The following is a 115,343-nucleotide window of genomic DNA, read 5'->3' as shown; positions in this document are numbered from 1 at the left end:
TTTCTACCGGGCCGCGCAGCGGGAGCTTCACCGTTTTACCTTCTGCCGCGCGGTATTGCGCAACGCCGCCCACGTGGCGGTTCATTGCAGACTCGGAACTCATCCCGTAGAACAGCATAAATTTCTCGCCATCTTGCTCAACCACAGTGCCGCCGCTCTCATCGTGGCCCGCCAGCATGCCGCCCAGCATAACGAAATCCGCGCCGCCGCCAAACGCCTTCGCCACATCCCCCGGCACGGTGCAGCCGCCATCGCTGATAATACGCCCGCCCAGACCGTGCGCTGCGTCAGCGCATTCGATAACCGCAGAAAGTTGCGGATAGCCGACGCCGGTTTTCACTCGCGTGGTGCAAACCGAGCCCGGACCGATGCCCACTTTAACGATATCCGCGCCTGCGAGAATAAGTTCTTCACACATCTCACCGGTCACCACGTTGCCCGCGATAATCGCTTTGTCCGGCCAGGCTTTACGCGCTTTACTGACGAATTGCACGAAATGCTCGGAATAGCCGTTCGCGACATCAATACAGATAAATTTAAGCAACGGAGAAAGCGCCAGAATCTCTTTGGTTTTATTAAAATCGTCGTCAGAAGTGCCAGTAGAAACGATCACGTGCTGCAACACAGTTTCCGGCACGGCGTTCAGGAATTCCTGCCACTCCTGCACGCTATAGTGCTTATGTACGGCAGTCAGAATATCGAATGCCGCCAGCGCTTTCGCCATATCAAAGGTACCGACGGTATCCATGTTAGCGGCGATAATAGGTACGCCGGACCACTGAACGCCAGACTGTTTGAATGTGAATTGACGAGCAAGCTCGACTTCGGAGCGGCTTTTGAGGGTAGAGCGTTTAGGGCGGATAAGAACGTCTTTAAAACCTAACTTCAGATCTTCTTCAATACGCATGAGCGGATTCCTGGTAATGGCGATGAACGCGTGAACGTAAGCGTAAGCGGCGGAACAACTGCCAACTCCAGTGACGCTATCATACGCACTAATAATGGGCCCGCAAGACTGCGAAAGCGCTCTTTTTTACGCTACAATCCTATAAATTTACCTTGTGGAGAGAAAAGCGGTTTCATCAGGTTCGCTTTTTCTTTCCCGGTGGCGGGCCCGGCGTGACAAAGCAAAAAAAGCCTCCCGCTAACGTTTTGTTTTTACAACATTCTGGATGATGGCGTTATGGGTTATACGGTCGCGTTGACGGGGGGAATTGGTAGTGGAAAAAGTACTGTCGCCGATGCCTTTTCCCGTTTAGGCGTTACTGTTATCGATGCAGATATTATTGCCCGGCAGGTTGTGGAACCCGGGCAGCCCGCCCTTGAGGCTATCGCCACGCATTTTGGTCAATCTATTCTCCATCCCGATGGCACGCTTAATCGTCGCGCGCTCAGAGAAAGGATCTTTGCGAAGCCCGAAGAAAAAGCCTGGCTTAACGCGCTGCTTCACCCGCTGATTCAACAGCAAACGCGTACAGAAATCGCGCAGGCTACCTCGCCTTATGTGCTGTGGGTAGTGCCGCTACTGGTTGAAAACCAGCTTCATAAGCGGGCCGACCGTGTGCTGGTGGTCGATGTAACGCCCGAAACGCAGATCCAGCGAACCATGTTGCGGGACAATGTTTCACGCGAGCATGCAGAGCAGATCCTCGCCGCGCAGACGACGCGCGAAGCGCGCTTAACCATTGCGGATGATGTGATTAATAATAACGGCGCGCCAGATGCCCTTGCCGCAGACGTGGAACGTCTGCACCAGCGCTATCAGCATCTGGCGGCGCAGGCAGCACAACAGGAAAACAGGTAATGCATACCCAGGTTCTTTTTGAACATCCCCTTAATGAAAAAATGCGCACCTGGCTGCGTATTGAATTTCTGATCCAGCAAATGAAATCCCATTTGCCTGTCAGCGATCACGCATCAGCGCTTCACTTTTTTCGCAATGTAGGCGATCTGCTGGATGTTTTTGAGCGCGGCGATATCCGCGCAGAGTTGCACAAAGAATTTGAACGCCAGCAGCGCAAACTGCAAAGCTGGGCAGAAGTGCCGGGTGTTGATAACGATCGTATCGCGCAGTTGCGTCAGGAGCTTAAGCAACGCAGCGCCACGCTGATGGCCGCGCCACGCCTGGGTCAGACGCTACGTGAAGACAAGCTCATCGCTCTGGTGCGCCAGCGTCTGAGCATTCCGGGCGGCTGTTGCAGCTTCGATTTACCTACGCTGCATTTATGGCTGCATGTGCCGCAGGAGCAACGCGACCGCCTGGTCGATAGCTGGCTTGCAAGCCTGCAACCGCTGACCCAGGCCCTGGACATGATACTGGATCTGATTCGTCACTCCGCGCCGTTTCGCAAACAGACCAGCCTCAACGGCTTTTACCAGGATAACGGCGAAGACGCCGATTTACTGCGCCTTCAATTGCAGTTGACCGATGCGCTTTATCCACAGGTATCCGGTCATAAAAGCCGTTTTGCTATTCGCTTTATGCCGCTCGACAGTGAACATGGCCGTGTGCCGGAGCGGTTCGATTTTGAACTGGCTTGTTGCTAAGCAAGCCTGGAGTCGAGTATGTCTGATATTACCGTAGTTAACTGCCCCACCTGCGGGAAGCCTGTGGAGTGGAGCGAGAAAAACCCTTACCGCCCTTTCTGCTCTAAGCGTTGCCAGCTTATCGATCTTGGCGAATGGGCGGATGAAGAGAAGCGGATCCCAAGCAGCGGCGACCGCTCTGAAAGCGACGACTGGAGCGAACAGCAGCCTTAAGGCAACTGACGCAGTTTAGTGATAACGGGCTCATTAGCGGGCGGGAACTCGTCGGCGATGAGCTCGCGCTGCGACACCCATCTTCCCGGCTGCCCTTCTTTGCCCCACGGCTCGCCTTCCCAGCTCTCTACCAGGAAAAACCACAAGGTGATGTGCCTGTCCGGAAACTGGTAGTCCAGCGATTCAAAGAGCGTGGCGGATGTAACGTTGATCCCTGTTTCTTCAGCCAGCTCGCGCCTTAGCGCTTGCTCGGGGCTTTCGCCTTCTTCTACTTTACCGCCGGGAAATTCCCATTTATTTGCCATATGCGCGTCTGCGGCGCGACGCGTAATAAAGATTTCCCCCTGGCGATTACGAATAATGCCTGTTGCGATAGTCAGTTTTTTCATTTGCTTTACCCGTAAAAAAAGGCGCAGCACGCTGCGCCTTTTTGTTTCTGGGTGCCTTAGCTCAGACGGCCATGGCACTGTTTATATTTTTTACCGGAACCGCAAGGGCAAGGGTCGTTACGGCCCACTTTGCGCTCACCGGTTTGCTCGGCGATAGCCGCCGCAGCAGCAGACTGATCGTCCTGATGGCTGAGCTGCTGCATCTGCGCCAGACGCTCCGCTTCCAGGCGACGCTGCTGCTCCATCTCTTCCACTTCTTCCGGCATGCGCACCTGAACCTTGCTGAGCGTGCTGATCACTTCATATTTCAGTGATTCCAGCATCGAGGCGAACATAGCGAAAGACTCACGCTTATACTCCTGCTTTGGATCTTTCTGCGCATAGCCGCGCAGATGAATACCCTGACGCAGGTAGTCCATCGCCGCCAGATGCTCTTTCCACAGGGAGTCTAGCGTCTGCAACATTACGCCTTTTTCGAAGTTGCGCATCATTTCTGCGCCTACGACTTCTTCCTTGCGCTTGTAAACGTCAATAGCGGTATCCAGAATGCGCTGGCGCAGCGTCTCTTCATGCAGATCCGGCTCTTTATCCAGCCAGTCCGCAATCGGCAATTCAAGATCAAAATCGTTTTTCAGGCGCTCCTGCAGGCCCGGAATATCCCACATCTCTTCCAGAGACTGCGGCGGAATATGCGCGTCGATTGTGGTTTTGAAGACATCTTCGCGGATGCTGTTAACGGTGTCGCTAATATCCGCCACGTCCAGCAATTCGTTACGCTGCGTATAGATAGCACGACGCTGATCGTTGGCCACATCATCATATTCCAGCAGTTGCTTACGGATATCGAAGTTGCGGCTCTCGACCTTGCGCTGTGCGTTGGCGATAGCTTTGGTCACCCATGGATGCTCGATAGCCTCGCCCGGCTTCATGCCCAGTTTACGCATCATGTTAGAAACGCGATCGGATGCAAAAATACGCATCAGCGCATCTTCCATAGAGAGGTAGAAGCGAGAGGAACCGGCATCGCCCTGGCGACCGGAACGGCCGCGCAGCTGGTTATCGATACGGCGGGATTCATGACGCTCGGTACCAATGATATGCAGGCCACCGGCAGCCAGTACGTCATCATGGCGCTTCTGCCAGTCCGCTTTAATCTGGGCGATTTGCTCCGGCGTCGGATTTTCCAGTTCAGCAATTTCTGCCTGCCAGCTGCCACCCAGCATGATATCGGTACCACGGCCCGCCATGTTGGTAGCAATGGTCACCGTACCCGGATAACCAGCTTGCGCCACGATATCTGCTTCGCGCGCATGGAACTTGGCGTTCAGCACGTTGTGCTGGATACCCGCTTTGGTCAGCTCCTGCGATACCAGCTCTGATTTTTCAATCGAGATGGTACCAACCAGCACCGGCTGGCCTTTAGCGGTACGCTCCTTGATATCTTCGATAATCGCCGCGATTTTCTCCGCTTCGGTCATATAAACCAGGTCCGGCAGATCCTTACGGATCATCGGGCGGTTGGTTGGCACGACGACGGTATCCAGCTTGTAGATTGAACTGAATTCAAAGGCTTCGGTATCTGCTGTACCGGTCATCCCTGCCAGCTTCTCATAAAGACGGAAATAGTTCTGGAAGGTGATGGAGGCCAGCGTCTGGTTTTCATTCTGGATCTGCACGCCTTCTTTGGCTTCAACGGCCTGGTGCAGACCATCAGACCAGCGGCGACCTTGCATGGTACGCCCGGTGTGCTCGTCAACGATGATAACTTCGCCATCTTTAACGATATAATCCACATCGCGGGTAAAGAGCGCATGAGCGCGCAGCGCAGCGGTAACATGGTGCATCAGCATGATGTTGGCAGGAGAATAGAGCGACTCGCCCTCTTCCATGATGCCTTCGTTAACCAAAAGCTCTTCCACCAGCACCAGACCGCGCTCGGTCAGGTTAACCTGCCGCGCTTTTTCATCAACAGAGAAATGGCCCTCGCCCTGGAACGTATCAGAGTCTTCTTTTTCCTGACGCACCAGATGAGGAATGATTTTATTAACTTTCTTGTAAAGCTCGGAGCTGTCTTCCGCCGGGCCGGAGATGATAAGCGGCGTACGCGCTTCGTCGATAAGGATGGAGTCCACCTCATCCACCAGCGCATAGTGCAGTTTACGCTGTACGCGTTCTTCAGGGCTGAAAGCCATGTTGTCGCGCAGGTAATCGAAGCCGTATTCGTTGTTGGTGCCGTAAGTAATATCAGCAGCGTATGCTTCACGCTTCGCCGGAGCAGGCATGCCCGGCAGGTTGATGCCGACGGTGAGACCAAGGAACTCAAAAAGCGGACGGTTGTTTTCGGCGTCACGCTGGGCGAGATAATCGTTGACGGTAACAACGTGCACGCCTTTGCCGGTCAGGGCGTTCAGGTAAGCAGGCAGCGTTGCGGTCAGGGTTTTACCTTCACCGGTACGCATCTCCGCGATGCAGCGGTCATTCAGCACCATACCGCCCAGCAGCTGTACGTCAAAGTGACGCATGCCGAAAACGCGCTTGCTGGCTTCACGGACTACGGCGAACGCTTCCGGCAACAGGTTCTCCAGCACCTCGCCTTTCTCAAGGCGTGCGCGGAATTCAGCGGTTTTCCCTTTCAGCTCATCATCGGAGAGCTTCTCCAGCTCAGGCTCCATGCCGTTAATCAGGGTGACAGCTTTGCGCATGCGGCGCAAAGTACGGTCGTTACGACTGCCGAAAACTTTAGTTAATAATTTGATTAGCATAATAAAATCTCAAACGCCTTGCTTAGCGAAGTTAGTTAATTCAGGGGGTAAACGTTTTAGCAAGGACGTTGTGGACCTGCGCGAATAGCCTGAACGCGACTTATCCAGTCCGTGACGCGAAAGACATTAACAGGTGGGTGAGGCAAAAAGGCATCAGGCTGCGCTTTGCCAGACGACAGATTTTCTTGCGTCAGCAAAACGCTGAGCGTATCAAGCAGCGCAAGATGTTGTACCTGAAGCGGCAGAGTCTCTTCTTTTGCGACCGAAGCAGCCTGCGGCGTCATGGCGAAAGAAAGGTGGCGAATAACCGTACGGATGGCGTGCTGGTGCCAGTAGTCAACACTGAATGAAGGACGACGGTTAGCGTCCTGCAATAGCGCCAGACTGTCTAAGCGTATCGGATTAACGCGATTTAAATTACTCGTTGCCGCTTCCGCAGGCGCGCCGGGTTCAGCAGTACTGGCTAACGCGGGCAGGCCAAGGCTTGCCGCGACCATCCCCAAAAGGAGATGCGGCCAAAAGTAACGCCTGCCTAATTTTCGCCAACACGTAAAAATTCCAGACACTTTATTCACCGGGGACAAGGCGTGGCCCTGTCGAAGTTCATAGAAACGAGCGCATAAATAGTAACATTAATCCCGCACAGCGGCAGCAGTATCGCAAGCGAAGCGGTCTAAAAACGAGCAGGAAAAAGGCAATTAAATGCCCAGAGGCAGAAATGAAGGGGGAAAGCGAGAAAATTAATCGATAAAAATAGAAACGACTGGCAATTCAGGCCGGAGAGAGTACCTGAATCAACCAGTCGTTATCTTTAAACCGCCAGGATTATGCGAAAACCATAGAAGGCGCTTTGAATGCCAGCGGCAGTTCTGCTTCGTCTTCGAAGGTCACATATTCCCAGGCTTCCTGTTTAGCCAGGACTGCCTGCAGCAGTTTGTTATTCAGAGCATGGCCTGATTTGTAGGCGGTAAACGCGCCGATGATATTGTGACCGCACATAAACAGGTCGCCGATGGCGTCCAGCATTTTATGGCGCACAAACTCATCTTCAAAACGCAGCCCGTCTTCATTCAGCACGCGGTAATCGTCGACGACGATCGCGCAATCGAAGCTGCCGCCCAGGCACAACCCACGAGACTGCAGATATTCGATATCGCGCATAAAGCCGAAAGTACGAGCGCGGCTGATCTGACGCATAAACGCTTCCGCAGAAAAATTCATGCTGTAGCGCTGATTGCTCGCATCAATCGCTGGATGGTTGAAGTCAATAGTGAAATCCAGAGAGAAACCATTAAACGGTTTGAACTCTGCCCATTTGTCGCCATCTTCGACGCGCACGGTCTCTTTAATGCGAACGAACTTTTTAGCGGCGTTCAGTTCATCAATGCCGGCATCCAGCAGCAGATAAACAAATGGCGCGGCGCTACCGTCCATAATCGGGATTTCCGGCGCATCGACTTCAACAATAATGTTGTCGATGCCAAGGCCCGCCAGCGCGGCGTTCAAATGCTCTACTGTCGAAATCCGTACGTCATGCTCATTCACCAGGCACGTACAGAGCATGGTATCACGCACAGATTTGGCATCGGCCGGGAAATCTACCGGGGGATTCAAGTCGGTGCGACGATAGATGACCCCGGTATTGGCCGGCGCAGGGCGTAGCGTCAGGGTGACTTTTTTGCCGGTATGCAAACCGACGCCAGTCGCCTGAACGATACGTTTAAGTGTCCTTTGTTTGATCATCGTATAATCTCGCCAAATTATTCACCTTACCGATAGTGTACATCACAACCGGCAGCGCATTTTAGCACAAAGAGCGGATAACCCCAACTTCCAGCTTATTCTTAGTCGGCTTGCTTACGCAAAAAGGCCGGAATATCCAGATAATCAGGCTCTTTCGCCGCCTGTGAAGTGGTGTCGTTTACCACTTTCGACGCCGGTTTCTGCTCTTGCGTCAGCGGCGCCATGCCATGCTGCTGATAGCGATCCATCACTGGCTGCTGCGCTTGTTTGTTTGTCACCAGAGTGATTTCCGGACGCTTATCCATACCGATACCGGTCGCCACGACAGTAACACGCAGCTCATCGTTCATATCCGGGTCAAGAGAAGTACCGATGACCACAGTAGCGTTATCAGAAGCGAAGGCGCGAATCGTGTTACCCACCGTTTCGAACTCATCCAGACGCAAATCAAAGCCAGCGGTAATGTTGACCAGCACGCCGCGGGCGCCGGAGAGATCGATATCTTCCAGCAGCGGGCTGGAGATAGCCATTTCAGCCGCTTCTTCCGCACGGTCTTCACCACGCGCCACGCCAGAGCCCATCATCGCGTAGCCCATTTCGGACATCACGGTGCGCACGTCTGCAAAGTCGACGTTCATCAGGCCCGGACGAGTGATCAGTTCGGCGATGCCCTGTACCGCGCCTTTCAGCACGTCATTCGCCGCGCCGAAGGCGTCCAGCAGAGAGATACCGCGACCCAGCACCTTCAACAGCTTATCGTTAGGAATGGTGATAAGCGAGTCGACATGTTTGGAGAGCTCCGCGATGCCCTGTTCGGCAAACGCCATGCGCTTTTTGCCTTCAAAGTTGAACGGCTTGGTAACAACCGCAACCGTCAGGATACCCAGATCTTTAGCAACTTCCGCGACGACCGGCGCCGCGCCTGTGCCTGTACCGCCGCCCATACCGGCTGCGATGAACACCATATCCGCCCCATCCAGCGCAGCGCGCAGCGCTTCGCGATCTTCTTCGGCAGCATTACGGCCCACTTCAGGGTTTGCGCCTGCGCCGAGACCTTTGGTGATGCCACCGCCGATCTGGATGGTCTGGCCTACAGCCGTTTTACGCAACGCCTGGGCATCGGTGTTCACAGCGAAGAATTCAACACCTTCGATGCGCTCGCGCACCATGTGTTCAACGGCATTACCACCGCCACCACCGACGCCGATGACTTTAATCACCGCGTCGTTGGTCAGTTCCATAGGTTCAAACATAATTTCTCTCCGTTTTGTGCCTGTCGCCTGAGACCGCTAATTTTGTCCGGTCTCTGAAAAAAATTAAAACTCTTTTCGCAGCCAACTGTTGATTCGCTTGATCCACGAACCCACCGAGGCGCGCTTTTCCACTTCCATCTCACCGCTCAGGTGGGTTTCTTTGCCGTAATGCAGCAAACCCACCGCCGTGGAGTAATAAGGCTCCTGGGCATAGTCGGTAAGACCTGTAATATTCAATGGTTGCCCAATGCGCACTTGCGTATGGAATACGCGCTGCGCGCAGGCAGCCAGGCCTTCAATTTGCGCCGCGCCACCCGTTAATACAATCCCCGCCGCCAAATGATGTTTCACACCCTGCTGGCGGAGCTGCTCCTGCAACTGCAGGATCTCTTCGTTAACGAGGTTAAGCAGCTCGGTATAACGCGGCTCAATCACTTCAGCCAGCGTCTGGCGTTGCAGGCTGCGCGGCGGTCGCCCGCCCACGCTTGGCACTTCAACGCTTTCATCTTTCCCCACCAGCGAACCTAACGCGCAGCCGTGACGAACTTTAATCGCTTCGGCGTCGCTCGGCGGGGTACCAAACGCATAGGCGATATCGCTAGTGACGACATTCCCTGCGTAAGGGATAACTTTCGTATGGCGCAACGCGCCGCCCGTGTAGACAGCCATGTCCATTGTACCGCCACCAATGTCCACTACACAGACGCCCAGCTCACGTTCGTCTTCTGTTAAGACGGAATAGCTGGCGGCAAGACCGGCAAAAATGAGTTGGTCAACTTTAAGACCACAACGTTCCACGGCTTTAACAATGTTTTTCGCCATATCGTTGTGACATGTGATCAAGTGCACTTTTGCCTGCATACGCACGCCGGATAACCCAACGGGGTTTTTAATCCCCTCCTGGTAATCAATAGCGTATTCCTGTGGAATCACATGCAATACGCGATGCTCATCACGAACGCGAACCGATTTTGCGGTATGGACGACGTTTTCAACATCTTCCTGTGTAACTTCTTCTTCAGAAATTGGCACCATACCGATTTCGTTCTGGCAACTGATGTGTTTGCCGGACAGCGCCAGGTATACCGACGAAATCTGGCAGTCCGCCATCAGTTCGGCCTGGTCGATGGCGCGCTGTACGCACTTCACCACCGATTCCAGGTCGTTAACGCCGCCTTTATCCATACCACGGGAAGGGCAGCTCCCTACGCCAATGATATTGACCATACCGTCGGGCAGAACTTCCCCTACTAAAGCGGCAACCTTTGCGGTACCGATCTCCAGTCCAACTACCAGTTTTCTGTCCGTCGCCTTGATCATTGTTGTTCTGCCTGTGCCTGATTCTGTTGCTGATTAGATTCCTCGATGGGGGCGGGCTCCCAGCCAACCGCCGCGCCGGAGTCATAACGCAGATCAACGTAACTTATCCGTTTCCCGTCGGCCTGCGCCTGCTGTTGTAAAACAGGGTAAAGTTCCACAAAGCGATCCAGCCGTTTCATCGTTTCGTCCCGGCCAAGGTTGAGCTTAATCCCGTTGGTCAGCGTCAACTGCCAGGAGCGCCGGGCGGTCATCGCCGCCTCTTTCAACGTAAAATTACTCTTAGCCAATACCTGCCCCATCGCGCGAAAACCTTGTAAAACCTCGCTCTCGCTCCCTTCAGGGCCCGAAAGCATCGGCAAGTTTTGCTTGCTGGTGCGGTCCGACGGCACGCTAAAAGCGTTTCCGTCGGCATCTATCATATGCTGGTCATTCCAACGCGCTAAAGGCACATATTCAACCAGATGAATCTTCAATTCGTCAGGCCATTGCTTTCTTACGCTTGCCTGTTTGATCCAGGGCAAGCGCTCAATCTGACTCTGGATGATATTAACGTCCTGCGTCATAAACGTGCCGGGCGCGCCAAGCGCCAGAATTGACTGACGAATATCATCATTACGGGTGTAATGCCGCTCGCCAGTCACTACCAGCTTCGAGAGCGGCAGTCGCTGCGCGTCATCCATCCAGCCAAGCACCATCCAGCCGCCGAAAAACACGGTCAACAATACTGCCAGCAGGAAAATGATTCCTGCAAGACGCGTTCCATTATTCCGACGAGAGGACGCAATCTCTTCCTGGCGTGTACGCGTGTTCAGAGCAGCCTGAGACATATCAGTTCGCCAGCTCCAGAATACGCACCACCAGTTGCGAGAAGCTCATCCCTGCCTGACGCGCCGCCATCGGCACCAGGCTATGGCTCGTCATTCCAGGGGCGGTATTTACCTCCAGCAAATAAAACGCGCCGTCGCTGTCCAGCATGACGTCTACTCGCCCCCACCCTTCGCAGCCGAGGCTGTTCCAGGCTTGCATCACCAGCGCCTGTAACGCCGCTTCACGCTCTGCCTCAAGGCCGCTTGGGCAAAAATATTGTGTCTCGTCAGAGAGATACTTCGCCTCATAATCATAGAAGACGCCAGCGGGTTGGATGCGGATCGAGGGAAGAATTGTTTCTCCCACAATAGCCACGGTAAATTCCGGGCCGCTCAACCACTTCTCGACTAACACCTCATCGTCATGCTCAAAGGCAAGCTGCAGCGCGTCTGACAGCGCCTGCGGCTTATCCACCTTCGACATGCCCACGCTTGACCCCTCACGGCTCGGCTTAACAATAACCGGCAACCCCAGCGCGGCAATGCGTGCCTCGGTCTGCGCGTCCAGTCCCTGGCTTACTTGCTGGCGCGTTAACGCCACCCACGGCGCCACGGGCAGTCCGGCGCCTTGCCAGAGCAATTTGGTGCGCATTTTGTCCATTGTAATGGCCGAAGCCATCACGCCGCTGCCGGTATAGGGCAAGCCAAGAAACTCCAGCGTTCCCTGCAACGTACCGTCTTCGCCGCCGCGGCCATGCAGCGCGATAAAAACTTTATCGAAGCCCTGAACCTTAAGCGTGGTGACAGGAACCTCACGCGTGTCCACCGGATGCGCGTTGACGCCCGCTTCACGCAGGCCAGCCAGCACCGCAGCACCGGACTGTAAAGAGACTTCACGCTCAGCGGATGTTCCGCCCAACAGAACGGCGATTTTCTCAGCCATGTTGCGTCTCCTCTTGCGTACGGGGTTGCAGCTTCGCTTCCGCCAGCTGACGGGCGATTTTCCCGATATTGCCTGCCCCTTGCACCAGAATCAAATCATTGCCCGACAGTACCGGCGCCAGCATTTCCGTTACCTGAGTCGGGTCAGAGACCAGAATCGGATCGACTTTGCCGCGAGCGCGAATGGTGCGGCACAGAGAACGGCTGTCCGCGCCGGGAATAGGCGCTTCACCTGCCGGATAAACGTCCAGCATCAGCAGCACGTCAACCTGCGCCAGCACATTGGCGAAATCGTCATAGAGATCGCGCGTGCGGGTAAAACGGTGCGGCTGGAAAATCATGACCAGGTTTTTCTCCGGCCAGCCAGCGCGCGCCGCTTTGATAGTCGCTTCCACTTCAGTCGGATGATGGCCGTAGTCATCCACCAGCATAGCGGTGCCCGCTTTGCCGTTCACCGCCTCCAGCGGATATTCGCCAAGAAAATCGAAACGACGCCCGGTGCCCTGAAAGCTTTCCAGCGCACGCAGAATAGCGTCATCTTCAATACCCTCTTCCGTCGCCACTGCGACTGCCGCCGCCGCGTTCAGCGCGTTATGGCGGCCCGGCGCGTTCAGCGTCACGCGCAGTTCCGGTTTATCCTGGCGCACCAGCGTAAAGTGCCCCTGCGCGCCAGTCTGGCGGTACTCTTCAATGCGCACGTCAGCATCGTCGCTGAAACCGTAGGTCGTCGTCTGACGTCCAACGCGAGGCAGCAATTCACGGATAACCGGGTCATCCACGCACATAACCGCACGTCCATAAAACGGCAGATTGTGCAAAAAGTTGATAAAGGTTTGCTTTAAATTTTCGAAGTCGCCCTGGTAGGTATCCATGTGATCGGCTTCGATGTTGGTAACAATCGCCACCATTGGCTGCAAATGCAGGAAGGAAGCGTCGCTTTCATCCGCTTCGGCAATCAGATAACGACTGTTGCCGAGACGGGCATGCGTACCCGCCGCTTTCACCAGACCGCCGTTAACAAAGGTCGGATCCAGGCCCGCCTCAGCGTAAATGCTGGACACCATCGCCGTGGTCGTGGTTTTGCCATGCGTACCCGCAACGGCGATGCCGTGACGAAAACGCATTAATTCCGCCAGCATTTCCGCACGACGAATAACCGGGATGCGCGCTTCATGAGCGGCGACGATTTCCGGGTTATCCGCTGTAATCGCGCTGGAAACCACCACCACGCTTGCGTCGCGTACGTTTTCAGGGCGATGGTTGAAATAAATTGTCGCGCCAAGCGACGTCAACTGCTGCGTGACAGCGTTCGGCGCCAGGTCGGAACCGCTGATCTGGTAGCCTTCGTTGGCCAGCACTTCGGCAATGCCGCCCATACCGGCGCCGCCGATACCAACAAAGTGAATGTGCCGGACGCGACGCATCTCGGGCACGATAGAACGCAGTTTCGCCAGTTGTTGTGTATTCATTCTCTTAAAGCCTTCGGCATCAACGCCATCAACATCTCAAATCACGCGGAGCAACACGCATCCGCAATAGTTACGCCAGCGCGGCAGCGCGGACCTCGTTCGCCACCCGCTCGGTAGCGTCTGGAATGGCGGCGGCGCGAGCTCGCTCAGCCATAGACAGCAGCGTGGCTCTGTCCCACTGCGCCAGCGTTTCAGCCACCGCCTCAACGGTGAACTGCGGTTGTTCAAGAATTTTCGCCGCGCCCGCTTTTTCAAGCGGCAGCGCATTCCAGTACTGCTGCCTGTCTTTGTGCTGGAAAGGCACAAACAGCGCCGGCAGGCCTGCTGCGGCGATTTCACTGACGGTCAGCGCGCCGGAACGACACACGACCACGTCAGCCCAGGCGTAGGCCGCAGCCATATCATCAATAAATTCGGTGACCTTATGCTGCGGTTCGCCCGCAGCGGCATAGGCCTGTTGCACATCTGACTGCGCGCCTTTGCCGCTCTGGTGCCAGATAGTGACTTTATCGCCCAGACGCCCCGCCACGTGCGGCATCGTCTGGTTTAAAACGCGCGCGCCCTGCGAGCCGCCAACGACCAATACGCGCACCGGGCCTTCACGCCCCGCTAAACGCGTCTGCGGCAACGGAAGCGCCAGCACATCAGTGCGTACCGGGTTGCCTACCACGTCCGCGTCAGGAAAAGCGCCGGGAAAAGCCTGCATGACTTTGCGGGCGATTTTCGCCAGCCATTTATTCGTCAAGCCTGCAATGCCGTTTTGCTCATGCAGCACCACCGGCACGCCGAGCGACCAGGCCGCCAGCCCGCCGGGGCCGGAAACATAGCCGCCCATGCCCAGCACGACATCCGGCTTAAAGCGCTTCATGATGGCCCGCGCCTGACGCCAGGCGTTGAAAATACGCAGCGGCGCCAGCGCCAACGCTTTTATGCCTTTGCCCCGTAAGCCTGAGATGCGAATAAAATCGATCTCAATCCCGTGCTTCGGAACCAGGTCCGCCTCCATGCGATCCGCGGTACCCAGCCAGCGCACCTGCCAGCCCTGGGCCATTAAATGGTGCGCCACGGCAAGGCCCGGAAAGACGTGTCCGCCCGTTCCGCCCGCCATCACCATTAACCGCTTCGGTTGACCAGTCATTCTTAACCTCTTGTAAACGCCTGCGCTTTCTCCAGGCGCGTTTCATAGTCAATTCGCAACAGCAGCATGATAGCCGTCGACATAATCAGTAAGCTCGAGCCGCCGTAGCTGATAAGCGGCAGCGTCAGACCTTTGGTCGGCAGCATGCCGGCGGCCGCCCCCACGTTCACCAGCGCCTGGAAGCTAAACCAGATACCGATGGAACAGGCCAGGAAACCGGAAAAGCGCTGGTCTATCTCCAGCGCGCGACGCCCTATCGACATAGCACGAAAAGCCACGAAGAATACCATTAAAAGCGCCAGCACCACACCGATATAACCCAGCTCTTCAGCAATGATGGAGAAGATGAAGTCGGTATGCGCTTCCGGCAGGTACTCCAGTTTTTGCACCGAGTTGCCAAGTCCTTGACCCCAAAGCTCGCCGCGGCCAAACGCCATCAGCGACTGGGTCAACTGGTAGCCGCTGCCGAAAGGATCTTCCCACGGGTTCCAGAAAGAGGTGACGCGGCGAATACGATAAGGTTCGGCCAGGATCAGCAGCACCACGGCCGAAATGCCCATGCCGATAATGGCGATGAACTGCCAGAGCTTGGCGCCTGCCAGGAACAGCATCGCAAGTGTCGTAACAAACAGCACCACCACCGTACCAAGGTCCGGCTGCGCCAGCAGCAGCACCGCCATCACCAGAATCACGCCCATCGGCTTTAAAAAGCCCCGCAGGTTGTTTCGCACTTCATCCACCTTGCGCACCAGGTAGTTGGAGAGGAAGCAAAACAGCGAAAGCTTGGAGAACTCCGCAGGCTGAATACGCAGCGGGCCAAGGGCAATCCAGCGTGAGGCCCCGTTAACCGAGCTGCCAACCACCAGCACGATAAGCAGCATAATGATGGATGCGATAAGCATGGCGGCGCTGTGCCGTTGCCAGAAGGCCATCGGCAAACGCAGCGTGATCATCGCCAGGCAAAACGCCAGCACGATATACAGCGCATCGCGCTTGGCAAACAGAAAGGGGTCGTTCGCCAGCCGCTGCCCTACGGGCATTGAGGCTGACGTCACCATGATGAAGCCAATGGCGGCCAGGCCGAGGGTCAGCCACAGCAGGGTGCGGTCGTACAGCACGATGCTGTTGGTATCTTTTTCCCGCGATCCCATCACCCAGCCTTTCACCGCCATAAACAGCCATACCAGGATAGCGGATCCCGGTACGCGCGGCAGACGAAGGCGTGGAAGAGACAAGCGCATCAGCCTAACTCCTTCGCCAGTCGGGTAAAGATGTCGCCACGCTGCTCGAAGTTTTTAAACTGATCGAGACTGGCGCAGGCGGGAGAGAGCAGCACCATATCGCCTGGCTGCACCACAGCGGCTATCTGACGCATCGCTTGCTCCATCGTTTCGCTCTGTTGAGCGACGTCAGGGCGCAGCGCCGCCAGTTCCGCCCCGTCGCGGCCAAAACACCACAGGCGGATACGATCGCCCTGCAGATAACGACGCAGCGGGGAGAAATCCGCGGATTTACCATCGCCGCCCAGCAGCAGATGCAGCGTGCCGTCTACATTCAGCCCGTTTAAGGCCGCCTCGGTGCTGCCGACGTTGGTGGCTTTAGAATCATTGATCCAACGAACCTTATTATGCTCAAAGGCCAACTGGAAGCGGTGAGGCAAACCGGTAAAGGTAGTCAGCGCCTTAAGACTGCTGGCCCGCGGCAGGCCTGCGGCATCCGCCAGCGCCAGCGCCGCCAGGGCATTGGTAAAATTATGCTGACCAACAAGCTTCATCTCTTTCACGTTAAGCACTTTTTCACCGTTAGCCCGCAGCCAGGTCTCGCCCTGCTGACGGTTAAGGTGATAGTCGCCCACATCAATGCCGAAACTGATGCAACGCTCATCCGCGCCGCGCACCGGCATAGTCAACGCATCGTCGGCGTTAACGACGCAGACCTTCGCGTTCTCGTAGATACGCAGTTTTGCCGCACGATACTGTTGCAGGCCAAACGGGTAGCGATCCATATGATCTTCCGTCACGTTAAGGATCGTGGCGGCCGCAGCCTTCAGGCTGGAAGTGGTTTCAAGCTGGAAGCTGGAAAGCTCGAGCACGTAGAGTTCCCGCTCTTCATCCAACAGCATCAGGGCAGGCAGACCGATGTTGCCGCCGACGCCCACATTCACGCCAGCCGCTTTCGCCATCTCGCCTACCAGCGTGGTAACGGTGCTTTTACCATTTGAACCGGTAATAGCAACGATGGGCGCCTGCGCTTCACGGCAAAAGAGCTCGATGTCGCCAACAATTTCTACCCCTGCATCCGACGCCGCGCTCAGCGCCGGATGCGCCAGCGCGATGCCAGGGCTGGCGACGATGAGATCGGCGTCCAGCAGCCAGCTTTCATTTAAATCGCCAAGATGTCGTTCTACCGCTTCCGGCAGCTTATCGAGGCCTGGCGGAGAGAGACGAGTATCCACTACGCGCGGCGTAACGCCGCGCGCCAGGAAAAAGTCCACGCAGGAAAGCCCGGTTAGCCCAAGGCCAATGATGACGACTTTTTTACCCTGATACTCTGCCATGATTAACGTACCTTAAGCGTTGCCAGGCCAATCAGCACCAGCATCAGCGAAATTATCCAGAAGCGCACGATAACGCGCGGCTCCGGCCAGCCTTTCAGTTCATAGTGATGATGGATAGGCGCCATGCGGAAAATACGCTGGCCGCGCAGCTTAAAGGAGCCTACCTGAAGGATCACCGACAGGGTCTCTACGACAAACACGCCGCCCATAATCACCAATAAAAACTCCTGACGCAGCAGCACGGCGATAACACCGAGCGCGCCGCCAAGCGCAAGCGACCCGACATCGCCCATAAAGACTTGCGCCGGGTAGGTGTTGAACCATAAAAAGCCCAGCCCCGCGCCGACAATAGCAGTACAGACAATCACCAGCTCGCCCGCGTGACGCAGATAAGGAATATGGAGATAGCTAGCGAAGTTCATGTTGCCGGTCGCCCAGGCCACCAGCGCGAAGCCGCCCGCCACCAGCACGGTCGGCATAATCGCCAGCCCGTCGAGGCCATCCGTCAGGTTAACGGCATTACCAGTACCGACAATCACGAAATAGGCCAGCAGGACGTAGAAAATGCCCAGCTGTGGCATAACATCTTTAAAGAACGGCACGACCAGTTCCGTCGCAGGCGTATCCTTACCGGTGATGTAGAGCGCAAAAGCCACCGTCAGCGCAATAACCGACATCCAGAAATATTTCCAGCGCGCAATCAGCCCCTTAGTGTCTTTGCGCACCACTTTGCGGTAATCATCCACGAATCCTACCGCGCCGTAACCTACCAGAACGAAGAGCACGCACCAGACATACGGATTGGAGGGGTAAGCCCAGAGCAGCACCGAAACCACAATGGAAGTCAGGATCATGATGCCGCCCATGGTCGGCGTGCCGCGCTTGCTGAAGTGCGATTCCGGGCCGTCGTTGCGGACAACCTGACCGAAAGAGAGCTGTTGCAGGCGCGCGATGAGGCGCGGCCCCATCCATAAAGAGATGAAGAGCGCGGTCAGCAGGCTGACGATGGCGCGAAACGTCAGATAAGAAAAGACGTTAAAGCCCGAATAATATTTGACCAAATGCTCGGCCAGCCAAACTAACATGTCCCCTTCTCCTGTAATGCGCGTACCACCTCTTCCATGGCGGCACTACGTGAACCTTTCACTAAAATGGTGATGATGGAATGCTCTGCTATTAGCGCCTGCAGACGCGCGACTAAGTCCGCTTTATCGCTAAAATGCTCGCCCACGCCGCTTGCTTCGCCGAGCGTCTGGCTAAGATTGCCCACGCTTAAAACGCGATCGATGCCCGCCGCTTTCGCCGCCTCGCCCACCTGTCGATGGCACTCCACGGCTTCCGCGCCCAGCTCGGCCATATCGCCTACCACCATGACCCGGTAGCCAGGCATGTCGGAAAGCACCTGAGCCGCCGCCGTCATGGAGCCGACGTTAGCGTTGTAGCTGTCGTCCAGCAGCAGTTGGTTTTCGCCAAGCGCGATGGGGAACAGGCGCCCCGGCACGGCTTTAAGCTTCGCGAGACCCGTTTTGATCGCTTCATGACTTGCGCCAACCGCCATCGCCAGCGCCGATGCCGCCAGCGCGTTCGCGATGTTGTGACGTCCCGGCAACGGGAGCACGACGTCGACATCGCCTGTCGGCGTGCGAAGCGTGAACTCAGTACCGTGGGAAGTCACATGAATATTGGTGGCGGTAAAATCGCTCTGCGCCGCGTTGGGCGAGAAGCGCCATACTTTACGATTGCCAATTACGCTCTGCCAGTTCAGCCAGTCGTTATTGTCCGCGTTGAGAATGGCGATACCGTCCTTCGGGAGGCCGGTAAAAATTTCCCCTTTGGCTTTCGCTACGCCGGCAAGCGAGCCAAACCCTTCCAGGTGCGCCGCTGCGAGGTTGTTCACCAGAGCCGCTTCAGGACGCGTCAGGCTGACGGTCCAGGCGATTTCGCCCTGATGGTTAGCGCCAAGCTCAATCACCGCAAACTCATGTTCTGGCGTAAGGCGCAACAGCGTCATCGGCACGCCGATGTCATTATTGAGGTTACCTGCCGTATAAAGCGTGTTGCCGCATTCGCTAAGAATGGACGCGGTCATCTCTTTCACCGAGGTTTTGCCGGAAGAGCCGGTCAACGCCACGACGCGCGTCGGCACCTGCTGGCGCACCCAGGCGGCCAGCGCGCCGAACGCCAGGCGGGTATCTTCAACAACCAGCTGCGGCAGCTCGCACTCGACCTTACGGCTGACCAGCAGCGCGCCCGCGCCGCCCGCTTTCGCCTGGTCGACAAAATCATGCGCGTCAAAACGTTCGCCTTTCAGCGCGACAAACAGACAGCCTGCGGTAACTTTGCGGGTATCGGTCGTCACCTCTGCGATATCGGTATCGCTGCCATGCAGCTCAGCGTTCAGGATGCTGGCAAGCTGACTTAAAGAAACGCGGATCATGCAACAACTCCCAGCAGGCGGGCTGCAGTAACGCGGTCGGAGTAATCGAGGCGACGGGTGCCGACAATCTGATAATCTTCATGGCCTTTGCCCGCTATCAGCACGACGTCGTTCTTTTTCGCTTGCATAATGGTGCTGGTTACCGCCTCAGCGCGGCCTTCCACCACGCGAGCGCGGCCCGCGTCCATCATGCCGGCGAGAATATCGGCGATAATCGCCTTTGGCTCTTCAGTGCGCGGGTTATCGTCCGTAACCACGGCGATATCAGCATACTGTTCAGCGATAGCGCCCATCAGAGGACGTTTGCCCTTATCGCGATCGCCGCCGCAGCCAAAAACGCACCATAGGGTGCCCGCGCAGTGCAGTCGCGCAGCCTCAAGCGCTTTTTCGAGCGCATCCGGCGTATGGGCGTAATCGACAACCACGGTGGGTTTACCCGGCGCGCTAAAAACTTCCATGCGTCCGCAGACGGGCTGAAGACGCGAAGCGGTGGCGAGCAATTCAGCCAGCGGGTAGCCCAGCGCCAGCAGCGTCGCCAGTGAAAGCAGCAGATTGCTGACGTTAAACGCGCCCATCAGACGACTTTCGATTTCGCCCTCTCCCCAGGAGGAGGCGAAGCGGATAGTGGCGCCGCTGTCGTGATAATCCACGCCGGTCGCTTTCAACCAGCGGCCATGGCAGTTCGGGTCAATATTCTCTTCCATCGACACCGCTACGGCATCCGGCAGCTTTGCCAGCCAGCGGCGACCCACTTCGTCATCGGCATTTACGATGGCCTGCCCATAGTGGTGCGAGGAGAAGAGCAGCCATTTGGCGGCTTCGTAGTGCGTCATGTCGCCGTGATAATCCAGATGGTCACGGCTTAAGTTGGTAAAGACCGAGGCGGCGAATTTCAGCGCCGCCACGCGATGCTGCACCAGACCGTGGGAAGAGACTTCCATGGCGGCGACTGTTGCGCCCTGCCCTGCGAGGCTCGCCAGCACTTGCTGTACATCTACTGCCGAGCCAGTGGTGTTTTCCGTCGGGCTAACTTTACCCAGCAGCCCGTTGCCTACTGTGCCCATCACGGCGCTGGAGTCGCCAAGCAATGCGCTCCACTGCGCCAGCAGTTGAGTCGTGGTCGTTTTACCGTTGGTGCCGGTAACGCCAATCAGGCGAAGGCGTTCGGAAGGCTCTTCATAAAAGCGGCCCGCCAGCGCGGACAGGCGCTCAGTGAGCTGGCTTAAATAGATAACCGGTACGCCATGCATTTCGCGGATTTCACCGTCGGTTGCTTCGCCTTGCGCTTCAGCAACGATGGCAGCCACACCTTGCGCTATTGCCTGCGGGATATATCGACGCCCGTCCGCCTGATGACCGACCACCGCCACAAAGAGATCGCCCGATGCAGCCACACGGCTGTCAAGCGTCATCTCCCGCAGTGCCCGCTCCGGTGCGCCAGGCACCCAGGGAGCGAGAAGGTCGCGCAAATTACGATCTGCCACCTGTTCCCTCTTCTCGATTAATTACAAATTCACTTTTCTCGCCCGTTGCCAGCGCGTCCGGCTCGATATTCATGGTGCGCAATACGCCGCCCATGATGGCGCCGAACACAGGCGCTGACACCGCGCCGCCGTAATATTTACCCGCCTGCGGGTCGTTGATAACCACCACCAGCGCGAAACGCGGATTGCTGGCTGGCGCAACGCCTGCGGTATAAGCGATGTATTTGTTGATGTAGCGCCCGTCCGGCCCTACTTTTTTCGCCGTACCGGTTTTAATGGCGATGCGGTAACCCTTGATAGCCGCCTTCACGCCGCCGCCGCCCGGCAGCGCCACGCTTTCCATCATATGTACGACGGTGCGGACGATAGATTCCGGGAAGACGCGCTCCCCTGGCACTGGCGGGTCAACTTTGGTTATCGACAGCGGACGGTAAATGCCGTAGCTGCCGATGGTTGCGTAGACTCGCGCTAACTGTAACGGCGTTACCATTAGCCCGTAGCCGAAAGAGAAGGTGGCCCTCTCTATGTCAGACCACCGTTGTTTTTGAGGATATAAGCCACTGCGTTCTCCGACCAACCCCAAATTGGTCGCTTTTCCCAGTCCAAAACGTGAGTAAGTATCTACTAACGCTGAGGACGGCATCGCTAACGCCAGCTTGGAAACGCCGACGTTACTCGACTTCTGCAATACCCCGGTCAGGGTTAATTCGCTGTAACGCGCCACGTCTTTGATTTCATGGCCGTTAATTCGGTAAGGAACGGTATTCAGTACGGTATTCTCACGCACCACGCCGCGCTGCAACGCCGTCATCACGACCATGGGTTTGACCGTGGAACCGGGTTCAAACACGTCGGTAATGGTGCGGTTACGCATGACATCTTTCGGAGTGCCGGAAATATTGTTTGGGTTGTACGAGGGGCTATTAGCCATCGCCAGCACTTCGCCGGTGTTGACGTCCACCAGCACAGCGCTGCCCGATTCCGCCTTGTTAAAGGCGACAGCATTGCTTAGTTCGCGGTAAACCAGCGCCTGAAGACGCTCATCAATACTGAGGGCAAGATTATGCGCGGCCTGGCTGTCGGTAGAAGAGATATCTTCAATGACCCGACCGTAGCGGTCTTTACGGACGATACGCTCGCCCGGTTGGCCGGTAAGCCACTTGTCGAAGCTTTTCTCCACGCCTTCAAGCCCCTGGCTATCGACGTTGGTAAAGCCGATGAGGTGAGCGGTTACTTCGCCTGACGGGTAATAACGACGAGATTCCTGACGTAAGTGAATGCCAGGAAGCTTCAGTTTTTTAATGTATTCCCCGATATCCGGGTTGACCTGACGGGCAAGATAGATAAAGCGGCCTTTTGGGTTGGCGTTTACCCGCGCAGAGAGTTGGTCCAGCGGCAGTTTGAGCGCATCAGACAACGCCTTCCAGCGGTTATCGAGCGTGATGCCGCCAGCGTCATGCAGCTCTTTCGGGTCTGCCCAGATAGCGTTAACCGGCACGCTCACCGCGAGCGGCCTGCCTGAACGGTCCGTTATCATGCCGCGGGAGGTAGACACTTCCTGTACGCGCAGGGAACGCATGTCGCCCTGGCGCACCAGCATATCGGGATTGATAATCTGAAGCCACGCCACGCGCCCTAACAGGAATGCCAGCGCCAGCAAAATACAGCCGCAAAGCAACGCAAAACGCCAGCTTACAAAGCTGGCCTGATCTTCCTGGCGTTTCGGTTTAAGCGATTTTGCCGCTGCTTTCATTCGTCGCGTTAATCCTTATTTCTGTACCACAATATTTTCCTGCGAGGGATCGACGTGCTGCAGTTGCAGCTTCTCGGTCGCTATCCGCTCCACCCGGCTGTGATCGCCCAGGGCGTTTTCTTCAAGGATCAGGTTTCGCCATTCAATATCCAGCGCGTCGCGCTCTACCGCCAGCTGTTCGCGCTGCGCCGTTAAAAGGCGTGTGTGATGCGCGGTGGTGACCACCATCACGGCGGTGATAATAATGGCGACAAACAGGCAGAGTGGCAGTTTCCCGTGACGCAACAGATCGCCGCCGATTACGCCAGGCAGGGCATGGCGCTCGGTACCGGAAAGCGAGCCGGTGACTCTGTTGAAGGTCTCTGTCACTCTGCTGATCATGCGCTGGTCCTTTCTGCAATACGCAGCACTGAACTACGGGCACGTGGGTTTTCCGCCACTTCTTCTTCGCCCGGCATCAACTTACCTAGCGCACGTAACTCCCGCCCGCCCAGTTTGCGCAACTGTTCTTCCGTCATTGGGATCCCCGCCGGCACCTGCGGGCCACGGCTTTGCTCGCGCATAAAGCGCTTCACCAGACGGTCTTCAAGCGAGTGGAAACTGATAATAGAAAGGCGCCCGCCTGGAGCCAGCGCCGTCAAAGAACCTTTGAGCGCTTGCTCAATCTCTTCGAGTTCACTGTTCACCCAGATGCGCACCGCCTGGAAAGTACGGGTCGCTGGATGCTTAAACTTATCTTTTACCGGCGTAGCGGCAGCCACCACTTCAGCCAGCTCTTTGGTGCGGGTCATCGGCTGCTCGCGATTACGCTCGACGATTGCGCGCGCAATACGCTTAGCGAAACGCTCTTCGCCGTAGGTTTTCAGCACCCAGGCGATATCCGCCTCGTCCGCCGTCAGCAACCACTCGGCGGCAGACTGGCCACGGGTGGGATCCATACGCATATCCAGCGGGCCGTCGCGCATAAAGGAAAAACCGCGTTCTGGGTCGTCTAATTGCGGCGATGAAACGCCGAGATCGAGCAAAATACCGTCTATCTTGCCAGTCAGATCGCGCTCCTGCACGTAGTCAGCCAGCGCGGAGAAAGGTCCATGTACAAAAGAAAAGCGAGGATCGTCAATGGTTTCCGCCACGGCAATAGCCTGCGGATCGCGATCGATCGCCAGTAACCGCCCCTGGGGTCCGAGGCGGGAAAGAATAAGACGTGAGTGACCGCCGCGACCAAAAGTGCCATCAATATAGATGCCATCTGGACGAATATTCAGGCCATTGACGGCTTCATCAAGCAATACCGTCGTGTGTTTATAATTTTCCATCATCTTTATAAAGACAAATCCTGCAGTCGTTCTGACAACGTATCCGAAGACGACTGCTCAGCGTCGATGTCTTCCCTGACTCGTTGATACCAGGTCGTTTCGTCCCACAGCTCAAACTTATTGAACTGCCCAACCAGCATCACTTCTTTGGTCAACCCGGCATGTTGGCGCAATACGGGTGCCAGCAACAATCGGCCGGCGTTGTCCATCTGGCATTCGCTGGCATGCCCCAGTAGCAGGCGCTGAACGCGACGTTCCACGGGGTTCATGCTCGACAGACGAGACAACTTATGTTCGATAATTTCCCATTCGGGGAGTGTATAAAGCAGCAGACAGGGATGGTGGATATCAATAGTGCATACCATCTGGCCTGATGCGGCTTCGATTAATTTTTCCCGATAGCGGGTCGGGACGGATAAACGCCCTTTGCTGTCGAGATTAACTAATGTCGCGCCACGGAACATACCTGCCTCATCCGGTTATGCTCATTCCCACCACTTTATCCCACAAATTACCACCAACGCGAGTTTACGGAGCGGAGGAAAAGCTTGTCAAGCCAGCGCGCAGGCAGGCACAGACAAAACATCTCACCTTATTGCTTAAGCCGGAGCGGAGAAAAAACCAGGCAGGTAATTCCCTTGAAATTAAGGCTATGAATATTTGTAAAAAAATAACGGCTATTCGCAGCGTGATAAAATTGGCTTCATTCAAGCCGTGGGGCTAACTCCGTATGGAGTTTGCGACACGGGCGGCATTTTAAGGCAAAACTTCTTTTGGTAACAGCGAGAGTTAGCGTAGCGGCCCATGCCAGTAATCGCGGGCTTGTGACAAAAAGAGGCAAAGCGATGTCACGCTGACAAACGAAACGGCTGTAACAAAATAATACATAATAAGCAGGTGCTTATCATTGCACGCGCATTTTATAAAAAAGCAAATAGTCGGCGGCCTTCATTCGTAATCGCATTTTCCAGGGTGACTGGATAAATCCGAATAATAAAAAAAGGCGGTCTGGGCCGCCTTTCATCATTACCGACTTAAGCTGCCGCGCCGGTAAAGGTTACGCTTAATGCGCGTCAAGCCAGGTTTGGGTTTGCGCGGTTCATCCAGACTCGCCAGCACCAGCTCCAGTACGCGTTCCGCCACATCGCGATGACGCTGGGCGACCGCAAGGACGGGGCATTGCAGGAAATCCAGCAGCTCATTGTCACCGAAAGTCGCAATAGCCAGATTCTCAGGCAAACGCCCTTCTCTGCGCAACGTTACATCCATAACGCCCTGCAGCAATGCGAAAGAGGTGGTGAACAACGCCTGCGGCATGGGATGCTTCTCCAGCCATTTCTCAAACAGCTGGCCGGCCGCTTCGCGTTCGTAGCTGTTAGCGTAAAGGAAGTGCACTTCGCGCGGGTCATCTTTCCATGCCTGGCGGAAACCCTGCTCGCGCAGAAAACTGACGGAAAGTTCCGGCAACGCGCCCAGGTAAAGTACGGTTTCAGCAGGAAACTTACGAAGCTCGCTGGCCAACATCTCGGCATCATCCTGATCGGCGCCGACGACGCTTGTAAAATGTTCGCGATCGAGTGCGCGATCCAGTGCGACGATGGGGAAGGAATCACGGGCCCAGCGCTGATAAAAAGGATGCTCTGGCGGTAAGGAAGTCGAAACGATAATGGCATCGACCTGCCGTTGCAGAAGATGCTCAATACAGCGCATTTCGTTGTCGGGTTGGTCTTCCGAACAGGCAATCAACAACTGATAACCCCGCTGGCGCGCCTGACGTTCAAGATAGTTGGCGATACGGGTATAACTGGTGTTTTCCAGATCCGGGATAACCAGACCGATAGAGCGGGTGCGTCCGGCCCGAAGCCCGGCGGCAACGGCGTTAGGGTGATAATTGTGCTCTCGTACCACCGCCATCACTTTTTCAACAGTTTTGTCACTGACCCGATACTGTTTAGCTTTTCCATTGATGACATAGCTCGCCGTGGTGCGCGACACGCCAGCCAGCCGCGCGATTTCATCCAGTTTCACGATTGCCCCTTAATAAAAATGTTACTCCATAACCTTTGCAGGGTTATAAGTTAAAATCCTTAACATCTAAGCGCAGAACAGTAACCTGGGCAACTGCTTTTATAGGCACATGCCTGAGCGGCTGCAAAAAAAAAGCCCGAGCGGATGCATCGGGCTAATAAAGAGGCAACTTTAGCGACTAGCGCATAATCTTTTCGCCGCGGGCAAGGCCCACCACGCCGGAACGCGCGACTTCAACAATTTTGGCTACATCGCGCAGCGTAGCGAGGAAAGCATCCAGCTTTTCGCTGGTGCCCGCCAACTGAACGGTATAGAGCGACGGGGTGACATCAATAATCTGGCCGCGGAAGATTTCAGTATTACGTTTTACCTCTTCCCGCCCATAACCGCTCGCCTGGATCTTAACCAGCATAATCTCGCGCTCAACGTGCGCGCCCTGCCCCAGTTCACTGACGCGAAGCACGTCAACTAACTTGTGCAACTGCTTTTCAATTTGCTCCAGCACCTTTTCATCGCCCACCGTCTGGATGGTCATACGTGAAAGGGTGGGATCATCGGTCGGTGCGACCGTCAGGCTTTCAATGTTGTAGCCGCGCTGGGAGAAAAGCCCAATGACCCGGGACAACGCGCCCGACTCGTTTTCCAGTAAGACAGATAATATCCGGCGCATAGTCAGGTTCTCTCCGTTTTGCTTAACCACATTTCATCCATACTGCCGCCGCGGACCTGCATAGGATAAACGTGCTCAGTGCCATCCACCGTCACATCCACAAAGACCAGGCGGTTATTGCGTACATGTTCCAGCGCTTCGCTAAGCTTGCTTTCAAGCTCCTCCGGTTTGGTGATGCCGATGCCCACGTGGCCATAAGCCTGCGCGAGACGAACAAAATCCGGCAGCGATTCCATATAAGACTGCGAGTGGCGGCCGGAATAGATCATATCCTGCCACTGCTTCACCATGCCGAGATAGCGGTTGTTCAGGTTGAGCACCAGTACCGGCAACTCATACTGTAGCGCGGTGGAGAGTTCCTGAATGTTCATCTGGATGCTGCCATCACCCGTAACGCAGACGACGGTTTCGTCCGGCAAGGCAAGCTTAACGCCCAGCGCCGCAGGCAAGCCAAACCCCATGGTGCCGAGGCCGCCGGAATTAATCCAACGACGCGGCTTATCAAAGGTGTAGTGCAGCGCGGCGAACATCTGGTGCTGGCCTACATCGGAAGTGACGTAGGCGTCGCCATGGGTTAAACGGTGCAGCGTCTCAATCACCGCCTGCGGCTTAATGCTGCCGCTGTCGCGGTCATAGTTCAGACACTGGCGCGCGCGCCATTGTTCTATCTGCTGCCACCAGTCGCGGATGTCATCGAGCGGCTGCTGAGCCTCTTCTTGCTCCAGCAGTTCCAACATTTGCTGCAGCACCTGACGAGCATCACCCACGATAGGGATATCTGCCGACACGGTTTTGGAAATGGAAGTCGGGTCGATATCGATGTGCAGTACCGTCGCATTCGGACAATATTTTGCAAGATTATTGGTAGTGCGATCGTCAAAACGCACGCCCACTGCAAAAATCACGTCTGAATGATGCATCGTCATATTGGCTTCATAGGTACCGTGCATGCCCAACATGCCAAGCGCCTGGCGATGCGATCCCGGAAAAGCGCCAAGCCCCATTAAAGAAGAAGCAACGGGAATATTCAGCTTTTCCGCTACGGCGCGCAGTTCCGTTTCGCAAGCGGCATTAATCGCCCCGCCGCCTACATACATAACCGGCTTTTTCGCCGCAACCAGCGTTTGCAGGGCGCGCTTGATCTGTCCCTTATGCCCCTGCGTAGTGGGATTATAAGAACGCATGCTGACGGATTCAGGCCAAACGTAGGGCAACTTTTTCGCCGGATTGAGAATATCCTTCGGCAGATCCACCACTACAGGACCGGGACGACCGCTTGCAGCGAGCCAGAACGCTTTTTTCAGTACGGTTGGAATATCTTCCGTTTGCTTAACCAGAAAGCTGTGTTTTACCACCGGGCGGGAGATCCCCACCATGTCACATTCCTGAAAAGCATCATAACCAATAAGAGAAGTCGCCACCTGGCCGGATAGCACCACCAGCGGAATGGAGTCCATATAAGCCGTCGCGATACCGGTAATCGCATTAGTGGCGCCAGGACCGGATGTCACCAGCACAACGCCCACTTCGCCTGTTGCACGGGCAAGCCCATCGGCCATATGCACCGCCGCTTGTTCATGACGCACCAGCACATGATCGATACCGCCGACGGTATGAAGCGCGTCATAAATATCCAGCACCGCCCCTCCGGGATAACCGAATATCTGTTTTACGCCCTGATCGATAAGCGATCGGACGACCATCTCGGCTCCTGATAACATCTCCATGGTTTGCCTCCAGGCTTGTGTTTATAGGCTGACGGCAGAAATCATTTCCACCCTGTCATTGTCACAGGTAAGCGTGCCCTGTCATTTTTATCATTTGAGTAATGGCCCTAACATAACCGTTGAAAATGAGGCAATCAAATGGCGAACGCAGGTCAAAGGCCAGCCGTAGCGGTGAACACAATGATAAAAACCGAGGCGATACGGTAAGAAACACTAAATATAAGCAAAAGCGATGAATGGAAATGTTGTCAGAGGGTCAATTTGCAGCGTTAAATCAAATTAATGTCGCTTTTAACGAAACAAGACCTCGGATAGCGACCCTGACAGTCGAATATGCTGAAAAAAACCTTAAAAGCAGAAAAACCGGGCAGCGTAAACCACCCGGTTTTTCTCTGGCTGAAATTAACTACGCTGGCAAATAGAAACCAGCAACTCTTCCATCCATTGGTGGCCTTTATCTCTACCCGCAGCCTCATGCCAGCAGAGATAACACGTGCGGTTATTCAGTACTAAAGGCAACGGCAGTACGGCTAAATTCCATGTTTGCTCATATTCTTCCGCCAGCCAGCGCGGAGCAATAGTGACGAGATTCGTGCGTGACACCACGTTTAAGACGCTGGTCATCGCCATTCCCTGATAAGCGATGCAGGCTTCTTTTTCAGGCGTGTTATACCAGGGCGCGCTGAACGAACCATAGCGGTCCAGCACCACAACGGCATGCTGCTCCTGGTAGATATTTGATTCAAGCGTCAGCTCGTTTTGACGCGGATGGTTTTTACTACACACTAATACCATCTCATCTTTAAAGAGCGGCACGCAGGAAAATTCCGGGCGACGGAAATCATCGTAACCAATAACAAATTCAACTTCCTGATAACGTAACTGATGTTCGATATTCTGATTAAGTGAAGATTTAAAGACCAAATGGATATTAGGCGCAATGTTATTAACTTTATTATAGATAAGCGAGGTAAGCAGATTATCCAGTGGACTGCAGACGCATAGATTAAACAACCTTTCGCTGCTCAGGGGTTCAAATCCTGAACCAGGCAATTCGTTTTGGACTAATTGCAACGCCTGACGGATGGAACCAAACAGCTGATGGGCTCGTGCGGTAGGTTGTATTCCACGACCATAACGAACAAACAATTCGTCATTAAACATCACCTTAAGCCGGGCTACCGCGTTGCTGACCGCAGGCTGCGACATGCCCAGCATTTGCGCAGCCCGGGTGATGTTTTGCTCCTGCATAACCGCATCAAAAACGGTTAAAAGATTAAGGTCTACCGTGCGTAATTGTGTTTTTAAACCTTCTTGTACTGGCGGATGCTCAATATAATCCTCAGACATAGTCTACTCCACTTATTCATCAATTCCCTTGGCCAGGAAGCACCACAACTATTTCGTTTAACATGTAGCAATCGCAAGCAAAAGGTCGAAGACAACAATTCAGAAAAAACCAAAGCTTTATCAGGAAATATGAAAATTTTGGCAGGGCTGAACACGAAAAAGCGATTCTCGCATGCTTAATTGATGCTTTTTCTTTTAAGCGGCGAGATCAAATCATAAAACCTGCAACTTCACAAGAATTCATCCGGTGAATAGTTATTTAAGCTTTATTAAAATGTTACCGCGCTATTCCCGCTGTATTTAACAAAACAGCAGCAACTCAAAAATAAATATATTAAATTATATTCACGAAGCGAATTATATCTTGTATATCATCAAGATAAATAAACAGATAGACCGAGCACAATTACACCATAGTTTATAAAAAGTATGTATAAATGCGACAAATTACAAATAAGGCCTGAGACGTCGCTAACGTTTATCTCTTCATACGCGAGAATTTTTAGCACAATACGCTAAATATCACTCTCGTCCGGATCGGCGAGAAAAGCCTTAACATTGCGTTAAGGGGTTGACACCTCCCTGCGTATCAAGTACCACTAAAAGCATATTCCGATTAACAGTTTCCGATTCCGAGGCTTGATTCATGATTCGCACGACTCGTCTGGCAGCGCTACTACTACTAAACGCATTTACTGTGCGCGGTAGAGTGCTGGGCGACGGTTGCCACTGAGTGACATCAAGCCATCAGCAAAATACAGAAACCCGCGCCAATGCGCGGGTTTTTTTATGCTCGTAGCAGGCGCCCTCAGACAGGATAAGGACCGTAATTATGAGCCAGCAAGTCATTATTTTCGATACCACTTTACGCGATGGCGAACAGGCGCTGCAGGCGAGCCTGAGCGTGAAAGAGAAACTGCAAATTGCGCTGGCGCTGGAGCGTATGGGAATTGACGTTATGGAAGTCGGCTTCCCGGTCTCTTCCCCTGGCGATTTTGAATCTGTCCAGACCATCGCCCGCCAGGTTAAAAACAGTCGCGTCTGCGGGCTGGCGCGTTGTGTTGAAAAAGATATCGACGTCGCCGCCGAAGCGCTGCGTGTCGCTGAAGCTTTCCGCATTCATACCTTCATCGCCACCTCGCCGATGCATATCGCCACCAAGTTGCGCAGCACGCTGGATGAGGTAATTGAGCGCGCTGTCTATATGGTCAAACGCGCCCGCAACTATACCGATGATGTAGAGTTTTCATGTGAAGACGCAGGCCGCACGCCAATCGACGACCTGGCCCGCGTTGTAGAGGCCGCGATTAACGCTGGGGCCACCACTATCAATATCCCGGATACCGTCGGTTATACCCTGCCCTTTGAATTCAGCAATATCATTACCGGTCTGTATGAACGCGTACCTAACATTGATAAAGCCATTATCTCTGTGCACACCCATGACGATTTAGGCATGGGCGTCGGCAACGCCATCGCGGCGGTGCAAGCCGGAGCGCGTCAGGTCGAGGGGACGCTGAACGGCATCGGCGAACGCGCCGGCAACTGCGCGCTGGAAGAGGTCATCATGGCCATTAAGCTGCGTCAGAACCTGCTGAATGTTCATACCACTATCAATCATCATGAAATCTGGCGCACCAGCCAGACCGTCAGCCAGATCTGCAATATGCCGATCCCGGCGAACAAAGCGGTGGTAGGTTCGGGCGCCTTCGCCCATTCTTCTGGCATCCATCAGGATGGCGTACTGAAAAACCGCGAAAACTACGAAATCATGACGCCGGAATCCATCGGTCTGAACCAGGTGCAGCTGAACCTGACCTCCCGCTCAGGACGCGCGGCGGTAAAACACCGCATGGAAGAGATGGGCTATCACGAAGAAGACTACAGCCTGGACGATCTGTATGAGGCTTTCCTGAAGCTGGCGGATAAAAAGGGCCAGGTTTTCGATTACGATCTGGAGGCGCTGGCCTTCATTAATAAGCAGCAGGAAGAGCCGGAGCATTTCCGTCTGGATTACTTCAGCGTGCAGTCTGGCTCTAACGATATCGCCACGGCTTCCGTGAAGCTGGCGTGCGGCGACGAAGTGAAAGCCGAAGCAGCCAACGGCAACGGCCCGGTGGATGCCGTTTACCAGGCAATTAACCGCATCACGGATTACAACATTGAACTGGTGAAATATGGCTTAAGCGCCAAAGGTCACGGTAAAGACGCGCTGGGGCAGGTGGATATTGTCGTCAACTATAACGGCCGCCGCTTCCACGGCATGGGGCTGACGACCGATATCGTCGAATCTTCCGCCCGCGCCATGGTGCACGTGCTGAACAATATCTGGCGCGCAGGCGAAGTGGAAAAAGAGTTGCAACGCAAGGCACAGAATAAAGAACACAATCAGGAAACCGTGTGATGTCTAAAAATTATCATATTGCAGTTTTAGCGGGCGACGGCATTGGCCCGGAAGTGATGGCGCAAGCGCTGAAAGTACTGGATGCAGTTCGTAGCCGTTTTGATATGCGTATTACCACCAGCAGCTATGACGTAGGCGGCATCGCCATCGACCGTCACGGCAATCCGCTGCCGCAGGCAACGGTGGAAGGCTGCGAGCAGGCCGACGCGATTCTGTTCGGCTCCGTAGGCGGCCCGCAGTGGGAACATCTGCCGCCTGCCCAGCAGCCGGAGCGCGGGGCCCTGCTGCCGCTGCGTAAACATTTTAAGCTCTTCAGCAACCTGCGTCCGGCGAAGCTGTACCAGGGGCTGGAAGCCTTCTGCCCGCTGCGCGCCAATATTGCCGCCAACGGCTTTGACATCCTCTGCGTGCGTGAACTGACCGGCGGCATCTATTTCGGTCAGCCGAAAGGCCGCGAAGGCAGCGGCATGCACGAAAAAGCGTTCGACACTGAGGTTTATCACCGTTTCGAGATTGAACGCATCGCGCGCATCGCTTTTGAATCCGCCCGCAAACGTCGCAACAAAGTGACCTCTATTGATAAAGCGAACGTGCTGCAAACATCGCTGCTGTGGCGCGAAATCGTTAACGAAATCGCCAAAGAGTACCCGGACGTTGAACTGGCGCACATGTATATTGATAACGCCACCATGCAGCTGATTAAAGACCCGTCTCAGTTCGACGTGCTGCTCTGCTCCAACCTGTTCGGCGATATCCTTTCCGATGAATGCGCGATGATTACCGGCTCGATGGGCATGCTGCCTTCCGCCAGCCTCAACGAACAAGGCTTCGGCCTGTATGAACCCGCAGGCGGCTCCGCACCGGATATCGCCGGTAAAAACATCGCCAACCCTGTGGCGCAAATCCTGTCGCTGGCGCTGCTGCTGCGCTACAGCCTGGAGGCGGACGAAGCCGCTACGGCCATTGAAAAAGCCATTAACCGCGCGCTGGAAGAAGGCGTGCGCACAAGCGACCTGGCCCGTGGCGGTCAGGCAGTCAGTACCGATGAAATGGGCGACATCATTGCCCGCTATGTCGCCGAAGGGGTGTAATCATGGCAAAGACCTTATATCAAAAATTGTTTGACGCCCACGTGGTCTATGAAGCGCCGAATGAAACCCCGCTGCTCTATATCGATCGTCATCTGGTGCATGAAGTGACCTCGCCGCAGGCTTTCGACGGCTTGCGCGCTCACGGCCGCCCGGTGCGCCAGCCGCGTAAAACCTTCGCGACGATGGACCACAACGTCTCCACGCAGACGAAAGACATCAACGCCTCCGGCGAGATGGCGCGTATTCAGATGCAGGAGCTGATTAAGAACTGTAACGAGTTCGGGGTTGAGCTGTATGACCTGAACCATCCTTATCAGGGCATTGTTCATGTGATGGGGCCGGAGCAAGGCATTACTCTGCCGGGAATGACCATTGTGTGCGGCGACTCGCACACCGCGACCCACGGCGCGTTTGGCGCGCTGGCGTTCGGCATCGGCACCTCTGAAGTGGAACACGTGCTGGCGACCCAGACCCTGAAGCAGGGCCGCGCCCGAACCATGAAAATTGAAGTAAAAGGCAAAGCCGCGCCGGGGATCACCGCCAAAGATATCGTGCTGGCAATCATCGGAAAAACCGGCAGCGCGGGCGGTACGGGTCATGTTGTAGAGTTCTGCGGCGAAGCCATTGAGGCGCTGAGCATGGAAGGCCGTATGACCCTTTGCAATATGGCTATCGAGATGGGCGCCAAAGCGGGGCTGGTCGCGCCGGACGATACCACCTTCAACTATGTGAAAGGCCGTCTGCACGCGCCGAAAGGTCAGGATTTTGAAGAGGCGGTCGCTTACTGGAGAACGCTGAAAACCGACGAAGGCGCGCAGTTTGATACGGTCGTTACGCTCAATGCCGAAGATATCGCGCCGCAGGTTACGTGGGGCACCAATCCAGGCCAGGTTATCGCCGTCACGGATATTATTCCGGATCCGTCCTCTTTCATCGATCCGGTAGAGCGCGCCAGCGCCGAAAAAGCGCTGGCTTATATGGGCCTGAAACCGGGCGTGCCGCTGACCGAAGTGGCTATCGATAAAGTGTTTATCGGCTCCTGCACTAACTCGCGCATCGAAGATTTACGCGCCGCGGCGGAAATCGCCAAAGGCCGCAAAGTCGCCCCTGGCGTCCAGGCGTTAGTAGTGCCGGGTTCCGGCCCGGTGAAAGCGCAAGCGGAAGCGGAAGGGCTGGATAAAATCTTTATCGAGGCCGGGTTTGAGTGGCGTCTGCCGGGCTGCTCTATGTGTCTGGCGATGAACAATGACCGTCTGAACCCGGGCGAGCGCTGCGCTTCCACCAGCAACCGTAACTTTGAAGGCCGTCAGGGCCGCGGCGGACGCACCCATCTGGTCAGCCCGGCGATGGCGGCAGCGGCCGCCGTAAGCGGCCATTTCGCCGATATTCGCGGCATGAAATAAGGAGAACACCATGGCAGAGAAATTTACGCAACACACCGGCCTGGTGGTTCCTCTGGATGCCGCCAATGTCGATACTGACGCCATTATTCCGAAGCAATTTTTGCAGAAGGTCACGCGCACCGGCTTCGGCGCCCATCTGTTTAACGACTGGCGCTTTCTGGACGATAAAGGCGAACAGCCGAACCCGGAGTTTGTGCTGAATTTTCCGCAATACAAAGGCGCCTCTATCCTGCTGGCGCGGGAGAACTTCGGTTGTGGTTCGTCGCGCGAACACGCGCCGTGGGCGCTGACCGATTACGGCTTTAAAGTTGTCATTGCGCCGAGCTTCGCTGATATCTTCTACGGCAACAGCTTTAATAACCAGCTGCTGCCTGTAACGTTGAGCGAGCAGGAAGTGGATGAGATGTTCACACTGGTTAAGGCGAATCCGGGGATCCGTTTCGAGGTGGATCTGGAAGCGCAGGTCGTGAAAGCAGGTGAGAAAACCTACGCTTTTACTATCGACGCTTTCCGCCGCCACTGCATGCTGAATGGCCTCGACAGCATCGGCCTGACGCTGCAGCATGAAGGCGCCATTGCCGCTTACGAGAACAAGCAACCCGCGTTTATGGGGTGATGAAAAAGGCGTCTGCGGACGCCTTTTTTATTATCTTGTTTTCACCTGTCTTAAGAGACGCAGACGGGTAAGCGTAGCGCCATCCGCCATTGTCGCGACGCTCGTTCTTAAACGTCTTTCACCCGACTTGTCAGCACAAGCGTCAGCAGCGAAATACCTGCAATGACCCAATAAACGGCAAAATGTCCGAAGCTTTCCACCAGCGCCCCCTGAACCACCCCGGCAAGAATCACGCCCGTAGAAATACTGTTAGTAAAAAGCGTCGTCGCGGAACCCGCGCGCCCCGGCATTAAGTCCTGAAACCAGAGCATGCCGATACCGGCGATAATGCCGATAAATATCGCATTAAAAATTTGCAGCCCTAACAGCGCCTCGTGGCTGTGAAACAGAATAAGCCCCAGATAAAACAGCACGCCCGCCGCCACCGCCAGCACCATCAGCCGACGCTTGCCGAAACGCTTAACGCAGTAGCCCGCCAGCAGCATGGCCGGGATTTCCAGCCCCGCCGCCGTGCCCATCAGCACGCCCGCCAGCGTATCCGGCAATCCCAGATCCTGGCTTATCCACAACGGCATATCGATGATGTACATGGTGTTGCAGGTCCACATCAGCATCGAGGCGATAAACAGCAGCCGCACGTTTTTATCTTTCCAGCCGCTAACCTGCGTCAGCGCCACGTCTGTCGGTTGCTCCACCCGCTCCACCGAAGGCAGCGCGAAAGTAATAATGGCGAGGCTGATAATAAATATGCCCGCCGCTATCAGGAACATCGTTGTAAAGCCGTAGTTAAGCGCCAGCATAAAAGAGAGCGGCGGGCCGATGACCCATGCAAGCGACAGTTGAGCGCGCATAACGGAGCTAAACATCACCACCTCGCGCGCCGATTTATCGGCGTATTCGCGCGCCAGGGCAAAAATTTGCGGCATGGCGGTGTTCGCCAGCGAGGCCAGCAATACGCCTGCGGTAATCAGCGTCAGATAGTGCCGGTTAAAGGCGAAAAGCACGCAGTTCGCCACCGCCATCAGGCAGCAGAACATAATCAGTTTGCGGCGATCACCGCGGCTGTCCGAGCGTTTCGCCAGCCACAGGCTCACCAGAATGCCGACAATGGCGTTCACCGTATAAAAGAGTCCGACCCAGAACGGGCGCACTTCCACTTCACGGCTAAGAAACAGACTGAGGGTCGGCGCCTGCAGCGCGCCCGCAACTCCCATCATAAAAGCCACGGACATAAAGGCGACATAGACCCGATTCAGGCGACGGCCTTGGGTTAAAAACCAGAGCATTGAAATGCATCCTTTCAATAAGGCGGGGGATAAGTTCAGCAAACAACAACGAAAAAAGCCAGCAGTAGAAACTGCTGGCCGGTGAAGAGCACCAATACTCAGTTACACTCGATGTTGGCGGGAGAGGCGTTTCAGGGAAACGGGGGTTGTAACCTCCCACTGCATCACCGAGTCCAGCATCTGCAAGCGCTGCGATGCGCTCAGGCGGGCCAGCCAGGATGCGCCAGCGTCCTGCGTTGCGAAAAAGTAGTGCTGCCAGAATGTGTATGCCGATGACCGTTTCATAAATGCCTCCTCGCTTTCATCGAAGAGAATTATTGGCGTAATATAGGGAAAGATAAATTGATGAGTTTTGGCGAGGAGTTCCCCTTTTATGTCCACTGGTCGTCTGCAACAGCAATTTATTCGCCTGTGGCAATGCTGTGATGGCAAAACGCAGGAAACCACGCTTAACGATCTGGCGGAGCTGCTGAACTGCTCGCGCCGCCACATGCGCACCTTACTCAATACCATGCAGGAAAAAGGCTGGCTGAAATGGGAAGCGGAAGCCGGGCGCGGCAAGCGCTCACGCTTAACCTTTCTCTATACCGGCCTCGCGCTCCAGCAACAGCGCGCCGAAGATTTGCTTGAGCAGGACAGAATCGACCAGCTGGTGCAGATAGTCGGCGATAAAACCGCGGTGCGCCAGATGCTTATCTCTCATCTGGGGCGCAGCTTCCGGCAGGGGCGGCATATTCTGCGGGTGCTGTACTATCGTCCGTTGCAGAACCTGCTGCCGGGCAGCGCATTGCGCCGTTCGGAAACGCACGTGGTGCGGCAAATTTTTAGCGGACTGACACGCATAAACGAGGAAAATGGGGAACTGGAAGCGGACATTGCTCATCACTGGCAGAAAATGTCCCCGCTGCACTGGCGGTTTTTCCTGCGCCCGGGCATCCATTTTCATCATGGCCGCGAACTCGATATGCTCGATATCATCAGTTCGCTTGAGCGCATCAATACGTTGCCGCTTTATTCCCATCTCTCCCATGTCGTCTCCCCTACTCCGTGGACGCTTGATATTCATCTCAGCCAGCCAGACGAATGGCTGCCCTGGCTGCTGGGCAGCGTAGCGGCGATGATCCTGCCTCGCGAATGGACAACCCTGCCCCATTTCGCCAGTAAACCGATCGGTACCGGCCCGTATGCCGTGGTACGTAATAACAACAATCAGCTCAAGATCCATGCTTTTGATGATTACTTCGGCTACCGGGCGCTGATTGATGAAGTGAACTTTTGGGTGTTGCCGGATATTGGCGACGAGCTGGGCGGCAGCGTCCAGCTTGAAGGCCCCACCGGCGGCGAGAAAGCCGTTGAAAGCCGCCTCGAAGAGGGATGTTACTACCTGCTTTTTGACTCCCGCTCTCCCGCGGGCGCAAATCCGCAGGTGCGACAGTGGCTGAGCCACCTGCTCTCTCCGGTTAATTTTCTCTATCACGCCGCAGAACACTATCAGCGCTACTGGTTCCCCGCTTATGGCCTGCTGCCGCGCTGGCACCATGCGCCGCGAACTGCCGTCGTTGAGCGCCCCGCAGGCCTTGAGAAGATAACGCTGACTTACTATCGCGACCATATCGAAAACCGCGCTATCGGCGCTATCATAGTGACGCTGCTCGCCGGACAGGGCGTAAAAGTAGCGATAAACGAGGTGGACTACACTGAGTGGCATCAGGGTGAAACGGTAAGCGATCTGTGGCTGAACAGCGTTAACTTCACGTTGCCGCTGAATTTCTCACTGTTTGCGAACTTCTATGAAACGCCGCTGATGCAAAAATGCGTGCCGCTGAACTGGCAGCAGGATGCCGAAAGCTGGCGCGCCGGGGCGCTGGATTTACCAACATGGTGTAAACAACTGCTTGAAAGCCAGCACCTTTTGCCGCTCGTGCATCACTGGCTGATTTTGCAGGGGCAGCGCAGTATGCGCGGCCAGCGTATGAACACGCTGGGGTGGTTTGACTTTAAATCCGCCTGGTTTGCGCCGCCGGAGCCGTAACCCTTTCGAAACATTCAGCAAATCATTACAATGAACCGTTCTCAACGGGGTGCCGCACCGTTCGTGCGCGCTGAGATAATACCCGTCGAACCTGATCCGGATAACGCCGGCGAAGGGATTTGAGGCTACCGCTCAAAATCCTTTGCCCCCTATGCTCAAAGGTGCAAAGTGCTTAAAAAATATCTTCCGCTGCTGGCGCTGGTCGCCGCGCCCGTTTTCGCCAAACCCGTTCTGACCGTTTACACCTACGACTCCTTCTCCGCCGACTGGGGCCCGGGCCCGAAAGTAAAAAAAGCATTTGAAGCCGACTGCGGCTGCGAGCTGAAGTTCGTGGCGCTGGAAGATGGCGTATCGCTGCTTAACCGCCTGCGCATGGAAGGCAAAAACAGCAAGGCGGACGTGGTGCTGGGGCTGGATAACAACCTGCTCGAAGCCGCCGCCGCCACGAAACTTTTTGCACCGAGCGGCGTAGCGGCGGAGGCCGTTAACGTGCCGGGCGGCTGGAAGAACGACACGTTTGTGCCCTTCGATTACGGCTATTTCGCCTTCGTCTACGACAAAAACAAGCTGAAGAACCCGCCGAAAAGCTTAAAAGATCTGGTGGAGGGCGATGAAAAATGGCGTGTTATTTATGAAGATCCGCGCACCAGCACGCCGGGCCTTGGCCTGCTGCTGTGGATGCAAAAAGTGTATGGCGACAAAGCGCCGCAGGCCTGGCAGAAGCTTGCAGCGAAAACGGTCACCGTCACCAAAGGCTGGAGCGAAGCATACGGCCTGTTCCTGAAGGGGGAAGGCGATCTGGTGCTGAGCTACACCACCTCGCCCGCATACCACCTCATTGAAGAGAAAAAAGCGAACTACGCCGCGGCTAACTTCAGCGAAGGTCATTACCTTCAGGTTGAAGTGGCGGCCCGCACCGCCGCCAGCAAGCAGCCGGCGCTGGCGGAAAAATTCCTGAAGTTTATGGTTTCGCCCGCCTTCCAGAGCACCATTCCCACCGGAAACTGGATGTATCCGGTAACCGATGTCGCATTGCCGGAAGGCTTCAACGCCCTGCAAAAACCGCAAACGTCCCTGGAATTTACGCCGCAGGTCGTGGCGCAACAGCGCACGCAATGGATTAACGAATGGCTTCGCGCCGTCAGCCGTTAATTCCCGGCTGGTTGTGGCCGGGGCTGCTCGCCGCCCTGCTGATGGCGGCGGTCGCCCTGGCGGCGTTCTCCGCGCTCTGGCTTAACGCCCCGCAAATCGATTTTCCGGCGCTGCTGCAGGACAGTTACCTGTGGCGCGTGGTGCGCTTCTCCCTCTGGCAGGCGTTTCTCTCTGCCCTGCTCTCCGTCGTGCCCGCTATTTTTCTCGCCCGCGCGCTCTATCGCCGTCGCTTTCCCGGCCGCAACGCGCTGCTGCGGCTTTGCGCCATGACGCTTATCCTGCCGGTGCTGGTTGCCGTTTTCGGCATCTTAAGCGTCTATGGCCGCAGCGGCTGGATAGCCGGGCTTTGCCACCTGCTGGGCGTGGAATGGCGCTTCTCGCCCTATGGGCTGCCGGGCATTCTGCTGGCCCATGTTTTCTTTAATATGCCGATGGCGACCCGTCTGCTGTTGCAGGCGCTGGAAAATATCCCCGGTGAGCAGCGCCAGATTGCCGCCCAGCTCGGCATGCGCGGCTGGGCCTTTTTCCGGCTCGTTGAATGGCCATGGCTGCGCCGACAAATTCCGCCCGCCGCCGCGCTGATTTTTATGCTCTGCTTTGCCAGTTTCGCCACGGTGCTGTCGCTTGGCGGCGGTCCGCAGGCAACCACCATTGAACTCGCCATTTATCAGGCGCTGAGTTACGACTACGACCCGGGACGGGCGGCGCTGCTGGCGCTGGTGCAGATGATTTGCTGCCTTGCGCTGATGCTGCTAAGCCAGCAGCTCAGCAAAGCGATACCGGTTGGGGCGACACAACTGCGCGGCTGGCGCGACCCGCAAGATTCCCGCTTAAGCCGGTTTACCGATAGCCTGCTGATTTTTCTCGCTATGCTGTTACTACTGCCGCCGCTGCTGGCGGTGGTAGCCGATGGGCTCACGGGCAGCGCGGGCGAGTCGCTTTTTCAGCCGGCGCTGTGGCGCGCGCTCTGGACGTCGCTGCGCATCGCGCTCGCCGCCGGGCTGCTTTGCGTGGCGCTGACCATGATGCTGCTGTGGAGCGCGCGCGAGCTTTATTTGCGTGAGCGACGCCTGGCGGGCCAGAGCCTTGAGCTGAGCGGCATGCTGATTCTCGCCATGCCGGGCATCGTGCTCGCCACCGGTTTTTTTCTGCTGCTTAACAGCACCGTTGGGCTGCCGCAATCAGCGGACGGCATTGTGATTTTCACTAACGCGCTGATGGCTATCCCCTACGCGCTGAAGGTGCTGGAAAACCCGATGCGCGATCTGGCCGCCCGTTACGCCCCGCTTTGCGCGTCGCTCGATATCCACGGCGTTAACCGCTTGCGTCTGATTGAATTTCGCGCGCTGAAAAGGCCGCTGGCGCAGGCTCTGGCTTTCGCCAGCGTACTTTCGATAGGCGATTTCGGCGTCGTGGCTCTGTTCGGTAATGAAGATTTCCGCACGCTGCCCTTTTATCTTTACCAACAGATTGGCTCTTACCGCAGCGAGGCGGGAGCCGTAACGGCGCTGCTCCTGCTGCTGCTCTGCTTCCTGCTCTTTACGCTGATAGAAAAACTCCCGGGGCGTCATGCTGACACTGATTGATCTCACCTGGCTTTATCACCATCTGCCGATGCGCTTCTCGCTTGAGGTCAAAGCGGGCGAACGCGTGGCGGTGCTGGGGCCAAGCGGCGCGGGAAAAAGCACGCTGCTGAATTTAATCGCGGGCTTCCTGCCGCCGGCGAGCGGCACGCTGCGGCTGAATAATGCCGATCATACCCGCACGCCGCCATCCGCCCGCCCGGTCTCTATGCTGTTTCAGGAAAACAACCTGTTCAATCACCTGACGGTGCGTGAAAACATCGGGCTTGGCCTGCATCCGGGCCTGAAGCTGACGGCGGCGCAGCGCGAAAAAGTAGCGCATATCGCGCATGAAATGGCGATGGGCGATTTGCTTGAGCGACTGCCCGGCGAACTCTCGGGCGGCCAGCGTCAGCGGGCGGCGCTGGCGCGCTGCCTGATACGCCAGCAGCCGGTCCTGCTGCTTGATGAGCCGTTCTCGGCGCTCGACCCGGCTCTGCGCCAGGAGATGCTTACGCTGCTTGAACGCCTTTGCGTTGAACAGCACCTGACGCTGCTGATGGTGTCGCACAGCATTGAAGATGCGGCGCGCATTGCGCCGCGCTCATTAGTGGTGGTGGATGGGCGCATCGTCTGGGATGGCGATACCGCTCAACTGGCAAGCGGGAAAGCAAGCGCCTCGACGCTACTTGGCATAACGCCTTAATGTCCGCCGCGGACGACTTTCCCGAGGATATTAAGGTACACCGGCATCAACGGATGCTGCAGAATGGCGATAAAAGCCGCCAGCGCGACACCGCTCGTCAAAGGCGCAAGCCAGTGCAGGCGTGAGCGCGGCAGGACGTGCGACAGCCTGTCAGTGGTTTTGCCGCTGCGCCACCAGCGCCAGCACAGCCATGCCGCCAGCCACAGCAGCAGCGCCACGCCGAGCAGCAGCCACTTAAAGCCGCTGCTTTTCATGTCGGCGGGAATGTCGATAGCCGCGCCGGCCAGAATGCCCGGCAGAAAGTAGAGCGGCGGCCAGAGCAGGCAGCCAATAATATTCGGCAGAACAAATTTCGCGACGGGCAGGTCGAGCATGCCCGCGACCATCGGCACCAGCGGACGCGTAGGTCCCACAAACCGCCCAACCAGGATGGTGAACATGCTGTGTTGATGCAAGGCGTGCTCGGTTTTATCCAGCAGCGCCTTGTGCTTTTTCAGAAAGCTCCAGCGGTGCAGCGGTTTCTTAAAGCGCCAGCCCAGCCAGAAGGAGATCCAGTCGCCCAGCAGGCAGCCTACAATGCCCGCCGCCCAGGCTTCGTAAAACCCTACCTCGCCGCTGCCAATCAGCGCCCCCAGCGCCGCCATCATCACCGTACCCGGCAATAACAGCCCTACCAGCGCCAGCGACTCGAGAAACGCCACCAGCGCCACGGCGATAAGCGAATAAGCGAGCGACTGCGTAATAAAATGTTCCAGCAAGGCTTCCATAACGTACCCGGTTGAGTGAGGAGAAAAGATTCTCCCGGCGGCCTTGACCTGCGTCAAGATATCCGTGCTTTGAATAAGTTACCGGTTACGACATTCGTAAAAGCATTTAGTTTCGGTTTAGCTTATTCGCAGCCTGCCCGAAACTCGCTGGGGCTGGCGCCCGTACATTTTTTAAAAACCCGCGAAAAGTAGAGCTGATCTTCAAAACCCACGTTGCGCCCTACGCTTGCAATCGGCATGCGCGTCGTGCTTAGCAACAACACGCTAACGCCAAGCTGCTGGCGGAACAGGTGCGACAGTCGAGACGGCGACAGGCAGACATGCTGCGCCACGCTTGAAATATCAAAATGGCTGTCCGCCAGATGGTCGCTGATGTACTGACAGGCATCGCGCACGCGGTTGTCGAGCGGCGCCTTCATCGATTCGTTTATCGCTTCCACCCGTCTTAGCAACAGCTGCTCCAGCAGGTTAATCGCCAGCAGTTCGGCGTAACGTCCCGGCCCTTGCGCGGCGTTGATTATCTCCTGAAAAAGCGTGGAGCACTGCAACTGATGGGCGTCATCAGGGCGATAAAAGCCGGTGTGCGCGAAGATGGTCGGCCAGTTCAGCCACTCGTGCCAGTAAGCCCGCGGGCGGAAATAAACCCACTGGTGATACCACTCTTTCGCCTCCGGATGGCGGCCATAGTGGTGCACTTCGCCAGGCGGGAAGAGCAGCATATCGCCCGGACGGCAGACAAACTCCTGCCCCTGATTTTTCACCACCCCCTCGCCCCGTATGGTCAGGTTAAGAATAAACCCCTTCATGCCGAGCGGGCGGTCGACAAAGAAATCGAGATAGCCGTTGGCCTCAATGGGAGTCAGCCCGGCAACCAGATGCGCGTTGAAAGAGTACCCCGGCAACAGGGGATCGTTTTGCGTTTCGGCCATCGTCAGCGGTGCTCCGAAGCTAGATTAAGGAAACCATTTGTCCATATCGCAAAAAGCAGGCCAGCTCACCGTTCTGCTTACGCTCTCTTCAGCTTAACGGGGTTGTTAAAGCCGCGCCATCACAGAATTTAGCCCGTCGCGTCTGTTTCATCAGGCTTTTTCAATGATGGCTAAAGTGTCTATAAACATGGCAGGAATGTCCACATCGATAATTTGCGTGGCGTCACAATTTCCCAACCCATAGCATTTTAATCCATAAGTTCAGCGAATCCACCCTGACCCTTTTCAGCCCGTAAAACTAATGTTCTCTGCATGTTTGTTTACCTCATGGAGTGTGAAGATGGCTATTGCGCTGGGACTTGATTTCGGCAGTGATTCAGTACGCGCGCTGGCGGTGGATTGCGCAAGCGGCGCCGAGCTCGCCACCCAGGTGGAGTGGTATCCCCGCTGGCAGGAAGGTCGCTACTGCGACGCCGCCCATAACCAGTTTCGTCATCACCCGCTCGATTACATTGAGTCAATGGAAGCGGCGTTGAAGCGCGTTCTGGCCGAGTTGAGCGAAAAGCAGCGCGCCGACGTGGTCGGCATCGGCGTGGATTCAACGGGCTCAACCCCTGCGCCGATTGACGCGCAGGGCAACGTGCTGGCGCTCAATCCGCAGTTCGCCGATAACCCCAACGCCATGTTTGTGCTGTGGAAAGATCACACGGCGGTGGAAGAAGCGGAAGCGATAACGCGGCTGTGCCACCAGCCGGATAAAGTGGACTATTCGCGCTACATCGGCGGCGTTTACTCCAGCGAGTGGTTCTGGGCCAAAATTCTCCACGTGACGCGGGCGGACAGCGCCGTGGCGCAGGCGGCCGTCTCCTGGATTGAGCTGTGCGACTGGGTGCCCGCTCTGCTCTCCGGCACGACTCGTCCGGCGGATATTCGCCGCGGACGCTGCAGCGCCGGGCATAAATCATTGTGGCATGAGAGCTGGGGCGGTTTGCCGCCGGCCAGCTTCTTTGATGAACTCGACCCCATCATCAACCAGCATCTTGACTACCCCCTGTTTACCGACACCTGGACTGCGGAGATCCCCGTGGGCAACCTCAGCCCGGAATGGGCGACGCGGCTGGGCTTGCCGGAAAGCGTGGTGATTTCCGGCGGCGCGTTTGACTGCCATATGGGCGCGGTGGGCGCAGGCGCTCAGCCTAATACGCTGGTAAAAGTTATCGGCACCTCCACGTGCGACATTCTTATTGCAGACAAGCCAAGCGTGGGCGACCGCGCGGTGAAGGGTATCTGCGGCCAGGTAGACGGCAGCGTGGTGCCGGAATTTATCGGGCTTGAAGCGGGACAATCCGCCTTCGGCGATATTTACGCCTGGTTTGGCCGCCTGCTCGGCTGGCCGCTCGATCAGCTGGCGCAACAGCATCCGGAGCTGAAAGAGACCCTCGCCGCCAGCAAAAAGCAGCTGCTTCCCGCGCTCACTGAAGCCTGGGCGAAAAACCCTTCGCTTGATCACCTGCCGGTCATTCTTGACTGGTTCAACGGCCGTCGTACGCCGAACGCCAACCAGCGTCTGAAAGGGGTCATCACCGATTTAAATCTGGCTACCGACGCCCCGCTGCTCTTCGGCGGACTGATCGCCGCCACCGCCTTCGGCGCCCGCGCCATTATGGAGTGCTTTACCGAACAGGGCATCGCGGTGAATAACGTGATGGCGCTGGGCGGCATCGCCCGTAAAAACCCGGTGATCATGCAGGTCTGCTGCGACGTGCTGAACCGTCCGCTGCAAATCGTCGCCTCCGATCAATGCTGCGCGCTGGGCGCGGCGATTTTCGCCGCCGTCGCCGCAGGCGTGCACACAGATATTCCCGCCGCGCAGCAGGCGATGGCGAGCCAGATTGAAAACACGCTGCAGCCTGTTCCGGAACGGGCCGCCCGCTTTGAGCAGCTCTATCGCCGCTATCAGCAGTGGTCCGCCAGCGCGGAACAGCATTATCTCCCTTCACTACCGGCCAGCGGCGCAACCCACCGCGAAGGCCAGGCAGCACTGACACATTAAGGATATGACGATGACTATTTTCGACCAGTATGAAGTGTGGTTTGTAATTGGCAGCCAGCATCTGTATGGACCCGAAGCGCTGCGCCAGGTGAACCAGCATGCCGAACAGGTGGTGAATGCCCTCAACGCCGAGGCGAAACTGCCCTGCAAGCTGGTGCTGAAACCGCTCGGCACGACGCCGGACCAGATTACCGACATCTGCCGCGACGCCAACTATGACGACAAATGCGCAGGCCTGGTGGTATGGCTGCACACCTTCTCGCCCGCCAAAATGTGGATAAACGGCCTCTCTATCCTCACCAAGCCGCTGCTGCAGTTTCATACCCAGTTCAACGCGCAGATCCCGTGGGACAGCATCGACATGGACTTTATGAACCTGAACCAGACCGCTCACGGCGGCCGCGAGTTCGGCTTCATCGGCGCCCGCATGCGCCTGCAACACAGCGTCGTCACCGGCCACTGGCAGGATGGCGAAGCGCATAAACGCATCGGCGCGTGGATGCGTCAGGCGGTCTCGAAACAGGACACCCGCCATCTGAAAGTGGCGCGCTTTGGCGACAACATGCGCGAAGTGGCGGTCACTGAAGGGGATAAAGTGGCCGCGCAGATCAAGTTCGGCTTCTCGGTAAACACCTGGGGCGTCGGCGATCTGGTGGCTGTCGTGAATGAAGTAAGCGAAGGCGACATCAGCGCGCTGGTGGACGAATATGAAAGCAGCTACCGCCTTACTCCCGCAGCCCAGGTCAATGGCGACAAACGCCAGAACGTTATCGATGCGGCGCGTATTGAGCTTGGCATGAAGCGCTTCCTGGAACAGGGCGGCTTCCATGCTTTCACCACTACCTTTGAAGATTTGCACGGCTTAAAACAGCTTCCCGGTCTTGCGGTGCAGCGCCTGATGCAACAGGGCTACGGCTTCGCGGGCGAAGGCGACTGGAAAACCGCCGCCCTGCTTCGCATCATGAAAGTGATGTCCACCGGCCTGCAGGGCGGCACCTCCTTTATGGAGGATTACACCTATAACTTCGAATCGGGCAACGACATGGTGCTCGGCTCCCACATGCTGGAAGTGTGCCCTTCTATCGCCACCGATGAAAAACCGATCCTCGACGTGCAGTACCTCGGCATTGGCGGCAAAGCGGATCCGGCGCGGTTGATTTTCTCCACCACCACCGGACCTGCCATTAACGCCAGCCTTATCGATCTTGGCGATCGCTTCCGCCTGCTGGTCAACTGCGTGGATGCGGTAAAAGCGCCGCACGACCTGCCGAAGCTGCCGGTCGCCAACGCCTTGTGGAAAGCGCAACCGGATCTGCCGACCGCGTCCGAAGCGTGGATCCTCGCTGGCGGCGCGCACCACACCGTCTTCAGCCAGGCGCTGAATCTTGACGATATGCGCCAGTTCGCTGAGCTGCATAACGTAGAGATCGCGGTTATCGACAACGACACTCGCCTGCCCGCCTTTAAAGACGCGCTGCGCTGGAACGAGGTCTACTACGGTTTCAAACGGTAAAAACAGGGTTCGGCCAGCTCGCAAGGGCTGGCCCTCTTTTTTATCAGGAGGTTCAGGATGCTGGAAGAGTTAAAACGTCAGGTGCTGGAAGCGAACCTGGCGCTGCCGAAACATAATCTGGTGACGCTCACGTGGGGCAACGTCAGCGCCGTTGACCGCGAACGCGGCGTTTTCATTATTAAGCCTTCGGGGGTCGATTACACCGTAATGACCGCCGAAGATATGGTGGTGGTGAGCATAGAGACCGGCGAGGTGGTGGAAGGAACGAAAAAGCCCTCTTCGGATACGCCGACGCATCGTCTGCTCTATCAACAGTTCCCGACTATTGGCGGCATTGTGCACACCCATTCGCGCCACGCCACTATCTGGGCGCAGGCGGGTTTGCCGATTCCGGCGACGGGCACTACGCACGCGGACTATTTCTACGGCGCCATCCCCTGCACCCGCAAAATGACGGACGCGGAGATCAACGGCGAATATGAGTGGGAAACCGGCGTGGTCATTGCCGAGACCTTTCGCGAAAAAGGGATCGATCCGGCGCAAATGCCTGGCGTACTGGTACACTCGCATGGCCCTTTCGCCTGGGGTAAAGACGCCTCCGATGCGGTGCATAACGCCATCGTACTGGAAGAGGTCGCCTACATGGGCATCTTCTGCCGCCAGCTCGCCCCGCAGTTGCCGGATATGCAGCAAACGCTGCTCGATAAACACTACCTGCGTAAGCACGGCGCGAAGGCTTATTACGGGCAATAGGCCTTTTATCCTGTTAAGATTTGGCCAGAAAAATGTCTCAGGGAGAGCGACTGGCCATGAATATCAGACAATCGTTCGGCCTGCTCGCTGCGGTATTGCTGCTTATCGCTACGTTGGGCGTGGTCAATGCCGTATCGATTTACCAGTACAGCCTGCTTAGTGAAACGCAGCGCGCCGATTGCGCTATTGTGGCAGGCGCCGGGATAGCCGACAGCCAGCCCTCTCCCGTCTTTAAGGAACGCCTCAACCATGCTTTTGCACTATATCGTCAGGGTTATGCGCCAATAATCATCCTGACGGGTGGAACCAGCGCGGGCAGTTCTCTATCGGATGCGGCTATCGCCCGCACTTACCTTCTTACTAAAGGGGTGAGCGAAAAAGCCATTCTCCTCGAAGAAAAATCCCGTGTGACGCGGGAGAACTTCCGTTATGCCCGGCAGATTATGGCGGCGCATCATTTACGTACGGCTTTACTGGTTAGCGATCCATTACATATGAAAAGAGCCATGCTCATTGCCCGCGATGAGGGGATTGACGCCCGACCTTCTCCCACGCCTACAACCCGCTATCGCTCTTTCGAAGCCCGGCTCTCTTTTCTTATCCGCGAGACGTTTTATTACTCTGGCTATCAGCTGCTTCGGTTAAAGCAGAGGCTGATTAGCACTGTATAAAACACCAGCAAAATAGCCCAAGCCAGGCTATAATCAGGCCTGGTTTTTTGTGCGGGATAACGGTGTGTCTGAAGCGCGTCAGGGTTTTATATTGACCCGCCACTGGCGGGATAGCACGCAAGGTACGGAAGTGGAATTTTGGCTGGCGACCGACGACGGCCCGCTGAAGGTTCGCCTGCCGCCGCAGGAATCCGTCGCATTTATCCCCGAAGCTCAGCGTGCCCAGGCGCAGCGTCTGCTGGCGAATGAAAGCGATGCGCGCCTTGCACCGCTCGCCCTTAAAGATTTTCATCATCAGCCTGTCTGCGGGCTTTACTGTCGCTCCCACCGCCAGCTGATGCGCCTGGAAAAACTGCTGCGCGAACAGGGCGTTACGCTGTATGAAGCAGATATTCGCCCGCCAGAGCGTTTTTTAATGGAACGCTTCATCACCGCGCCGGTGTGGGTGAGCGGCGAGCCGCAGGGCGCGATGTTAAGCAACGCGCGCCTGAAGCCGAATCCGCACTACCGTCCCCCGCTGAAATGGGTGTCGCTGGATATCGAAACGAACCGCCATGGCGAACTCTACTGCATCGGGCTTGAAGGCTGTGGTCAGCGCGTGGTTTATATGCTGGGTCCGGAAAACGGCGACGCCAGCGCGCTCGACTTTCAGCTTGACTATGTGGCAAGCCGTCCGCAGTTGATTGAGAAACTCAACGCCTGGTTTGCGCAGCATGACCCCGACGTGCTGATAGGCTGGAACGTGGTGCAGTTTGACCTGCGCATGCTGCAAAAACATGCCGAACGTTACGGCGTGCCGCTGCGCCTGGGGCGCGGAAACAGTGAGCTGGAGTGGCGCGAACATGGCTTCAAAAACGGCGTCTTTTTTGCCCAGGCCGCGGGCCGGCTGATTATCGACGGCATCGACGCGCTAAAATCCGCGTTCTGGAATTTCGCCTCTTTCTCGCTGGAATCGGTGTCGCAAGAACTGCTGGGCGAGGGCAAAGCCATCGACGATCCGTGGCACCGTATGGCGGAGATAGACCGCCGTTTCGCCGAAGATAAGCCGGCGCTCGCCACCTATAATCTAAAAGATTGCGAACTGGTGACGCGTATCTTCCATAAAACCGAGCTGATGCCCTTTTTGCTGGAGCGAGCGACGGTAAACGGCCTGCCGGCGGACCGCCACGGCGGCTCCGTCGCCTCTTTCAGCCATCTCTATTTTCCGCGCATGCACCGTGCGGGCTTCGTCGCGCCCAATCTCGGCGACGTGCCGCCGCAGGCAAGCCCTGGCGGTTACGTGATGGATTCCCGTCCCGGCTTGTATGACTCCGTGCTGGTGCTGGATTACAAAAGCCTTTATCCGTCAATTATTCGCACCTTTTTAATAGACCCGGTGGGACTGGTGGAAGGGCTCGCGGAGCCTGATCAGCAGCACAGCATTGAAGGCTTTATCGGCGCGCGGTTCTCACGCGTTAACCACTGCCTGCCGGAGATAGTGACGCAAATCTGGCAGGGACGCGAAGAGGCGAAGCGCCAGGGCAATAAGCCGCTTTCCCAGGCGCTGAAAATTATCATGAACGCCCTGTATGGCGTGCTTGGCACCAGCGCCTGTCGCTTCTTCGACCCGCGTCTCGCCTCCTCAATTACCATGCGCGGCCATGAGATCATGCGCCAGACCCGCGAACTGATTGAAGCGCAAGGGTATGAGGTGATTTATGGCGATACGGATTCCACCTTCGTCTGGCTTAAAACCCCTCATAGCGAAGCGGAGGCCGCGCGCATCGGCCAACAGCTGGTGGAGCATGTCAACGCCTGGTGGCGCGCGCACTTACAGCAAACCCTGGGGCTAACCAGCGCGCTGGAGCTGGAGTTCGAAACGCACTTCTGCCGCTTCCTGATGCCAACCATCCGCGGCGCGGAGCTTGGCAGCAAAAAGCGCTACGCCGGGCTTATTCAGGAAGGCGAAAGCCAGCGCATGGTTTTTAAGGGTTTAGAGACGGTGCGCACCGACTGGACGCCGCTCGCCCAGCAGTTCCAGCAGCATCTTTACCTGCGGGTTTTTCGCAAGGAGCCCTACCAGGATTTTGTGCGCGAGACTATCGCAAAGTTGATGGCCGGCGAGCTTGACGACCAGCTGGTCTATCGCAAACGGCTGCGCAGACCGCTTGCTGAATACCAGCGCAACGTGCCGCCGCACGTGCGCGCCGCAAGGCTTGCGGATGAAGAGAACCTGAAGCTTGGGCGCCCGGCGCAGTACCAAAACCGGGGCACCATTAAATATGTCTGGACCACCAACGGTCCTGAGCCGGTCGATTATCAACGCTCGCCGCTTGACTACGACCACTATCTGGAAAAACAGCTTCAGCCTGTTGCGCAAGGCATTTTACCTTTCCTTGAGGATGACTTTGCTACACTGATGACGGGGCAGTTAGGGCTATTTTGACAGGTGACGAATGCGTTGCCATCCAGTACCATAGCGCCCTTTCCAAAACCGTACCCAATCTCGACCCCCCGCCTCTTCGCAGGCGGGAGTCATACTATTGCCTGCAAATTTGTAACGAGAATAGAGCCGATATATGCCTTTTACACTTGGTCAACGCTGGATCAGCGATACGGAGAGCGAACTGGGACTGGGAACCGTAGTGGCGATTGATGCCCGCATGGTCACCCTGCTTTTCCCGGCTACCGGTGAAAATCGTCTGTATGCCCGAAATGACTCCCCCATCACCCGCGTGATGTTTAACCCGGGCGACACCGTGACCAGCCATGAAGGCTGGCAGTTGAAAGTGGATGAAGTAAAGGAAGAGAACGGCCTTCTGGCCTATATCGGCACTCGTCTGGATACGCAGGAAGCGAACGTGATGCTGCGCGAAGTGCTGCTCGACAGCAAGCTGGTGTTCAGCAAGCCGCAGGATCGCCTGTTCGCCGGCCAGCTTGACCGCATGGATCGCTTCGCCCTGCGCTATCGCGCCCGTAAATACCAGAGCGAACAGTACCGCATGCCGTGGAGCGGCCTGCGCGGCCAGCGCACCAATCTTATTCCTCACCAGCTCAATATCGCCCACGACGTGGGCCGCCGCCATGCGCCGCGCGTGCTGCTGGCGGACGAAGTGGGCCTTGGGAAAACCATCGAAGCGGGCATGATTATTCATCAGCAACTGCTCTCCGGGGCTGCCGAGCGCGTGCTGATCGTGGTGCCGGAAACGCTGCAACACCAGTGGCTGGTAGAGATGCTGCGCCGCTTTAACCTGCGCTTCGCCCTGTTTGACGATGAACGCTACACCGAAGCGCAGCATGAATCGGATAACCCGTTCGATACGGAACAGCTGGTGATCTGCTCGCTCGATTTCGTGCGCCGCAACAAGCAGCGACTGGAGCACCTGTGCGAAGCGCAGTGGGATTTGCTGGTGGTCGACGAAGCGCACCACCTGGTCTGGAGCGAAGGCGCGCCGAGCCGCGAGTATCAGGCAATTGAACAGCTGGCCGAGCAGGTGCCGGGCGTACTGCTGCTGACCGCCACGCCGGAACAGCTGGGCATGGAAAGCCATTTCGCCCGCCTGCGCCTGCTCGACCCGAACCGTTTTCACGACTTTGCGCAGTTTGTCGAAGAGCAGAAAAATTACCGTCCGGTGGCCGACGCCGTGGCGCTGCTGCTCGCCGGCAACAAGCTCAGCAACGAAGAACTCAATACCTTAAGCGATCTGATTGGCGAGCAGGATATCGAACCGCTGCTGCAGACCGCCAACAGCGACCGCGACGGCGCCGAAGATGCGCGCCATGAGCTTATCGATATGCTGATGGACCGCCACGGCACCAGCCGCGTGCTGTTTCGCAACACCCGCAACGGCGTGAAAGGTTTCCCGAAACGCGAGCTGCATACCATCAGACTGCCGCTGCCGACCCAGTACCAGACGGCGATTAAAGTTTCGGGCATTATGGGCGCCCGCAAATCGGTGGAAGATCGCGCCCGCGATATGCTCTACCCGGAGCAAATTTATCAGGAGTTCGAAGGCGACAGCGGCACCTGGTGGAACTTCGATCCGCGCGTGGAATGGCTGATGGGCTACCTTACCAGCCACCGCTCGCAGAAAGTGCTGGTTATCTGCGCAAAAGCGGCCACGGCGTTGCAGCTGGAGCAGGTGCTGCGCGAGCGGGAAGGCATTCGCGCCGCCGTGTTCCATGAAGGCATGTCGATTATCGAGCGCGACCGCGCCGCCGCCTGGTTTGCCGAAGAGGATACCGGCGCGCAGGTGTTGCTCTGCTCGGAAATCGGCTCCGAAGGCCGTAACTTCCAGTTCGCCAGCCAGCTGGTGATGTTCGACCTGCCGTTTAACCCCGATCTGCTGGAGCAGCGCATCGGCCGTCTGGATCGTATCGGCCAGATGCACGATATCCAGATCCATGTGCCTTATCTGGAAAAAACCGCGCAGTCGGTGCTGGTGCGCTGGTATCACGAAGGGCTGGACGCTTTCGAACACACCTGCCCGACCGGCCGCGCGATTTATGACAGTGTTTACGATTCGCTTATCGGCTACCTCGCCGCGCCGGAAGAGACAGAAGGCTTCGACGAGCTCATCAAATCCTGCCGCGAGCAGCATGAAGCGCTGAAGACGCAGCTGGAGCAGGGTCGCGACCGCCTGCTGGAGATCCACTCCAACGGCGGCGAGAAAGCGCAGCGCCTGGCAGAGGAGATCGCCGGCCAGGATAACGACACGAGCCTCGTGAACTTCGCCATGAACCTGTTCGATATTATCGGCATTAACCAGGATGACCGCGGCGAGCATATGATTGTGCTTACCCCTTCCGATCATATGCTGGTGCCTGATTTTCCGGGCCTGCCGGAAGACGGCTGCACCATTACCTTCAACCGTGACGTGGCGCTTTCCCGCGAAGACGCGCAGTTTATTACCTGGGAACATCCGCTGATTCGCAATGGCCTGGATCTTATCCTCTCCGGCGATACGGGCAGCAGCGCGCTTTCGCTGCTGAAGAACAAGGCGCTGCCGGTAGGAACGCTGCTGCTGGAACTGATGTATGTCGTCGAGGCGAAAGCGCCAAAACAACTACAGCTCAATCGCTTCCTGCCGCCGACCCCGGTGCGCATGCTGGTGGATAAAAATGGCACTAACCTGGCTTCGCAGGTGGAGTTTGAAAGCTTCAACCGCCAGCTGAGCGCGGTGAATCGACATACCGGCAGCAAGCTGGTGAACGCGGTGCAGCAGGATGTGCACGCCATTCTGCAACTGGCGGAAGTTCAGGTAGAGAAAGCGGCGCAGGCGCTGATCGCGGCGGCGCGCGAAGAGGCGGATGAGAAACTTTCCTCGGAGCTTTCTCGCCTGGAAGCGTTGCGGGCGGTGAACCCAAACATTCGCGATGATGAGCTGAGCGCCATTGAGACGAATCGCCAGCAGGTGCTGGAGAGCCTCGACGAGGCGAGCTGGCGTCTGGACGCGCTGCGTCTTATTGTCGTAACGCATCAGTAAACGGAGCCGGACGATGCTCGAATCTTACCATCCGCCGCAGGACCCCTGGCTGGTCATCCTTTATCAGGATGACCATATTATGGTGGTCAATAAACCGAGCGGCCTGCTCTCCGTGCCGGGCCGTCTCGAAGAGCACAGAGACAGCGTGATGACGCGCATCCAGCGCGATTTCCCGCAGGCGGAATCCGTGCATCGTCTGGATATGGCGACCAGCGGGGTGATTGTGGTTGCCCTCACCAAAGCGGCGGAGCGGGAGCTTAAACGCCAGTTCCGCGAGCGGGAGCCGAAAAAGCAGTACGTGGCGCGGGTGTGGGGCCATCCCGCGAAGGCCGAAGGGCTGGTGGATTTACCGCTGATTTGCGACTGGCCGAACCGGCCGAAGCAAAAAGTGTGTTATGAAACCGGCAAGGCGGCGCAGACGGAATATGAAGTGCTGGAATACGCGCCGGATAACACTGCGCGCGTATTGCTGAAACCCATTACCGGGCGTTCGCATCAACTGCGCGTGCATATGATGGCGCTTGGTCATCCGATTCTCGGCGATAAGTTCTATGCCACGCCGCAAGCGTTCGCGCAGGCGGACCGCCTGTTATTGCACGCGGAGTCGCTGACCATCACCCATCCCGCCTACGGCTCGTCTATGACCTTCCGCGCCCCTGCGGATTTCTGACGCCGCAACAGTATAAGGTGGGTAGCGCTCTGCTCACCCACCTGACAAAAGCGGCAACCTTTTTTGAAACATCACTGCCGTGAAAGGTCGGCGGCGCTGCGCCTGTTCGGCCTGCAAATACGCCAGTTGATTGCGCCATAATAAAGAGATTGGCCTCCTCTCCTCGTAGAGGAGAGGACGGGGACGGAGCATCAAAGCGCGCTTACTTGACCCCTTTCGCGGCCTTAATGAGATCGTACGCCTTTTGAATTTCCTGCGCTTTTTGCTTGGCCATCTGCATCATTTCAGGCGGCAGCCCTTTTGCGACCAGCTTGTCCGGGTGATGTTCGCTCATCAGCTTGCGGTAGGCGCGCTTAATGGTGGTCATGTCATCCGTGGCCTTCACGCCTAATACGTTGCAGGCATCTTCAAGCGTTGGACCGCGCTGCGCCTGCTGCCAGCCGCCATTCTGCTGCGACTGCTGCTGGTACCCGCCGTTGAACTGCGCGCCGCCCTGCATCATGCGCAGGAACTGGTCGAACTGCACGCGTGAGATGCCCAGCTCTTCTGCGATGACATACAGCACTTCGCGCTCGTTTGGGTGAAGCGTGCCATCGGCAAAAGCCGCCTGAATCTGAATTTCCAGAAACATCCGAATCAGGTCGAAGCGGCCAAAACAGACGCTCCTGAGCTGGCGCATTTTTTCCCGCAGCGGATAGCCGTTTTCTTTACCAACGCGAAAAGCATGCTGCGCCGCGCGGCGCGACTCGCCGTGAAGGTTCATTCGGTCCATCAGCAGCGTGGCGATATGGATATCCGCCTCGGTCACTCGCCCCTTGGATTTAGTCAGATGCCCCATAACCTCAAAGGTAGTGCTGAAAAAGAGCGACTGACGCTCGCGCTGGCTGGCAAACCAGACGGTACGACGACTTTGCGCTTTATCAAACATGTGGCCTATCAGCAAGCCGATGACGGCGCCCCAGAAACCGCCGCCCATCAGCAGCGCTATCGCCACGCCAACCACTTTTCCCCAATACTGCATATACTCCCCAAATCGTCATGCCGTCGGCTAGAATTTGCTTTATCATACCCGTCATTCTAAGCCGTGCCTAACACAGAGGCTCGAAAGCGGGCAGGATTAACACTAGCGCTGTGGTGATGAGTAAGTTAGTCTCTGACCGTTTGCCGGCGCCAAGCCAATGATGACGGAACAACGAATAACACGTATGAAAAAACGTATTCCCACCTTGCTGGCCACGATGATTGGCACAGCCCTCTATAGCCAACAAGGGATGGCTGCCGATCTCGCTTCACAGTGTAAGCTCGGCGTGCCCAGCTATAACCGCCCTCTGGTACAAGGCGAGCCAAACCAGCTACCCGTAACTATCAATGCCGATAGCGCAAAGGGAAACTACCCTGACGACGCGGTATTCAGCGGCAATGTAGATATTCAACAAGGTAACGGTCGGCTTCAGGCTGACGAAGTTCAGTTGCATCAGAAACAGGTAGAAGGCCAGCCGGATCCGGTGCGTACGGTCGACGCCCTGGGTAATGTGCACTATGACGACAATCAGGTCATCCTGAAAGGTCCGAAAGCCTGGTCGAATCTCAACACCAAAGACACTAACGTCTGGGAAGGCGACTACCAGATGGTAGGGCGTCAGGGCCGCGGCACCGCCGACCTCATGAAACAGCGAGGCGAAAACCGTTACACCATACTCGAAAACGGTACGTTTACCTCCTGTCTGCCGGGTTCCGACACCTGGAGCGTTGTGGGCAGCGAAGTTATTCACGATCGTGAAGAGCAGGTCGCGGAAATCTGGAACGCCCGCTTCAAGCTGGGCCCGGTTCCGGTCTTTTACAGCCCTTATCTGCAACTGCCCATAGGCGATAAACGCCGCTCCGGTTTCCTTATTCCGAATGCGAAATACGGTACCAACAATGGGTTCGAGTTCACTCTTCCCTACTACTGGAATATCGCGCCTAACTTCGATGCGACGATTACGCCGCATTACATTGAAAAGCGCGGCAACGTCCAGTGGCAGAACGAGTTTCGTTATCTGACGCAGGCGGGCGTTGGCCTGATGGAGTTTGATTACCTGCCTTCCGATGATGTCTACCGGGACGATACCACTCGCACCGATGATAACGAGCACCGCTGGCTGTTCTATTGGCAGCATGCGGGCGTGCTGGATCAGGTATGGCGCTTCAACGTTGACTATACCAAGGTCAGCGACGATCGCTATTTCAATGATTTTACTACTAAATACGGCTCAAGCACCGACGGCTACGCGACACAATTCTTCAGCGTGGGCTATGCGGTGGAAAATTTCGATGCCCGCCTCTCGGCGCGTGATTTTCAGGTATTTAACAATATCGGCAACACCTACCGCTCGTTGCCGCAGCTTGACGTTAACTTCTACCAGAATGACGTAGGGCCTTTCGATACGCGTCTTTATGCGCAGGCGGTGAAGTTTACCAACGTAAACGAAAACTACCCGGAAGCGACACGTCTGCATCTGGAACCGACCATCAACCTGCCGCTCTCCAATGACTGGGGCAGCATTAACACCGAAGCCAAGCTGATGGCGACGCATTATCAGCAGGATAATCTGGAGCGCTATCGTAACTATCTGGGTGGTAATAACGCGGCGGCCAACAACCTGGAAGATTCTGTCAATCGCGTCCTCCCGCAGTTTAAAGTTGACGGTAAGATGGTCTTTGAACGTGATTTCAGTTCGCTTGCTGAAGGTTATACGCAAACGCTGGAGCCGCGCGCGCAGTACCTTTACATCCCTTATCGTGACCAGAGCACCATCAATAACTACGACTCTTCGCTGCTGCAGTCGGACTATTCCGGCCTGTTCCGCGACCGCACCTACGGCGGCCTGGACCGCATCGCTTCCGCCAACCAGGTAACGACCGGCGTCACATCCCGCGTTTATGACGATAAGTCCGTTGAACGTTTTAACGTTTCTGTTGGTCAAATCTACTATTTCACCGAGTCCCGTACCGGTGATGACAACATTAACTGGGAGAAAGACAAAGAGACCGGCTCGATGGTATGGGCGGGAGATACTTACTGGCGCATCAGCGACCGGTGGGGCTTGCGCGGCGGCGTACAGTATGACGCGCGGCTTAACAACGTGGCGACGGGCAACGGCGTAATTGAATATCGCCGCGATGAAGACCGGTTGCTGCAGTTGAACTACCGTTACGCCAGCCCGGAGTATATCCAGGCGACGCTGCCTTCCTACTCTACTGTTGAGCAATATAAAGAGGGCATTAACCAGGTAGGCGTAACCGCGAGTTGGCCTGTTGTCGATCGCTGGTCTGTGGTTGGAGCCTATTACTATGACACCAACGCCAGCAAACCAGCCGACCAGATGCTGGGCGTGCAATATAACTCCTGCTGCTATGCCATCCGTGTCGGTTATGAGCGGAAGATTAACGGTTGGGAAAAAGATCAGAGCAAGTATGACGAAGTGTTCGGCTTCAACATCGAGCTGCGCGGCCTGAGCTCCAACTATGGTCTCGGCACGCATCAGATGCTGCGCTCCAACATTTTGCCGTACCAAAGCTCGCTGTAATGCACTGAATTAAACGTAATCCGCTTTGCGGTTAATCGAAATGGAAAAGGTATGAAGAACTGGAAAACGCTGCTTCTTGGTATCACTTTGGTAGTGAATACCAGCTTCGCTGCGCCGCAGGTTGTCGATAAAGTTGCAGCCGTCGTGAATAACGGCGTAGTGCTGGAAAGTGACGTTGATGGCCTGATGCAGTCAGTAAAGCTCAATGCAAACCAGGCGGGGCAGCAGCTTCCTGATGACAGCACGTTGCGTCATCAGATCCTGGAGCGTCTGATCATGGATCAGATAATGTTGCAGATGGGCCAGAAGATGGGCGTCAAGATAACTGACGAACAGCTTGATCAGGCTATCGCGAATATCGCAAAGCAAAACAATATGTCTTTGGATCAGATGCGCAGCCGTCTGGCCTACGAAGGGGTGAACTACAGCACCTATCGCAACCAGATCCGCAAAGAAATGCTTATTTCTGAAGTGCGTAATAACGAAGTGCGCCGTCGCGTAACGATCCTGCCGCAGGAAGTGGAAACGCTGGCGAAGCAGGTTGGCAACCAGAATGATGCCAGCACTGAACTGAACCTGAGCCACATCCTGATTCCACTGCCGGAAAACCCGACTTCTGCGCAGGTAGATGAAGCAGAAACGCAGGCGCGTTCTATTGTCGATGAAGCGCGCAACGGCGGTGATTTCGGCAAGCTGGCTATTACCTATTCCGCAGACCAACAGGCGCTGAAAGGCGGCCAGATGGGCTGGGGACGTATTCAGGAACTGCCTTCTCTCTTCGCTCAGGCATTAAGCACAGCGAAAAAAGGCGATATCGTCGGCCCGATCCGTTCCGGCGTCGGTTTCCATATCCTGAAAGTCAACGACATGCGCGGTCAGTCGCAAAGCATTTCCGTCACGGAAGTTCATGCGCGCCATATTCTTCTGAAGCCTTCGCCGATCATGACCGATCAGCAGGCGCGCCTGAAGCTTGAAGAGATCGCGGCGGATATCAAGAGCGGTAAAACCTCTTTTGCTGATGCTGCGAAAGCCTTCTCGCAGGATCCAGGTTCGGCTAACCAGGGCGGCGACCTGGGCTGGGCTTCTCCGGAAGTTTACGATCCGGCCTTCCGCGATGCGCTGACCCGTCTGCAGCGCGGCCAGTTAAGCGCTCCGGTGCACTCTTCTTTCGGCTGGCATTTGATTGAGCTGATGGATACGCGCAACGTGGATAAAACCGACGCCGCGCAGAAAGAGCGCGCTTATCGCATGCTGTTTAACCGTAAATTCTCTGAAGAAGCGGCAACCTGGATGCAGGAACAGCGCGCCAGCGCCTATGTCAAAATTCTGAGTAACTAATGGCAAACACCCCTCGTGTGACCCTCACTCCCGGCGAACCCGCCGGGATTGGTCCCGACCTGGTCATCGCGCTGGCGCAACGCGACTGGCCCGCTGAACTGGTCGTCTGCGCCTCTCCTGAATTGCTCGCCGAACGCGCTACGCTTCTTGGTCTGCCGCTAACGCTCCTTCCCTATACGCCTGATGCGCCTGCCGCTGCGCAACGTGCGGGTACGTTGACCGTCCTGCCCGTCGCCCTGCGGGAGCCAGTTACTCCGGGTGTCCTGGATGTTCGCAATAGCGACTACGTAGTAGAGACGCTGGCGCGCGCCTGTGACGGCTGTCTGAACGGCGAATTCGACGCGCTCATCACGGGCCCCGTGCATAAAGGCATTATTAATGATGCGGGCATCCCGTTTATCGGCCACACGGAGTTTTTTGAAGCACGTTCGCACAGCGAAAAAGTCGTGATGATGCTGGCGACCGAAGAGCTGCGCGTCGCGCTGGCTACCACTCATCTGCCGCTTAAAGCGATTGCGGAAGCGATTACGCCGGAGCTGCTGCGTCATATCATCACCACGCTGTATCACGATCTGCAGAGCAAATTCGGCATTGCGCAGCCGCATGTGCTGGTCTGCGGCCTGAACCCGCACGCAGGCGAAGGCGGTCATATGGGCACCGAGGAGATAGACACGATTATCCCTGTGCTGGAAGAGATGCGCGCACGCGGCATGAACCTCACCGGCCCGCTCCCTGCCGATACGCTGTTCCAGCCGAAATACCTCGACCACGCCGATGCAGTACTGGCGATGTACCACGATCAAGGGCTGCCCGTGCTAAAATACCAGGGCTTTGGCCGCGCGGTTAATATCACGCTTGGTCTGCCCTTTATTCGCACCTCGGTCGACCACGGCACTGCGCTGGAACTCGCAGGCCAGGGCACCGCCAGTGTCGGCAGTTTTATTACGGCGCTTAACCTCGCCATCCAGATGATTTTAAACAGTAAGAACGAATGAATAATCGAGTCCATCAGGGCCATTTAGCCCGCAAACGCTTCGGGCAAAACTTTCTTAACGACCAGTTCGTTATCGACAGCATCGTCTCCGCCATCAATCCGCAGAAAGGCCAGGCGATGGTGGAAATCGGCCCCGGTCTCGGCGCGCTGACCGAGCCGGTAGGCGAACGGCTGGACAAGCTCACGGTCATTGAGCTGGACCGCGACCTCGCCGCCCGTCTGCAAACGCACCCTTTCCTTGCGCCTAAGCTGACCATTTATCAGCAGGATGCGATGACCATGAACTTCAGCGAGCTCTCTGCCACGCTTGGCCAGCCGCTGCGCGTATTCGGCAATCTGCCGTACAACATCTCCACGCCGCTGATGTTTCATCTGTTTAGCTATACTGATTCGATTGCCGACATGCATTTCATGTTGCAAAAAGAGGTGGTAAATCGACTGGTTGCAGGGCCGAACAGTAAAGCGTATGGTCGTTTAAGCGTTATGGCGCAATACTACTGTCAGATAATCCCTGTGCTGGAAGTGCCGCCGACAGCGTTCGCGCCGCCGCCGAAAGTGGATTCCGCTGTGGTTCGCCTGGTGCCGCACGCACAGTTGCCGCACCCGGTAAAAGATCTGCGTTTGCTGAGCCGCCTGACGACAGAGGCGTTCAACCAGCGCCGTAAAACGATCCGCAACAGCCTCGGCAACCTCTTTAGCCCGGAAGTGCTGACGGAGCTCGGGATAGACCCGGCCCTGCGTGCAGAAAACATTTCTGTGGCGCAATATTGTCAGATGGCTAATTATTTAGCCGACAATCCTCCCTCGAAGGAGAGCTAAGCCATGCTAGATTCGCCCCGTGTCTGCGTTCAGGTGCAAAGCGTTTATATCGAATCGCAATCCTCGCCGGATGAAGAGCGTTTCGTTTTTGCCTATACCGTTACTATCCGCAACCTGGGGCGAACTCCCGTTCAGTTGCTGAGCCGTTACTGGCTTATCACTAACGGCAACGGACGCGAAACGGAAGTTCAGGGTGAAGGCGTTGTCGGTGAACAGCCGCTTATCGCCCCGGGCGGCGAATACCAGTACACCAGCGGCGCGGTGATAGAAACGCCGTTCGGCACGATGGAAGGCCATTATGAAATGGTCGATGAACAAGGCAGCCGCTTTCGCATCGCCATCCCGGTTTTCCGGTTGGCCTTACCAACACTCATTCATTAATACGATGTCAACATACCTGATTGGCGACGTTCACGGTTGCTACGATGAACTGGTCGCCCTGCTAAAGCATGTCGAATTTACTCCCGGCAAGGATACGCTGTGGCTGACCGGCGACCTGGTGGCGCGCGGACCGGGTTCGCTCGAAGTGCTGCGCTATGTCCGCTCGCTTGGCGACGCGGTGCGCGTGGTGCTGGGCAACCATGATCTCCATCTGTTAGCGGTTTACGCGGGCATCAGCCGTAATAAGCCGAAAGACAGAATTACCCCGCTGCTGGAAGCGCCCGACGCCGATGAGCTGATCAACTGGCTGCGCCGCCAGCCGCTGCTGCAGGTCGATGAAGAGAAAAAACTGGTGATGGCCCATGCCGGCATCACGCCGCAGTGGGATCTGCAGACCGCCATGGGCTGCGCCCGCGATGTGGAAGCGGTGCTTGCAAGCGACAGCTATCCGCTGTTTCTTGACGCCATGTATGGCGACATGCCAAACAACTGGTCTTCAGAACTGACCGGCCTTGCGCGCCTGCGCTTTATCACTAACGCGCTGACCCGGATGCGCTACTGCTTCCCGAATGGCCAGCTTGATATGTTCTGTAAAGACACGCCGGAAAACGCCCCCGCGCCGCTGAAGCCGTGGTTCGCTATTCCGGGTCCGGTTTCGCAGAACTATTCCATTGTCTTCGGCCACTGGGCGTCGCTTGAAGGCAAAGGCACGCCGGAAAATGTCTACGGGCTGGATACGGGATGCTGCTGGGGAGGCACGCTGACCTGCCTGCGCTGGGAAGACAAAGCGTTCTTCGCTCAGCCGTCGAATCGCCAGCTCGATCTGGATGAAGGCGAAACCGCAGTAGCGTCGTAATAAGCGTCGGCGCCCTCTGGCGAGGGCGGCCGAATGAGAGGCGTCGGGTAACGTTATACCCGCAAGCGGCGCCGCTTATCGGCGCTCCAGAATCTCAAAGCAGTAGCTGTGCGAGTTCTGCTCATCAGCGTCATGAAACTCACTGAAAACTGACTGCCATTCGTCCGGTTCATAATCCGGAAAATGGGTGTCTCCTTCCACTTCTGCATCAATATGCGTGAGATAAAGACGCTGCGCTTTCGGCAGGAATTGCTCATAAACGCGACCGCCGCCGATCACCATGATCTCTTCCGCATCGCCGCAGGCCTTCAGCGCTTCTTCCACCGAGCTCACCCACACCACGCGATCGTCATCGCCTGCTTTGCTGCTAAGCACAATATTTTTACGGCCCGGCAACGGACGGCCAATTGATTCCCAGGTAAGACGGCCCATGATGACCGGTTTATTCAGGGTCGTGCGCTTGAACCAGGCGAGATCGGCCGGCAAATTCCACGGCATGGCGTTCTCCATGCCAATAACGCGATCCACAGCTAACGCTGCAATCAGACTGATCATTGATTGATTCCCAGATGGTAAAAAAATTGTCGCCACTATACGTAAAGCGCATTCCTTAGTCGACTAACGCAACGCAGGGGATCGGTAAAATTTTTGGTTCTGCCAGCTTACCCACAACGTTCGCTGGACAGAGGACCATCCACTTAACGCCCTGGCTCAACATCGTGACCAAACGCGACGATCTCAGGCGGCCTCAGCGATCATTTTGACAACGTTTTGCGCTATAGTTCTGCCCACGTTTTACGATGAGGTTTGCGCATGCTTGAAACCACTTTGTTTGTGGCGACCATCGCCGCGCTGGGAATGCTCTCCCCCGGCCCCGATTTTTTTCTGGTGATTAAAAACGCAGCCCGCTATCGTCGCGCCGCCGCACTCACCACCGCAGCGGGCGTCATTTTCGGGGTGATAACACACATGACTTATTGCGTGGCAGGCATCGCCGTCGTGATAACCACCACGCCCTGGTTGTTTGGATTGCTGAAATACGCGGGCGCCGCCTATCTCATCTGGCTCGGCGTACAGGCGCTGCTTGCGCGAGGCGGGAGCAAGCTTGCGGTGAGCGATGTCGCCCGTGAAGAGGTGTCGCTGAGGAAAGCCTTTTTACAGGGCTACCTGTGCAACCTGCTTAATCCGAAAGCCACGCTTTTCTTCCTGGCGATGTTTACTCAGGTGTTAAACGTGAATTCGGGCCTCGGTGAGAAACTCTGGTATGCGGGCATTATCGTCGGCCTGACGGTCGTGTGGTGGCCACTGCTGGTGGTGCTGATTCAGAGCGAGCCGGTGCGTCGCGGGTTGACCAAAGCGCAGAAAATTATCGATAAACTGCTCGGCGGCATGCTGCTGGCGCTGGGCATTAAAGTCGCGCTGAGCTAAAAAAACGCCCCTTTCGGGGCGTTTCTTATCACGCTTGCGGTTTCACTTCCGGTTCGTCCGCCTCGTTGCCGGTATGTTTGCCTTCCTGCGTTCCCTGCCAGCCGTGGCGTTGCACCACCGAAAGATGCGCCCGGTCTTCGCTGATTATTTCGGTCAGCATCGCGCTGGTGCGACGGAACGTCGCGGCGCGAGCGGCGGTATCGTTATCGCCATCCGCCATCTCTTCCACCATCTGCTGGTTATAGTGGCGGAACACATCGGCACGCTCGCGCGCTTCATACGGCCCAAGCCCTAACCCTTCCAGCGCCAGTCGTCCCACTTTTAAAGCGCCTTCGAAGGTTTCACGCTCAGGCTGCTCCACGCCCGCCTGACGCAGCCGAATGTAATGATCGACATCGCGAGCGCGGGCGATGATGCGCACCTGCGGGAAATGCGCCTGCACCAGCTCGGTAAGCTGCAGGTTAGTTTGCGGATCGTCTATTGCGTTGATTAGCACCTCGGCTTTCGCCACCCCCGCTGATTCCAGCAAATCCACCCGCGTGGCATCACCGTAAAAGACCTTCATGCCGAACTTGCGCAGGGTTTCGATGTGGTCCGGGTCGTGATCGAGCACCACCATTTTTACGCCGCTTGAAAGCAACAGACGGCCGGCGATCTGCCCGAAGCGGCCGAAGCCTGCGATAATAACCCGCGGCTGCTCTTCGTCGATTTCATCCGCCTCGCGCGCCTGCGCCGGCGCCGCTTTCTCAAGACGCGTCAGCAACACCAGCAGCACTGGCGTTGCCGCCATGGAAAGCGCCACCGCGAGAGTGAGCGATTTCGCCCATTCCGGGTCAAGCACCTGCGCCATCTGCGCCGCGCCGAAAATCACAAAAGCGAATTCGCTCCCCTGCCCCAGCAATACAGCGAACCAGCGGCGCTGTTTGCCAGGCACCTTCAGCGGCTTCGCCACCAGCCACAGCGTTACGGTCTTGATGGCAAGAAACCCGACCAGCAGAATAATCACCCGCAGCGGGTTCGCCACCAGCGTGCCAAAATCGATGGACATGCCAACGCCGATAAAAAAGAGACCGAGCAGCAACCCCTTAAACGGTTCGATATCGCTTTCCAGCGCATGGCGATATTCGGAGCTTGCCAGCAGCACGCCAGCGAGAAACGCCCCCATCGCCATGGAAAGCCCGGCTTCTTCCAGCAGCAAACCGAAGCCAAACACTAAAAACAGCGCGACGGCGCTGAACACTTCGCGCAGCCCGGAGCGCGCCACGAAGCGCAGCGCCGGACGCGCAACGTAGCGGCCAAGCAGCACGACTATCGCCAGCGCAGCGATCACTTTCAGCGCGGAAAGCGTGAAAGCGCCGAGCGTGGTCGCCGCGCCGCTGGCGGCCAGCAGCGGGATCATCGCCACCAGCGGAATCGCGGCGATATCCTGAAACAGCAGCACCGCAAAGGCGCTGCGGCCCATTTGCGACACCGTCAGGTTGCGCTCATTCATTGCCTGCATCGCTATCGCCGTAGAGGAGAGCGCGAGCGTCAGGCCAATTAACGCGGCCACCTGCCAGCGCAGACCCAACGTCATACAGAACAGGCCCAGCAACAAGCCGCAGGCGATCATCTGCAACGCCCCGCCGCCGAATACCGACGCGCGCAGCGTCCAGAGGCGACGCGGGTCCAGCTCCAGTCCGATGACAAAGAGCATCAGCACCACGCCAATCTCGGCGAAGTGCAGGATGGACTGCGCATCGGTGACAAGCCGCAAGCCCCACGGGCCGATAATGCAACCTGCAATCAGGTAGCCGAGCACCGAACCCAATCCCAGCCGTACCGCCAGCGGCACGATCAGCGCCGCTGAGCCAAGGTAAATAAGAGCCTGAATCAGAGTATGACTATCCACGGCGCCCCTCCTGCCATTCCATCAACCGTTGTTTATAGTGACGCGCCTGGCCTTCCAGCGTTTCATCGTCGCAGACAAAAGCGCCATGCAGCGTAAAAGGCGGCAACCATTTTAGCCCGCAGTAGATTGCGGTAGCCTGCAGCGGTTGGGCCAGCACGTCGAAACCCGGATGATCGCCAAGGTCAAAATGGTGCGCGTCGCCGCCGGTAGTAACCGCCCAGAGCACGCTTTTGCCATGCAACGCCGTGCCGCCGTGACCATAGGCCCAGCCGTGAGTCAGCACTTTATCTATCCAGAGTTTAAATAGCGGCGGCACGCTGTACCACTGCATAGGATGCTGCCAGATGATTAACTCCGCCCGGCTTAGCGCTTCCTGTTCGGCGAGAATATCGATATTGAAATCAGGATAGAGCTGGTAGAGCGAGCGAACTTCCACATCCGGCAAATTGCTGATTTGCTCAAGCATATGGCGGTTGGCATGGGAGTGTCGCGGGTAGGGATGTGCATAAATAATCAAAATCATGGAGTCGCCTGTCTTGCGGACGCGGTTAATCCTCAGAGTGTAGACGGATTGACGTTTCGCTTACAGAGACAATATGCAGGGCTTTTAGGAAAGAAGAGGAAGCAGTGGCAGATGCCACTGCTATTGCGGCAAAGCGAAAGGATCAGTTATCCAGCTCGTTCATCGACTTAACCTGATCGCGATTAATCTGCTCGGTTTTACCGGTTTCCGCGTTTTCATAGGATACCAGCCCGGTATCGTTATCTACCTGCGGTTTGCCATCGGTCACTATGGTGTGACCGTCAGTGGTTTTTACCGCCTGGTTAGAGGAGCAGCCGCCCATCAGCAGCGCCGCAGCGGTAAAAGAGGAAGCGAGAAGTAATTGCGTTCGCATGGTTATCTCCCTGCGTCTTTGTTGGTTTCATTTCAAAGCCTAGCTCAGATGGCTAACAGGGCGCACAGAAACGGAACATTCCTGAAAAGTAAAAAGCCAGCCTCATCATGAGGCTGGCTTTTGGCTAAGCGGTGTAGAAGTTACTTCGCAATCTGCGCGTGCATCTCCTGCACTGACGTGACTTTTTCGGTCGCGTCGGCATTCAGCGCCATCGCAGTGGCGAAGCCGCCGTTCAGCGTGGTGTCGTAATGCACCTTGTACTGCAGCGCGCTGCGGCGAATCAGCTTGGAGTCTTCAATCGCCTGACGGCCTGCGGTGGTGTTGATGATGTAGGTGTATTCGCCATTCTTGATGCGGTCCTGAATGTGCGGACGGCCTTCATGCACCTTGTTCACCAGACGCGGATTAATGCCCGCTTCGCCCAGCACAATCGCCGTGCCATGGGTGGCGTCCAGCTCAAAGCCGTATTTCAACAGCTTGGCGGCCAGATCCACCACGCGTTCTTTGTCGCCTTCGCGTACGGAGAGCAAAGCGCGGCCCTTCTTCTTCATGGTGGAGTTGCTGCCAAGTTGCGCTTTCGCGAACGCTTCCGCGAAGGTGCGCCCTACGCCCATCACCTCGCCGGTGGAGCGCATTTCCGGCCCCAGCAGCGGGTCGACGCCCGGGAACTTGTTGAACGGCAGCACCACCTCTTTCACCGAGTAGTACGGCGGGATGATCTCTTTGGTGTGGCCCTGCTCCACCAGCGTTTTGCCGGTCATGACGCGCGCGGCGACTTTTGCCAGCGCCACGCCGGTCGCTTTAGAAACGAACGGCACGGTACGCGCGGCGCGTGGGTTCACTTCAATCAGATAAACTTCGTTATCTTTCACCGCGAACTGCACGTTCATCAGGCCGCGTACCTGCAGTTCCATCGCCAGTTTCTGCACCTGCTGGCGCATCACATCCTGAATTTCCTGGCTCAGCGTGTAAGCCGGCAGTGAACACGCGGAGTCGCCTGAGTGCACGCCCGCCTGCTCGATGTGCTCCATGATGCCGCCAATCAGCACGGTTTCGCCGTCGCAGATAGCATCCACGTCGACTTCCACCGCATCGTCCAGGAAGCGGTCAAGCAGTACTGGCGCGTCGTTAGAAACGCTGACCGCCGTCATGAAGTAGCGACGGAGATCCGCCTCGTCATAGACGATTTCCATCGCGCGTCCACCCAGTACATAGGAAGGGCGTACCACCAGCGGGTAGCCAATCTGCACCGCTTTCTCGACGGCCTGCTCAATGGTGGTTACCGTGGCGTTAGCTGGCTGCTTGAGCTTCAGGCGTTCAACCGCCTGCTGGAAGCGCTCGCGGTCTTCGGCGCGGTCGATGGCGTCCGGGCTGGTGCCGATAATCGGCACGCCTGCGGCTTCAAGCTGGCGCGCCAGCTTCAGCGGCGTCTGGCCGCCGTACTGCACGATAACCCCTTTCGGCTTCTCGATGCGGACGATTTCCAGCACATCTTCCAGCGTAACCGGCTCGAAGTAGAGACGGTCGGAGGTGTCATAGTCGGTCGAAACGGTTTCCGGGTTGCAGTTCACCATGATGGTTTCATAGCCATCTTCGCGCAGCGCCAGCGACGCGTGTACGCAGCAGTAGTCGAACTCAATGCCCTGGCCGATACGGTTCGGCCCGCCGCCCAGCACCATGATCTTGTCGCGATCCTGGTTCGGATTCGCCTCGCACTCTTCTTCATAAGTGGAGTACATATAAGCGGTGTCAGTGGCGAACTCCGCCGCGCAGGTATCCACGCGCTTGTAGACCGGATGCAGGTTGTACTGCTCGCGCAGCTTGCGGATTTCCGTTTCGCGAACGCCAGCGAGCTTCGCCAGCCGCGCATCGGCAAAACCGTTGCGCTTGAGCGCGCGCAAGAAATCGGCGTCCAGGCCGGTAATGCCCACTTCCGCCACTTTCTCTTCCAGACGCACCAGCTCTTCAATCTGCACCAGGAACCAGCGGTCGATATTGGTCAGGTTGAAAACGCCGTCGACGGACAGCCCGGCGCGGAAGGCGTCGGCGATGTACCAGATACGCTCGGCGCCCGCGTCTTTCAGCTCACGGCGGATTTTGGTCAGCGCTTCCGGGTCATCCAGGCTCACTTTCGGGTCGAAGCCGGTTGCGCCCACTTCCAGGCCGCGCAGCGCTTTCTGCATCGATTCCTGCTGGGTGCGGCCAATCGCCATCACCTCGCCCACCGATTTCATCTGGGTGGTCAGGCGGTCGTTCGCGCCGGCGAATTTCTCAAAGTTGAAGCGAGGAATTTTGGTAACGACGTAGTCGATAGAGGGTTCGAACGACGCCGGGGTACGGCCGCCGGTAATGTCGTTCATCAGCTCGTCGAGGGTGTACCCCACCGCAAGCTTCGCCGCCACTTTGGCAATCGGGAAGCCGGTGGCTTTAGACGCCAGCGCAGAGGAGCGCGATACGCGGGGGTTCATCTCGATAACAATCAGACGGCCATTTTTCGGGTTAACCGCAAACTGCACGTTGGAACCGCCGGTTTCGACGCCGATTTCACGCAGTACCGCCATCGAGGCGTTACGCATGATCTGGTATTCCTTGTCGGTCAGCGTCTGGGCTGGCGCCACGGTGATGGAGTCGCCGGTGTGAATACCCATGGCGTCGAAGTTTTCAATGGAGCAAACGATGATGCAGTTGTCGTTCTTATCGCGCACCACTTCCATTTCGTACTCTTTCCAGCCGATAAGCGACTCGTCAATCAGCAGCTCTTTAGTTGGGGAGAGGTCGAGTCCGCGCGCGCAGATCTCTTCAAACTCTTCGCGGTTGTAAGCGATGCCGCCGCCGGTGCCGCCCATGGTGAAAGAAGGACGGATAATGCACGGGTAACCGACGTCTGCCGCGACCGCCAGCGCTTCTTCCATGGTGTGGGCGATACCGGAGCGCGCGGTCTCAAGACCGATTTTTTTCATCGCCACGTCAAAGCGACGACGGTCTTCGGCTTTATCAATCGCATCGGCGGTGGCGCCAATCATGGTGACGCCAAACTCTTCCAGCACGCCCTGGCGCTCCAGCTCCAGCGCGCAGTTCAGCGCCGTCTGGCCGCCCATGGTCGGCAGCACTGCGTCCGGGCGCTCTTTTTCGATAATTTTGCGCACCACTTCCCAGTGAATCGGCTCGATGTAGGTGGCATCCGCCATTTCCGGGTCGGTCATAATGGTCGCCGGGTTGGAGTTCACCAGAATAACGCGGTAGCCCTCTTCACGCAGCGCTTTACACGCCTGGGCGCCGGAGTAGTCGAATTCGCACGCCTGGCCGATAACAATCGGGCCTGCGCCAAGAATCAGGATGCTTTTAATGTCTGTACGTTTTGGCATGTTTCATTTTCTCCTGATTATTTGGCGGTCTTACGGTATTGCATAATTAAGTCAATGAAATGGTCAAACAGCGGCGCGGCGTCGTGCGGGCCCGGGCTCGCCTCCGGGTGTCCCTGGAAGCTGAAGGCGGGTTTGTCGGTGCGGTGAATCCCCTGCAGCGTGCCGTCGAACAGCGATTTATGCGTGACGCGCAGGTTGGCTGGCAGCGTCGCTTCATCTACTGCAAAACCGTGGTTCTGCGCAGTAATCATTACGCGGTTGTTCTCCACGTCTTTCACCGGGTGGTTGCCGCCGTGGTGGCCGAACTTCATCTTCACCGTTTTCGCGCCGCTCGCCAGCGCCAGCAGCTGGTGACCCAGGCAGATGCCGAACACCGGCAGGTCGGTTTGCAGGAATTTGTCGATCGCGTCGATGGCGTAGTCGCACGGCGCCGGGTCGCCGGGGCCGTTTGAGAGGAACACGCCGTCCGGATTCATTTTCAGCACCTCTTCCGCCGGGGTTTTCGCCGGCACCACGGTCAGGCGGCAGCCGCGGTCTACCAGCATACGCAGAATGTTGCGCTTCACGCCGTAGTCGTAAGCCACCACGTGGTAAGGCAGCTCTTCGTCTTTCTTCGCTTCCGGCAGCTCGCCTGAAAGCGTCCAGCTTCCCTGTGTCCAGCTGTAAGGCTCAGCGGTGCTGACCTCTTTCGCCAGGTCCATGCCGTTCAGCCCCGGGAATCCCTTCGCTTTTTCCAGCGCCAGACGCGCGTCCAGATTGTCGCCCGCAATGATGCAGCCGTTCTGCGCGCCTTTCTCACGCAGCAGGCGGGTCAGTTTACGGGTGTCGATGTCGGCAATCGCCACGATGTTATGGCGCTTCAGGTAAGAAGAGAGATCCTCGGTGTTGCGATAGTTGCTGGCAATCAGCGGCAGATCGCGAATGATGAGGCCTTGCGCGTGCACCTGGGAGGATTCTTCATCGGCTTCGTTAGTACCGACATTACCAATATGGGGATAAGTAAGAGTGACAATCTGGCGGGAGTAGGAAGGATCAGTGAGGATTTCTTGATAACCGGTCATTGAAGTATTGAAAACGACTTCCCCAACCGCCGAACCTGATGCCCCAATGGCCCGACCGTAAAATTGGGTCCCGTCTTCCAGAACCAACAGCGCTGACTTAATCAAAACGTCCTCCAGGGAATAAACAGTCAATTTATTTGCATATTAATTCAAACAGCAGGGATGAATCAATTGCAAAACAGCCTGCCTGACGAATTTTTGGCAAACGGCGGCATTCTAGAGAGAACACAGGGCAAAGTCTACTCTGCAGGTGATTTTTTCTGATATTTTTAGCTCACTGACAGTGAATACGCTTAAATGCAGCTAAAAAGAGAGTAAAACTCAGTGACGAAACCGTTTCGTTGACAACGAAAACCGAAAACAAAACGTCAGGAAGGAAAAAAGTGGACCATTTGGTCAAAATTTACAGTATGGCAACATAAAAACTAAAGAAGACCACCTCTTTTTGAGATTTAGCCATGATATAAACGCAAGAACGTTGAAATACAATAAAAATAAAAAGGGCAATAAATTATTACCCCTTCAATCAAAGAGTTATGATTGTAATAACCACATCACGATGGGTAATTCTGACTACAAATTGTTTAAATCCAGCACATCACGCATATCATAAAGTCCATTTTCATGGCCTTTTAACCATAAAGCAGATCTAACCGCGCCATTTGCAAAAGTCATCCGGCTTGAAGCCTTATGCGTAATCTCAATGCGTTCACCGATATCAGCAAACATAGCGGTATGCTCGCCAACGATATCGCCTGCGCGAACCGTAGCGAAGCCGATGGTGCCAGGCTCCCGCTCGCCGGTATAACCTTCGCGCGCATAAACAGCGCACGCTTTAAGATCTTTATCCAATGCCTGAGCAATCGCCTCCCCCATCGCCAGCGCCGTGCCGGATGGCGCGTCCACTTTATGGCGATGGTGAGCTTCGATAATTTCGATGTCGGTGTAGTTGCCCATTACTTTCGCCGCTTTCTCCAGCAGCTTCAGCATGACGTTGACCCCAACGCTAAAATTAGCGGCAAAAACGACCGGGATGGACCTGGCGGCTTCGCTGATGGCCTGCTTGCCCGCCTCGTCGAAACCGGTCGTGCCGATGACCATGCCTTTGCCATGCTGGCGGCAAAACGCCAGGTGCGCCAGCGTGCCTTCCGGTCGGGTAAAATCGATGAATACATCGAAATCATCGACGATCGCATCGAGACTGCTCTGGACGATGACTCCTGACTTACCCGCGCCCGCCAGTTCTCCGGCATCGCTGCCGACCAGCGATGAGCCTTCACGCTCCAGCGCCGCGCCAAGCGCCACGCCATCCATCTGTAATGCCGCCTGGATTAACTGCCGCCCCATGCGGCCGCTTGCTCCGGCGATGGCGACGCGGATTTGTGCTTCTTGCATAGTTATACTCTTCGTATGTTAAGAAATTGCTTATAAAACGTTCTCAGGTTAACCAGCCCACCCACGAGCTGCCAGCGAAAAACGCGCATAATTAGAAATTTATGACAAAACGGAGGGGATATCAGTAAAAGACATTAAAGGCGCATGCTTTTTATGGATAAGCATACGCCTGTGAGACAGAAGCGCTTAATAGTTGCAGAAAAGGCTATTCTGCCAGCTGGTAGGCCACGATCAGTTGCCCTTTTTTCACTTTCAGGCTGGTGAGCTTCACTTCCCCTAACTCCGCCAGCGAAACGACATGCGTGCCGCCGCAGCCGTAAACGGGTAAATCACCAAAGCGCACCTGGCGAAGAGTATTGTCGAAGGTGACCAGGCGCGGCAAATCGTCAGCTATCCAGGCGGCGATTTTTTCACTTAGCGCGCAGGCCTCAGGCGCAAGCGCGCCTTCTATCGCATTAAAGGTGATTCTGCCTTCGCCCGGCCAGTGGTGCGCTTTTACTGGGCGCCAGCCATGCTGCTCGCCTGCATAACCAATCAAATGCCCTGCTGAATGCCAGCGGGAATGCAGCTTACGCAGCGACGCATTCACCTCCAGCTTTACCCTTTCTTGCGCCACAGGCTGCCCGAGAAAATGAATAACCTTATCGCCGCGGTTCTCCAGGCGCACCAAAGGGATCCCGTTAATCGTACCGCTGTCCGCAGGCTGCCCGCCGCCCTGGGGATGAAACAGCGTGGCATCAAGTTCCACTTCATAGAGCCCGTCGCTGTTCGCCTCGCAGCGCAGCACCTGCGCTTCGCCGCTTACGGCATCGCTGGTGTAATAGCGTTTTTCAGTCATTATTGTCCTCCCGGTTATCCAGACAGTATATTGATTAACCCGGGGAAGATAATCCCGCCCTCAGACAATGCACCTTTGCATACGACGCATAAATATGAACCTGACGCTATTGCCCGAAATCGCCGCCTTCGTCATCGTGGTGGAGAGCGGCAGCTTCTCTGCCGCCGCCCGCAAGCTCGGCGCAACGCCCTCTTCCGTCAGCCGCAGCATTTCACGGCTGGAGAAAGAGCTCGGCGTTAAGCTGCTGCATCGCACTACCCGCAAGCTGCGACTGAGCGACGCAGGCAGCGAGGTGTTAAAATCCGCCACGGTAATGCTGGACTCAGCGCGCCTGGTCCTTTCGCAGGGCGGCATCGATCAACAGGCGCCGCAGGGCAAGCTCACCCTGAGCGTGCCCAAAGCGGTAGGCCGCTTTGTACTGCACCCGGTAATGGCGGAATTTCTGGCTCGCTATCCGCAGGTAGACATCTGTCTGCGGCTTGAAGATCGTTATATGGACCTGATTGACGATGGTGTGGATCTCGCGCTGCGTATCACCAATACCCCTTCGCCGGGGTTGCATGGCAAAGCGCTAATGCCTATCACACATCTGTTGTGCGCCACGCCGCATTATCTGGCGCAGCATGGTGCGCCGCAGCACCCTCAGGATTTGCGGGCTCACAGCTGCATCAGCCTTGGGGAAACGCCAGTCGACTCGCGCTGGAAGTTTCGCCAGCACGGCAAAACGCTGGTGGTGCAAACCCACGGGCGTTATGCGGCGAACCATACCGGGGTGCGGCTGGACGCGGTAAAGCAACACCTGGGCATTGGCAGCCTGCCGCTGTTCACCGCCCGTGAAGCGCTGGCGAACGGCGAGATTGTACAGGTACTGCCGGAATGGGAATTTATCAGCACCTATTCCGGCCAGCTCTGGCTGCTCTGGTCCGCAGGCCGCCAGTTGCCAGTAAAAATGCGGGTGATGATTGATTATCTGGCTGAGAAGCTGGCCGTTAACAATCGATAATCTCTCCCTTTCGCTATGGCGCCAGCGCGAGGGTTTGCGCCACCCACGCCTGGAAGGCCGGGACGTCAATATCCAGCGCGACCTGCGCATTAGCGGGCTGGTCCAGCCTGCCGTCAAGGTCGACAACCGTTGTGCCAGCGGTGTATTCACCCTGCGTCTCCACAGCCACAAAACACGATTTCAGGGTAAATAGCTCGGGCTTAACCAGAAATGCAATCGCACAGAGATCGTGCATCCGAAGCCCAGTAGCCATACTGCCGCTGCGGTAGTGACTAAAAAGCGCATGCAGCATCGCGCCGGTGCGGTTAAGGGTAGCAAGCTCGGCGAGATACGCTGGCGTTAACTGCGCCCGGTTAGTGACATCAAGACCACACATCACAATCTCCAGCCTGCTTCGAAAAACACGCGCCGCCGCCTCCGGGTCGATAGCGATGTTAAATTCAGCGTTAGGAGTAAAATTACCGCGCCCGGCAGAGCCGCCCATCATCACCAGCCGTTTGATTTTACTAATACAGTCGGGGTAATGGGTCAGCAGCAGCGCGATATTGGTCAGCGGGCCGATGGTGACCAGCGTGACGGGTTCCTCGCTTGCCGTCAGGCAATCATAAATGGCCTGAAAAGCGGGCGCCTCCAGCGCGAGCCTGTCGTGAGCCACAAAGTGATACCCCTCCATGCCCGACTCGCCGTGAACATAAGCCGCATCGCGAAGCGGACGCACCAGCGGCGTGGCGGCGCCCTGCGCCAGCGGCACGTCCTGCTGCCAGAAATGGAGCAGTTGCAGAGCGTTGCGGGTTGTTTTCTCCACGCTGACATTGCCCGCCACGGTGGTAACCAGCCGCAGTTCGAGTTCAGGCGAGAAGATGGCAGCAGCCAGGGCGACGGCATCGTCGATGCCCGGGTCGGTATCCAGAATGAAGGGTAACGGGCTCATGATTTTCTCCATAAAAAAATGCCAGACGGGATTAGCGTCTGGCATCTTCTCATAAACAGAGCGGATGAAGGTTAGTTGACTTCACGAACGTCCATGCGCAGCTCTTTCGGCACTTCAAAAACAATATTTTCTTCCCGGCCTTCCAGCGGCACCGCTTCGCCGCCGCCCAGCTCCTGCAGGCGGGCAATGACATTCTGCACCAGGATATCCGGCGCGGAGGCGCCAGCGGTGACGCCGACGCACTTCGCCGCTTTCACCCACTCTTCCTGGATATCGGTCGCGTCGTCAATCAGAAATGCCGTTTTCCCCATACGCTGCGCCAGTTCGGCCAGGCGATTGGAGTTAGACGAATTTTTCGAGCCGACCACCAATACCACGTCAGCCTGTTCAGCCAGCGCGCGTACCGCTTCCTGACGGTTGGTCGTGGCGTAGCAGATGTCGTCTTTACGCGGTCCGACAATTTTCGGGAAGCGATTCCGCAGCGCGTCGATAACCTCGGAAGTGTCATCCACCGAGAGCGTCGTCTGGGTCATAAACGACAGCTTCGCCTCGTTTTTAACGTCAAGTTTCCAGACGTCGTCCGGCGATTCGACAAGATACATGCCCCCTTCCGGGTTGCTGTACTGACCCATCGTGCCTTCTACTTCAGGGTGGCCCGCGTGACCGATAAGGATAGACTCTTCGCCGCGACGGCTGGCGCGCGCCACTTCCATATGCACTTTCGTTACCAGCGGGCAGGTGGCGTCAAAAACCGTTAAGTCGCGGCTTTTCGCTTCGTTGCGCACCGCCTGAGAAACGCCATGGGCGGAGAAAATCAGGATCGCGCCGTCCGGCACTTCGCTTATCTGTTCGATAAAAATAGCGCCGCGCTCGCGCAGGCTGTCCACCACGTAACGGTTATGCACCACTTCATGACGGACATAAATGGGCGCGCCATAAATCGCCAGCGCGTTCTCAACAATGCTGATAGCGCGGTCCACGCCCGCGCAAAAGCCGCGTGGGTTAGCCAACAGGATCTGCATCAGGCTCCTCCAGTACCGGATCGACTTCCAGCACTTCGATATCAAAATGGATGGTCTGCCCGGCGAGCGGGTGGTTAAAGTCAACGGTGATGGAGTCGCCGTTCACTTCGCGAATCACGCCAGGCATTTCACTGCCATCCATTGCGGTAAATAACATAATCGCGCCGATTTCCGGCTCGCCCGCGTCGATAAAATCGCGACGCGAAAAATATTGAATCAGGTCCGGGCTCGGTACGCCATACGCCGCATCGGGTTCCAGCGAAAACGCTTTTTTGTCGCCCGCATGCAGGCCCAGCAACTGCTGTTCCAGCCCCTCGGAGAGTGAAGTATCGCCCAGGCGAAACAGCGCCGGCTTGCCGTTATTGCGCGTGGATTCCGCCGTGGAGCCATCTTCGAGTTTCAGCGTGAAGTGCACCAGCACTGCGCTGTTGCTCTGTACAGAGTTAGTCATGCATTACAGCCTTTTATGTGTAGCGGATATCTGCGTTGTTGTCTTCGCGAGGCGGTTAATCTCTGCTGAAAAAACGAATGGCGGATGGCTCCGCCATTCATCAATCATCAGGCCTGGTTGGGCTGCTTTTTACCCGGCGAAGGTAAAAACCCTTCCAGCACTACCAGCGCCGCGCCGATGCAGATGGCGGTATCGGCCAGGTTGAAGGTGGCGAAATGCCAGTCGCCGACATAAAAATCGATCATGTCGACAACAAAGCCGTGCCAGAGGCGGTCAAAAAGATTGCCGAGCGCGCCGCCAATAATCAGCGCGTAAGCAATGTTGTTAAGCTTCTGGCTCGCTTTCGCACGGTACATCAGCACCGCCAACACCACACAGATGCCGATGGCGATACCGGCGAAGAACCAACGCTGCCAGCCGCCTTTATCCGCAAGGAAGCTGAACGCCGCGCCATAGTTACGCGCATAGTGCAGATTAAGCGACGGGAACAGGGAAACCGTCTCCCCCAGCGCAAAGTGCTGGAGGATTAACGCCTTACTGCCCAGATCGATAATCAGTACGACTACCACCAGCCAAAGCCAGCGGAGCCCGGTTGAGAAGATCGGTTTACTCATCAGGCAAACTTACGTTTTTCGCCGTCACCGGCTACGTTGCTGACACAGCGACCGCAGATGTCTGCGTGTTCCGCTACCAGACCGACATCGGTGGTGTAATGCCAGCAGCGCGGGCATTTCTCACCTTCGGCTTTTGCGAGCGCTACTTTCAGCCCTTTCAGCAGTTCGCTCTGCTGGGCTTCGTCCGTCGCCTGCGCATAATCCTCAACCTTCGCCTGCGAGGTCAACAGGACGAATCGTAATTCATCGCCCAGCGCCGTCAGCTTCGCCGCCAGTTCCGGCTCGGCAAACAGGGTAACGGCCGCTTCCAGCGAACCGCCGATGCGTTTATCAGCGCGCGCCTGCTCAATAACCTTGTTCACTTCGCCGCGTACTTTCAGCAGATCGTCCCAGAAAGCGTCGTTCATCGCTTCAGTTTCCGCCAGACCAAACAGGCCGGTGTACCACTCGCCGGTGAAGACATATTTCTCGCGTTCGCCCGGCAGATAGCCCCAGATCTCGTCAGCAGTGAAGGACATGACTGGCGCCATCCAGCGCACCAGCGCTTCGGCTACGTGATAGAGCGCAGTCTGGCAGCTGCGGCGCGCCACGCTGTCCGCTTTCGCGGTGTACTGGCGATCTTTGATGATGTCGAGGTAGAACGAGCCCATTTCGATGGAGCAGAAACGCATCAGGCGCTGCACCACTTCGTGGAAGTCATACGCTTCATACGCTTTGACGATATCTTCCTGCGCCGCTTTCGCGCAGCCTACCGCCCAGCGGTCCAGCACGACCATCTCTTCCGGTTTGACCATGTCTTTCACCGGGTCGAAACCGTTCAGGTTAGCCAGCAGGAAGCGCGCAGTGTTGCGAATACGCCGATAGCTGTCGGCGGCGCGTTTGAGGATCTCGTCAGAAACCGCCATTTCGCCGGTGTAGTCAGTGGAAGCGACCCACAGACGCAGAATATCCGCCCCCAGTTTGTTCATCACATCCTGCGGGCTGACCGTATTGCCGATAGATTTCGACATCTTGCGGCCCTGGCCGTCCACGGTGAAGCCGTGAGTCAGCACCTGACGATACGGCGCTTTGCCTTTCATCGCCGTGGAGATCATCAGAGAAGACATAAACCAGCCGCGATGCTGGTCGGAGCCTTCCAGATACATATCCGCCGCGTGACCTGCGAATTCCGGGCGCACATCGACGACAGAGGCGTGCGTAGAACCGGAATCGAACCAGACGTCGAGGGTATCCGGCACTTTTTCATAGCTATTCGCGTCGTCGCCCATGATGTCGCGCGGGTCCAGATCCCACCATGCCTGAATGCCGTCGGCTTCCACGCGCTTCGCCACTTCTTCCATCAGCTCCTGCGTGCGCGGATGCAATTCCTGCGTCTCTTTATGGACGAACAGCGACATCGGCACGCCCCAGGTGCGCTGGCGGGAGATACACCAGTCCGGACGGTTAGCAACCATGGATTCGATACGCGCCTGGCCCCAATCCGGGATCCACTGCACGCCTTTAATCTCTTTCAATGACTGCTCGCGCAGGCCTTTTTGATCCATGCTGACGAACCACTGCGGCGTAGCGCGGAAGATAATCGGCGTTTTGTGACGCCAGCAGTGCGGGTAGCTGTGCAGCAGTTTTTCTACGTGCAGCAGCGCGCCTTTCTCGCGCAGCAGGTTAACCACGATGTCGTTGGCTTTGAATACCTGAACGCCGTCAAGCGTCGGGTAAGTGCCCGGCAGATAGGTGCCATCCGGCCCAACCGGGTTCGCTGTCTCGAGGCCATATTTCTGGCCGATGACATAGTCGTCAGGGCCGTGGCCGGGAGCGGTATGCACCGCACCGGTACCTGCATCAAGCGTAACGTGCTCGCCAAGGATGGCCGGCACGTCGAAATCCAGGAACGGGTGCTTAAAGCGCATCAGTTCAAGATCCGCGCCCTTCACGGTGCCAAGGATCAGCCATTCGCTGATGTTGGCGCGCTTCATAACGCTTTCTACCAGATCTTTAGCGAGGATCAGCGCCTGGCCTTCTACCTGCACCAGCGCGTATTCGATCTCCGGATGCAGCGAGATAGCGCGGTTAGCCGGCAGGGTCCACGGCGTGGTGGTCCAGATAACCAGAGAAACCGGGCCGTTGACATTTTGCGCGCCGAATTTAGCGGCTACGGCGCCCGCATCGACCGCATTAAAGGCGACGTCGATAGATGGCGATGTCTTGTCGTAATACTCCACTTCCGCTTCCGCGAGCGCAGAGCGGCAGTCAACGCACCAGTGCACCGGCTTCGCGCCTTTGTGCAGGTGGCCGTTGCCAATGATTTTACCGAGCGCGCGGATGATGTTGGCTTCGGTTTTAAAATCCATGGTCAGGTATGGATGCGACCAGTCGCCCAGTACGCCCAGGCGGATAAAATCCTGGCGCTGACCATCTACCTGCTCAGCGGCATATTTGCGGCACGCGGCGCGAAACTCGGCGGCGGAGACTTTCTCACCCGGCTTGCCGATAAGCTGCTCGACTTTCAGCTCAATAGGCAGGCCGTGACAGTCCCAGCCCGGCACATAAGGCGAGTCGAAACCGGAAAGCCCTTTGGACTTAACGATAATGTCTTTCAGAATCTTGTTAACCGAGTGACCAATATGAATGCTACCGTTCGCATAAGGAGGGCCATCATGCAGAATGAAGGTTTTCTTGCCCTTTTTCGCATTACGGATGATGCCGTACAGATCGTCATCATTCCAACGCGCCAGCATGCCCGGTTCGCGTTTGGCGAGATCGCCGCGCATCGGGAACCCTGTTTCCGGCAAATTCAGGGTAGATTTATAGTCACTCATCAGATTCTCGGTTCCGTATTTCGGTGTGATAATTAGCCGATCAGGCGTTAAGCCGGTGTCGGTAGCCCAAAAAAGTCGCGGGCGGTGATTACATCTCTGGCGATTTGCGCTTTCAGCTCGTCAAGCGAAGCAAACCGCTGCTCGTTGCGTATTTTTTTACGCAGCACCACATCTATATGGCGTCCATAGAGGTCCATTGCAACATCCAGCAGATGAACTTCCAGCTGCTGGCGCAGACCTGCCACCGTTGGACGGGTGCCGATATTGGCGACGCCTGGCACAGGCTTTTCGCCAAGCCCCATCACTTCCACCGCATAAACCCCTTTTACCGGGGTGACCTGACGGCGCAGCGGGATATTCGCCGTCGGAAAACCTATGGTGCGTCCCAGCGCGTCGCCGTGCACTACGCGGCCAGAAAGGGCGAATGGACGGCCCAGTAACGTCTGCGCTTGTTCAAGATTGTCTTCAGCCAGCGCCTGGCGCACCGCCGTGCTGCTGATGCGCAAGCCATCTTGACAAAAGCTTTGCGTGCTGGTGACTTCGAAGCCATATTCGCGCGCAGCCTTTTGTAATAACAAGAAATCGCCTTGCCGACCAGCGCCGAAGCGGAAATCGTCGCCAATGGCGAGAAAACGCACGCCGAGGCGCTTAACCAGCAGTTCGCTGACGAAACTTTGCGCCGTCAGCGCCGCGAAGCGCCGGTCAAAGCGCACGCACAGCACATAGTCAACGCCGCACTGCGCCAGATAGCGCAGCTTTTCGCGCAGGCGCGTCAGCCGCGCGGGGGCTTTGTCGGCGGCGAACAGTTCCAGCGGCTGCGGTTCGAAAATCATCACCATGACCGGAAGACGGCGCTCGCGCCCTTTTTCACGCAGCCCGTTAAGCAATGCCTGATGGCCACGGTGAACGCCATCGAAATTGCCGATGGTAAGGACACAGCCGTGGTGTTCAGGAGTGAGATTATGTATGCCGCGTATCAGCTTCATGACAGGCTCAGGACAGTGAAAATCGTCGGATTATACCTTGTACAGCGCCCAAGGTTAACCGGCGATTGGCGCTGCCGGGCAGAAAGCATCAGGGTTTTCCTGATACAGTACCGCAATTTGCGAGAAATCAGGCCTGCAGGCGCGAATTTTGTCCGATAAAGACTGTATTCAGGGCGGGCAAGCTGGTAGAATCTTGCGCCATCACTACGTAACGAGCGCCGCCATAGTAAACGGCGCTTATTTGCACAAATCCATTGACAAAAGAAGGCTAACGGGGCATATTCCTCGGCCTTTGAATTGTCCACATAGATCATATTTGGGAGTTGGACCTTGGCTAATATCAAATCAGCTAAGAAGCGTGCCGTTCAGTCTGAAAAGGCCCGTAAGCACAACGCAAGCCGTCGCTCTATGATGCGTACTTTCATCAAGAAAGTATACGCGGCGATTGCAGCAGGCGATAAAGAAGCTGCACAGAAAGCATTTAACGAAATGCAACCGATCGTGGACCGTCAGGCCAGCAAAGGTCTGATCCACAAAAACAAAGCAGCGCGCCATAAGGCTAACCTGACCGCGCAGATCAACAAACTGGCTTAATCGTCCGTTCGTTGTTGCTTGTTAAAAAGACCCGCTTAATGCGGGTTTTTTTATGCCTGCCGTTCAGTCTTCGTGAAGATTAAATAACGCCGAATAGTTCTTGTTGCAGATACGCTGCACAGCGGGATGCTGGATCATCCGCTCGGCAAAAATCGCATGATACTCTTCCATCACGTTATCTATTCGCCCTATCTCAATAATGCTGTCATCGCTGTAAAAATCCTGCGCGTAAAGCGTCGGCGCGATAAATATCGCATTATGCGCCGCCCCAAAGGCTTTCATTAGCGCCGCATCGTCAAACTCGCCCAGGATTTCCACCTTCAGCCCCTGAGAGTTAATCCAGTTAAGCAACTTACGTCCGAGCATGGAACGGCGGCCCGGGACGAGCAGACGGCGTTCTTCCAGGCATTCCGGGAACGGTTTGTTCGGCGGCGGGTTCTGGCACCAGAAACTGATGCTGCATTCGCCAATCTTCACGGAAAAGAGCCCTTCCTGCTGAGTGGAATCGATGGGGCAATCCGAGATAATCATATCCAGCTTATGCTGGCTTAGCTGTTCCAGCAGCATTTCATGGGTGGACTCGAAGCAGCGCAGGTGAATTTGTTCATTCTCAACCACCACCGCTTCCAGCACGCCACTCACCAGATGTTTAGACAGCGCGTCAGCCACACCGACATCAAACAGCAAATGCGACTCTTTGCGGTAGTTCACGATATCCAGCATCTCCTGGCTCAACGTGAACATCCGATCGGCATAGCGAAAAACCAGTTGCCCCAATTCGCTGGGCTCAAGCCCGCGCCCCTTGCGCTTGAACAGTTTTCCCTGAAGGCGCTCTTCCAGCGCTTTTATCTGACCGGTTATCGTCTGGGGCGTAAGGTAAAGCGCCTCGGCAGCCCCGACTACAGAGCCTTCTTTGTAAACATGCCAGAAGTAGTACAAGTGGTTGTAATTGATATGCGACATAGCCTTTCGCTCCCTGATGTTGAATGATCAATAAAGCGCGCTCCCCCCTGGAGCGCGCCACGCGAAGTCAGGCCCGATGCGGAACCTTAAAACTGAACCTCAGCAGGCTGTAACCTGTTACCGCCGCCAGTAGCGAACCAATGAGAATTCCCAGCTTGGCCCATTTGACAAGGGCAGGCTCCACATCCCCAAACGCCAGCGTGGAGATAAAAATCGACATGGTAAAGCCGATGCCGCATAGCACGCCCACCGCCATAATCTGACGAAAAGTCGCGCCCTGTGGCAGCTTCGCCAGCCCAAGTTTCAACGCAAGCCAGCAGAAAAGGCTAATGCCGAGCGGCTTGCCGATAAAGAGGCCAGCGATAATGCCAAGCGGCAGCAGCGAAGCCAGCTCTTGCGGAGTTACGCCTTCGAGCGAGACGCCTGCGTTAGCGAAAGCAAAAAGCGGCAGGATCAGAAACGCAACCCACGGATGAAGCACATGCTCCAGCGATTTCGCCGGCGATTTCCCGCCCTGCTCTTTTAGCGGAATAAAAAAGCCAATCGCCACCCCAGCGAGCGTGGCGTGAACCCCTGATTTCAGCACCGCCGTCCACAGCACCAGCCCGACCATGATGTAAACCCCGGTGCGGCGAACATTGCAAACATTCAGCAACGCCAGTACAAAAATCGCTCCAGCAGCAATCATCAACGACAGCAGCGAAAGCTCATGGGTGTAAAACAAGGCGATAATGATAATCGCGCCCAGGTCGTCAATAATCGCCAGCGCCATCAGAAATACTTTCAACGCCGGCGGCACGCGGCTGCCAAGCAGCGCGAGCACCCCGAGCGCGAAAGCGATATCCGTTGCGGCCGGAATAGCCCAACCTTCACGCGTAATAGGGTCCTGAACGGTAAATGCCAGATAGAGCGCCGCCGGGATAACCATGCCGCCCAGCGCGGCGATGATCGGAAAAGAAGCCTGGCGCAAACTGGCAAGCGAGCCCTGCAGTAATTCGCGCTTCACTTCCAGGCCAATCAACAAAAAGAAAACCGCCATCAGCGCATCGTTGATCCACAGCAGAAGGTTTTTATTTATCTCCAGTGAACCAATACGCAGCTCAACAGGCGTATCCAGAAACGCCTGATAAGGCACGCTGGTGACATCAAGGTTTGCCAGCACCATCGCCAGCGATGCGGCGATAATAAGGATAATGCCTCCGCTCGCTTCGCCAGCCATTAAACGTTTCACTACCTTCATCATTTGTAACCCTGCGCTTTATAAAGTAAGTATCCACTCAAGCCTATCGCGCAGGAATACTCGTTAAAAGCAGATTATAACGGCTTATTGTATCGGTTTTTTCGCATAAAATGCATTGATGGAGGATCTGTTAGCGAACTTATTATAGAACAGCAAACAGTGATGCTTTGATTGATAAAGGGTTTTATTGCGCCAGCAGAGTATGCTGCCTTAATCGAAATCGCAGAGGAAGCGCCAGGACTCACAAAAAGGCAATAAAAAAGCCCGAGCGCTGAATAAGCGCTCGGGCTTATGTCGTAAGACCGACGATTAGCGAGTCAAATCGTCAAAAAACTTCTTCACGCCGTCGAAAAAGCTTTTGGAGCGCGGGCTGTTCTTCTCGCCCGTCGGGCCGCCGAAGCTTTCCTGCAACTCCTGAAGCAACTGTTTCTGACGGTCATTCAGGCCAACCGGCGTTTCCACCACGACACGGCACAGCAGGTCGCCCTGCGCCCCGCCGCGCACCGATTTCACCCCTTTGCCGCGCATGCGGAACAGCTTGCCGGTCTGGGTTTCGTTCGGCACTTTCAGCATCACGCGGCCATCCAGCGTCGGCACTTCGATTTCACCGCCGAGCGCCGCCATCGCGAAGTTAATCGGCACCTCGCAGTAAAGGTTATTGCCTTCGCGCTCGAAGATCGGGTGCTGCTTCACCTGTACCTGAACGTACAGATCGCCTGCCGGCGCGCCGTGCTCGCCCGCTTCGCCTTCGCCTGCAAGACGGATGCGGTCGCCCGTATCAACCCCCGCCGGGATCTTAACGGACAAGGTTTTGGACTTCTCTACGCGGCCGTGGCCGTGGCATTTGGTGCACGGATCTTTAATCAGCGTACCGCGTCCCGAACAGTGCGGACAGGTCTGCTGCACAGCAAAGAACCCCTGACGCATCTGTACCTGACCGGAACCATGACAGGTCGGACAGGTCTGCGGCTGGGTGCCCGGCTTAGCGCCGTTGCCGTGGCAAACGTCGCACTCTTCAAGCGTAGGAATGCGGATCTCTTTGGTTACGCCGCGAACCGCTTCTTCCAGCGTTAACTCCATGTTGTAGCGCAGATCGGCGCCACGCGCGGCGCGACGACCACGTCCGCCGCCAAAAATATCGCCGAATACGTCGCCGAAAATATCGCTGAAATCTGCCCCACCGCCGAAACCGCCATTAAAGCCGCCGCCCATGCCGCCCTGCTCAAACGCGGCGTGGCCATACTGATCGTAAGCCGCGCGTTTTTGTGCGTCGGTCAGCACTTCATAAGCTTCTTTAATCTCTTTAAATTTGGCTTCCGCCTCTTTATCACCCTGGTTGCGGTCCGGGTGATATTTCATGGCAAGGCGCTTATAGGCCTTTTTGATTTCACGCTCTTCCGCCGTCTTCGGAACGCCTAAAATCTCGTAATAGTCTTTCTTCGCCATTTTGGTTTTCTGCCCTTAACATGCGAGCACGGGCGTGGAGATAACTCCTACGCCCGTGCTGGTTTATCTACCCTGCATCAGGGCGATTATTTTTTATCTTTCACTTCTTCGAACTCAGCGTCGACAACGTCGTCATCTTTCGCATTGCTTGCGGAAGCGTCAGCGCCGCCCGCCTGCTGCTGCGCGTGCTGCTGCTGAGCGATTTCCATCAGCTTCTGGGAAACCTGCGCCAGCGCCTGCATTTTCGCTTCGATATCCGCTTTGTCTTCGCCTTTCAGAGCGCTTTCCAGCGCGCTCAGCGCCGATTCGATAGCGGTTTTGTCGTCAGCCGGCAGTTTGTCGCCTGCTTCTTCCACCTGCTTACGGGTGCTGTGCACCAGGTGATCGGCCTGGTTGCGGGTCTGCACCAGCTCTTCGAATTTACGGTCAGCTTCAGCGTTCGCTTCCGCTTCGCGCACCATTTTCTGGATCTCTTCCTCGTTCAGACCGGAAGAGGCCTTGATGGTGATTTTCTGTTCGCGGTTGGTATTCTTGTCTTTCGCAGAGACGTGCAGAATACCGTCGGCGTCGATGTCGAAGGTAACTTCGATCTGCGGCATACCGCGCGGCGCCGGGTTGATGCCATCCAGGTTAAACTGCCCCAGAGACTTGTTATCGGCAGCGCGTTTACGCTCACCCTGCAGCACGTGAATCGTTACCGCAGACTGGTTGTCTTCCGCCGTCGAGAACACCTGGCTGTGCTTGGTCGGGATGGTGGTGTTTTTGTTGATGAGCGCAGTCATCACGCCACCCATCGTTTCGATACCCAGCGACAGCGGCGTTACGTCGAGCAGCAGAACGTCTTTCACGTCGCCGGTCAGTACGCCGCCCTGCACCGCTGCGCCGATTGCCACAGCTTCGTCCGGGTTAACGTCTTTACGCGGCTCTTTGCCAAAGAACTCAGCCACTTTCTTCTGCACCATCGGCATACGGGTCTGGCCGCCAACGAGGATAACGTCGTTGATGTCAGACACAGACAGGCCGGCATCCTGCAGAGCGACTTTCAGCGGCTCGATGGAACGGTTCACCAGGTCTTCCACCAGGCTTTCCAGTTTCGCGCGAGTCACTTTAATGTTCATGTGTTTCGGACCGGTAGCGTCTGCGGTGATGTACGGCAGGTTCACGTCGGTCTGCTGAGCGGAAGAGAGCTCGATTTTCGCTTTCTCAGCCGCTTCTTTCAGACGCTGCATCGCCAGCGGGTCGTTACGCAGATCGATGCCCTGGTCTTTCTTGAACTCTTCTACCAGATAGTTAATCAGACGGCTGTCGAAGTCTTCGCCGCCCAGGTGGGTATCACCGTTGGTAGCCAGCACTTCAAAGGTTTTTTCGCCGTCAACTTCATCGATTTCGATGATGGAGATATCGAAAGTACCGCCGCCCAGGTCATAAACCGCGATGGTGCGGTTGCCGGTCTCTTTATCCAGACCGTAAGCCAGCGCTGCCGCAGTCGGTTCGTTGATAATACGTTTTACTTCCAGGCCCGCGATGCGGCCGGCGTCTTTGGTCGCCTGACGCTGAGCATCGTTGAAGTAAGCCGGAACGGTGATAACCGCTTCCGTTACCGCTTCGCCCAGGTAGTCTTCCGCCGTTTTCTTCATTTTTTTCAGCACTTCAGCGGAAATCTGCGGCGGAGCCATTTTCTGGCCTTTTACGTCCAGCCATGCGTCGCCGTTATCAGCCGCGATGATCTTGTACGGCATGATAGAAACGTCGCGCTGCACTTCTTCGTCCTGGAAGCGGCGGCCAATCAGGCGCTTGATCGCAAACAGGGTGTTCTGCGGGTTCGTCACTGCCTGACGTTTAGCCGGCTGACCAACCAGAGTCTCACCATCCTGGGTATAAGCAATGATAGAAGGCGTGGTGCGATCGCCCTCGGCGTTCTCCAGCACACGTGCAGTAGTGCCGTCCATAATCGCTACACAAGAGTTGGTCGTACCCAGGTCGATACCAATAATTTTACCCATCTAAACGTCTCCACTAAAAATTCGGTCAATATGTGGTGTGAACCTGTTATGCGGGCGAAACGTGCGGTTTCAACTGCCCAAATCATCATTTTTTTCAGGTTCACCCTTTTCGGTTAACCAGAAGATGGGGTCGCATCACCGGGCATCAAGGGGGACGGCTGAAAATTTTTTTCTTTTCCCCCTGTTCAGATCATAGACGGTGAAAATTGCCGCGATTATGATGCCGCGCCCCGCTCAGAGCATGCTGGCGACGGGCCTTTTTAATTTCAATTTATTACCTATTTTATGAGGGTTTATGGGTAACACCACACTGGCAAATCCGGCTCCTCTGGGCCTTATGGGCTTTGGTATGACGACCATTCTGCTCAATCTGCATAATATCGGCCTGTTCCCGCTGGATGGCATTATCCTGGCGATGGGCATTTTCTATGGCGGCATCGCGCAAATCTTTGCCGGCCTGCTGGAATATAAAAAAGGCAATACCTTCGGCTTAACCGCCTTTACCTCTTACGGCTCTTTTTGGCTGACGCTGGTCGCTATCCTGCTGCTGCCGAAGCTCGGCCTGGCGGAAGCGGCGAACGGCCACTTCCTTGGCGTTTATCTTGGCGTCTGGGGCGTGTTTACGCTGTTTATGTTCTTCGGCACCCTGCAAGGCGCGCGCGTGCTGCAATTTGTTTTCCTGAGCCTGACGGTGCTTTTCGCGCTGCTGGCGGCAGGTCATCTGCTGGATAACGAAGGCATTGTGCGCGTGGCAGGCTGGATTGGTCTCATCTGCGGCGCCAGCGCCATCTACCTGGCGATGGGCGAAGTGCTGAACGAGCAGTACGGCCGCACTGTATTGCCGATTGGCGAACGCCATGAAGCTTCAAACGCCGCGATGACCGCTCTGGCGCAGTAATACGAAAAGCCCACCCGCACGGTGGGCTTTTTTCTCTCTGTAATAGATCAGATATGCGCTGGCGAGCTTTCAGAAACGCTATCCGGCTGATGAATATCCTGACGCAGCCAGATCCCAACCCCCAGCCCCAGCAGCGCCAGAGCAAGCACATACCAGGCCGGCGCCATCGGCGATACGTTCATCAGCAGCGTCACCAGAATCGGCGTCAGGCCGCCAAAAATAGCGTATGCCACGTTATAAGAGAACGAAATGCCGGTGAAACGAACCTCCGCCGGGAAAGCGCGCACCATCACATAAGGCACCGCGCCGACTACGCCAACGCTGAATCCGACCAGCCCATAAAGCGGGAATAAGTAAGCGGGATTGCCTGCCGTCAGGTGATAGAAGAGCCAGCTGCATACCGCCAGCAGCAGGCTGCCCGCGATAAAGGTTTTACTCGCCCCTACGCGATCCACAACTGTCCCTGCCGCCAGGCATCCCAGCGTCAACATAACGGTAGCGAGGCTGTTGGCCTGCAGAGTCAATGCCGGCGCGATGCCCAGTTGCTTTTGCAGCCAGACAGGAGACATCAGGATAACCACGACAATGCCTGCGGAAAGCAGCCAGGTCAGCAGCATAGATACCACCACCGCTTTCCTGTGATTCACCACCACCGCTTTTAACGGCAGCTCTTCCGCCAGCGCTTTACGCTGCTGCATCTCGATAAAAACAGGCGTTTCCTGCAGCCAGCGGCGCAGGTACATCGCGACCAGACCAAACGCGCCGCCGAGCAGGAAGGGGATACGCCAGCCGCCGTCATGGATCGTTTGCTGAGTCATGCTGGTGTTAATAAGCGTGGCGACCACTGAACCGAGCAGAATACCTACCGTCAGCCCCGCCGTCAGCGTGCCACAGGCGATGCCGATACGCTTAGCGGGTACGTGCTCCGCGACAAAAACCCAGGCGCCAGGCACTTCGCCGCCAATGGCCGCGCCTTGCAATACCCGCATTAACAGCAGCAACAACGGCGCAGCGATGCCCAATGAGGCGTAAGTCGGCAGCAAACCGATAGCCAGCGTAGGCACCGCCATTAATAAAATGCTGAGCGTGAACATCTTTTTGCGGCCGACCAGGTCGCCAAAATGCGCCATGATGATGCCGCCCAGCGGTCGCGCCAGATAGCCTGCCGCGAAAATACCGAAGGTCTGCACCTGGCGCAGCCATTCAGGAATATCCGCAGGAAAGAAGAGCTCGCCTACCACGGCGGCAAAGAAAACGAAGATGATGAAGTCATAAAACTCCAGCGCGCCGCCAAGAGCGGCAAGCGTCAGGGTCTTATAATCCTGTCGATTGAGAGGTCGCGTGTGTTCTGACATAAGAAAGCCGTTTGTAAAGAGAATTGTTAGAATTAATTTACGACGAAGCCGTAAACCTATCCTTACTATAACGGCATAAATACTTCACGCCAGAGCGTTCTGGCGTTTATCTTATAATCAAAAAATAATCAGGATTTAATTTCACGTATCGCGTTTTTAGGGCGAAAAGCCGCTACCACTTGCGGGTCAGTTTCAATATAAGGCCCATCGAGAAGCTGTATGCAATACGGTACGCTGGCAAAAATGCCCGGCACTACGACTTCACCGTTTTCCTGCTTTAGCCCTTCGAGCGTCTCTTTAATCGATTTCGGCTGGCCCGGCAGGTTAAGAATCAACGCCTGTTTACGAATGACGCCCACCTGACGTGAAAGGATAGCGGTAGGGACGAAGCGCAGGCTTATCTGGCGCATCTGTTCGCCGAAGCCCGGCATTTCGCGGTCGGCGACGGCAAGCGTGGCGTCTGGCGTCACATCGCGGCGCGCGGGGCCGGTGCCGCCGGTAGTCAGCACCAGATGACAGCCCATTTCATCCACCAGCTCGCATAAGGTTTGCTCGATAAGCGGCTGCTCGTCGGGAATAAGGCGGGTTTCAATAACAAACGGCGTGGTCAGCGCCTGCGCGAGCCACTCCTGCAAGGCGGGAATGCCTTTATCCTGGTAAACGCCGCTGGAGGCGCGATCAGAGATGGAAACTAAGCCGATGCGTAACGTGTTCATATCAATTCCGAAAACAGATTCACTTTGCGAAATGATACACGCGAGCGGGGTAAAGCGGGAAGAAACGTGGCCGGAATGCCCGGCCACGGAGGGATTACAGCAGCGCTTCGACCATTTTTTCCAGTTTTTCCTGGTCGACGGCGAACTTGCGGATACCGTCCGCCAGTTTGTCTACCGCCATCGGATCCTGGTTATGCTGCCACAGGAACTCAGACTCGGTGATGCGCTCCGGACGCGCTTTTACGTCGCCAGAGTAAGCAAGCTTGCGCTCCACAGCACCTTCGCTTTCCGCCAGCTCTTTAAGGAGCGCCGGAGCGATAGTCAGACGATCGCAACCTGCCAGCTCAAGGATTTCGCCTGTGTTGCGGAAGCTTGCGCCCATCACCACGGTTTCATAACCGTGCTGCTTGTAGTACTGGTAGATTTCGCTGACGGAAACCACGCCCGGATCTTCCTGCGGCGCATACTCTTTTTTGTCCGTATTGGTTTTGTACCAGTCGAGGATACGGCCTACGAACGGGGAAATCAGGAACACGCCCGCTTCAGCGCAAGCACGCGCCTGCGCGAAGGAGAAGAGCAGCGTCAGGTTACAGTTGATGCCCTCTTTTTCCAGCTGCTCCGCCGCGCGGATACCCTGCCAGGTCGAGGCCAGCTTGATCAGGATGCGGTCATTGCTGATGCCAGCATCGTTATAAAGTTTGATCAGACGCTTGGCTTTGGCGATGCTGCCTTCAGTGTCATAAGAGAGACGCGCATCCACTTCGGTAGAGATACGGCCCGGGATGAGCTTAAGAATTTCCAGACCAATATTTACCGCCAGCTTGTCGGTCGCGTCCACAACCTGCTGCGCACGGTCGCTGCTCTGGCTTTTCGCCCAGGTCACAGCGTCATCAATCAACTTGCGGTACTCAGGAATTTGCGCGGCGTTAAGGATCAGAGAAGGGTTGGTGGTGGCATCCTGCGGCTGATACAGCTTCATTGCCGCGATGTCTCCAGTGTCAGCCACTACGGTGGTGAACTGACGAAGGGAGGTCAATTTATCCGTCATGATAATGTTTCTCTTAAAACTTCGTGTTAGGGAGATGTAACCGGCCTGCGCTGATGATAACACGAGACACTTTCAGCGCAACCGGGGCAAGCGGGCCTGGCCGCTGTGGTAAACTGCGCTGGCCTGTTCGTTGTCAGTCCCGGCGGCACAGAGAACAGCATGCCAGCACCGGACAAGGCCAGACGGCGGCAAGAGGGAAATGAATGTCAGATTTTCTGTATTTTATCAGCGATATACTCTGGGGTTCGGTGATGATTTACCTGCTGCCTGGGGCAGGAATCTGGTTCACCTTTCGCACTGGCGGGATTCAGTTCCGTTATCTTCGCCATTTCGCGAAAAGCCTGCGCAGAAGCGTAACTCCCGCCACCGATGGGCTAACCTCCTTCCAGGCTCTTTGCACCAGTCTCGCCGCCCGCGTCAGTAGCGGCAATATCGCAGGCGTGGCGATAGCCATCGCCACGGGCGGGCCGGGGGCCGTGTTCTGGATGTGGGTAACGGCTCTTGTGGGTATGGCGACCTCTTTCGCCGAATGTTCTCTGGCGCAGCTCTATAAAGGGCGAGACGCGAGCGGGCGCTTTCGCGGCGGCCCCGCCTGGTACATGGAGCGCGGTCTCGGCATGCGCTGGATGGGCGTCTTGTTCTCTATTTTCCTGCTTATCGCCTTTGGCCTGGTTTTTAATGCCGTACAGGCAAACTCGCTCACCCTTGCCCTGAACCATGCCTTCAATGCCCCTAAATGGTTTATCGCTGTGGTGCTGGTAGCCGCCACGCTGCTGGTTATTCTGCGAGGCATGAAAGGCGTGGCCCGCTTTTCGCAGTGGGTTATGCCCATAACGGGGGGCGCATGGGCGCTGACCGCCGCTATTGTCGTGCTGCTGAATTTGCCCCGCCTGCCTGACGTAGTAGCGCTGATTTTCAAAAGCGCGTTCGGCTGGCACGAAGCGGCCTCCGGCGCGCTCGCCTGGACCCTGAGCCAGGCAATAACCAGCGGCTTTCAGCGCGGCATGTTTTCGAATGAAGCGGGAATGGGCTCCACGCCGAATGCAGCGGCGGCCGCCGCATCATGGCCCCCTCATCCCGCTGCGCAGGGCATCGTCCAGATGATTGGCGTGTTTATCGATACGGTGATTATCTGTTCCGCTACGGCGGCTATTGTGTTGCTCTCCGGCGCGCAGGAGCAAACCAGCGCCTCTTACGATGGCATCATGCTCACGCAGCAGGCGCTCGCCACGCTTGCAGGCAGCTGGGCCTCCGGCTACGTCGCCATTATTGTGATGTTCTTTGCCTTTACCTCGATTGTGGCGAATTACGCCTATGCCGAAAATAACCTGCTGTTTTTGACCCGCAGCACGCCGCTGCGCCTGTGGCTGCTTCGCGCAGGTACGCTGTCGATGGTGCTTTTCGGTACGTTCGCTACCTTCCCCACCGTCTGGCAACTGGCTGATATCGCTATGGCGCTGCTGGCGATAACCAATCTCATCGCCATTTTGCTGCTTTCACCCGTCGTTAAGCTGATTGCGGATGATTACCTGCGCCAGCGCAAGCTTGGCATAAAACCTGTTTTTGACGTCAGACGCTATCCCGATATCGAAAGACAACTGGAGGCGGACAGCTGGAAGGATCTGCCCCGTGAATGAGCGGTTTTCAATCACACCTATTGGTCACTCCGGCGACGTTTTTTGGTAAAGTTCGGGGAAATTTCGAGAAGGAAAAGAGATGCTGATTCTTATTTCACCCGCCAAAACCCTGGATTACCAGAGCCCGCTCGCAACGCAGCGCTTTACGCAGCCGGAACTGCTGGACCATTCACAACAGTTAATCGATGTGGCGCGCCGCCTTTCTGATGCAGAGATAGCGGACCTGATGAGCATCAGCAGCAAGCTTGCGGCGCTTAACGCGACCCGCTTCCACGACTGGCACCCGGACTTCACGCCGGAAAACGCCCGTCAGGCGATCCTCGCGTTTAAGGGCGATGTTTACACCGGGCTTGAGGCGGAAACCTTCAGCGAAGCGGATTTCGATTTCGCTCAGCAGTATCTGCGCATGCTCTCCGGCCTCTACGGCGTGCTGCGCCCGCTCGATCTAATGCAACCCTACCGCCTGGAAATGGGCACTCGCCTGGAGAACGCCCGCGGCAAAGATCTCTACAGCTTCTGGGGCGAGACGATCACCCATAAGCTTAACGAAGCTATCGCCGCGCAGGGCGACAATATCGTTATCAATCTGGCTTCCGATGAGTATTTCAAAGCGGTGAAGCCTGGCAAGCTGAACGCGGAAATCATCAAGCCCGTGTTCCTGGATGAGAAAAATGGCAAGTTTAAGGTGATCAGTTTCTACGCCAAAAAAGCGCGCGGGCTAATGAGCCGTTTTATTATCGAAAAACGGCTGACGAAGCCGGAGCAATTGCAGGATTTCAACAGCGAAGGCTATTTCTTTGACGACGCGGCGTCCGGACCGACAGAGCTGGTCTTTAAGCGCCACGAGCAATAACAAAAACGCCAGCTTAAGCTGGCGTTTTTTATTAGTGATGATGACGTCCATGGTCATCACGACCTTCAAAGCGCGGGCCCGGGCGATGGTCGCGTCCGTGCGGCTGCCAGTGTTTGTCGCGCCACTCGTAGTGTTTGTTCCACCAGCCGCGGTCGCGCCAGTGCCCGCCGTCCCAGTAATTACCGTGGTTGTCCTGGTCGCCAATGTGCAGTTTTACAGCAGGCAGCAGCGTAATCTCAGACGCCTGCGCCGCGAACGGAGCCACCATTATTACGGTTAACGCCAGAATCATTGATTTCAACATAGGTCACTCCTCACAACATCATTACCCTGAATGGGTCGATGGGGAGAGCTTATGCCGAACGCGCGCCATGCGTTAGTCTCTGCAATCCTAATTGCTAAGTTAGCGCATTTATTGGGAATTTCTGCTTTTTTCCTGCCAGATTCCTGCCGATTTTCTTCACAGTTGGCGGTAAAAAAAACAAAAAAAGGAGAGGCCTGGCCTCTCCCTGAAGGGTTACTGCGCCTTGCTCATCATCAGCTCGCGCAGCGCGGCGAAATCCGCCGGCAGGTTATGTGAGAGCAGCTCCAGCCCGGCGCGCTCCGCCAGCGCCTGCGGCAGCGTCAGCGTTTCGCCCAGCACCGCTTCCACGCTCTCGCTGAACTTCGCCGGATGCGCGGTGCCGAGGAACAGCCCATATTCGCCCGGGTGCAGCTGGTCGCGCAGCGCGCGGTATGCCACCGCTGCGTGCGGCTCTGAAACGTACCCTTTCGTTTGCAGCTCACGCATGGTGGCTTTCGTGGTTTCGTCGTCGATAGCCGCCACGCCCAGATCTTTCAGACGCCAGTTTTTACGACGGAACAGCTCCTCCACGCGCGGCCAGTTGTTCGGCTGGCTGACGTCCATGGCGTTGGAAAGCGTGGCGACGGTAAGGTTTGGCGACCACTCGCCGTTTTGCAGAAAACGCGGCACCGTGTCGTTAGCATTGGTGGCGGCGATGAAGCGTTTCACCGGCAACCCCAGCGCTTTAGCGAGCAGCCCCGCCGTTAAGTCGCCGAAGTTGCCGCTCGGCACAGACACCACCAGCTGATTGCGCGCTTCCTGCGGCAGTTGCGCCACCGCTTCGAAGTAGTAGCAAATCTGCGCCAGCAGGCGGCTGATGTTAATGGAGTTCGCCGAGTTAAGCCCCAGCTTCTGCTTCAGCTCTTCATCATCAAACGCCTGTTTTACCAGCGCCTGGCAGGCGTCGAAATCGCCGTCGATGGCCACGGTTTCAATGTTGCCGCCAAGCGTACAAAACAGCTTCTCCTGCAGCGGGCTGATTTTGCCGCGCGGGTAAAGGATAACAACGCGCACGTTTTTCAGGCCATAGAAGGCGTGGGCCACAGCCGCGCCGGTATCGCCGGAGGTGGCGGTAAGAATGGTGACCGGTTTATCGCCGCTAATGTGCGCCAGCATCTGCGCCATAAAGCGCCCGCCGAAATCTTTAAACGCCAGCGTCGGGCCGTGGAACAGCTCCAGGCAACCAATATCTTCTTCAACCGGCTTCACTGGCGCCGGGAAGGTAAATGCCTTGCGCACGCGCTCTTCCAGAATCTCTTGCGGAATTTCGTCGCCGATAAACGCAGAGAGGATCTTGCTGCTGCGCTCGACGAAATCGAGCTCCAGCATGGCGTCGATATCCGTCAGGCTGAATTCCGGCAGGTCGTGCGGAAAGAAGAGCCCCTGATTTTTGCCAAGGCCCTGCGTGACGGCCTGTGCGAAGGAGACCTGCTCGTTATGATCTTTAAGGTTATAGAGTTTCATTTTTTATCCCAGTACTCGTGCGCCCGCCGTGTCGAGACGGCAAATATGTACAAAGCCTTCCTGATTTTGCAGATAGTGTTGGCCCAGCCACTCCGCCACGCGCTGCGCGGTTTCCGGTTTATCGCAGACGGCGAAAAGCGTGGGTCCGGATCCGGAGATGCCGCACGCCAGCGCGCCAGTCTCCATCGCCGCCTGGCGCGCCTCGCCAAAGCCTGGCAGCAACTTCGTGCGATACGGCTCGGCGATAACGTCCTGCATCAGTTTCGCGGCAAGCGCAGGCTGACGCGTATGACAGGCGTGAATGAAGCCCGCCAGATGACGGCCGTGAGCAATGCAGTCCTGGCGGCGATACTGCGCCGGAAGAATGGCCCGCGCTTCGGCGGTGGAAACCTTAATTCCCGGATAAGCCAGCACCCATAACCACTCCTCAAAGCCTGGCACGGACTGGCTGATAATGCCGTTTTCCTCAATCATCAGCTGCATGCCGCCAAGAAAACAAGGCGCGACGTTGTCGTAATGCACACTGCCGGAAATACGCCCTTCCAGCTCGCCCATCAGCAGCAATAACCGCGAGTCGCTAAGCGGCTTGCCGCAATATTCGTTCATCGCCACCAGCGCCGCGACCACAGAACAGGCGCTGGAGCCAAGCCCGGAACCGATAGGCATATTTTTCTCAAGCGTCATCGTAACCAGCACCGTTTTGCCAAGTTCCTGACAGAAACGCTCCCAGCACTGCCAGACGATATTTTCCCGGGGCTCCGTTGGCAGCTTATCGGCGAAGCGGCCAAGGTTTTGCACGCTGAAGCGATCTGCCGCTTCTACCGTAACGTAATCACCAAGCAGCGCACCATCCACCGGCGTCACCGCCGCGCCCAGCACGTCAAAGCCGACGCTCATGTTCGCGCTGGAAGCGGGGGCATAAACTTTAACCATATTAGACTCCTAACTTCCATGAGAGCGTACGCAGCAGGTCAGCGAATACGCCCGCCGCCGTCACGTCATTCCCTGCGCCATAGCCGCGCAGCACCAGCGGCAACGGCTGATAATAACGGCTGTAAAAGGCCAGCGCGTTCTCGCCGTTTTTCACTTTATAGAGCGGATCGTTGCCGTCCACGGCGGCAATCTTCACGCGGCAGACGCCGTCTTCTTCAATATTGCCGACATAACGCAACACTTTGCCTTCGTCGCGGGCCTGCGCCACGCGAGCGGAAAACTCGTCATCCAGTTGCGCCAGGCGCGCCATAAAGCTTGCCACGTCGCCGGAAGCATCGAAGCTTTGCGGCAACACCGACTCCACCACAATATCGGAAAGCTCAAGGTGGCGTCCCGTTTCTCGCGCCAGGATAAGCAGCTTGCGCGCCACATCCATGCCAGAGAGATCGTCACGCGGGTCCGGTTCGGTGTAACCCATTTCACGTGCAATGCCGGTCGCCTCCGACAGGCTCATGCCTTCATCCAGCTTGCCGAAAATGAAAGAGAGCGAACCCGACAGGATGCCGGAGAAGCGCTGCAATTCATCGCCCGCGTTGAGCAGGTTTTGCAGGTTCTCAATGACAGGCAACCCGGCGCCGACGTTAGTGTCGTAAAGGAACTTACGGCGCGATTTTGCCGCCGCGTGGCGCAACTGATGGTAATACGCCATCGAAGAGGTATTCGCTTTTTTGTTCGGCGTGACGACATGAAACCCTTCGCGAAGGAAATCAGCGTACTGGTCGGCAACCGTCTGGTTGGAAGTACAGTCGACAATCACCGGGTTCAGCAGATGATACTCTTTCACCAGGCGAATCAGGCGGCCCAGATTAAACGGCTCTTTCGCTTCCGCCAGTTCCGCACGCCAGTTTTCCAGATCGAGACCATGCACATTGGTGAGCAGCGCTTTTGAGTTGGCTACGCCGCAGACTCGCAGGTCAATATGCTTCTGCTTAAGCCAGGCCTGCTGACGTTTCACCTGTTCCAGCAGCGCGCCGCCCACGCCGCCAACGCCGATAACAAAGACTTCAATCACCTGGTCGGTATTAAAGAGCATCTGGTGCGTTACGCGCACGCCGGTGGTGGCGTCGTCGTTATTAACCACGACAGAAATAGAGCGCTCGGAGGAGCCCTGGGCAATCGCGACGATATTAATATTAGCGCGAGCGAGGGCGGCGAAGAACTTCGCGGAAATGCCACGCAGCGTGCGCATGCCGTCGCCTACAGCAGAAATAATCGCCAGACGCTCCATGATGGAAAGCGGCTCCAGCAGCCCCTCTTTCAGCTCCAGATAAAACTCCTCTTCCAGCGCCTTACGCGCCCGCACGCTATCGCTTTGCGGTACGCAGAAGCTGATGCTGTATTCCGAAGAAGATTGGGTAATGAGCACGACGGAAATGCCCGCGCTGGACATCGCGGCGAAGACGCGCGCCGCCATGCCGGGCATGCCTTTCATGCCGGGACCGGAGACGTTAAACATCGCCATGTTATTCAGGTTGCTGATGCCTTTTACCGGCAGGCCATCTTCGTCACTGGTCGCGCCAATCAGCGTGCCTGGCGCTTGCGGGTTACCGGTGTTTTTAATCAGGCAAGGGATCTGGAACTGGGCGATGGGGGAAATGGTGCGGGGGTGAAGCACTTTGGCGCCGAAGTAAGAGAGCTCCATCGCCTCCTGATAAGACATGGATTTCAGCAGCCTGGCGTCCGGCACCTGACGCGGGTCGCAGGTATAAACGCCATCCACGTCGGTCCAGATTTCACAACAGTCGGCGCGCAGGCAAGCGGCCAGCACGGCGGCGGAGTAATCAGAGCCGTTACGGCCCAGCACGACCAGTTCCCCTTTGTCATTGCCAGCAGTAAAGCCCGCCATCAGGATCATATGATCCGCAGGGATTTTACTGGCGGCGATGCGGCGGGTTGATTCGCCAATATCGACGGTAGATTCAAGGTAATGCCCCACGGCGAGCAGTTTTTCGACCGGGTCGATAACCGAAACTTTATGGCCTCGCGCTTCCAGCAACCCCGCCATGATAGCGATGGAAAGCTTTTCGCCCCGGCAGATAAGCGCGGCGTTGATACTGTCCGGGCACTGCCCCAACAGGCTGATGCCGTGCAAAACGTGTTTGATTTGAGCGAATTCCTGGTCGACCACCGCCTTCAGACGAGCCAGCGGAAACCCAGGCTGCGCTTCGGCAAGGCCGTTAAGCAGATCGGCAAAAATATGTTCAGCGTCGTTGATGTTCGGCAGTGCATCCTGGCCGCTAATGGTTTTTTCAATCATCGCCACCAGATGGTTAGTAATTTTCGCCGGGGCAGAGAGCACGGTCGCCACCTGCCCCTGTCTGGCATTACTTTCCAGAATATCGGCAACGCGCAGAAACCGCTGCGCGTTCGCCACTGATGTACCGCCAAATTTCAACACTCGCATGGTGGATCCTCTTGATTTTTGGTCGAAAAAAAAGCCCGCACTGTTCAGGTGCGGGCTTTTTTCAGTATTTCCTGTACGCGTCAGCCCGCACCGTTACCTGTGGTAATGGTGGTGGTAATAATTGTGGTAATCAGGCTGATGCGAATCATGGATGTTGTGTGCTCTTAATCAGGACTTTCTTGTGTTAGTGCTCTATTGGTTAAAGTATTGGCTGCGGCAAGTCAATGAATATTTCATTTACGCACCGGTCGTAAATATCCGCCGTTGCGCTGCCTTACCGTCTCCTTTCATCCTGTTCCGTTGTCATTGGCTACGCTTATCCAGCATATAAAACCAATACAGAAAACTTATAAGGCGTTTTATCCGGCGAGCTTTTTTTCAATATCATGCAGCAATCTGTGCAACATTGCGGTGTCGCGTTGCTCAAGCAGCCCAAGACGCTGTTGAACCCAGTCGGCCATTTTTACATCATCCGCCACTTCAAGACGCGTAAGCAGATCGTTCATTCGCTGGCGCAAAGCCTGCAGCTGATGATTGTCGGCGTGTTGCGCTTTAACCGACGCCGTTTGCATTAACGAGGTTAACTGATAACAGTAGACCATCACCGCCTGGCCCAGATTCAGCGACGGGTAATCCGCGACCATCGGCACGCCGGTGAGCATATCCGCCAGCGCCAGTTCTTCATTGGTTAGCCCCGAATCTTCGCGACCAAACACCAGCGCCAGCGTATTCATCCACTGCGCTTTTTCCGCTAAAACAGGCAAAAGCGCCTGCGGGGTGGCATAGTAATGAAACCGGGCCCGGCTGCGGGCCGTGGTGGCGACGGTAAAATCCACATCGGCCAGCGCCTGCTCAAGCGTTTCAAATTCTTTAATATTATCAATGATATCTCCCGCTCCGTGCGCAACTATACGGGCTGCTGGCTCCCGGTGCGCTTCGCTTGCGACGATGCGCAACTCGGTAAACCCCATGGTTTTCATCGCGCGGGCGGCCGCGCCAATATTTTCAGCCCTGGCGGGAGAGACCAGGATTACAGGCAAACGCATAAGCTTTCTCAATTTCAGGTTAACAGGTCAGAAAGACAGCACAGGTCACATAATACGCAGCGCAAATTTACATTAGATCAACATAAACGGGCGAATCGGTGCCTTATTAATCATAAATAGTTTTGATACTTCATTCAAAAAAACGCGGCGTATAAACCCGGCATTTTGTTGTTATCCTTTTGTTTATTATAGATAAAATGACTGCAATACGGCAATTTTATTAGATCGCGAATTGTTTATTAATTATTTGGCGCAACGGCCTGAGATATTAAGAGAATGTAATTAAAGTCAGGAATACGCTACGATGATTTCATTGAACTGTTAACGTGCTACAATTGAATTTGATATATGTCAACGAAGCGTAGTTTTATTTGGTGTCGGCAGCGTCTCAACCTGTTATGTTGCTGTTAAAGTGGTTAGGATGTCAGCCGTTTTTGACACCGTCGGGTCCAGAGGGAAAGTACCCACGACCAAGCTAATGATGTTGTTGACGTTGATGGAAAGTGCATCAAGAACGCAATTACGTACTTTAGTCACATTAGGCCGGACATGTTAATTCGGGACATGTACCAGGCAGGTCAGGGACTTTTGTACTTCCTGTTTCGATTTAGTTGGCAATTTTAGGTAGCAAACATGCAGACCCCGCACATTCTTATCGTTGAAGACGAGTTGGTAACACGCAACACGTTAAAAAGTATTTTCGAAGCAGAAGGCTATGATGTATCCGAAGCGACCGATGGCGCTGAGATGCACCAAATCCTCTCTGATAATGATATCAACCTGGTCATCATGGATATCAACCTGCCGGGCAAAAATGGCCTGCTGCTGGCGCGCGAATTGCGCGAGCAAGCGAACGTGGCGCTGATGTTCCTGACGGGCCGCGACAATGAAGTGGACAAGATTCTGGGCCTTGAGATCGGCGCAGATGATTACATCACTAAACCCTTCAACCCTCGCGAGTTGACTATCCGCGCGCGCAACCTGCTCTCCCGCACCATGAATCTGGGTACAGTGAGCGAAGAGCGTCGCAGCGTGGAAAGCTACAAGTTCAACGGCTGGGAATTGGATATCAACAGCCGTTCGCTGATTAGCCCTAACGGCGAGCAGTACAAACTGCCGCGCAGCGAATTCCGCGCTATGCTGCATTTCTGCGAGAACCCGGGCAAGATCCAGTCCCGTGCGGAATTGCTGAAGAAAATGACCGGTCGCGAGCTGAAGCCGCATGACCGCACTGTAGACGTCACTATTCGCCGCATTCGTAAACATTTCGAATCAACGCCGGATACGCCGGAAATCATCGCCACCATTCATGGCGAAGGTTACCGTTTCTGCGGCGACCTGCAGGAATAAGCCTGTCAGCGCAAAACAATAAAGGGCGGTTAATCCGCCCTTTTTTTTATTTCCACGGCATAATCGGCACCGCGCTCAGCGCATTCTTCGGCGAGCCTTCCACGACTTTGTCAGAGTAAGCAAGGTAGGCAAGCGTATTGCGCTTCTCGTCATAAAAACGCACCACCTGCAGCTTTTTAAAGATAAGCGACGTGCGTTTCTGAAAAACGACGATCCCCTTACCCTTTGCAGATTTGATTTTTTCGCTCAGCTCAATCGGCCCTACCTGCTGACAGGAGATAGCGGCATCCGACGTGTCTTCCGCCAGCCCGAGCCCGCCTTTGATACCGCCGGTTTTCGCCCGGCTCAGGTAGCAGGTAACGTTTTTCACATCCGGATCGTCAAACGCTTCAACGACAATTTTATGGTCCGGCCCAAAGATCTTGAAAACCGTATCAACCGAGCCAATTTCCTCGGCATGGACGCCGCCGGCAAAAGCAAAAAGCAGAACTGACGCTATTAAGGCCTTACATTTCATATTGTTACCATCTTTAAAAATTGATCGGAGTGACTATTCGTCTTTTTATAGAAAAAGTATTAAATATCAGGTTTTTACAAAAAATGTGCGCTGGCGCGGACCTGATAAGCACATTCAGTTAAAAAAAACACGCAATGCTAAAAGAACAAAAAATGCTACTATTCGCTACCTTAATATCGAAGGCACTCGCATTCAGGATGAGGATTAACTATGGATCAGGCTGTGATCATTCGCGATCTGCTTACCTGGCTTGAAGGCCATCTGGATCAGCCCCTTTCTTTGGACAATGTGGCGGCCAAAGCGGGTTATTCCAAGTGGCATTTACAACGAATGTTTAAAGAGGTAACGGGTCAGGCGATTGGCGCTTATATTCGCGCGCGTCGTCTGTCTAAATCCGCTGTCGCCTTACGCCTTACCGCTCGTCCTATCCTGGATATCGCGCTGCAATATCGCTTTGATTCGCAGCAAACCTTTACGCGCGCTTTCAAAAAACAGTTTTCTTTGACCCCTGCGCTTTACCGCCGCGCCGCGGACTGGAATGCTTCCGGCATTTGTCCGCCTATCCGGCTGGGCGATTTCACGCCGCCGCAGCATAAATTCGTTACGCTTGCGCAGACGCCTTTAGTGGGCTTAACGCAAAATTACACCTGCTCGTTGGAAGAAATTTCCGATTTCCGCCACGAAATGCGCGTGCAGTTCTGGACGCAGTTTCTCGCCAATTGCCCGACGCTGCCGCCGGAACTTTACGGCCTGAACGAATCACGCCCAAGCTACGAAAAAGACGACGAGCAGGAGGTTTTTTACACCACCGCGCTTTCACCGGAACTGGCAAACGGCTACATCCAAAACGCCCACCCGGTCATGCTTGAAGGGGGCGATTACGTTCAGTTTACTTACGAAGGGCCAGGCACCGGGCTGCAGGAATTTATCCTGACCGTTTACGGCACCTGCATGCCCGCGCTGGGCCTCACGCGCCGTAAAGGCCTGGATATCGAGCGTTACTTTCCGGCAAGCGAAACGCGCACAAACCAGCGCCCCGTCCATTTACGCTGTGAATATCTGATTCCGCTGCGCCGTTAGCGCTGAAGCTCATCCAGTGCGGGAGCGTCCAGATGCGAGACGTCTCCTGCCGTTTCCACCACCCAACCGGAAGCCAGCCACGGGCTTTGCTGATAATCCACGCGAGAAATTGAACAGTTGCGCAGACGCAACCGGCGCTCCGCATAAGCGGGCAGCCCGAGAATGGTGCTGACCAGACAGCCGAGCGCCATGCCGTGACTGACCAGCAGCGGACGGCTTCCCGGCGGCAGATCCAGACAGGCGTTCAGCGCCGCATGCATCCTTTCGCTCATCTCCTGCATCGACTCGCCATCCGGAATACGTCCATCCGGCGTACCGTTGACAAGCTGCCGGCGCCAGCCCTCTTCTTCTTCAGTCAGCGACTCAATATGGCGTCTTTCCAGTACGCCCATATCGAGCTCACGCAGACGCGAGTCGAGTTGCACATCGCAGCCGCACGCCTTAGCGATAATTTCAGCGGTGCGCCGCGTGCGGCCCAGATCGCTTGCGATAATGTGGGTAATGCCGAGCGTTTTTGCCCGCTCTCCCACTTGCCACGCCTGGCGCTCGCCTTTATCGGTAAGCTGACTGTCAGACTGCCCCTGAATACGGCGTTCGGCATTCCACTGCGTTTCACCGTGGCGAACAAGGTATACCTGTAACATGCTTTTTATCCGTTATACTGCTTCGAAATTTAGTCGTCAGAGTGTTAGTTGATTATGTACGAAGTTGTCTGCGCCACCACTAACCCAGCCAAAATTCAGGCTATTCTGCGAGCGTTTAGCGAGATTTTCGGTGAAGCATCCTGCCATATCGCCTCTGTGGACGTCGAGAGCGGCGTTCCGGAACAGCCCTTCGGCAGCCACGAGACACGCACCGGCGCGCGTCAGCGCGTCATCAATGCCCGTCAAGCGTGCCCGCAGGCCGATTTCTGGGTCGCCATCGAAGCGGGCATCGACGACGACAGCACCTTCAGCTGGGTCGTGATTGAAAATGCGCAACAACGTGGCGAAGCGCGTTCCGCCACGCTGCCGCTGCCTGCGGTGATTCTGGAAAAAGTGCGGGCGGGCGAAGCCCTGGGACCGGTAATGTCTGCCTGGACCGGCATTGACGAAGTGGGACGCAAAGAAGGGGCAATCGGCGTGTTCACCGGGGGCAAGCTCACCCGCAGCAGCGTTTATCACCAAGCGGTGATCCTCGCGTTAAGTCCTTTCCACAACGCGATTTATCGCTGATGATTCAGCAGTTCCTGCTCAAGCCACGCGCGCAGCTCCGGCGGGGCGGCCTTCAGGCTGTTGGAGCCGCGCGTAATCGTGGCGATGCCCGCCCCGAGCTCGTTTTTCAACTCGCGCTGGCTCATTTCGCCGCGCAGCAACTCTTCGATAATCCGCACCCGCGTGCCGAGCGCAGCGCGTTCATCTGGCGTGAGTAAAAGCGTTAACAGAGGAAGATGCAGTTGTTCATCGAACGACTGTTTCAGCAACTCGACGAAGCGAAGCCACTCCTGGTTACTCTGTTCGGCATGCGCCGCGGAATAGGTAGAATGCTGGGTCATGATAGGCTGCCATACTCTTTAACTAGTACGGCAGCATAGCACAAAGCGGAGAGGATCAGTAACGGCGCTCCCATTCTGCGTCGGTCATCAGCACCGGTTTATCGCCCATGAAATAGCGATAATAGGCGTCGTAGGCCAGCACATTTTTTACGTAGCCGCGCGTTTCCGAGAACGGAATGCTTTCAACAAAGGCCACCGCGTCAATGCGCGCCGCACTATTGCCAAGCCAGGTGCGCACCCGCCCGGGACCCGCGTTATAACCCGCTGAAGTCAGAATGCGGTTGTTACCGAACTGCTGATAAACATACTGCAGGTAGCTGGTGCCGATGTTGATATTGGTTTCCGGGTCCAGCAGTTGGCCTGCGTTGCTATAGCCGGGAATATTAAACATCTTCACCGTATGGGTGGCGGTGCCGGGCATGATTTGCATCAGCCCCGACGCGCCCACCGGCGAGCGGACTTTCGGGTTCCAGGCGCTCTCCTGGCGCGCTATCGCCATAGCGTAGCTTGCCGTAACCGCTTTATCGCTGACGTAGCGGGCGAACAGATCTTTGTACGCCAGCGGGAAACGCTCTTCCAGTTGATCCCAAAGTTTACCGGCTATGGTCGCCTGTACGCTGAGATCCCACCAGCGCTGATCAAAGGCGTAACGCGCCAGCGCCGCCTGCTCCTGCTTCGGACGGCTGGTAATCAGGTTCGCCCATTCGCTGCGCGCCGTGTTATCCATGTTCCAGTACATCAGCTCGCGCACGCGGGCCATTTCCGGCCCCTGAAAGAGCGCGGCGTTAACCGCAGGCGCTTTATCGACGCGCAATGGATAATCTTCATTCAGCCGCTGCGCGGCCGCCATCGGGTAGAAACCGCGCTGCTGCATCAGCGCATGCAGGATGGTTTTCGCCTCTTCGTCACGTCCGCGCTCCAGCAATAGATCCGCCTGCCAGTAGCGCCACTCGTCTTTCTCTTTCGCCTCCATCGGCAGACGCGCAAGCCAGGTGTTTAGCCCGTTGCGGTCGCCTGCGCCAAGCGCGATACGAATGCGGCGTTCGATAAGCGAAGTGGATTGCGAACGCATAATCACGTCGTCGCGCCAGCGCGCCTGTTCACTGGTGATGTCGTTGCCCATCAGGCGCCACGCCACAATCTCTTTTAGTTCCTGAGTTTGATCCTCGTTAAGCTGTTGCGCCTGCGCAAGCGAAGGGATTATCAGTCTCGCGTTTTCCGCATCCTGACGCGCCACGCTTGCGAACGCCACGGCCGCCATCTGGCGCGTAAAATCGGTAGCGCCGACGCTGCGGGCGAAAGTCATCACGCTGTTGGGATCGTTGGCGAGACTCACCAGCGCGCTGGAGACAGTCTGGTAATCGGCGGGCAGCTGGTTCGCCAGCGTATTCACCAGCCGAGTATTGCCAGCTTTCATCGCCAGCCGGATACGCTCCAGATAAGCAAGCGGATCCTGTGTTCCGGAACTGCGCCATACCGAGAAGAGGCGGTCACAGGCATCTGGCAGGTTTTTACCGGTCAGCCAGAGGGTTTTGGCTCCTTCCCAGGCGGATTGCGCATCGCCCGTGTTCCATTTCGCATAGTAGTAGTTGCATTGGGCCTCTGTACTGCCCGGCGGCTCAGGGCTGAAGGCAAGCAACCCACGCCAGTCTTCGCGTCGCGCCAGCTCATTCACAAAACGCGATTTCAGCGTGCGCGAAGGCGGCAGCGTGGGGTTAGCCTGAATAAACTGGCTGACAGTCAGCGAAGGCTGATTCATTAAATCATCGCTGAGCTGGCGATATTGCAAATAAGGGTAGAGGGGATAATTTTGCAGTGTGGGCATCAACTGCTGCACCACGTCCATCTGTCGGTTATCCCATGCTTGTTTGATTTGCGCATAACGGCTGCGCTGTTCATCCAGCGAATCAGCGCGTGCAGCCTGGCTTAGCGAAAGCAGGCACATCCCTGCCGTTAACAGCCGCCAGGCAACCTGTTTGGCTTTCCCCACAACAACTCCTCACAGTGAAATGGCATCGCAGCATCTTGCCGCTTTGATAAGGCGATTACTTCATGCTAACCAGGGTAGTGCGGTTGCGCCACGTTACAGACACTTTTTTACCCATCTCACGCTCCTGCACGCCGGGCGCTTGCGCACGCCTTGTTGGCTGGGATTAGCGACGGAAAAAGGCTACACTCCGCAGTTGGGAAACACCTTTATCACGATAAAAGAGGCGAAGTCGCAACGTGGCTCAATTCGTTTATACCATGCATCGCGTCGGCAAAGTGGTTCCGCCGAAGCGACATATTCTGAAGAATATCTCTCTGAGCTTTTTCCCGGGCGCTAAAATCGGCGTGCTGGGCTTAAACGGCGCCGGTAAATCTACCCTGCTGCGCATTATGGCTGGCATCGATAAAGATATCGAAGGCGAAGCGCGTCCGCAGCCTGGCATCAAGATTGGCTACCTGCCGCAGGAGCCGCAGCTCAATACCGAACATACCGTTCGCGAATCTATCGAAGAAGCCGTTTCCGAAGTGGTTAACGCGCTTAAGCGTCTGGATGAAGTTTATGCGCTGTATGCGGACCCGGATGCCGATTTCGACAAGCTCGCCGCCGAGCAAGGCAAACTGGAAGAGATTATCCAGGCTCACGACGGCCACAATTTGAACATGCAGCTGGAGCGCGCCGCAGACGCGCTGCGCCTGCCGGACTGGGACGCGAAGATAGCCAACCTCTCCGGTGGCGAACGCCGCCGCGTCGCGCTCTGCCGCCTGCTGCTGGAAAAGCCGGACATGCTGCTGCTCGACGAACCGACTAACCACCTGGACGCCGAATCCGTCGCCTGGCTGGAGCGCTTCCTGCATGATTTCGAAGGCACCGTGGTGGCTATCACCCACGACCGCTACTTCCTCGACAACGTAGCAGGCTGGATCCTCGAGCTTGACCGCGGCGAAGGCATTCCGTGGGAAGGCAACTACTCCTCCTGGCTTGAGCAGAAAGATCAGCGTCTGGCGCAGGAAGCGTCTCAGGAAGCGGCTCGCCGTAAATCCATTGAGAAAGAGCTGGAGTGGGTGCGTCAGGGCGCCAAAGGCCGTCAGTCTAAAGGTAAAGCGCGTCTGGCCCGCTTTGAAGAGCTTAACAACGTCGAGTACCAGAAACGTAACGAGACCAACGAGCTCTTTATTCCGCCGGGACCGCGTCTGGGCGACAAAGTGGTTGAAGTCAGCAACCTGCGAAAATCTTACGGCGACCGCGTGCTGATTGACGACCTGAGCTTCTCCGTGCCAAAAGGCGCGATTGTCGGCATCATCGGTCCGAACGGCGCGGGTAAATCCACACTGTTCCGTATGATGTCCGGGCAGGAACAGCCGGACAGCGGTACCATTACCCTTGGCGAAACCGTGAAGCTCGCCTCCGTTGATCAGTTCCGTGACGCAATGGACAACAGTAAAACCGTCTGGGAAGAGGTTTCCGGCGGGCTGGATATCATGAAGATCGGCAACACCGAGATGCCGAGCCGCGCTTATGTTGGTCGCTTTAACTTCAAAGGCGTAGACCAGGGTAAACGCGTTGGCGAGCTTTCCGGCGGTGAGCGTGGTCGTCTGCACCTGGCGAAGCTGCTGCAGGTGGGCGGCAACATGCTGCTGCTTGATGAACCGACCAACGACCTGGATATCGAAACCCTGCGTGCGCTGGAAAACGCCCTGCTGGAGTTTCCGGGCTGCGCGATGGTTATCTCGCATGACCGCTGGTTCCTTGACCGTATCGCCACCCATATTCTGGACTACCAGGATGAAGGTAAAGTGGAGTTCTTCGAAGGTAACTTCACCGAATACGAAGAGTACAAAAAACGCACGCTGGGCGCGGAAGCGCTGGAGCCGAAGCGTATTAAGTACAAACGTATCGCGAAATAAATCACAATGGCCTTCTCTGCGAAGGCCATTTTTTATCTGTTCTAATTCGTCTGGATATTTATTTTTAATAAATAGCGAATTTAATTTCAATTAAAGAAAGCAGCATTCAATTATTTTCCTACATATTAAACATCTTTTTTTATATTTTTCTAAAATAATACATTTATATTATACACCTGTCTTTTCTGTACGTTCTGCTCTCTCGACTACAAACAGACGAGCCATTATAGTTTTTCCTTACTTCCTCGCTGGGTCAGAAGCGCGCTATTGCCACTTCGTGATAAGCCTTAGCCATAACAGGAATAACAGGAATAACAGGGATAGCCGCTTCAGGGCGTTGTTAAAACGCGCTGCCAGTAGCGTTCATCAAGGCCGATGGTGTTCCAAATTTGGCAGGTTAGCACACATTAATTGTTACTGGTGTGCTAATAGCAGAGCACCTCTCGACATTACCGCAATCGAGTCACAACAGTCGTATGCGCATTAAAAAACTGACCGCTTCATTAGCCGGGCTTTTTAAAAAAGGCTTATCGGCAATATTTGCTGTTTTGCAACACTATACGGGCCGGGTAATTATTTTAATCCCCATGGTTTTGCTGTTGCTTTACTTAGTTATTTTCAGCCAACCGCGGTACTTAAGCGAATCCAAAGTCGCCATTAAGCGGGCTAGCGATATCGATAACGCCAGCTTAAATATCGGCTTGCTGATGGGCGCATCGAATCCCAGCTCCTCTGAAGATGCGCTCTATCTGAAAGAATATCTGCATTCGCCGGATATGCTGTCCACTCTCGATAAGCAGCTCGACTTTAAAAAAGCCTTTGGCGAAAGCGGCTTAGATTTTTTCTATCATCTTTCACGTAATGCCACGGCGGAGGAGTTTCTTGATTACTACCGCCACCGCATCACCATTAATTTTAATAATAAAAATGGCCTGCTGACCATCCAAACCCAGGGGTTTACGCCCGAGTTCGCCCTGCGCTTCAACCAGGCGGCGCTAAAAGAGGCGGAGCGCTTTATCAACGAGCTTTCGCATCGCATCGCGCGCGATCAGCAGCGTTTCTCGGAAGAGGAGCTGGCCCGGGCGAGCGAGCGGCTGAACCGAAGCAAAGGCGCCCTGCTCGCTTACCAGAACAGCAACAACGTGCTGGACCCGCAGGCGACGGCGCTGGCGGCCAATACGCTGGTAAACAATCTGACCGAGCAGAAAATTAAGCTCGAAACCGAACTGCGCAACCTGCTCACCTATCTGCGTGAAGATGCTCCGCAGGTCGTTACCGCTAAAAACGCGCTTGCGTCTGTCGAGGCGCAGATTGCAAAAGAGCAGCGCAACATTACCGCGCCGGAAGGCGACAAACTCAACCGTATGGCGGCGGATTTCGACGAACTGAAATCCAAAGTCGCCTTTGATACCGACCTTTATCGCCTTGCGCTGACGGCAATTGAAAAAACCCGCGTTGAAGCTGCACGCAAGTTAAAAAGCCTTTCGGTTATCAGTTCGCCGCAACTGCCCCAGCAGTCTCGCTTTCCGGATGTGCCCTGGCTGCTGGCAAGCTGGCTTTTAGTCTGCGGCCTGCTTTACGGCACCCTCAAGCTTTTACTGTCCATTGTGGACGATCACAGAAACTGATTTTTTCAGAGATAGTTATGAAATTACGTAAAACAGGGACGCTTTTCCTGCTGCTGACGGCCACCAGCGTCAACGCAGTCGATCTCACGGCAGACCCTGCCCTGACTGGCGCGGCGCCATTCCCGGCCTTGTTGGCCGCCGCCAGTACGCAGAGCAGCGCCGAGGGGTTTGATAATACCCCGGCTCCCGCCGCGCCCGCACCGTTGAGCCGTATGTTCGGCGCGCAGCTTTTTACGGCGCCGGGCGCCGACAGCGGAACGGGCATCGGTTTCAACCCTAACTACATCATTGGCCTTGGCGACACCGTGCAGGTGCGTCTGTGGGGCGCGTTCGTTTACGACGGCACGCTGACCGTCGATCCGAAAGGCAATATCTTCTTGCCCAATGTCGGGCCGCTGAAGGTCGCAGGCATCACTAACGGCCAGCTCAACACGCTGGTGACTAACCGGGTAAAAGAAGTCTATCAGGCGAACGTTAATGTCTACGCTTCGCTCCTGCAGGCGCAGCCGGTGAAGGTGTTCGTCACAGGCTATGTTCGCACCCCGGGGCTGTACGGCGGCGTCGCTTCCGATTCCCTGCTTTCGTACCTGAACAAAGCAGGCGGCGTGGACAGCGAGCGCGGCAGCTATGTAGATATCACCGTCAAGCGCGGCCAGAAGGTACGCTCGCACGTCAACCTGTATGATTTCCTGCTCAACGGCAGCCTTGGTCTTTCTCAATTTTCCGAGGGCGACACCATTGTAGTCGGGCCGCGCCAGCATACTTTCAGCGTTGAAGGGGATGTCTTTAACGGCTATGACTTTGAGTTTGAAGATGGCGCCATTCCGGTCACTGAGGCGTTGAAATGGGCGCGGCCGAAGCCCGGCGCTACGCACGTTACCCTGATTCGCCAGCAAGGCGCGATGAAGCAGAGCGAGTATTTCCCGATCAGCAGCGCGGCAGGGCGTACGCTGCAGGACGGTGACAGAATGGTGATAAGCTCAGACCGGTATGCAGGGACGATTCAGGTGAGGATCGAAGGGGCGCACTCCGGCGAGCATGCCATGGTGTTGCCTTATGGCGCCTCTATGCGTCAGGTGCTGGCAAAGATCCGCCCGAACGCGATGTCGCAACTTGGCGCCATCCAGCTTTACCGTAAATCGGTCGCCATAAGGCAGAAAGAGATGCTGGATCTCGCCTTGCAGAAACTGGAGCAAGCCTCACTCTCCGCCCAGTCTTCCACCCAGGAAGAGGCGCGTCTGCGCATGCAGGAAGCGCAGCTTGTCAGCCGCTTTGTCGCTAAAGCGCGCACCGTCGTGCCCAAAGGCGAAGTTGTTCTTAACGAAAGCAACCTCGACCAGGTACTGCTGGAAGATGGCGATGTGATAACGATTCCCGAGAAAACGTCACTGGTGATGGTGCATGGCGAAGTGCTCTTCCCGAACGCCGTTAGCTGGCAGAAAGGGCTGGATCCGCAGGATTATATCGATAAATGCGGCGGCATGACGCAGAAGTCGGGTAATGCCAAAGTCATTGTGATCCGCCAGAATGGCGCAGCGCTGGACGCTGATGATGTTGATGAGATGCAGCCTGGCGATGAACTGATGGTACTGCCGAAATACGAGACCAAAAACCTTGAAGTTTCTCGCGGTATTTCCACCATTCTTTATCAGTTAGCCGTTGCCGCTAAAGTTATTTTGACGTTGTAATCAGATACGTTTATGGCGACAGGCATTTACTCAAGGGGGATGTGGCGTATCCCCCATCTCGACAGTTTCCTTCTTACGGAGTGCCGGAAGCTCTGTTTATACAGGCGCTTACCCAAAGACATTCATACCATTGCGGTATGGGGTTATCGACCAGGCACAGCACGGGCTGTGAAAAAAAGTCGCCTTGCCAATCTGCCTGTCATTCGTCTGGAAGATGGGTTTATTCGCTCGCTGCGCCCTGGGGTAACAGGTGAAGCGCCGCTTGCGCTGGTTGTAGATGAAGAGGGAATTTATTACGACGCCAGCCGTCCTTCCACGCTTGAGCGCTTAGTTCAGGATAACACGGGCAACCAGTTGCGCATCGCCGAGGCGAAGCAAGCTATCAGCCTTATCCTTAAGCATCAGCTTTCGAAATATAACCACGCGCCTGCCTTTCGTGCCGACAATAGCGAAGAAGCGGTGCTGGTAGTCGATCAGACTCGCAACGATATGGCCGTACGCTACGGCAACGCCGATGCGCTTTCTTTCAGGCGGATGCTGGAGGCTGCGCTGGCGGAAAACCCGCAGGCGAAGGTCTGGGTAAAAATTCATCCGGATGTACTGTGCGGTAAAAAAACAGGCTATCTGACAGGGCTCGAGGCGCATCCGCGGGTACGCATTATTGCCGAAGAGGTTGCTCCGCTTTCGCTGCTTCGCCATGTGCAGCGCGTATATGTTGTGACTTCGCACTATGGTTTTGAGGCTTTGCTTGCCGGTAAACCTGTAGTTTGCTTTGGACAACCCTGGTATGCGGGTTGGGGCCTGACGGATGACCGCCATCCCCAGGCCGCCACGCTTGCCGCTCGCCGGCAGCCTGCGCCGCTGGAGCATCTTTTCGTAGCCGCCTACTTACGTTACAGCCGTTACATCCATCCGCTTACGGGCCGCCCCGGTACATTGTTTGACGTCATTGATTATCTGCAACGTCAGCGCCAGTTTTGCGCAACGCGCGCTGGCGAACTGTGGGCGCCGGGCTTAACCCTGTGGAAACGGGCGATTCTGACGCCTTTTTTAAAAACGCCTTTTTCCGGGCTGAGTTTTACCAAAGCCAGGCCGCAAACGACCGCTTGCGTGGTCTGGGGCACCAAAGGCGAGCAGCGATGGGAAAGCGCGGCCAGCGCGCGGCGACTGCCCGTCTGGCGTATGGAAGATGGTTTTCTGCGCTCGGTCGGCCTTGGCAGCGACCTCCACGCGCCGCTTTCGCTGGTGCTGGATAAACAAGGCATTTACTACGACGCCACCAGGCCAAGCGACCTGGAGGCGCTGCTGCAACACAGCGAGCTTAACCAGAGCGAAGCTCAACGGGCGAAGCGCCTGCGCCTGCGTCTTACCCAGGCGCGCCTGTGTAAATACAATTTCGGCGAGCCGTGGCGGCTGCCTGAATACGCAAAAAGAGAATCAGTCGTTCTGGTGCCGGGCCAGGTTGAAGACGATGCTTCTCTGCAAACCGGCGCGCCAGGTATCACGACTAACCTTGCGCTGCTACGCGCCGTGCGTCAGGTCCGTCCTGATGCGTTTATCGTTTATAAACCGCATCCGGATGTTTCTTACGGTCATCGCCCTGGACTTATCACGCCGCGGGAAGCGTTGCGCTGGGCGGATGTCATCGCCGAAAAGGCGAATATTATCGACTGCATCCGACAGGCGAATGAAATCCATACCATGACTTCGCTTTGTGGTTTTGAAGGCCTGCTGCACGGCAAAAAGGTGTTTTGCTACGGTTTGCCTTTCTATGCCGGATGGGGGCTGACAACCGATGCTTTTAGCTCTCCCAGGCGCACCCGAATACTCACGCTCGATGCGCTGGTTTACCAGGCGCTAATCGCCTACCCCACCTATATCCACCCTATCAGCAAAAAGGTTATCGCCGTTGAGGACGCGGTGGATTATCTGATTTGCGCTACTGCCAGGGCGCGCCCTACACCGGTGCCGCTCGCTCGTTATCTGCGCCTGGTGCGCGAACTGCTGGCTCTCACCTCACTGAAGCATCGCTAACAACGGAACGCCAGCATGAACAGCAACGCCATGAAAACCCTGCTTGCAGGACAACGTTATTTACTGCTGCAGGGACCTATGGGGCCTTTCTTCAGCGAGCTTGCCCGGTGGCTGGAAAGGCAGGGGCGCCAGGCGGTAAACGTTGTTTTCAACGGCGGCGATAAGTTTTATTGCCGCAAAGTAAAAGCTTACGCCTGGCGAAAGACAGCGGCAGAGTTTCCGCAATGGCTGGAAGAAACCTGGCAGGGATATCGTTTTGATACCGTGATTTGCTTTGGCGATTGCCGCCCGCTGCATCAGGCCGCCCGGCAGTGGTCGCAGGCAAATGGGGTACGTTTTCTGGTGTTTGAAGAGGGCTATCTCAGACCACATTACATCACGCTTGAAGAAAATGGCGTTAACGCCTGGTCTTCATTACCTCGGGATGCCGCGTTTTATCGCAATCTGCACGATCTTCCCCCCTTGCAGGCTGAAGAGATCAAAGCCTCCGCTTTCCGGCGTTGCTGGCATGCGGCCGTCTATTATCTGATGGGCAGCTATCATCGTGATGATTTTCCCCATTACCGGCACCACAAATGTTTTTCTCCTTGGTACGAAGCGCGTTGCTGGTGGCGTGCCGGCTGGCGGAAACAGTGGTACAGGCTGCTGGAAAGTAAAATATTGAAGAGATTAGGTAACGAACTTAGTCAGCATTATTATCTGGCAATCCTGCAGGTTTATAACGACAGCCAGGTAAGCCAACACAGTAACTATGGCGATGTAAGGGAGTATATTGAAGAGGTTATCGCTTCTTTTGCCAAAAACGCGCCGCTGCGCGAACACCTTGTGATCAAGCATCACCCGATGGATCGTGGACACCGCATGTATGGCCCGTTAATTAAACGGCTCAGTGATATTTACGGCGTTAGTGATAAGGTAATTTACGTACACGACCTACCGATGCCGCAGTTATTGCATCATGCCAGAGCCGTAGTGACGATTAAC

The 115,343-nt window shown here is 56.1% G+C and carries 100 protein-coding genes, 1 riboswitch and 1 other annotated feature (2 of these 102 running past the window's edge); of the genes, 39 read left to right on the top strand and 61 right to left on the bottom strand.

The annotated features are described in order from the left end of the window. Positions 1-907 carry the 5' portion of a GMP reductase gene (locus IEX01_RS13550; protein ID WP_188724026.1) on the bottom strand. It extends 137 nt beyond the left edge of the window, so the window shows 907 of its 1,044 coding nt (coding positions 1-907); the start codon lies at positions 905-907; its stop codon lies beyond the left edge, outside the window. A gap of 276 nt (positions 908-1,183) precedes the next feature. On the opposite strand from IEX01_RS13550, the gene coaE reads away from it, so the two are divergent. From coaE to yacG, 3 genes are read left to right on the top strand one after another with little or no spacing between them, the layout of a single operon-like run. Beyond that, positions 1,184-1,804, top strand: coding sequence for a dephospho-CoA kinase (gene coaE / locus IEX01_RS13545; RefSeq protein WP_024558271.1), 621 nt, complete (start codon positions 1,184-1,186; stop codon positions 1,802-1,804). Further along, on the top strand, positions 1,804-2,547 hold the full coding sequence (zapD, locus tag IEX01_RS13540; RefSeq protein WP_024558270.1) for a cell division protein ZapD: 744 nt from the start codon (positions 1,804-1,806) through the stop codon (positions 2,545-2,547). The genes coaE and zapD overlap by 1 nt, the downstream gene beginning before the upstream one ends. Before the next feature lie 18 nt (positions 2,548-2,565). Continuing rightward, positions 2,566-2,760 (top strand): DNA gyrase inhibitor YacG, encoded by a 195-nt coding sequence (gene yacG, locus IEX01_RS13535; RefSeq protein ID WP_024558269.1) that lies wholly within the window; start codon positions 2,566-2,568, stop codon positions 2,758-2,760. Here yacG and mutT read toward each other — a convergent pair. The 23 genes from mutT to leuO form a co-directional block, all read right to left on the bottom strand. Then, positions 2,757-3,149, bottom strand: a complete 393-nt coding sequence (gene mutT, locus IEX01_RS13530; protein WP_024558268.1) for an 8-oxo-dGTP diphosphatase MutT — start codon at positions 3,147-3,149, stop codon at positions 2,757-2,759. The two genes, yacG and mutT, sit on opposite strands and share 4 nt — an antisense overlap. A gap of 56 nt (positions 3,150-3,205) precedes the next feature. After that, a complete protein-coding gene (gene secA, locus IEX01_RS13525) occupies positions 3,206-5,911 on the bottom strand; it encodes a preprotein translocase subunit SecA (RefSeq protein WP_024558267.1) in 2,706 nt (901 codons plus the stop codon). Positions 5,912-5,967: 56 nt separating this feature from the next. Then, complete coding sequence (secM, locus tag IEX01_RS13520) at positions 5,968-6,477, bottom strand: secA translation cis-regulator SecM (protein WP_024558266.1); 510 nt, start codon at positions 6,475-6,477, stop codon at positions 5,968-5,970. Positions 6,478-6,736: 259 nt separating this feature from the next. Next, entirely contained in the window at positions 6,737-7,654 is a 918-nt protein-coding gene (gene lpxC / locus IEX01_RS13515) for a UDP-3-O-acyl-N-acetylglucosamine deacetylase (RefSeq protein WP_024558265.1), read from the bottom strand. Positions 7,655-7,755: 101 nt separating this feature from the next. Next, on the bottom strand, positions 7,756-8,907 hold the full coding sequence (gene ftsZ / locus IEX01_RS13510; RefSeq protein WP_024558264.1) for a cell division protein FtsZ: 1,152 nt from the start codon (positions 8,905-8,907) through the stop codon (positions 7,756-7,758). Between the two features lie 63 nt (positions 8,908-8,970). Next, positions 8,971-10,227: a cell division protein FtsA gene (gene ftsA / locus IEX01_RS13505; RefSeq protein ID WP_024558263.1), complete on the bottom strand. Its 1,257-nt coding sequence runs from the start codon at positions 10,225-10,227 to the stop codon at positions 8,971-8,973. After that, complete coding sequence (gene ftsQ, locus IEX01_RS13500) at positions 10,224-11,054, bottom strand: cell division protein FtsQ (protein ID WP_024558262.1); 831 nt, start codon at positions 11,052-11,054, stop codon at positions 10,224-10,226. The genes ftsA and ftsQ overlap by 4 nt, the downstream gene beginning before the upstream one ends. A 1-nt stretch (position 11,055) precedes the next feature. After that, on the bottom strand, positions 11,056-11,976 hold the full coding sequence (locus IEX01_RS13495; RefSeq protein WP_024560674.1) for a D-alanine--D-alanine ligase: 921 nt from the start codon (positions 11,974-11,976) through the stop codon (positions 11,056-11,058). After that, positions 11,969-13,444, bottom strand: coding sequence for a UDP-N-acetylmuramate--L-alanine ligase (gene murC, locus IEX01_RS13490; RefSeq protein ID WP_024560675.1), 1,476 nt, complete (start codon positions 13,442-13,444; stop codon positions 11,969-11,971). The genes IEX01_RS13495 and murC overlap by 8 nt, the downstream gene beginning before the upstream one ends. Positions 13,445-13,514: 70 nt before the next feature. Beyond that, positions 13,515-14,582 (bottom strand): undecaprenyldiphospho-muramoylpentapeptide beta-N-acetylglucosaminyltransferase, encoded by a 1,068-nt coding sequence (gene murG, locus IEX01_RS13485; RefSeq protein WP_188724025.1) that lies wholly within the window; start codon positions 14,580-14,582, stop codon positions 13,515-13,517. 2 nt (positions 14,583-14,584) lie between these two features. Next, positions 14,585-15,823, bottom strand: a complete 1,239-nt coding sequence (ftsW, locus tag IEX01_RS13480) for a cell division protein FtsW (protein WP_188724024.1) — start codon at positions 15,821-15,823, stop codon at positions 14,585-14,587. After that, a complete protein-coding gene (murD, locus tag IEX01_RS13475; RefSeq protein WP_024558257.1) occupies positions 15,823-17,139 on the bottom strand; it encodes a UDP-N-acetylmuramoyl-L-alanine--D-glutamate ligase in 1,317 nt (438 codons plus the stop codon). Before murD ends, ftsW begins: the two co-directional genes overlap by 1 nt. A gap of 2 nt (positions 17,140-17,141) precedes the next feature. Continuing rightward, positions 17,142-18,224 (bottom strand): phospho-N-acetylmuramoyl-pentapeptide-transferase, encoded by a 1,083-nt coding sequence (gene mraY, locus IEX01_RS13470; RefSeq protein ID WP_024558256.1) that lies wholly within the window; start codon positions 18,222-18,224, stop codon positions 17,142-17,144. Then, entirely contained in the window at positions 18,218-19,576 is a 1,359-nt protein-coding gene (gene murF / locus IEX01_RS13465; protein WP_188724023.1) for a UDP-N-acetylmuramoyl-tripeptide--D-alanyl-D-alanine ligase, read from the bottom strand. Before murF ends, mraY begins: the two co-directional genes overlap by 7 nt. Then, complete coding sequence (gene murE / locus IEX01_RS13460) at positions 19,573-21,060, bottom strand: UDP-N-acetylmuramoyl-L-alanyl-D-glutamate--2,6-diaminopimelate ligase (protein ID WP_188724022.1); 1,488 nt, start codon at positions 21,058-21,060, stop codon at positions 19,573-19,575. Before murE ends, murF begins: the two co-directional genes overlap by 4 nt. After that, positions 21,047-22,813 (bottom strand): peptidoglycan DD-transpeptidase PBP3, encoded by a 1,767-nt coding sequence (gene ftsI / locus IEX01_RS13455; RefSeq protein ID WP_024558253.1) that lies wholly within the window; start codon positions 22,811-22,813, stop codon positions 21,047-21,049. Before ftsI ends, murE begins: the two co-directional genes overlap by 14 nt. 15 nt (positions 22,814-22,828) lie before the next feature. Further along, on the bottom strand, positions 22,829-23,194 hold the full coding sequence (gene ftsL, locus IEX01_RS13450) for a cell division protein FtsL (RefSeq protein WP_024558252.1): 366 nt from the start codon (positions 23,192-23,194) through the stop codon (positions 22,829-22,831). Then, positions 23,191-24,132, bottom strand: coding sequence for a 16S rRNA (cytosine(1402)-N(4))-methyltransferase RsmH (rsmH, locus tag IEX01_RS13445; protein WP_024558251.1), 942 nt, complete (start codon positions 24,130-24,132; stop codon positions 23,191-23,193). Before rsmH ends, ftsL begins: the two co-directional genes overlap by 4 nt. Positions 24,133-24,134: 2 nt before the next feature. Then, on the bottom strand, positions 24,135-24,593 hold the full coding sequence (gene mraZ, locus IEX01_RS13440; RefSeq protein ID WP_024558250.1) for a division/cell wall cluster transcriptional repressor MraZ: 459 nt from the start codon (positions 24,591-24,593) through the stop codon (positions 24,135-24,137). Positions 24,594-25,155: 562 nt separating this feature from the next. Beyond that, positions 25,156-26,157, bottom strand: a complete 1,002-nt coding sequence (gene cra, locus IEX01_RS13435) for a catabolite repressor/activator (protein ID WP_024558249.1) — start codon at positions 26,155-26,157, stop codon at positions 25,156-25,158. Positions 26,158-26,335: 178 nt separating this feature from the next. Then, complete coding sequence (ilvN, locus tag IEX01_RS13430; protein ID WP_024558248.1) at positions 26,336-26,827, bottom strand: acetolactate synthase small subunit; 492 nt, start codon at positions 26,825-26,827, stop codon at positions 26,336-26,338. A 2-nt stretch (positions 26,828-26,829) separates the two neighbouring features. Further along, a complete protein-coding gene (ilvI, locus tag IEX01_RS13425) occupies positions 26,830-28,554 on the bottom strand; it encodes an acetolactate synthase 3 large subunit (protein WP_024558247.1) in 1,725 nt (574 codons plus the stop codon). A gap of 402 nt (positions 28,555-28,956) precedes the next feature. Further along, a complete protein-coding gene (leuO, locus tag IEX01_RS13420) occupies positions 28,957-29,904 on the bottom strand; it encodes a transcriptional regulator LeuO (protein ID WP_024560681.1) in 948 nt (315 codons plus the stop codon). A 646-nt stretch (positions 29,905-30,550) separates the two neighbouring features. Between leuO and leuL the strand changes: the two genes are divergently transcribed. The 5 genes from leuL to leuD all read left to right on the top strand — a co-directional run bounded on the left by leuL (position 30,551) and on the right by leuD (position 35,418). Then, entirely contained in the window at positions 30,551-30,637 is an 87-nt protein-coding gene (leuL, locus tag IEX01_RS21845; RefSeq protein ID WP_125454223.1) for a leu operon leader peptide, read from the top strand. A 99-nt stretch (positions 30,638-30,736) separates the two neighbouring features. Then, complete coding sequence (gene leuA / locus IEX01_RS13410) at positions 30,737-32,308, top strand: 2-isopropylmalate synthase (RefSeq protein ID WP_188724021.1); 1,572 nt, start codon at positions 30,737-30,739, stop codon at positions 32,306-32,308. Then, positions 32,308-33,399, top strand: a complete 1,092-nt coding sequence (gene leuB, locus IEX01_RS13405) for a 3-isopropylmalate dehydrogenase (RefSeq protein WP_188724020.1) — start codon at positions 32,308-32,310, stop codon at positions 33,397-33,399. The genes leuA and leuB overlap by 1 nt, the downstream gene beginning before the upstream one ends. A gap of 2 nt (positions 33,400-33,401) precedes the next feature. Further along, on the top strand, positions 33,402-34,802 hold the full coding sequence (gene leuC / locus IEX01_RS13400) for a 3-isopropylmalate dehydratase large subunit (RefSeq protein WP_024560682.1): 1,401 nt from the start codon (positions 33,402-33,404) through the stop codon (positions 34,800-34,802). Between the two features lie 10 nt (positions 34,803-34,812). Beyond that, positions 34,813-35,418 carry a 3-isopropylmalate dehydratase small subunit gene (gene leuD / locus IEX01_RS13395; protein ID WP_188724019.1) on the top strand — a complete coding sequence of 202 codons (606 nt, stop codon included), beginning with the start codon at positions 34,813-34,815 and terminating at the stop codon, positions 35,416-35,418. Between the two features lie 107 nt (positions 35,419-35,525). Here leuD and IEX01_RS13390 read toward each other — a convergent pair whose 3' ends face one another. Next, positions 35,526-36,704: a sugar efflux transporter gene (locus IEX01_RS13390; protein WP_024558241.1), complete on the bottom strand. Its 1,179-nt coding sequence runs from the start codon at positions 36,702-36,704 to the stop codon at positions 35,526-35,528. Positions 36,705-36,806: 102 nt separating this feature from the next. After that, a complete protein-coding gene (gene sgrT, locus IEX01_RS13385) occupies positions 36,807-36,989 on the bottom strand; it encodes a glucose uptake inhibitor SgrT (protein WP_024558240.1) in 183 nt (60 codons plus the stop codon). Positions 36,990-37,077: 88 nt separating this feature from the next. On the opposite strand from sgrT, the gene sgrR reads away from it, so the two are divergent. The 4 genes from sgrR (at position 37,078) to thiQ (ending at position 42,156) form a co-directional block, all read left to right on the top strand. Further along, positions 37,078-38,736, top strand: coding sequence for an HTH-type transcriptional regulator SgrR (gene sgrR / locus IEX01_RS13380; RefSeq protein WP_188724018.1), 1,659 nt, complete (start codon positions 37,078-37,080; stop codon positions 38,734-38,736). A 35-nt stretch (positions 38,737-38,771) separates the two neighbouring features. Further along, a riboswitch (TPP riboswitch) is annotated at positions 38,772-38,872 on the top strand. Between the two features lie 32 nt (positions 38,873-38,904). Further along, positions 38,905-39,888, top strand: coding sequence for a thiamine ABC transporter substrate binding subunit (thiB, locus tag IEX01_RS13375; RefSeq protein WP_024558238.1), 984 nt, complete (start codon positions 38,905-38,907; stop codon positions 39,886-39,888). Next, the gene (gene thiP / locus IEX01_RS13370; protein WP_028019951.1) at positions 39,864-41,474 is read left to right on the top strand and encodes a thiamine/thiamine pyrophosphate ABC transporter permease ThiP; all 1,611 of its coding nucleotides are present in this window, start codon (positions 39,864-39,866) and stop codon (positions 41,472-41,474) included. The genes thiB and thiP overlap by 25 nt, the downstream gene beginning before the upstream one ends. Then, complete coding sequence (thiQ, locus tag IEX01_RS13365) at positions 41,458-42,156, top strand: thiamine ABC transporter ATP-binding protein ThiQ (RefSeq protein WP_024558790.1); 699 nt, start codon at positions 41,458-41,460, stop codon at positions 42,154-42,156. The genes thiP and thiQ overlap by 17 nt, the downstream gene beginning before the upstream one ends. Here thiQ and IEX01_RS13360 read toward each other — a convergent pair. Continuing rightward, positions 42,153-42,923, bottom strand: coding sequence for a DedA family protein (locus IEX01_RS13360; RefSeq protein WP_024558791.1), 771 nt, complete (start codon positions 42,921-42,923; stop codon positions 42,153-42,155). The two genes, thiQ and IEX01_RS13360, sit on opposite strands and share 4 nt — an antisense overlap. A gap of 122 nt (positions 42,924-43,045) precedes the next feature. Continuing rightward, positions 43,046-43,852 (bottom strand): arabinose operon transcriptional regulator AraC, encoded by an 807-nt coding sequence (araC, locus tag IEX01_RS13355; protein WP_188724017.1) that lies wholly within the window; start codon positions 43,850-43,852, stop codon positions 43,046-43,048. A 340-nt stretch (positions 43,853-44,192) separates the two neighbouring features. Here araC and araB point away from each other — a divergent pair, with 340 nt between their 5' ends. The 7 genes from araB to rluA all read left to right on the top strand — a co-directional run bounded on the left by araB (position 44,193) and on the right by rluA (position 54,977). Then, on the top strand, positions 44,193-45,905 hold the full coding sequence (araB, locus tag IEX01_RS13350; RefSeq protein ID WP_048887725.1) for a ribulokinase: 1,713 nt from the start codon (positions 44,193-44,195) through the stop codon (positions 45,903-45,905). Positions 45,906-45,915: 10 nt separating this feature from the next. Next, positions 45,916-47,418, top strand: a complete 1,503-nt coding sequence (araA, locus tag IEX01_RS13345; protein ID WP_024561611.1) for an L-arabinose isomerase — start codon at positions 45,916-45,918, stop codon at positions 47,416-47,418. A gap of 57 nt (positions 47,419-47,475) precedes the next feature. Beyond that, on the top strand, positions 47,476-48,171 hold the full coding sequence (gene araD, locus IEX01_RS13340; protein ID WP_024558794.1) for an L-ribulose-5-phosphate 4-epimerase: 696 nt from the start codon (positions 47,476-47,478) through the stop codon (positions 48,169-48,171). A 56-nt stretch (positions 48,172-48,227) separates the two neighbouring features. Next, positions 48,228-48,842, top strand: a complete 615-nt coding sequence (locus IEX01_RS13335) for a YdcF family protein (RefSeq protein WP_188724016.1) — start codon at positions 48,228-48,230, stop codon at positions 48,840-48,842. 64 nt (positions 48,843-48,906) lie between these two features. Next, the gene (polB, locus tag IEX01_RS13330) at positions 48,907-51,267 is read left to right on the top strand and encodes a DNA polymerase II (RefSeq protein ID WP_188724015.1); all 2,361 of its coding nucleotides are present in this window, start codon (positions 48,907-48,909) and stop codon (positions 51,265-51,267) included. A gap of 133 nt (positions 51,268-51,400) precedes the next feature. Then, positions 51,401-54,307 (top strand): RNA polymerase-associated protein RapA, encoded by a 2,907-nt coding sequence (rapA, locus tag IEX01_RS13325; protein ID WP_024558797.1) that lies wholly within the window; start codon positions 51,401-51,403, stop codon positions 54,305-54,307. Between the two features lie 13 nt (positions 54,308-54,320). Further along, positions 54,321-54,977, top strand: a complete 657-nt coding sequence (gene rluA, locus IEX01_RS13320; RefSeq protein WP_024558798.1) for a bifunctional tRNA pseudouridine(32) synthase/23S rRNA pseudouridine(746) synthase RluA — start codon at positions 54,321-54,323, stop codon at positions 54,975-54,977. Between the two features lie 202 nt (positions 54,978-55,179). Here rluA and djlA read toward each other — a convergent pair whose 3' ends face one another. Then, positions 55,180-55,998 carry a co-chaperone DjlA gene (djlA, locus tag IEX01_RS13315; protein ID WP_028019949.1) on the bottom strand — a complete coding sequence of 273 codons (819 nt, stop codon included), beginning with the start codon at positions 55,996-55,998 and terminating at the stop codon, positions 55,180-55,182. A 184-nt stretch (positions 55,999-56,182) separates the two neighbouring features. Between djlA and lptD the strand changes: the two genes are divergently transcribed. The 6 genes from lptD to apaH are packed head-to-tail and all read left to right on the top strand — an operon-like array spanning position 56,183 to position 62,934. Continuing rightward, complete coding sequence (gene lptD, locus IEX01_RS13310; RefSeq protein ID WP_024561587.1) at positions 56,183-58,546, top strand: LPS assembly protein LptD; 2,364 nt, start codon at positions 56,183-56,185, stop codon at positions 58,544-58,546. A 51-nt stretch (positions 58,547-58,597) separates the two neighbouring features. Then, complete coding sequence (gene surA / locus IEX01_RS13305) at positions 58,598-59,884, top strand: peptidylprolyl isomerase SurA (protein WP_024558801.1); 1,287 nt, start codon at positions 58,598-58,600, stop codon at positions 59,882-59,884. Next, positions 59,884-60,879 (top strand): 4-hydroxythreonine-4-phosphate dehydrogenase PdxA, encoded by a 996-nt coding sequence (gene pdxA, locus IEX01_RS13300; RefSeq protein ID WP_188724014.1) that lies wholly within the window; start codon positions 59,884-59,886, stop codon positions 60,877-60,879. Before surA ends, pdxA begins: the two co-directional genes overlap by 1 nt. Continuing rightward, positions 60,876-61,697 (top strand): 16S rRNA (adenine(1518)-N(6)/adenine(1519)-N(6))-dimethyltransferase RsmA, encoded by an 822-nt coding sequence (gene rsmA, locus IEX01_RS13295; RefSeq protein ID WP_024558803.1) that lies wholly within the window; start codon positions 60,876-60,878, stop codon positions 61,695-61,697. The genes pdxA and rsmA overlap by 4 nt, the downstream gene beginning before the upstream one ends. Positions 61,698-61,700: 3 nt before the next feature. After that, the gene (gene apaG, locus IEX01_RS13290) at positions 61,701-62,078 is read left to right on the top strand and encodes a Co2+/Mg2+ efflux facilitator ApaG/CorD (RefSeq protein WP_024558804.1); all 378 of its coding nucleotides are present in this window, start codon (positions 61,701-61,703) and stop codon (positions 62,076-62,078) included. Positions 62,079-62,082: 4 nt separating this feature from the next. Continuing rightward, the gene (apaH, locus tag IEX01_RS13285) at positions 62,083-62,934 is read left to right on the top strand and encodes a bis(5'-nucleosyl)-tetraphosphatase (symmetrical) ApaH (RefSeq protein ID WP_024558805.1); all 852 of its coding nucleotides are present in this window, start codon (positions 62,083-62,085) and stop codon (positions 62,932-62,934) included. A 75-nt stretch (positions 62,935-63,009) separates the two neighbouring features. On the opposite strand, the gene folA is transcribed toward apaH, so the two are convergent. Further along, positions 63,010-63,489 carry a type 3 dihydrofolate reductase gene (gene folA / locus IEX01_RS13280; protein ID WP_028019948.1) on the bottom strand — a complete coding sequence of 160 codons (480 nt, stop codon included), beginning with the start codon at positions 63,487-63,489 and terminating at the stop codon, positions 63,010-63,012. Positions 63,490-63,747: 258 nt separating this feature from the next. On the opposite strand from folA, the gene IEX01_RS13275 reads away from it, so the two are divergent. After that, positions 63,748-64,362 (top strand): LysE family transporter, encoded by a 615-nt coding sequence (locus IEX01_RS13275; protein WP_024558806.1) that lies wholly within the window; start codon positions 63,748-63,750, stop codon positions 64,360-64,362. A 28-nt stretch (positions 64,363-64,390) separates the two neighbouring features. Here IEX01_RS13275 and kefC read toward each other — a convergent pair whose 3' ends face one another. The 7 genes from kefC to IEX01_RS13240 form a co-directional block, all read right to left on the bottom strand. After that, positions 64,391-66,253, bottom strand: coding sequence for a glutathione-regulated potassium-efflux system protein KefC (gene kefC / locus IEX01_RS13270; protein ID WP_188724013.1), 1,863 nt, complete (start codon positions 66,251-66,253; stop codon positions 64,391-64,393). Then, positions 66,246-66,776, bottom strand: a complete 531-nt coding sequence (gene kefF, locus IEX01_RS13265) for a glutathione-regulated potassium-efflux system oxidoreductase KefF (RefSeq protein WP_024558808.1) — start codon at positions 66,774-66,776, stop codon at positions 66,246-66,248. Before kefF ends, kefC begins: the two co-directional genes overlap by 8 nt. A gap of 142 nt (positions 66,777-66,918) precedes the next feature. Further along, complete coding sequence (locus IEX01_RS13260; protein ID WP_024558809.1) at positions 66,919-67,149, bottom strand: YgdI/YgdR family lipoprotein; 231 nt, start codon at positions 67,147-67,149, stop codon at positions 66,919-66,921. Between the two features lie 140 nt (positions 67,150-67,289). Then, complete coding sequence (carB, locus tag IEX01_RS13255; protein WP_188724012.1) at positions 67,290-70,514, bottom strand: carbamoyl-phosphate synthase large subunit; 3,225 nt, start codon at positions 70,512-70,514, stop codon at positions 67,290-67,292. A 17-nt stretch (positions 70,515-70,531) separates the two neighbouring features. Continuing rightward, positions 70,532-71,680 carry a glutamine-hydrolyzing carbamoyl-phosphate synthase small subunit gene (gene carA, locus IEX01_RS13250; RefSeq protein WP_024561320.1) on the bottom strand — a complete coding sequence of 383 codons (1,149 nt, stop codon included), beginning with the start codon at positions 71,678-71,680 and terminating at the stop codon, positions 70,532-70,534. Positions 71,681-72,148: 468 nt separating this feature from the next. Continuing rightward, on the bottom strand, positions 72,149-72,970 hold the full coding sequence (gene dapB, locus IEX01_RS13245; RefSeq protein WP_024556365.1) for a 4-hydroxy-tetrahydrodipicolinate reductase: 822 nt from the start codon (positions 72,968-72,970) through the stop codon (positions 72,149-72,151). A 205-nt stretch (positions 72,971-73,175) separates the two neighbouring features. Further along, on the bottom strand, positions 73,176-73,808 hold the full coding sequence (locus IEX01_RS13240) for an alanyl-tRNA editing protein (RefSeq protein ID WP_188724011.1): 633 nt from the start codon (positions 73,806-73,808) through the stop codon (positions 73,176-73,178). A 94-nt stretch (positions 73,809-73,902) separates the two neighbouring features. Here IEX01_RS13240 and IEX01_RS13235 point away from each other — a divergent pair, with 94 nt between their 5' ends. Next, the gene (locus tag IEX01_RS13235; RefSeq protein ID WP_048887732.1) at positions 73,903-74,811 is read left to right on the top strand and encodes a LysR family transcriptional regulator; all 909 of its coding nucleotides are present in this window, start codon (positions 73,903-73,905) and stop codon (positions 74,809-74,811) included. Positions 74,812-74,824: 13 nt separating this feature from the next. Here IEX01_RS13235 and rihC read toward each other — a convergent pair whose 3' ends face one another. The 6 genes from rihC to ribF all read right to left on the bottom strand — a co-directional run bounded on the left by rihC (position 74,825) and on the right by ribF (position 81,631). Then, on the bottom strand, positions 74,825-75,742 hold the full coding sequence (rihC, locus tag IEX01_RS13230) for a ribonucleoside hydrolase RihC (RefSeq protein ID WP_188724010.1): 918 nt from the start codon (positions 75,740-75,742) through the stop codon (positions 74,825-74,827). A gap of 71 nt (positions 75,743-75,813) precedes the next feature. Then, complete coding sequence (ispH, locus tag IEX01_RS13225) at positions 75,814-76,764, bottom strand: 4-hydroxy-3-methylbut-2-enyl diphosphate reductase (RefSeq protein ID WP_024556369.1); 951 nt, start codon at positions 76,762-76,764, stop codon at positions 75,814-75,816. Beyond that, positions 76,745-77,215, bottom strand: a complete 471-nt coding sequence (gene fkpB, locus IEX01_RS13220) for an FKBP-type peptidyl-prolyl cis-trans isomerase (protein ID WP_024556370.1) — start codon at positions 77,213-77,215, stop codon at positions 76,745-76,747. The genes ispH and fkpB overlap by 20 nt, the downstream gene beginning before the upstream one ends. A gap of 107 nt (positions 77,216-77,322) precedes the next feature. After that, positions 77,323-77,829, bottom strand: a complete 507-nt coding sequence (lspA, locus tag IEX01_RS13215; RefSeq protein WP_024556371.1) for a signal peptidase II — start codon at positions 77,827-77,829, stop codon at positions 77,323-77,325. After that, positions 77,829-80,645, bottom strand: a complete 2,817-nt coding sequence (gene ileS / locus IEX01_RS13210; RefSeq protein WP_048887735.1) for an isoleucine--tRNA ligase — start codon at positions 80,643-80,645, stop codon at positions 77,829-77,831. Before ileS ends, lspA begins: the two co-directional genes overlap by 1 nt. Before the next feature lie 47 nt (positions 80,646-80,692). Next, complete coding sequence (ribF, locus tag IEX01_RS13205) at positions 80,693-81,631, bottom strand: bifunctional riboflavin kinase/FAD synthetase (RefSeq protein ID WP_024556373.1); 939 nt, start codon at positions 81,629-81,631, stop codon at positions 80,693-80,695. A 330-nt stretch (positions 81,632-81,961) separates the two neighbouring features. Here ribF and rpsT point away from each other — a divergent pair, with 330 nt between their 5' ends. Continuing rightward, the gene (gene rpsT, locus IEX01_RS13200) at positions 81,962-82,225 is read left to right on the top strand and encodes a 30S ribosomal protein S20 (RefSeq protein WP_024551208.1); all 264 of its coding nucleotides are present in this window, start codon (positions 81,962-81,964) and stop codon (positions 82,223-82,225) included. Positions 82,226-82,288: 63 nt separating this feature from the next. Here the strand turns inward: rpsT and nhaR are convergent, their stop codons facing one another. The 4 genes from nhaR to dnaK form a co-directional block, all read right to left on the bottom strand. Further along, positions 82,289-83,188 carry a transcriptional activator NhaR gene (gene nhaR / locus IEX01_RS13195; RefSeq protein ID WP_024556374.1) on the bottom strand — a complete coding sequence of 300 codons (900 nt, stop codon included), beginning with the start codon at positions 83,186-83,188 and terminating at the stop codon, positions 82,289-82,291. Between the two features lie 67 nt (positions 83,189-83,255). Then, positions 83,256-84,428, bottom strand: coding sequence for a Na+/H+ antiporter NhaA (gene nhaA / locus IEX01_RS13190; RefSeq protein WP_188724057.1), 1,173 nt, complete (start codon positions 84,426-84,428; stop codon positions 83,256-83,258). Positions 84,429-84,737: 309 nt separating this feature from the next. After that, positions 84,738-85,874 carry a molecular chaperone DnaJ gene (gene dnaJ, locus IEX01_RS13185; RefSeq protein WP_024556376.1) on the bottom strand — a complete coding sequence of 379 codons (1,137 nt, stop codon included), beginning with the start codon at positions 85,872-85,874 and terminating at the stop codon, positions 84,738-84,740. 86 nt (positions 85,875-85,960) lie between these two features. Next, positions 85,961-87,877: a molecular chaperone DnaK gene (dnaK, locus tag IEX01_RS13180; protein ID WP_024556377.1), complete on the bottom strand. Its 1,917-nt coding sequence runs from the start codon at positions 87,875-87,877 to the stop codon at positions 85,961-85,963. A 295-nt stretch (positions 87,878-88,172) separates the two neighbouring features. Between dnaK and satP the strand changes: the two genes are divergently transcribed. Next, complete coding sequence (gene satP / locus IEX01_RS13175; protein ID WP_024556378.1) at positions 88,173-88,775, top strand: acetate uptake transporter; 603 nt, start codon at positions 88,173-88,175, stop codon at positions 88,773-88,775. A 47-nt stretch (positions 88,776-88,822) separates the two neighbouring features. Here satP and IEX01_RS13170 read toward each other — a convergent pair whose 3' ends face one another. From IEX01_RS13170 to tal, 3 genes are all read right to left on the bottom strand, one after another. Further along, positions 88,823-90,130: an MFS transporter gene (locus IEX01_RS13170; RefSeq protein ID WP_024556379.1), complete on the bottom strand. Its 1,308-nt coding sequence runs from the start codon at positions 90,128-90,130 to the stop codon at positions 88,823-88,825. Between the two features lie 128 nt (positions 90,131-90,258). Next, a complete protein-coding gene (mog, locus tag IEX01_RS13165; RefSeq protein WP_024556380.1) occupies positions 90,259-90,846 on the bottom strand; it encodes a molybdopterin adenylyltransferase in 588 nt (195 codons plus the stop codon). Between the two features lie 94 nt (positions 90,847-90,940). Beyond that, complete coding sequence (gene tal, locus IEX01_RS13160) at positions 90,941-91,894, bottom strand: transaldolase (protein WP_188724009.1); 954 nt, start codon at positions 91,892-91,894, stop codon at positions 90,941-90,943. A gap of 203 nt (positions 91,895-92,097) precedes the next feature. Between tal and IEX01_RS13155 the strand changes: the two genes are divergently transcribed. Together IEX01_RS13155 and yaaA are read left to right on the top strand one after the other, a co-directional pair. After that, positions 92,098-93,531 carry an alanine/glycine:cation symporter family protein gene (locus IEX01_RS13155; protein WP_188724008.1) on the top strand — a complete coding sequence of 478 codons (1,434 nt, stop codon included), beginning with the start codon at positions 92,098-92,100 and terminating at the stop codon, positions 93,529-93,531. A gap of 79 nt (positions 93,532-93,610) precedes the next feature. After that, positions 93,611-94,384 carry a peroxide stress protein YaaA gene (gene yaaA / locus IEX01_RS13150; protein ID WP_188724007.1) on the top strand — a complete coding sequence of 258 codons (774 nt, stop codon included), beginning with the start codon at positions 93,611-93,613 and terminating at the stop codon, positions 94,382-94,384. A gap of 31 nt (positions 94,385-94,415) precedes the next feature. Here yaaA and IEX01_RS13145 read toward each other — a convergent pair whose 3' ends face one another. The 7 genes from IEX01_RS13145 to yjjY form a co-directional block, all read right to left on the bottom strand. Then, entirely contained in the window at positions 94,416-94,688 is a 273-nt protein-coding gene (locus tag IEX01_RS13145) for a DUF2502 domain-containing protein (RefSeq protein ID WP_188724006.1), read from the bottom strand. A 213-nt stretch (positions 94,689-94,901) separates the two neighbouring features. Beyond that, positions 94,902-96,191, bottom strand: a complete 1,290-nt coding sequence (gene thrC, locus IEX01_RS13140) for a threonine synthase (protein ID WP_024556385.1) — start codon at positions 96,189-96,191, stop codon at positions 94,902-94,904. Between the two features lie 3 nt (positions 96,192-96,194). After that, a complete protein-coding gene (thrB, locus tag IEX01_RS13135) occupies positions 96,195-97,124 on the bottom strand; it encodes a homoserine kinase (protein ID WP_188724005.1) in 930 nt (309 codons plus the stop codon). Between the two features lies 1 nt (position 97,125). Beyond that, positions 97,126-99,588 (bottom strand): bifunctional aspartate kinase/homoserine dehydrogenase I, encoded by a 2,463-nt coding sequence (gene thrA / locus IEX01_RS13130; protein ID WP_188724004.1) that lies wholly within the window; start codon positions 99,586-99,588, stop codon positions 97,126-97,128. Between the two features lie 24 nt (positions 99,589-99,612). Beyond that, positions 99,613-99,730, bottom strand: a sequence feature (Thr leader region). Next, positions 99,669-99,737 carry a thr operon leader peptide gene (gene thrL / locus IEX01_RS13125; protein ID WP_071788444.1) on the bottom strand — a complete coding sequence of 23 codons (69 nt, stop codon included), beginning with the start codon at positions 99,735-99,737 and terminating at the stop codon, positions 99,669-99,671. It overlaps the preceding feature by 62 nt. Before the next feature lie 210 nt (positions 99,738-99,947). Next, positions 99,948-100,634, bottom strand: coding sequence for a tRNA/rRNA methyltransferase (locus IEX01_RS13120; RefSeq protein ID WP_188724003.1), 687 nt, complete (start codon positions 100,632-100,634; stop codon positions 99,948-99,950). A gap of 396 nt (positions 100,635-101,030) precedes the next feature. Then, entirely contained in the window at positions 101,031-101,171 is a 141-nt protein-coding gene (gene yjjY / locus IEX01_RS13115) for a YjjY family protein (RefSeq protein ID WP_049293858.1), read from the bottom strand. Between the two features lie 96 nt (positions 101,172-101,267). On the opposite strand from yjjY, the gene arcA reads away from it, so the two are divergent. Then, positions 101,268-101,984, top strand: coding sequence for a two-component system response regulator ArcA (gene arcA, locus IEX01_RS13110; protein ID WP_024551224.1), 717 nt, complete (start codon positions 101,268-101,270; stop codon positions 101,982-101,984). A 46-nt stretch (positions 101,985-102,030) separates the two neighbouring features. On the opposite strand, the gene creA is transcribed toward arcA, so the two are convergent. Then, positions 102,031-102,501 carry a protein CreA gene (gene creA, locus IEX01_RS13105; RefSeq protein WP_024556389.1) on the bottom strand — a complete coding sequence of 157 codons (471 nt, stop codon included), beginning with the start codon at positions 102,499-102,501 and terminating at the stop codon, positions 102,031-102,033. A gap of 210 nt (positions 102,502-102,711) precedes the next feature. On the opposite strand from creA, the gene robA reads away from it, so the two are divergent. Beyond that, on the top strand, positions 102,712-103,581 hold the full coding sequence (gene robA / locus IEX01_RS13100) for an MDR efflux pump AcrAB transcriptional activator RobA (protein WP_024556390.1): 870 nt from the start codon (positions 102,712-102,714) through the stop codon (positions 103,579-103,581). Here the strand turns inward: robA and gpmB are convergent. Continuing rightward, positions 103,578-104,225 (bottom strand): 2,3-diphosphoglycerate-dependent phosphoglycerate mutase GpmB, encoded by a 648-nt coding sequence (gpmB, locus tag IEX01_RS13095; protein ID WP_024556391.1) that lies wholly within the window; start codon positions 104,223-104,225, stop codon positions 103,578-103,580. The genes robA and gpmB overlap by 4 nt on opposite strands. Before the next feature lie 54 nt (positions 104,226-104,279). Between gpmB and yjjX the strand changes: the two genes are divergently transcribed. Further along, positions 104,280-104,795 carry an inosine/xanthosine triphosphatase gene (yjjX, locus tag IEX01_RS13090; RefSeq protein ID WP_024556392.1) on the top strand — a complete coding sequence of 172 codons (516 nt, stop codon included), beginning with the start codon at positions 104,280-104,282 and terminating at the stop codon, positions 104,793-104,795. Here the strand turns inward: yjjX and trpR are convergent. Then, positions 104,786-105,115, bottom strand: a complete 330-nt coding sequence (gene trpR / locus IEX01_RS13085) for a trp operon repressor (protein WP_024556393.1) — start codon at positions 105,113-105,115, stop codon at positions 104,786-104,788. The two genes, yjjX and trpR, sit on opposite strands and share 10 nt — an antisense overlap. 55 nt (positions 105,116-105,170) lie before the next feature. Then, positions 105,171-107,105, bottom strand: a complete 1,935-nt coding sequence (sltY, locus tag IEX01_RS13080; protein WP_188724002.1) for a murein transglycosylase — start codon at positions 107,103-107,105, stop codon at positions 105,171-105,173. 236 nt (positions 107,106-107,341) lie between these two features. Between sltY and ettA the strand changes: the two genes are divergently transcribed. From ettA to IEX01_RS13055, 5 genes are all read left to right on the top strand, one after another. Beyond that, entirely contained in the window at positions 107,342-109,009 is a 1,668-nt protein-coding gene (gene ettA / locus IEX01_RS13075; protein ID WP_024559980.1) for an energy-dependent translational throttle protein EttA, read from the top strand. A 587-nt stretch (positions 109,010-109,596) separates the two neighbouring features. Then, positions 109,597-110,637 carry a capsule biosynthesis protein gene (locus tag IEX01_RS13070; protein ID WP_373289687.1) on the top strand — a complete coding sequence of 347 codons (1,041 nt, stop codon included), beginning with the start codon at positions 109,597-109,599 and terminating at the stop codon, positions 110,635-110,637. Positions 110,638-110,654: 17 nt separating this feature from the next. Beyond that, entirely contained in the window at positions 110,655-112,325 is a 1,671-nt protein-coding gene (locus IEX01_RS13065) for a polysaccharide biosynthesis/export family protein (RefSeq protein ID WP_024556397.1), read from the top strand. Positions 112,326-112,337: 12 nt separating this feature from the next. Beyond that, positions 112,338-114,359: a capsule polysaccharide biogenesis protein gene (locus tag IEX01_RS13060; protein WP_188724001.1), complete on the top strand. Its 2,022-nt coding sequence runs from the start codon at positions 112,338-112,340 to the stop codon at positions 114,357-114,359. 15 nt (positions 114,360-114,374) lie between these two features. Beyond that, on the top strand, positions 114,375-115,343 hold the 5' portion of the coding sequence (locus tag IEX01_RS13055) for a capsule polysaccharide biogenesis protein (RefSeq protein WP_024559977.1). It continues 222 nt past the right edge of the window; the window shows 969 of its 1,191 coding nt (coding positions 1-969); its start codon is at positions 114,375-114,377; the stop codon falls past the right edge of the window.

Origin of the sequence: Franconibacter daqui (assembly GCF_014644275.1) — a bacterium.
Classification (GTDB): Bacteria; Pseudomonadota; Gammaproteobacteria; order Enterobacterales; family Enterobacteriaceae; genus Franconibacter; species Franconibacter pulveris.
Note: the sequence above shows the minus strand (reverse complement) of the source record. Positions and strands in the feature narration are given on the sequence as shown.

Coding starts and splice junctions, on each gene's coding strand:
- IEX01_RS13235 (WP_048887732.1), top strand. CDS start 73,903: ATGAACCTGACGCTATTGCCCGAAATCGCCGCCTTCGTCATCGTGGTG.
- lptD (WP_024561587.1), top strand. CDS start 56,183: ATGAAAAAACGTATTCCCACCTTGCTGGCCACGATGATTGGCACAGCC.
- gpmB (WP_024556391.1), bottom strand. CDS start 104,225: ATGTTACAGGTATACCTTGTTCGCCACGGTGAAACGCAGTGGAATGCC.
- araA (WP_024561611.1), top strand. CDS start 45,916: ATGACTATTTTCGACCAGTATGAAGTGTGGTTTGTAATTGGCAGCCAG.
- ftsL (WP_024558252.1), bottom strand. CDS start 23,194: ATGATCAGCAGAGTGACAGAGACCTTCAACAGAGTCACCGGCTCGCTT.
- kefF (WP_024558808.1), bottom strand. CDS start 66,776: ATGATTTTGATTATTTATGCACATCCCTACCCGCGACACTCCCATGCC.
- thiQ (WP_024558790.1), top strand. CDS start 41,458: ATGCTGACACTGATTGATCTCACCTGGCTTTATCACCATCTGCCGATG.
- rsmA (WP_024558803.1), top strand. CDS start 60,876: ATGAATAATCGAGTCCATCAGGGCCATTTAGCCCGCAAACGCTTCGGG.
- thrC (WP_024556385.1), bottom strand. CDS start 96,191: ATGAAACTCTATAACCTTAAAGATCATAACGAGCAGGTCTCCTTCGCA.
- murC (WP_024560675.1), bottom strand. CDS start 13,444: ATGAATACACAACAACTGGCGAAACTGCGTTCTATCGTGCCCGAGATG.
- leuB (WP_188724020.1), top strand. CDS start 32,308: ATGTCTAAAAATTATCATATTGCAGTTTTAGCGGGCGACGGCATTGGC.
- thrB (WP_188724005.1), bottom strand. CDS start 97,124: ATGGTTAAAGTTTATGCCCCCGCTTCCAGCGCGAACATGAGCGTCGGC.
- coaE (WP_024558271.1), top strand. CDS start 1,184: ATGGGTTATACGGTCGCGTTGACGGGGGGAATTGGTAGTGGAAAAAGT.
- ispH (WP_024556369.1), bottom strand. CDS start 76,764: ATGCAGATCCTGTTGGCTAACCCACGCGGCTTTTGCGCGGGCGTGGAC.
- mog (WP_024556380.1), bottom strand. CDS start 90,846: ATGAACACGTTACGCATCGGCTTAGTTTCCATCTCTGATCGCGCCTCC.
- IEX01_RS13120 (WP_188724003.1), bottom strand. CDS start 100,634: ATGCGTTTGCCTGTAATCCTGGTCTCTCCCGCCAGGGCTGAAAATATT.
- mraY (WP_024558256.1), bottom strand. CDS start 18,224: ATGTTAGTTTGGCTGGCCGAGCATTTGGTCAAATATTATTCGGGCTTT.
- rihC (WP_188724010.1), bottom strand. CDS start 75,742: ATGAGCCCGTTACCCTTCATTCTGGATACCGACCCGGGCATCGACGAT.
- fkpB (WP_024556370.1), bottom strand. CDS start 77,215: ATGACTAACTCTGTACAGAGCAACAGCGCAGTGCTGGTGCACTTCACG.
- tal (WP_188724009.1), bottom strand. CDS start 91,894: ATGACGGATAAATTGACCTCCCTTCGTCAGTTCACCACCGTAGTGGCT.
- trpR (WP_024556393.1), bottom strand. CDS start 105,115: ATGACCCAGCATTCTACCTATTCCGCGGCGCATGCCGAACAGAGTAAC.
- zapD (WP_024558270.1), top strand. CDS start 1,804: ATGCATACCCAGGTTCTTTTTGAACATCCCCTTAATGAAAAAATGCGC.
- araC (WP_188724017.1), bottom strand. CDS start 43,852: ATGGCCGAAACGCAAAACGATCCCCTGTTGCCGGGGTACTCTTTCAAC.
- carB (WP_188724012.1), bottom strand. CDS start 70,514: ATGCCAAAACGTACAGACATTAAAAGCATCCTGATTCTTGGCGCAGGC.
- mraZ (WP_024558250.1), bottom strand. CDS start 24,593: ATGTTCCGTGGCGCGACATTAGTTAATCTCGACAGCAAAGGGCGTTTA.
- ileS (WP_048887735.1), bottom strand. CDS start 80,645: ATGAGTGACTATAAATCTACCCTGAATTTGCCGGAAACAGGGTTCCCG.
- araD (WP_024558794.1), top strand. CDS start 47,476: ATGCTGGAAGAGTTAAAACGTCAGGTGCTGGAAGCGAACCTGGCGCTG.
- djlA (WP_028019949.1), bottom strand. CDS start 55,998: ATGCAGTATTGGGGAAAAGTGGTTGGCGTGGCGATAGCGCTGCTGATG.
- ilvN (WP_024558248.1), bottom strand. CDS start 26,827: ATGCGCCGGATATTATCTGTCTTACTGGAAAACGAGTCGGGCGCGTTG.
- sgrR (WP_188724018.1), top strand. CDS start 37,078: ATGTCCACTGGTCGTCTGCAACAGCAATTTATTCGCCTGTGGCAATGC.
- folA (WP_028019948.1), bottom strand. CDS start 63,489: ATGATCAGTCTGATTGCAGCGTTAGCTGTGGATCGCGTTATTGGCATG.
- ftsI (WP_024558253.1), bottom strand. CDS start 22,813: ATGAAAGCAGCGGCAAAATCGCTTAAACCGAAACGCCAGGAAGATCAG.
- ftsQ (WP_024558262.1), bottom strand. CDS start 11,054: ATGTCTCAGGCTGCTCTGAACACGCGTACACGCCAGGAAGAGATTGCG.
- dnaK (WP_024556377.1), bottom strand. CDS start 87,877: ATGGGTAAAATTATTGGTATCGACCTGGGTACGACCAACTCTTGTGTA.
- robA (WP_024556390.1), top strand. CDS start 102,712: ATGGATCAGGCTGTGATCATTCGCGATCTGCTTACCTGGCTTGAAGGC.
- ftsA (WP_024558263.1), bottom strand. CDS start 10,227: ATGATCAAGGCGACGGACAGAAAACTGGTAGTTGGACTGGAGATCGGT.
- surA (WP_024558801.1), top strand. CDS start 58,598: ATGAAGAACTGGAAAACGCTGCTTCTTGGTATCACTTTGGTAGTGAAT.
- IEX01_RS13495 (WP_024560674.1), bottom strand. CDS start 11,976: ATGGCTGAGAAAATCGCCGTTCTGTTGGGCGGAACATCCGCTGAGCGT.
- araB (WP_048887725.1), top strand. CDS start 44,193: ATGGCTATTGCGCTGGGACTTGATTTCGGCAGTGATTCAGTACGCGCG.
- IEX01_RS13335 (WP_188724016.1), top strand. CDS start 48,228: ATGAATATCAGACAATCGTTCGGCCTGCTCGCTGCGGTATTGCTGCTT.
- leuL (WP_125454223.1), top strand. CDS start 30,551: ATGATTCGCACGACTCGTCTGGCAGCGCTACTACTACTAAACGCATTT.
- IEX01_RS13240 (WP_188724011.1), bottom strand. CDS start 73,808: ATGACTGAAAAACGCTATTACACCAGCGATGCCGTAAGCGGCGAAGCG.
- thiP (WP_028019951.1), top strand. CDS start 39,864: ATGGCTTCGCGCCGTCAGCCGTTAATTCCCGGCTGGTTGTGGCCGGGG.
- IEX01_RS13065 (WP_024556397.1), top strand. CDS start 110,655: ATGAAATTACGTAAAACAGGGACGCTTTTCCTGCTGCTGACGGCCACC.
- leuD (WP_188724019.1), top strand. CDS start 34,813: ATGGCAGAGAAATTTACGCAACACACCGGCCTGGTGGTTCCTCTGGAT.
- mutT (WP_024558268.1), bottom strand. CDS start 3,149: ATGAAAAAACTGACTATCGCAACAGGCATTATTCGTAATCGCCAGGGG.
- leuA (WP_188724021.1), top strand. CDS start 30,737: ATGAGCCAGCAAGTCATTATTTTCGATACCACTTTACGCGATGGCGAA.
- murG (WP_188724025.1), bottom strand. CDS start 14,582: ATGACTGGTCAACCGAAGCGGTTAATGGTGATGGCGGGCGGAACGGGC.
- rluA (WP_024558798.1), top strand. CDS start 54,321: ATGCTCGAATCTTACCATCCGCCGCAGGACCCCTGGCTGGTCATCCTT.
- murD (WP_024558257.1), bottom strand. CDS start 17,139: ATGGCAGAGTATCAGGGTAAAAAAGTCGTCATCATTGGCCTTGGGCTA.
- IEX01_RS13390 (WP_024558241.1), bottom strand. CDS start 36,704: ATGCTCTGGTTTTTAACCCAAGGCCGTCGCCTGAATCGGGTCTATGTC.
- ftsW (WP_188724024.1), bottom strand. CDS start 15,823: ATGCGCTTGTCTCTTCCACGCCTTCGTCTGCCGCGCGTACCGGGATCC.
- nhaR (WP_024556374.1), bottom strand. CDS start 83,188: ATGTCGCATATCAATTACAACCACTTGTACTACTTCTGGCATGTTTAC.
- sgrT (WP_024558240.1), bottom strand. CDS start 36,989: ATGAAACGGTCATCGGCATACACATTCTGGCAGCACTACTTTTTCGCA.
- lspA (WP_024556371.1), bottom strand. CDS start 77,829: ATGAGTAAACCGATCTTCTCAACCGGGCTCCGCTGGCTTTGGCTGGTG.
- IEX01_RS13170 (WP_024556379.1), bottom strand. CDS start 90,130: ATGTCAGAACACACGCGACCTCTCAATCGACAGGATTATAAGACCCTG.
- yaaA (WP_188724007.1), top strand. CDS start 93,611: ATGCTGATTCTTATTTCACCCGCCAAAACCCTGGATTACCAGAGCCCG.
- pdxA (WP_188724014.1), top strand. CDS start 59,884: ATGGCAAACACCCCTCGTGTGACCCTCACTCCCGGCGAACCCGCCGGG.
- IEX01_RS13155 (WP_188724008.1), top strand. CDS start 92,098: ATGTCAGATTTTCTGTATTTTATCAGCGATATACTCTGGGGTTCGGTG.
- IEX01_RS13060 (WP_188724001.1), top strand. CDS start 112,338: ATGGCGACAGGCATTTACTCAAGGGGGATGTGGCGTATCCCCCATCTC.
- apaH (WP_024558805.1), top strand. CDS start 62,083: ATGTCAACATACCTGATTGGCGACGTTCACGGTTGCTACGATGAACTG.
- ftsZ (WP_024558264.1), bottom strand. CDS start 8,907: ATGTTTGAACCTATGGAACTGACCAACGACGCGGTGATTAAAGTCATC.
- leuO (WP_024560681.1), bottom strand. CDS start 29,904: ATGTCTGAGGATTATATTGAGCATCCGCCAGTACAAGAAGGTTTAAAA.
- dapB (WP_024556365.1), bottom strand. CDS start 72,970: ATGCAAGAAGCACAAATCCGCGTCGCCATCGCCGGAGCAAGCGGCCGC.
- secA (WP_024558267.1), bottom strand. CDS start 5,911: ATGCTAATCAAATTATTAACTAAAGTTTTCGGCAGTCGTAACGACCGT.
- IEX01_RS13070 (WP_373289687.1), top strand. CDS start 109,597: ATGGTTTTGCTGTTGCTTTACTTAGTTATTTTCAGCCAACCGCGGTAC.
- ilvI (WP_024558247.1), bottom strand. CDS start 28,554: ATGGAGATGTTATCAGGAGCCGAGATGGTCGTCCGATCGCTTATCGAT.
- IEX01_RS13145 (WP_188724006.1), bottom strand. CDS start 94,688: ATGTTGAAATCAATGATTCTGGCGTTAACCGTAATAATGGTGGCTCCG.
- IEX01_RS13275 (WP_024558806.1), top strand. CDS start 63,748: ATGCTTGAAACCACTTTGTTTGTGGCGACCATCGCCGCGCTGGGAATG.
- satP (WP_024556378.1), top strand. CDS start 88,173: ATGGGTAACACCACACTGGCAAATCCGGCTCCTCTGGGCCTTATGGGC.
- IEX01_RS13360 (WP_024558791.1), bottom strand. CDS start 42,923: ATGGAAGCCTTGCTGGAACATTTTATTACGCAGTCGCTCGCTTATTCG.
- lpxC (WP_024558265.1), bottom strand. CDS start 7,654: ATGATCAAACAAAGGACACTTAAACGTATCGTTCAGGCGACTGGCGTC.
- rsmH (WP_024558251.1), bottom strand. CDS start 24,132: ATGATGGAAAATTATAAACACACGACGGTATTGCTTGATGAAGCCGTC.
- dnaJ (WP_024556376.1), bottom strand. CDS start 85,874: ATGGCGAAGAAAGACTATTACGAGATTTTAGGCGTTCCGAAGACGGCG.
- yacG (WP_024558269.1), top strand. CDS start 2,566: ATGTCTGATATTACCGTAGTTAACTGCCCCACCTGCGGGAAGCCTGTG.
- rapA (WP_024558797.1), top strand. CDS start 51,401: ATGCCTTTTACACTTGGTCAACGCTGGATCAGCGATACGGAGAGCGAA.
- leuC (WP_024560682.1), top strand. CDS start 33,402: ATGGCAAAGACCTTATATCAAAAATTGTTTGACGCCCACGTGGTCTAT.
- creA (WP_024556389.1), bottom strand. CDS start 102,501: ATGAAATGTAAGGCCTTAATAGCGTCAGTTCTGCTTTTTGCTTTTGCC.
- IEX01_RS13260 (WP_024558809.1), bottom strand. CDS start 67,149: ATGCGAACGCAATTACTTCTCGCTTCCTCTTTTACCGCTGCGGCGCTG.
- arcA (WP_024551224.1), top strand. CDS start 101,268: ATGCAGACCCCGCACATTCTTATCGTTGAAGACGAGTTGGTAACACGC.
- apaG (WP_024558804.1), top strand. CDS start 61,701: ATGCTAGATTCGCCCCGTGTCTGCGTTCAGGTGCAAAGCGTTTATATC.
- yjjX (WP_024556392.1), top strand. CDS start 104,280: ATGTACGAAGTTGTCTGCGCCACCACTAACCCAGCCAAAATTCAGGCT.
- murF (WP_188724023.1), bottom strand. CDS start 19,576: ATGATCCGCGTTTCTTTAAGTCAGCTTGCCAGCATCCTGAACGCTGAG.
- thrA (WP_188724004.1), bottom strand. CDS start 99,588: ATGCGAGTGTTGAAATTTGGCGGTACATCAGTGGCGAACGCGCAGCGG.
- ribF (WP_024556373.1), bottom strand. CDS start 81,631: ATGAAGCTGATACGCGGCATACATAATCTCACTCCTGAACACCACGGC.
- nhaA (WP_188724057.1), bottom strand. CDS start 84,428: ATGAAGGTAGTGAAACGTTTAATGGCTGGCGAAGCGAGCGGAGGCATT.